This window comes from Paenibacillus sp. JGP012, from assembly GCF_014203995.1.
GTDB classification, from domain to species: domain Bacteria; phylum Bacillota; class Bacilli; order Paenibacillales; family Paenibacillaceae; genus Paenibacillus; species Paenibacillus silvae.
Map to the genome: position 1 here is coordinate 1 of NZ_JACHKG010000020.1, position 115343 is coordinate 115343.

Below are 115343 nucleotides of genomic sequence, written 5' to 3' on the forward strand. Positions count from 1 at the left end.
AACCGTCGCTCGCATATGGACCCCCGCGCTTAGGGCTTCGAAGAAATCGCAGCATATGGTGCTGGGCTTGACAAAAATGTTCATAGCAACGATTCTGAGAAGCCTTATTTGGCTTCAAACTGGCACATAAAAATTGTAACGAATCGTAGTGACGCTATTTCAGGAAAACTACCCGTTTTAACCCTCATATAGGCCAAATTGAGGAGAATAGCGTCTCCTGGAATCGTTAGATTTTGAAAACCCTCTAAAAAGGGCAAATAAGCTTTGTAGGAATCGTTAGCGCTGCGGCAGAGGTCGATAGGGAGTTACTTCTCCAAGTATCTTCAAGCATCTCAAGCATCTCATGCATTTGCAAGTATCTTCATGTATCTTCGACCATCCTCAACCATCCTCAAGCTTATTTAAGCATCCTTACACGTTCTAACCTTCTGTATCCTGATGTAACTATATAAACGATACGGATTGCACCTTAAACGGTTGCAGACAGATGAAAATAACGGAAGCCGGGTTGCGGCATGCTCGCAGGAGCTTTATACTGTGAGCAATAAAGGCATCTTCCAGCCCGATGTTATGCAGAGCGGGGGGATGGAGATATGAAGTATAGACGTGCTACAACACCATCCTCCGGTACGATATGTATAACTGGCAGGGAGAGATTCGATGTACAGAAAGGCAGAATTCATATGGCACAATACCCGCAGTGGTCTTATTCGCAGTCGCGGGCCAATATGTTCGATGAGTGCCTGCGCAAATATTATTATCATTATTATGGTGCCCACAATGGCTGGAAAACAGAATCTGCTGACGAGATGCAGGTGCGTTTGTACCGTTTGAAGCAACTGAGCAACCTGTATCTAGTCTTTGGCGATTTGGCACACCGTATGTGTGAGTCGGCAGTACGAAGCAGGGAGGATGGCAAGCCGAAGCCGCGTGAAGCTTTTTTGGAGCAAACGATGCGTGATCTGCTGAACCAGGCGTATAAGGAGTCGATGGACCCCGAGCAGTGGCGCCTCAACCCGAAGAATCGTACAATGCTGTCCGAAATTTATTATGGGGATGATACGTTAAGCGACCGGGTCGCAACGATTAAGGAACGTGCCGGGGCGTGCACCCGCAACCTGTATCAGACGCTGACGTGGGAAGACCTGTCCCGTGCAAGCACCTCTATTCTTGAGATTGAAAAATGGGATACGATGCTGCTGCATGACACTCGCGTGTATGTGAAAATGGACTTGTTGTACAGGCGCAGCAACGGCAACATTGTCATAGTAGACTGGAAGACGGGCAAGGAGGATGATTTCTCCGACCAGTTAATGCTGTACGCTGCCTATGTGAGAGAACATTACCGGGTTCCGCTGGAGCAGATCGAGATTCGGGTGGAGTACCTGCTGACCGGCAAACATAAGGAGTTTACAGCAACGGAAGAGGACATACGCAAGGTGGAGGAGAACGTGGGGCGTTATATTGAGGAGATGCGCTCCTGTGTGGCCGATGAATATTACAACCGCCCGAAGGACATGTCCTATTTCACTCCGATGCCCTCACACCGGGCGTGTCGGGATTGCAATTTTCGAGAGGTATGCAGTGAACGGATCGTCTAGTACGAGAGGTATTCGCGGCAAGCCCGGAAAAATACAAGAGAGAGACAAACTTGAACGAAGGCATGGCGGATTGTATCTTGTATGGCGTGCAGTGACCTCTATCCATTATTATTTCTATCTTTATGCAAAAAAAGAAGCGCACCGCCCGGAGATATTCTCCTTCAGGCGCTGCGCTTCTATGCGTTCCACAGTCTGGACACGGTTGCATCTAGGTGGAACGGCCAGAAGAGCCTACTGAACGGCGGCGGCATTCTCCAGCGCCTGTCCCGCAGGAACATAGGCGTGCCCGAGATCACGGGCAACCGCCTCATACGTGATATGTCCATTCAGCGCATTCACTGCGCTGCGAATGGACGAACTGCCGCGAATCGCGGTGGCTGCACCGTGGTTCGCCAGCTGCAGCGCATAAGGCAAGGTGGCGTTGGTCAGCGCCACCGTGGACGTGCGCGGTACGGCGCCAGGCATGTTCGCCACCGCGTAATGCACGACACCATGTTTCACATAGGTAGGTTCATCGTGGGTGGTGATATGATCAATGGTCTCGACGATCCCGCCCTGATCAATCGCCACATCCACGATGACCGACCCCGGTGCCATGGTCTTCACCACCTGCTCGCTGACAAGCTTCGGCGCTTTGGCGCCCGGAATCAGCACCGCACAGATCAGCAGGTCCGCCCCGGCGACAGCGGACGCAATATTGGAAGGGCTGGATACAAGCGTCTGGATCTGGTTGCCAAAAATATCGTCCAGCTGGCGCAGACGCTGCAGATTCAGATCCAGAATCGTCACATCTGCCCCGAGGCCAATCGCAATTTTGGCAGCATTGGTACCTACCGTACCGCCGCCAATAATAACGACCTTGCCGCGGCTGACGCCAGGCACGCCGGATAACAGAATGCCTTTGCCGCCTTCTGTTTTCTCCAGCAGCTGCGCACCGATCTGCGCAGCCATGCGCCCCGCTACTTCGCTCATTGGTGTAAGCAGCGGGAGAGAGCCGCCGACTTCAAGCGTTTCATAGGCAATAGCGGTGACACGGTGATCGACCAGGGCCTGAGCAAGCGCAGGCTCTGCGGCCAGGTGCAGATAGGTGAACAGGATCAGACCTGGCCGGAAATAGCCGTATTCACTGGCAAGAGGCTCCTTGACCTTGAGAATCATATCGGCATCATGCCAGACTTGAGCGGCCTGTTCGACGATTAACGCACCAGCCTTTTCGTATTCCTGATCCATAAATCCGCTCCCCAGCCCTGCGCCTTGCTCCACAAGGACCTGATGCCCGGCTCGTACGAAATCAGCCGCCCCGGCAGGAGTCATCGCTACACGATTTTCATTGTTTTTGATTTCTTTGGGTAACCCGATTCTCATCGCCATGCACCTCGTCCATTTAATGGTTGTTAGCTTATACTACAAGTTTATGACTCCATGTCTCGTTTTGCACCTTACATAATGTCTAGCTTTTGAAATAATGACTCAACATATTGTCGAAAAAACCTGTTCAGGACATCTGTTCATGGATTATAATGTAAGAAAAAATGACACTAAGAGGGATCGACTTTGCGAAATGACCGTGTATTTACCGTCAGAGATATTCTGGAACGTCCGGTGTTCGGAAGAGCACGGCTTGCAGCAGGGCAAGAAGGTCTGGATCGTCAGGTGGGTTGGGTTCACGTTCTGGAAATTACCAATGTGTCTCCTTTTGTAAGCCCTCATGATCTTATTTTATCCACAGGGTTATGGCTTCAGTCGGAGGATGGACGCGAAGCCTATCTGATGCAGCTGATTCAACGTGAAGCGGCGGGCCTATGTGTGGAATTTGGAACGAGCATTGATGGCATCCCGGAAGCCTTGATCGAACTTGCCAACGAGCATCAGTTTCCACTGATCGTATTTGAGCAGCCGGTAAGGTTTGTGGAGATTACTCAGGATATTCACTCTTTACTTATTAACCACCAGCATCAGCTGTTGAAGAGCCTGGAGACTTATTCCCGTGAACTGCAGCAGCGCACCTTGCAAAGTACAGATATGTCAGCGGTGCTTGAACTGCTGCATATGTATGCATCCAAGCCAATTGTGTACATTTCGTCTATGGAGGCGGGCAGCTTTGTGCCCGGACTTGCCCCGGAGATGGAGCAGGCCATCTACAGCTGGTACAGCCAGGAGGTAGAGCAGCTTAATCTGAACGATTCGGCTACCGAGCTCTGGTTTCACATGGATGAGGAGCATGCACTGCTTTGTTATCCGGTTGTCTGTTTTGGTCAGGTATTCTCGGCGATCGGCATGGTGGTGCACCCTGCGACTGCTGTGGAATATCTGAAGCTTCTGCTGGATTATACAGCCAAAGCTGCGGCGGCACTGACGCTTCGTACTCAATTCCTTGAAGAGAAGATGGTGCGCAGTCAGAATGAACTGATACAGGATCTGATGAATGGTCATATTCAGCAGGAGGAGCAGGCTCGAACACGAATGGGGCTCCGGTTGCTGGTCAAGGGACAGTACTGGTTCGCGGGAGGTGTACTGGAGATTGAACATCGGATGAAGGGAACAGGACGGGAGCGAATGGAAGCGAATCATCAGGATATTCTGGTTCTGCTGCGTTCATTGCTGAAGAAAAATCATCTGACGAGCCTGCTCATGCTGAAAAATAACCAGATCTATCTCTGCTGCGCCAAGGAAGAGTCCCGAACCTCCTCGCGTCAGCAGCTAATGCAGGTGCTGGAAGGCATTACGCAGCATATCAAGCGTTTTGCGGGGACCAACTTGAAGCAAGTTGAAATTCATGCCGGTTTTGGCAGGCTGCGTAATCAATTGACTCCTCTAAAACACAGCCTTCAGGAGGCCTATCAGGTTATTGAAGTGGCGAGGTCGGTTAAACCGATGAAACATGTTCATTTCTATGATCGTATGGGTATATATCAAATGTTAAAAGCAATGCCGCCTTCCTTACTGCAATCCTTTGCAATGGACCATCTGGGAGTGCTTATGGAGCATGATCGGAACCATCAGTTGAGATTGGTCGAGACACTTCATGCTTATCTCTCGAATTTTGGAAGTAAACGAGATGCTGCTGCACAGCTGTTCGTTCATCGGCAGACCTTGTACAATCGGCTGGAAAAGCTGGAAGAACTGCTGGGGCCGGACTACATGCAGCAGGACAAACGATTGTGCCTGGAGATGGCCTTGCTTGCTAACGCCATGATTGAGGGCGGGGAAGGCCAGTCCTCTTAATTCGAGAAGCGTCCTCGGTAACGAATGGATTGGTTCGCAGAGGGAGCCAGAGATAACGAAGCGGGTGCTGCGAGACGATACGGAGACGTCATACGACCGGAGCGCCGCTGGGGTTCCGACTCTTGAACCGGGGTGGTGAGTGCGTGCTGATTGAGCCACGCCTCAAGCCGTTTGGGATCAATGTCAAGTTGTCTGCCCAAATAACAGATATCGAGATGTTTTTTCACACAAATCCGCCTTTCCTGAATGATCGGGCTGAGAGTAGAGGACGAAAAGGAAGCACGAAAGGGAAGCATGAAACCAATCGGTTAGCGTTGGTGTAGAGGCTTGCTCAGGGTGATCGGCGGTGTGTTCTATATGTGAAGAAGCGGCCAGGGTGTATTGGATGCGGTGTCTTAAATCTGATGTGAGCGCTTCTGTATCTTTTTTTCTATAAATTGGCTTTTATCAAGATTCTAACATTTCATATGCTTATGCGCGTCTCAATCTAGTCTCAAATATGAGAGATTAAAGATACTCGAAGTGCCAGAATCCAATATGGAGGAAATATATGGGACATGGTAGTGAAGCTCAAAAAGAAACATATGTCAGGGACGGCAAACGTTTCGTCGCGCGAACCAGAGAGCTGAAGATGCTGGAGCAGTGGTTTGAGCATGCCCAAGCGCCCATGACGATATTTTCAGTTACCGGAATGGGCGGGATTGGAAAATCATCCCTGCTTTCAGAAATGCTGTCCATGTCGAGGGAGCGGGGAGCTACAGCAATCTGGATGGATGGACGATCATGTGGCACAACACCGTCGATGTTTATGGATTACTTCTTGTCCACACTGGGGCTCGAGCTGGAATTGATGGGCAGAGAAGCTGCACATCCGCTCTCTCTGGTGAAAGAAACGTCGAAGAGGAAGCGGCTGGTAATCGCTGTTGATAATTACGAGGAGCTTGCGCTGCTCGAAAGCTGGTTTATGGAAGTGTTCATTGCGAAACTTCATCTAAGCGGGGTGCTCATCATACTGGCGTCCCGTCCTGAACTGGCGGCGACTTGGCGGACCCACCCGCGGCTGTATCAGCGGCTGGTGCAAATGCCGCTGCAGCACTTTACCGCGGATGAAATTACAGAGTATATTGCGATAGCTGGACGACTGAAGCCAAATGTGGCGGGAACGATTACAAGAATGACGGATGGACATCCGCTTGGACTGGCTCTTGCGGTCGAGGCAGCGGATCACGGCAGGAATCTGCCTTATGCAGAGTGGGCCGAGCTGTCTCATATGATCAGTGCCCGGCTGCTGCTGGAGCTGACCATCCCTCGTCTGCATCCGATGGTAGAGGTGTTAACCCTCCTGGAAGCAGCCAATCAGGAGCTGTTATCCGCCGTATTGGATATGGATGTGCAGCAAGAGGAATATCATATGCTGAGACGAATGTCCTTCATTCGTTCTGCACCGGATGGCCTGGCTCTCCACGATATGGCGAGAGTGCATCTGATGCGTGATTTTCGGCAGCGTGAGCCTCATCGCATGCAAGCTATGCGAATTCGAATAGCTGAGCTGCTGAAGCCGCTCCATGAACAAGCGGGCCCCCATGAGCGGCGGCAAATTGCGCGAAAGATGCTGATGCTCTGTCAGGAGTCAATGCTTCAGTTCCGCAAGTATGCCGATGTATCGAACGATTCGTTGTTCTCCCCGCTTGAGCCGATGGATAGAGCTGACCTGCCTTCGCTGCACAAGCTGATGGAACAATGGAGTGAATACAGCGTTGAACCTTGGCAAGCTGTGAACTACGGTCCCTTTCTGGATGAATTGGCGCAGCGTTATCCGGACGGCATTGTACTGAAGCGGGATAAGCGAGGCGAGGTCATTGCGATGTTTATTACCGTGCTCGTGCACCGGGAGACCAGCGAATTGCTTTTAACCTATTTTCCGAACGAAATGAATGAATGCTTTGACCCGGAAGAGCTGGTCCAGGACCCGGATGAGAGCGATACCCATTTTGCGGTGCTGGCTGCCGCGAGAAATGATGTCCCAGGGTATACCCGAGAGGAACTGGTCGGATATATGATACTGGACCGTTTGTCGCTGCTGGGAGATGGGGCAAGAGCGATATTGGTTGCGACCAATCCACATCTGAAGCTGTTTCTAAGAAGTATTGGCTTTCAGATGAGGGAAACTACTACGCGTGCATGTGATCATTATGAGAATCGGGCAGATGTGCTTGAGCTGGATCTTCGCAGCGGGCAGTTCGGTGCCTGGGTGATGTCACTCCTGCATCCGGGTTTGCCGGTTAATCCATCACAGGCAGGGAAGCAAGCATCAGGTCATCATATGAATATGTGGTCTGAACAGGAGGTTCGCAAAATGCTTGGTCAGCTGCACTCTCCGGGCGAGCTGCAGAAGTATGCTGACAAGCTTGCTGGTGTAAAGGGTGGCATTCAGGTGCAGCTATATGTGCTGGACCTGCTGGAAGGCAGAATACATGGCGTATCCCCGCAGGATCAGAAGCTGCTGCATGCCGCATACTGGACTCATGCTGGCAATCCAACTGCCGCAGCACAGGTTTGTTCTATGAGCCGGGCCACCTTCTATCGTCATCTCGGAAAGGCCTTGAGTCGCTTGGCGAGAATATTGTAAAGGAACATGTGCGTATAACAGAGGCGGAGCTCAGTCAGCAACATAGTGAAACCGCGAAAGTTTCGAAAGACAACATTTTTAAACAAGGCAATCCAAAACACAACATTCCGAAACGCAGCAACCGAAACGCAAAAATCCGCAGGTTGACGGCAGACGCCCGTTCCTGCGGATTTTTGCTTTCGTTATCGTCATACATTTTGTAATCCAAGCCGCTTCATTCGGTTATACAGTGTGGCCCTGGAGATACCCAGCTGTTTGGCGAGGGTTCGCTTGTTTCCGCGAGTGGATTCCAGATATTGGAGCAGGAGCTGTGCCTCATATGCATCTAACTGCTGCTGATAAGAAGCAGTGGGGGGATGAGCAGAGGTTGCTTCACTCCGGGTTTCATTTTCCCGCTTCATCGAAATGTGGATGGGCATGCTCTCTTGATGAGGTATGCCCGCGGCAGAAGTAAGTGAATCTGGCAAGTATTCGGGTTTCACCTCTCCATCCATCGTTAGAATCGTTAAACGTTCGATGACGTTGCGCAGCTCGCGCACGTTACCGGGCCAGTCGTACTGGAACAGCAGCTTGAAAACTTCGGGTGGAATTACTTCAATATGCCGATTATAGAGCAGTGAGAACTCTTGCAAAAAGGTTTGGGTTAACTCATAGATGTCCTCTTTGCGCAATCGGAGCGGCGGGATGATGAGATTGATGACATTCAGCCGATAATACAGATCCTCCCGGAATTGATTGCGGGCAATCATGGCGGGAAGGTCCTGATTGGTCGCAGCGATAATCCGGCAGTTGGCCTGTTTGGTGCGGGTTCCTCCAACCGGGAAATAACTCCGCTCCTGTAAAACACGAAGCAGTTTTACCTGGAGCTCGGAAGGCATCTCCCCAATCTCGTCGAGGAAAAGGGTTCCGCCATCTGCCAGCTCGATCTTGCCTTTTTTTCCCTTGGGATCAGCACCGGAGAAGGCACCTTTCTCGTAACCAAACAGCTCGCTTTCAAACAAGGAGGCAGGAATAGCCCCGCAATTAATAGCGATAAAAGGAGCGGTCTGCGGCTCGCGCAGATCATGTATCGCTTTGGCGAACAGCTCCTTGCCTGTACCGCTTTCGCCAAGAATGAGCACGGTGGCAGGAGTAGTGCTGATTTTGCGAATCGTTTCCTGACATTGACGGATAATCGGACTGCTGCCCTTGATCCGGGCAAACGGGTCAGTCTCGGGACGAAGCCGTGCCACGGCTTTTTCCAGATGCTGAACCTTGGAGGTCATGTGCAGCAATTCCTGATGCAGACGAATTTCAGTAGTAATGTCAACCTCTGCCGCTACGGCGCCGACGATGCGCCCATCCAGTCTGACCGGGCGTGCGTTAATGAGAGCGAACAGATCGGGTCTGGGCTGGTGCTGCTTGCGGTAGACTGTTTCGCCAGTGTATAACGTTTTGAGAGATTGAAGTCGTTCTGGCGGGAAAAAGTTGGCGGCAGGCTGACCGATAATATCGGTTTTGCTGATTGAGAAAATATGTTCAGCGCCGGATGTCCAGTAGGCCACCTTGGCTTCTTCATTAATCAAAGACAGCGCAGAGCCAGCGGTTTCCAGCGTAGTTTCGAGATAAGCTTCCATCAGGCGATGGGCCTGATGCATCGCCTTCATGATATCGGATGCGGAGAGATAACCGCTCCATTCGTCACGATCATTTTTGACGATCAGAAAAGGACTCTGGATAAACATCGGAATGACTTGCGCAAGCTCCAGAGTTGGCGGGATCACAGGCACGGTTAACATGCAGTGATGCGGCAAGCTGCGAGACGATGAGGCAGATGTATTGCACGATATGGTAGGTGAGCCATCCTCGAGTAGAGGGTCCGGCTGGTCAAAGGATGCAGGATAAAGATAAGCCTTACCCGCCGCAGAGCGAATAAATACAGGTCGATCCGACGTTGTGTCGGGATCGGGATGTACGGGCAGATGAGGGAGTGCGCTAACGGGAAAATCATCGCAGATCAGCATGTCTGTTCGCGTCAGCTCTTTCAGCGTAGGAAGTAAATGTCTCATCAGGATCACCTCGATTACAACATTCAAATTAGAAAAATAGATTAGAAAAATGAAGTTATCATTATTATATCGTTTGCATAGAGGTGTGTATATATTTTTTGACATCGTTTGTTCGGATGAAGTTGGTGGGAATAATGGATTGTAAAAAATACTTTTTGTATGCGTTATCAAAATAGAGACATTCAGAAAATTGTTGATATTACTGCAAAAATTAACTTTATATAGAAGTTTGGAGGTTTGCGAATGTTAATTTATATTACATAAAATAAGTGTGAAAACGGGGCTGAAAGGATAGCTGGGGAACAGGTTAGAACATCAAGCGAAGGTGGAAATTTAACGAAAAGTTTAAATGTTGTCTAATTTTTTGAACATAAAATTCAATGAATCTTGATTTTTAGACATTGAGTAAGATGAAAAAACCATGCGATCCGATATGGATGAAGGAAGGCATGGTATAGGTTTATATTGTGAAGGCATGGTTTTGGTCGATGTTGTAGAAGGCGTGGTATGGGTCGATGTTGTGAAAGGCATGGCGTTGTTTGGAGCGCTCTTGTGTACGACATGTTATGGCTAGGACGAATGCTGTGGAAGACAGGGTGCAGATCGGATCGGTACACGGTTAACGAAACATGTTTTTGAGCACCATCCAGAGGTTGGCCGGTTTTTCAGCCAGACGACGGGTGTAATATGGATACCACATCGTTCCGTACGGTACATAACAGCGGATGCGATAACCCTCCTGTGCCAGGCGCTCCTGTTCGCTCATTCGCAGGCCGTATAACATCTGGAATTCGAAAGCATCGGGGGAGATGTCCCGATCCTTGGCGTACTGTTTCGTCCAGTTGATGATGTGATCATCATGTGAGGCAACAGCGGTGTACACGCCTTGATCAAGATGATGACGAATCATCGTTTTGAACTGATGCATCACTTCGGCTGTACTCTGATACGCAACAGTGGCAGGCTCTTTGTAGGCCCCTTTGACAAGGCGCAGCCGAATGCCCTCTCGAATCATGTCACGTGTATCCTCTTCCGTTCGATGCAAATAAGCCTGTAATACAGTACCTGTATTATCCAACCCTTCTGCATGAAGTCTTCGTACCAAGTCGAGTGTGGCTTGTGTGAATGGACTATCCTCCATATCAATGCGTACGAACAGATCATGCTGCTTCGCTTTGGAGGCAACGGTTCGAATGTTCTGATAACCGGCTTCGGGGTCGAGTGCCAGCCCCATCTGGGTCGGCTTCAGTGAAACGTTGGAGTCGGCTCCGCTGTGTGCTATGCCCTCAACCAGCTTTACATACTCATCTCTGTAAAGGGCCGCCTCGTTCAGATGAGTGATGCCCTCTCCCAGATGATCGAGTGTCGCCATAATACCTTTGCTGTTTAATGTGCGTATTTCCTCAAGCGCCTCTTCCAGCGTGCTGCCAGCGATAAATTTGCCTGCGAGCTTTTTACCGTATTTAAGGGACAGGCTTTCTACTGCTTTATTGCCAGCCACGGTTAACAACGTTTTGCGGTATAGTTCCGTTCCGACACTCATCGTGCTTCCTCCTTAATAATTCATGATTGTGTATTTGATATATCTAGCAAAAAACGTGCCAAAAGCTGCTGTATGCGATTGCTGATGCCCTAATTATTTTTATGAAAATTTTTATCTCCGCTAATCCAAAAAATATTTCATTCTCAAGCGGAGTTGGCACGCTTCTTGCTTCATATATTTGAATGAGACGTAAGTGCTGCATGAATCCGAGCAGCCCACATCCTGAAGGAGGAATCATTGATGAACATTCCATTTGTTAACGAACCTTTTACAGCTTTTGCGGTGCAGGAGAACCGGGAAGCCTTTGAGGACGCACTCCGCAGGGTGCAATCCGAGCTTGGACGGGAATATCCGATCATCATTGGTGGTCAAAAAATAACCGGCAGCCGTACGTTACATTCCGTTAACCCGGCTGCGAAGGAGCAAGTGATTGGAACAGTTCACCAAGCCAATCGGGAGCTGGCCGAGAAGGCCATCCAGACAGCGGCAGAAACGTTCCAAACCTGGAAGCACACGGACCCGAACGAGCGGGCCCGTTATCTGTACAAAGCGGCAGCTCTTATGCGCCGCCGCAAGCATGAATTCTCCGCCTGGATGGTCTATGAGGCGGGTAAGACCTGGCCTGAGGCAGATGCAGATACCGCTGAAGCAATCGATTTTATGGAATTTTATGCTCGGGAAATGCAGCGTCTCAGTGAACCTCAGCCGCTCGTACGGATCGCGGGGGAAGATAATGAGCTGACATATATTCCGCTCGGTGTAGGTATCGTAATTCCGCCGTGGAATTTCCCGCTGGCGATTATGGCAGGCATGACCTCGGCTGCATTGGTGTCAGGCAACACGGTAGTTCTAAAACCGGCGAGCACTACACCAGTCATTGCGGCAAAATTTATGGAACTGCTTGCAGAAGTAGGGCTGCCGGACGGCGTGGTGAATTTCTTGCCGGGACCAGGAAGTGATGTTGGGGATTACCTCGTAGATCATGCACTAACACGTTTTATCAGCTTCACGGGTTCACGGGATGTTGGCCTGCGAATCAATGAACGCGCTGCAAAAACAGCTCCGGGGCAAAAATGGATCAAACGTGTGATCGCCGAGATGGGCGGCAAAGATTCCATCGTTGTGGACAATGACAGTGATCTGGACCTGGCAGCCGAATCCATTACAGCATCAGCCTTCGGTTTCTCGGGCCAAAAATGTTCTGCGTGTTCCCGTGCCATTATTCATAAGGATGTATATGATGAAGTATTACAAAAGGTGATTGAGCGTACGCAAAAGCTGACGGTAGGCAGTCCGCTTGAAATGCACAGTTACATGGGGCCCGTCATTGACGATAAAGCCTATGCGAAGATCACTGAATATATTGAAATCGGCAAGCAGGAAGGTCGTCTGGTTCATGGTGGAGGTACAGGAGATCCCCAAGGTTACTTCGTCGAACCTACGATTATTGCGGATGTGGACCCATTGGCCCGGATCGCTCAGGAGGAGATTTTTGGCCCGGTGCTGGCTTTTATCAAGGCCGATTCATTCCAGGAGGCGCTGGAGATTGCCAACAATACCGATTATGGCTTAACCGGGGCAGTTATCTCGCGTAATCGGGCACATCTGGAGCAGGCGAGACGTGAATATTTCGCAGGCAATCTGTACTTCAACCGCAAGTGTACAGGGGCTTTGGTAGGCACACATCCGTTCGGCGGGTTTAACATGTCGGGCACGGATTCCAAAGCAGGCGGCAGAGACTACCTGCTGTTATTTACACAGGCGAAGCTGGTGTCGGAAAAATATTGACCAAGAGGATGTGGAAGGTTAATCTGTCCTCAGAGCGTTCTCTTTAAACTTTAATTTATTTCGCGTTCCAGTCAATCGTGTCCAGCGCGACAGAAGGAGGACAACGGATGTTAGGTGTTCAGTTGGTACAGGAGCAGCGGCTCCGGCTGTCCATCACGCCGGAGATCAAGCAGTCCTTGCATGTGCTGACCTTGTCGGGTCAGGAGCTGATTCGTTATTTGCAGGATGCCGCGGCGGAAAATCCACTGCTCGAGCTGCAGGAAATACCATTTTCTCCGTACAGGTCAGCCAGAGGAAACGAGCAATTATGGCATGGTGCATATGATCCTTTGCTCCAAGCCAGAAGTGCAGAGCCTACACTAGAGCAGGTGCTGGCTTCCCAGATTCGCATCGTGATCGCCCCGGAAGAACAGAAAAGAGCTGCTGTCTATTTGGCCGGATGCCTGAATGGCAACGGATATCTGAAGATCGAGCTGACCGAGGTGCAGTCTGATCTGGGGATGTCCATGAATGAGGTCACTGCCGGCTTGAAGCTGCTGCAATCCCTTGAGCCTGCTGGCGTGGGTGCACGGAATTTGCAAGAGTGTTTGCTGCTGCAGATTCAGCGTGATGCTTCGGCTGTACCGCATGCGGCGCAGATGGTACAGGCGGGGCTGGAAGCGCTTGTCCCTTTTCACCCGGGACGAATGGCAGGCAGGCTTGGCATAACCGCGCAAGCAGCACAACGGGCATATGACTATATCACCCAATTAGACCCGAAGCCATGCCGCTCGATCGGCAGCGATGAATCTCCGCATTATGTTGTTCCTGATGCGGCTGTGGAGCTGGTGAACGGCGAGACGGTACTCAGCTTGTATACAGCAGGTAACCTGCGGTTATCCATGAATGAAGCCTGCAGCAGCTGGATCAGGGAGGCATCTCCCGGTGAACGCTGGGTGCATCGGGCAGCTGAGGCAAGGGCGATCCTGCGCAGTGTGCAATTGAGACGAAGAACGCTGCTTCGTGTTATTACAGCAGTGATGGATGAACAGAAGCGTTTTCTGAGCGAGGGGCCTGATGCACTCGTGCCGCTGAATCTGGCGGTCATTGCGGGAAGAATTGACATGCATGAATCTACGGTGAGTCGTGCTGTGAATGGCAAAACCATACGAACCCCGCACGGGATGTATACCTTGAAAGCTTTTTTCGATACGGGTGTGAAAACCTTGTCCGGTCATGAGACCTCCTCATCGGCTGTGAAACGGCGGCTTAAGGAAATTATCCGTTCCGAATCGGTGAGAAGGCCCTACTCTGACAGTCAGCTCGCTGCTGTTTTGGCTGAAGAAGGCATTGTGATCTCCCGAAGAACGGTTGCGAAATACAGAGACGAGCTACGTATTCTGCCATCTCTGGAACGGAAACGCTGGGTCTGAGCAAGAGAGTAAATGAGCAGCAGATGTGCACAGTGTCTCTGAAATGACAATGCAGATACCTGAAAAATCCCTGTTATCCGAACGAACGGACAACAGGGATTTTTAGTGTTTTTGTCGGCAGAATAATCTTACAACCGCTCCATATTGCGCAGGAAATGCTCTCCGGCAATACCCGGTGTTGTCATCTGCTCGGGATGTAAAATTTCTTCCAATTCTTCCGGTGTCAGCAAACCACGCTCAAGAATGATCTCCTGCAAGGTCATGCCGGTCTTCAGTGCTTCCTTGACAATGGAGGCAGCTACATTATAACCGAGGTGCGGATTCAATGCGGTTACAACACTGAAGCTCTGCTTCATAATTAACTCGCAGCGCTCCCGATTGGCTTCCATTTCTTCCACCGCATATCGGGTAAATACGTCAATGCCGTTATTCATAATTTTCAGAGATTGCAGCAGGTTAAAGGCAATTACTGGCCCCATAACGTTCAGCTCGAATTGTCCTGCTTCACAAGCCATACAGATGGTGTGATCATTACCCATCACCTGGAAGGACACCTGATTGATCACTTCGGCCATCACCGGATTGACCTTGCCTGGCATAATGGAAGAGCCCGGCTGACGAGGTGGCAAACGCAGCTCGTTAAGTCCCGCACGAGGTCCTGAAGCCATCAATCGAATGTCATTACAGATTTTGGACAAGCTGACTGCACATACTTTCAAAGCAGCTGACAGTTCCAGATAAGCATCGGTGTTCTGGGTAGCGTCTACCAGATCATCTGCGGTCTTGAGCGGGAGACCGGTCACTTCGGACAGATACTCGGTAACCTTTACGATATACTCCGGCTTTGCATTGAGCCCTGTACCTACAGCCGTTGCACCCATATTGATGGAGAGCATACGTTTGTTAGCATATTCAAGACGTTCAATATCCCGTCCGATTACGCGGGCATAAGCCCCGAATTCTTGACCAAGACGGATCGGCACGGCATCCTGAAGATGGGTGCGTCCCACTTTGACAACATCGTTGAACTCGATTTCCTTTTGGTGGAAGGCGTCCTGCAGCCTTTTCATCGTACCAAGAAGTGTCTCCGAGAGACGGTAGGCTGCAATGCGCAGGGCTGTTGGCACAACATCATTCGTAGACTGAGACATGTTCACGTGATTGTTTGGATTGCAGTGGAAGTAATCTCCCTTGTTTTTGGTTAACAGTTCAAGTCCGCGGTTGGCCAAAATTTCGTTCATATTCATATTCATGGAGGTGCCAGCACCACCCTGAATGGAGTCTACAATAAAATGATCCAGATGATGGCCCTTCATCATTTCATCCGCCGCCATAATAATGACTTCACCGATTTTGTTAGGCAGCATTTTCAGCTCCATGTTCGCCATAGCCGCCGCCTTTTTAACAGCAGCCAGCGCTGTAATCAGTTCGCGGTGAACCGGAACGCCGGTAATCGGGAAGTTCTCTACAGCCCGCACCGTCTGAATTCCATAGTACGCGTAAGCCGGGATTTCTTTTTCACCGATAAAATCTTTCTCCGTCCGAGTGGACATAGTAGACATCTCGTTCGCCTCCAGTGGCATCATAGAAATAGTTCGTCTCCAGCACTGCTGAAGCGCACTCAGTATATCATTTAAGCAAAATAGATGCCAAGCTAAATGATTCTTTCGGTTTAACCGATAATAATTTAAATTGGGGAATTCAAAATTCATATCAATAATAATGAGCAGCAGGGGAGTTGTACCCAAGCTTGTCTTATCATTATGAGCTATATGGTATGAAAGTCATGCATGAATAGGGGGAAAGGGCGAAATAGAGCGTTTTCAGTGATATATGTCACAAGAAAATTAGTGCATGATTGGTAAAATAGGAAAAAAGGACTACGGGGTGTGAAAATGAAGTGGAATTTGGGAGCGAAGACAGTTGCAGGTTTAATACTTATTTCAATTATTACATATGGGACAAGCGGCTTTTTTATCTTTTTTGTTAAGGATTGGGTTTCATTAGATATCCCAAGCTGGTTGTATATCACCATTATTTTAGTGATGGGTGTGTGCTGGAACGGCATCCTTGGATGGATAGCCTCGCGTTATCTGACTCGTCCCATTGTGAAGCTGTCTCAAGTGGCGCAGCAGGTATCTTCTGGTGACCTGACGGCTGAAGTTCCTGCAAGGCGTGCACAGGATGAGCTTACTGTATTATATGATGCTTTTCGCATAATGGTTTCTAACCTTCGTGGAATTGTGAATGATATCTCGGATAGCACAAGAACGACATCGCAGAATGCCCAGTCTCTCAGTGAGGCGATCACACAGGCTGCCGAGCAGATCGAGATGATGTCAGATGCCGTTGAACACATCGCTACAGGGGTTGAGGAACAGAAGCAAACGTCGCAGCAATCCCTCACGACCGCAGATGAAATGCTGCATGATTTCCAGCGGATGCAGAAGCAATCTTTGGGCATGACGGACTTGTCCGGTCAGATGGAGCAATCGGTGGAGCAGACCAAACAGACTTTTTCCTCACTGATGAAGGGCATGGACGAGCTTGCAGCATCTCACAATCGCTCCCGCGATATCATGCTGCTGCTGGAGAAGGAAGCGTCTGATATTGAAGTGATTACACAGTCCGTTAAAAATATTGCGGAAGAGACAGGACTTCTTGCCTTGAACGCTTCTATAGAAGCAGCACGGGCAGGAGAAGAGGGAGCAGGCTTTGCCGTTGTGGCCCAGCAGATTCGCAAGCTTGCTGACGAAAGTAAAGATTCCGTACATCGCATCAATGAGCTGATCAGCCGTGTGCAGCAGCGAATTCGGGAGACGGCACAGCTGAGTCATGAACAGCATGGTCTGGTGGTCAACGAATCAGAGCGCACGGTAACCGTGGATCAAACACTGCATGTGCTGACAGGTGCAGTTGAAGTCTTTATGCAGGGTGCACATGAGATTGGGTCCAAAATAGCAGAGCAGACGGGCCGTGTTGAGCTGACTCATGGTCATGTGAAACAAATTCAGGGAAAAGCGGGTTCATTCTCGGATGAAGCCAGACGAATTATGGATGCGGCTCATGAAGAGACTGCGATCATGCAAGAGATTTCTTCCTCGGCAGAGGAGTTAAGGCAGTTGACGGATCGACTGCTTGAAAAAACAAAAGCATTTCGGATGCAGCCTTGAGCTGTTTCCGAAATGCTTTTTCTTTTTTTGAATAGAATGAAAATTAGCTTATTATGGTTAAAGCCGAACGTTTTTTCGTGGAAATAAGGATTTGTAAAGTTTTTTTAAGAAAGATTAACAAAATTGCAACGCGCGGGCGATAAATGAAGATATAATAGGATTATCACGACAAAGAAGGAGCCCGGTATATTGAAAACTTGGACAGGTATCCTGCTGATGATTATTTTGGCGGTAGCTACACTTTCAGTAACCTCAACTGCCAAAACGACCAAAGAGTCGCAACAACAGCTTACTATAGATGATTCCTCAAGCCAGGCCGTAACGGTCGAAGCTTCTTATATAGATGGAATGAAAGATAATACAAACAACAATCAAGAATCGATGCCAGTTAAGGCAGATGATGTATCTGTTGCACCAGAGAATGAGCATGTGCTCGTGTACCCTATGAATGTGGAGGGCTCGGGTTATATATATAACGGTCTTGTAGTAGAAGCCAATGGAACGAAACGTGAGTTCAGTGACTGGAGATCAGAAGGAGGAACTTACAAACCTGAAGTACATGAGCTGGATTTGAATAGAGATGGCAAAAAAGAGATTGTTGTGCTGTACTCGGAAGGACATGGTACGGGCATTTATTTGGGGCGGGTGCATATTCTTGACCCTGATTCGCTGGAAGAGATGAAGTTGCAATCCCTGGATGGCATTGTGAAAGAGCATGTCGATTCCAAAGTTGAAACAGCTTCGGACAAAATCAAGATTGAAGTCGCCGTGGACGGTGTTCCTGCTGAAACCTCAACTCTCGATAAAGCGGCTGGTGACGGTCCCTATCATGATCAGTTGCAGTTCGGGCGTGTCACTTATTACAGTGTGGAGAATGGCAAACTTGTTGCGTCTGCCTCGGGTGCATATGGCGAAGGTTTGTATGCTGGTGATTTGACGTTTGCTTACACTTATCAGGATGGGGAATGGAAGGCAGCTGATCTGAAATATAGTATGGAAGTATATGAAGAGGAGTTTTACGAGTCTTTTGACTAGATGACATGTGAATCCTTTGCTGCAGCATGGGTCATAGCTACGAATACCTAACAACATACGCGTTTGTCTTGTTGACATACGACTATTGAATGAGGCTGAAAAAAAAGCAGGAACCGCAGCCTCATTTTGTGCTGCCTTGCAATAATAAAGTTTTGATAAAATTCAGAAAACACATTGACATTGCCGCTTTAGTCGTTTAAATGTATAAAGGACAACTCATTTTAAACGTCTGGGAGGGAATTTGATGAAGAAAAGGGTCGTACTTGGTTTGATGGTGGGCACGTTGACGCTTGGAATTGGTACAGGTGCATTGGCTGCTACGGGGCTGGAGCAGATCAAAGCGTATTTGAATAGCAAAATTACGTTGAAGCTGAATGGTGAGACCGTGACAGCGAAGGATGCTAACGGCAAAACCGTATTGCCGATCACGTATAACGGAACAACGTATTTGCCAGTTCGTGCGGTTGGTACACTGCTTGGAACTGAAATCTCATATGATGGTGCTACTTCATCCGTTCTGATCGGTGGAACAAATGGGTCAACGCCAGTAACTAACAATAAATCAACATTAAGCTCGCTCGGAACATCAGTGCTCGGATCTACCGCTTGGCATACCAAAGATCCTGCGGAAACATCATACAAAGGCAAGGATTACAAAGACGTGTATCTGCATAATGATCCTTCGAAACAAGGAAAGGATATTCAGATCAACACGGGCAAAAAGTATTCATCCCTGCATCTGGAGCTGGCAGTTCTGAAAGGAAATCAGGAGATTCAAATCTATGATCAGGATCTCGCAGTTCTTAAAAAGCTGAGCATTACGCCAGAGGACGGCATGGTAAGTTTGGACGTGGATGTTAAAGGCACAGAGGCTGTCTATGTCGAGATCGTATCCGAAGATCCGGGTTCAGCTCTGTTTGTACCGCTCACAACATCTTATCTGACGAAGTAAAATAGAACATTTATATGGGTTCACCAACGAAGGTGACTTAATAAAAAAACGATTATTCACGATGTATTCTCCGCTTTCTATTCAGAGATGCATCATCGTGATAATCGTTTTTATTTTTGCTGTAAATCAGAATGATGGGAGTACTATTTGTCACTCTTAACGAAGCATCGTATCCAGCGGTTTCAGATTGGCTTCGATCTCTGCGCGGCGTCCTTCAAGGAAAGGAGGCAGGGCCAATGATTCTCCGAGCGTGGCAAAGTCCTCATCGGTATCAAATCCCGGTCCATCTGTAGCAAGCTCGAACAAGATGCCGTTAGCTTCCCGGAAATACAAGGAACGGAAGTAGAAGCGATCTACAAAACCGGAGCTTGGGAATTGGAACTGATGCACCCGGTCTACCCATTGTCTCAATTCCTCTTCATTATCTACACGGAATGCCACATGGTGCACACTGCCGCGTCCAGGGCGTTCCTGCTCCAGATCGTTGCGTTCTTCCAGGTGAACCTCGGAACCGCTGCCGCCTTCGCCGGATTCAAATACAAGCACATCGGGTTGACCCGGTGTAAAGGCTGGATAGCTTCCTTTCGCTCTGAAGCCAAGCAGGTCCGTGAGAACAGGTGCAGTGAGTGAAGCGTCTCGTACCGTCAGATGGATAGGACCTAATCCCACAATGCCGTATTCCGCTGGAACAGGGCTTTGATCCCATGGCTTGCCGCCAGCAACGCCCGAATTATGCTCATCGGAAACGAGAATCAGCCGCATGCCTTCGAAGTCTGTGAAAGCCAGTGTTGCACGTCCTCCACGTTCTACAATCTCGCCATGAGGTACTTCATATTCGTCAAAGCGCTGCACCCAATACTTGAGGGCGGCATCGTTTGGCACACGAAGGGAAGTTGCCGAGATGCTGTTCACGCCTTCGCGTGTACGGCCAGCCATCGGAATTTCGAAGAAGGTCAGCTCCGTACCCGGATTGCCTTTCTCGTCGCCATAGAACAGGTGATATACGGACACGTCATCCTGATTCACCGTTTTTTTGATCAGGCGCATACCCATAACGTCAGTATAGAAGCGGTAGTTCTGATCGGCATGTGCGGTAAGTGCGGATACGTGGTGAAGTCCTTTGATTAACATAATAGATTCCTCCTGAAAATTATAATATAGGGTAAAGCTGCAGCACGGCTTGATATGAATAACGTCTTTGTTTAAGATTCAGATCATTTTGCTCTCACGATGACCATGAAAACATTGTTATTATTAAAGTAACTAACTTTTAGTTCGTTTTGTTTCTGTTTTTATCTTAACATAAAGATATTTAAAATACAATGCTTAATTTAAAATGAAACTGGACAGCTGTATCGTTCGGTGGCAAAATGAGAAAAGTTACCATCTTAGTGGTGAGATGACACATTTCTGTGAACCTGGTCCAAAGGGGAGAAGTAAGGCATGGCTTATGCACCTTGGCTTGATCCGTATGATGCAGCGCCTTTTATGGCATTCTCGACTTCACATATAATATCTATGATCATTATCGCTCTACTTGTGCTGCTGTTATTCCTGTTCCGTCATTCGCTTCGCAAGCTGTCAGAACGGTCGAGCCGGTTGCTGCGTGTAGGACTGGCAAGTATGATGATTGGCAGTGAGATCGTGCTGCAGCTCTGGTATGTGTATGGGGGCGTATGGAGTCTACAGACCTCACTCCCATTAGAGCTGTGCAGCCTGACATTGCTGTTATCAGCATTATTATTATTAACACGTACACGGTGGCTGTATTCTGCCTTGCTTTTCGCAGGCATTGCAGGAGCTTTGATGGCCATTGTCACACCGAATCTGGGATATGCTTATGCTCATTTCCGCTTCATTCAATTTTTTACCGCACATGCGATGATTATTCTAGCTCTGCTGTATATGACGTGGGTGGAGCAGTTCCGGCCAGGATGGCGATCCGTGGCAGGCTCTATGATTTTTGTGAATATAGCAGCCTTGGTGGTGTATGCTGCCGATGTGCTGCTAGGTGCAAATTATATGTTTCTGCGACATAAACCGAATACCCCATCTGTGATCGATATGCTTGGACCTTACCCGGTCTACATTCTTGGCGAAGAGATATTGGCTCTTGTGTTATTTACAATGTTATATCTAGTGCTTTTTGTTATTCCTGATTGTCTGAAACGGTATAACAACAGAAGAAAGACGAAGGCTCATCAGGTTCAATCCAAACTGTAATGTTGGTGTACGAGCTTTGAAATAGATTAACCCGCAGACGTTCTGGTTAGCCAGAGCTTTTGCGGGTTATTTTTACGTTTATGGATTAGAAGACGGGAATCTATTGAATGACCTACCCGCGCAGAAGAGATTCTGCACCATCCACGTAGATTCGTGTGCCTGTCACATGAGATGCTTCATCTGAAGCAAGGAACAATACAAGATTCGCCACTTGCTCCGATGTACCTGGCTCACCCTTGAGTGGGTGCTCATGACCTTCAGGAAACTCCACTGGAATCTGCACATCCTTCAGATCATCCGATGGATACGTATTATCACCAATATTGGTATCAATCGCGCCAGGACAGACTGCATTGACACGAATTTTGTAACGGGCCAGCTCCAGTGCTGCCATTTTGGTAAAAGCGGTCTGGCCAGCCTTGCTGGAAGCGTATGCAGAGAAACCGATCCCGGAGAATACCCGATTGCCGTTGATCGAGCTGGTGATAATGATGCTTCCACCGTGCTCCTTCAGATGAGGGATGGCATACTTAACTGTCGCAAACGTACCGCGCATGTTGATCTCCATCGTCTGGTCCCAATCTTCGATACTCATTGTTTCAATCGGAGCCATTGCACCATTGATTCCTGCATTGGCAAAAACAATATCAAGCTTGCCCGCTTCGGCAGCTGCCTGTTGAATTGCCTTTTGTACGTCTTCCGGCTTGGAAATATCACATTTGATAACGTAAGCTTCGCCACCGTTTTTCTCAATGCTATGTTTGGTTTTCTCGGCGTTCTCCGGAGTGCGATCCAGCATATAGACCTTCGCTCCATGCTCGGCGAATCGAATTGCGGAAGCCTGACCAATCCCGGAACCACCTCCGGTAACGATGGCGACTTTACCTTGCAAACGCTGTTCAGCCATTACTCATTCCTCCATGATCTAAAGTATCCTTAGACGCTTTACTTTCTAAATACCCGGCACGGGAGAGGTGAATCATATGTATGCATATTAAAAAAGGAGCCGCATTCGGCCCCTTGTGTTACAAATCACCCGATAATTCTGTGATTGGTTTCAATCTTTCATTTACTTGTGCTTCTTCCAGTCCATCGAGCTGTTATTCAGCAAGTATTCAAAATCATTATCCCGCCGCTTCTGCTCAGCCTTGCGGGCTTCTTCTGCTTGTAAACGCTCTTGCTCCTTACGCGCGGCTTCGGCCGCTTTGGCTTCATCGGCCTGGGCTTTCAACTTCTCCAGCACATCACTGCTGAGCAGATCCTTCAGCGTAGCAGGCTGATCTTGTGCTTGAGCCCGGGCTTTGGGAGCAGGGGTGTGCTTTTTGGATTTTGCCATAGGGAACATCTCCTTTCGCAACATGAATTAGATTACACATAATAATACGCCCTAGTATATCAGGTTCACGCTTTTCATTCCATAAAGTCGGAGCCGGAAGGCAGGAAAAAGGGGAGGGCATGGCGAATGAACACAGGTATAAAATCATATAATGATACCGATACTTCGACTATTCCCTGGAGAAAGGAGTCGTTGTTCGTGCATGTGAATCGTAGTTTATTGAAAGGGCTTGCATGGGGAATGGCCCTCAGCGTCCCGCTATGGATTGCCATTATAGGCTGGCTGCGTCTGCTCTGGTGGATGCATTGACGATGCTGCTTTTGCGCTATGAAACGAATTTATATAAAGGTAATAATGTAAACGTTATCATCAAATAAGCTCTGTTCCGCGCCGAGTGCACAGAACAGAGCTTTTGTTTGTTCAAGAGAAACCATGTTTACTTGGTGTCCGTTGTAATCTTCACGGGTTCCGGATATTCAATGCCGTGGGTATCCACCGTTACTTTTTTCATAATCTGATCTGTAACAGGTTTGTCTCCTTCGCCAATCTGTTTTGCCGCGATGCCGTCAACAACGTCCATTCCTTCGGTTACCTTGCCGAAAGTAGCATAGGAGTTATCCAGATAATCAGCGTCAGCCAGCATAATAAAAAATTGAGAACCGGCGGAATCCAGATTTCTGTCTTGTCGTGCCATGGAGATAATTCCACGTGTATGCTTCAAATGATTTTTATGACCGTTCGAGGTGAACTCACCTTTGATCGCATAACCTGGCCCGCCTGAGCCGTTCCCGTTCGGATCACCGCCCTGAATCATAAAGCCTGGCATGACCCGATGAAAGATCAGACCATCGTAGAAGCCCTTGTTCGCAAGGGAGATGAAGTTATACACCGTATTGGGCGCAATTTTGGGATACAGCTCAATCACAATCTTCTGCCCATCCTGCATCTCAATCGTTGCTACCGGGTCTGGTCCTTCTGGTACAGCCGGAACCGGCGTTTGATAAGCATTGTTTGCAGGGCGTCCGCACCCGCTCATAACGATCAGCAGCATCGCAAGCACAAGCGATACAGCGGTAGCTTTTTTCCAACGTAAAGACATGAATATGATCCTCCTTGATTCGATCTTCAACTATCATACCGTTTACAGATGCAGAATGGCAATGCAAGGCATGTTAATCTGGTGAACGGGGATGGTCTTCATAGAAGCATAGGTGTAAAATAAGGAAAATGCTTCCGCATCAGGGGGACGTACGGGTCTGTTCCGTTCGCTCCAACCACGGCAGTCCCGGCGTCGGCTTCGGAAAGGACGTGCGGATATATGAACTTCTCGTGGAAGCGTAATCTGGTCATTTTATGGATCGGTGTCTTTTTTTGCAGTACAGCATATTCCATCTCTATTCCGTTTTTGCCTTTATTTCTGAGCAGTGATCTGGGGGTTCGTGACCATCTGGAATTTTGGTCCGGGCTGGCCTTTGGCATTACGTTTCTTGCCAGTGCCCTTGTATCCCCCTTTTGGGGGTCGCTGGCAGATAAATATGGGCGCAAGCCAATGTTAATTCGTTCAGGGTACAGCCTGGCTGTCCTGTATCTAATTAATTTTTTTGTACAGGACCCGTATTCACTCATTGTGGTTCGTCTTTTTCAAGGGCTGCTTGCCGGATTCGTGCCTGCGGCGATTGCACTGGTCGGCACGAATACACCTGAAGAGAAGACTGGGTATGCCTTGGGCATTATGTCAACGGCGGGAGCAACAGGTGGCATTATCGGTCCGCTGCTTGGCGGACTTGTCAGTCATTATTATGGCAATCGGAGCGCATTTCTATTTTCGGCGATTATTGTGCTGGTGTCGGCGGTCATTGCCACCTTTTGGGTCAAGGAAGAAAATTTCAACCGCAATAAGGCTCGCTCCCATGTCATGGATGATATCCGTGAAGCCAGAGCAAACCGTGTGTTCATTACTGTGCTCGTCATGATGGGCATCTGTACCTTTTCGGTTATGATTCTGGAACCGCTTTTAACCGTGTATGTGATGGAGATGGGGATACAGCCCGATCGTGCTTCATTAAGCTCAGGCATTATTTTCTCGGCTGTTGGGGTAGCTACAGTTATAATGGCTCCACGCTGGGGCAAGCTGGGATCCAGGATTGGTTTTGGGAAAGTGATGGTGATTGGACTTGTTGGCGGAGCAGTAGGTAATCTGCTGCAGTTTTTCACAACAGGTTATGTTGCGTTTGGTATCCTGAGGTTTGTCTATGGACTTTTCTTCGCGGCGGTGTTCCCGGCAATTAATGCGATGATTGTACAGGTTACGGAACCGGCATTTCGAGGACGTGCCTTTAGTTTGAACCAGTCCGCAGCCCAGATGGGCACGATGGCCGGACCGATTATCGGGGGCATACTTGGTGGCTGGCTGCCGATACGCTGGATATTTATTATTAATGGAGCTGCACTTCTGGCCACAGCGATTGCGGTGAAATGGACCAGATTGGAGCATAAGCTCCCTGGAGCAGGTTCAACTGCCGAGAAACAGTCACGACTTTAGAGGATGCATTCAATAGAAACCAAAGAGACCCCATCCCGTGAGGTCTCTTTGGTTAGGCCTGAGCTTCCTGCGTAGCTTGATGCTGCCGCGTAAACGTTTTTTTGCCCGTATGACAAATTGAGTGGTATAGGTTAATCCTGTCCCGAGGCCGGCTTGCCCGAAGGTTGTCCCTTGGGAATAGCATGTTCAATGGCATCCCGTTGCTCCTCATCCTCAAGTGCGCCCGGGAAGGAATCTTCGGTGAATAGTCCAAAATCGGGATCAATATCTCGCTCAGTAATCAGGTTATCCGGTTTTTGGACTTGTCGTTCCTCAGCATTTTTGCTCACGATGACACCTCCCTCCCTGATTCAGATGTTTTGCAGGTTCGCTGCTATAATAATGGTGAACTATCATTTACACGTGAACGAAGAGGACAGAAAAAACCTGAAGAAGCGAAGCGGTCGCCTTTATCACCGGATTTTTCCCTTTGGAAAAGGGAATCAAAAAAATCTGGGGATAACAGCGATTGGAAGGTTGTTCTGTCATCGGAGTGGATAGTGTAAAATCTTTTGTTCAGCTTATTTAGCGCGGCGGCAAAATGTTTCGTTCAGGCTTGGCATCAGCGCCGGCGCCATTCAACAGATCTGTCCCGTGCAGGGCGTCCGGATCGGGTGCGGCCGGGTCTACCGGGCTTCCGGGCTGCACAAGGTCGGCATCAGGTACAGATTCCAGCGGAGGCTCAGCCAGGCGGGATTCCAGAAATTGTTCATCCATACGATCACGTTCTGCGTTGCTGATGGGTTTATCAGACATGAAAAACACTTCCTTTCATTAGAATGAATGAGTTAAACGATGTGTTTTCAGTAATATCAAGCATGATATTATTCCCGAGAAGGGTATAGCTTATGTCCGTGTTCGTTAAAATTTGGGAAACACATATTTCACCAGAAAGTAGAGAAATCCAAAAAAGATAATGATATAGGCAGTGTATTTAATAAAAGTGGAAGCGACCATACTTGAATCTGATTTGTGCTGTACATCCTTGTGTTCAACTTCTACCGTACGATGTGGCTCGTTCATCATTAATCATCTCCTTGTTTGGTGAGTGTTGCTTTGAGAAACCATTACACACGATGCAGTGGGTTGAATCGCCTGTTGTTGTTTTTAGAGCCATTCGTGTTTGGGCTATGGTATGATGAAGCTTGAATATGCAAGGAGGGGGATCTTGTGGATTGGTATACACTCGGCAATATGATTACCCGTATTCGAATCGGACAAAAAGCCTCGACTCCCGGGTTCTCCCGTACGGTTATACGGCGGCCGGACGGGCTATTCTGGGTTGGTGGAATTTGGGCTGGCCAGGTAGTCCAGCTGCGTGACTTTCTGTTCTCTGATATTTGGACCATCTACGATGATGATGAGACGGAGCAGTGGCTTGAGTTTCGCATGAAAGTAGAGCAGAAGGAACGTGAGATGATTGTTAATCAATTCGAGGACCTGCGTGAGTAGTTTTGTTCTCGTAACAATAAAATGGAAAAAAAACTATTAATCTACTTTAATGTGAATTATGTAATTTAATAAGGAGGTGACAAGATCAACCGTGGCGAATCTATAGAGGGGATACATGTGAAGAGAAAATAAATACTTTGAGGTGCTGTGAATGAGAAATGTACCCAAAGCTATCATCATCCTGTGGATGACGATATGGATCATTCTGTTGCCACATGGGTTAGTGTTTGCTGCAGCGGAAGAGGTTCGGCAACCTGAAGCCATCACAGGATGGGAAGTGAAATGGGGAGACGCGAACGATCAAGGCTTCATTAGCGAAGTAAAGGGCGAGGACGAGATTTGGGAGAAGCAGGGCGCTGACAGAAGTACGGTAAGAAGTCAGAACAGAGCGAAGCAGCACTCCGATTCCTTGTGGACCCGTCTGGAGATTCCCCCATTGCATGATGAAAGTTCAGCGATTCGTTTTGAGAATATAAAAGGGACGCATATCGTAATCTACCTTGAAGATCGAAAAGTATATGAAAACTATCATTACAATTACGATAATAATGCCGTATTTTTACCCTTGTCTGTTGAAAACTCGGGGAATACACTCTACATATGGTCACAAAATGAGAATGGCTGGCTGGGCATACAAGGTGATGTTCAGATTGGGCCCTATGCCATGTTGCAGGAGAAATACATCCATAATGGTTTAATTGATGTTATTTTGGGTTCAACGTTTATATTTACCTCAATTCTTATGCTCAGCTGTACATTTTTCCTGGGTCAGTTTCATAAAGGTCTGTGGATGTCATTATGTGTTGTGATGGGTTCCATTGGGGTCATGGTTATAACATACTCGCAGTTTCTGTATACGTTCTATCAAGTTTATGGTGATTTGTATTCTCTTCTCTTTGATCTGGCCATGCTGCTGGGTATGCCTGCTCTCTGTTATTTTTTTGAACAAATTATTGGTCCAGGAGTCTATGGCATATTCACCAAACTACGCAAAATTCAATGGGCCTATTCCGTTGTAGCCGTACTCTCATTATTTATATATGTAATAACAGGCGGACAATGGGATTGGTTATACAATCTGTTTGTGCAGCATGTGGTGGGCTTCGTGCTCGTTATTTTGTTGACTATTCTGTTCGTTGGTACAATTGCCAAGGCATTACAACGCAATCGTGAAGCCATTCTGTTAGCCACCGGTTTTGGCATATTTTCTTTGATCAGTGTACTTGAGCTGTTGTGGTACTATCAGCGCAACGGCACGTATCATCTGCTCTGGTGGAAGTGGTCTATGGTTGCGTTTGTGATTTCGTTGATTGCGATTCTGGGAAGCCGCTTTGCGGAAAAGCACAATAAAGTGCTGCAGTATTCCAAAGAACTGGAACTGTTCAATAATGAGCTGCAGCGATCTGAGAAAATGGAAATCATTAGCGAACTGGCTGCTTCAGTAGCTCATGAGGTGCGTAATCCACTTCAGGTGACGCGAGGATTTCTTCAGCTCATGACGGAGCAGGAGGATAACAAAAACAAAGGATATGTACGAATTGCATTGGAGGAACTTGATCGGGCTTCGGGAATTATTACTGATTTCCTGACCTTTGCAAAACCGGAATTCGATCATATTATATCGCTGAACATTTCGGATGAATTTGATCATATTGAAGGCATACTTGTACCGATGGCTAATCTGGAAGGCGGGAAAATAACAACAGATATTCCGCCGAACCTTCATATTCGAGGCAATTCCTCGAAATTCAAGCAAGCTTTTATCAATATTATTAAGAACAGTATCGAGGCGTTCCAGGGGGGGCAAGGTCAGATTGATATCTGGGCCTATTCGCAGGAAGGCAAAGTCAAAGTACATGTCCGGGATAACGGAGAAGGCATGAGTGAGGAAGCTTTATCCCGTCTGGGGGAACCTTACTTCTCTAATAAAATCAAAGGTACCGGATTAGGCATGATGGTTACCTTCCGTATCGTTGAAGCAATGAATGGGCAGATCAGCTTTACAAGCACCAAAGGGGTAGGAACAGAAGCTGTGGTATCTTTTCCCGAGTTTGTTGAATGATGAACTCGTCTGGGATACCCGGCTTGATGTTCTACCCCTGTTTTTTTAGTTCTATTCAAGTTACTGTTCGCAGAGTCTTGAATCAGATCTGCTTAATCTCTCCACGGACCACAATTGACATCATAGTTTACTTTGGAAGGGTTAGGTGGGATCACAAGCACATAATCATTTTGCTGCTCCTCGACCGTACGAACCTTGATATGATCAGGAATCGTAATACCGAATGCCTCGCGAAGCGCTTGCTTTGGATTGGAGTGCAGTTGTTGTCTGAATTTCTCGTCTGCCCAAGCCTTCTCAATAATGTCCTCGTGCAATGTTTTCTCTGATACCATCATAGCCAACATTCCCTTCATATTTTAAATTAAACCGAATCAGCGTTCCCTTTCTCAGGAAACATAGATGAGGATTCGCTGATCCAGTAGTGAAACCCGCCTTGATAAAGTCTTTTTTTGCGCTGCTTTATATCCAGAACGGCTTGTACCAATGCACTGTACAGATAGGAATTCAATACAATGTATTGTGGTAATACCGAGTTATAAGATGTCAATGTGCTTTTGAACTGAGATGCAATCTCGGCGTAGCTGTCCATGAAGTATGAGTTATATATATGATTGAGTATGGAATCGTTCACTGTATGAATTGCATAATCATGATGGAGAGCAGCGGATATATGTGAGAGGTAGCTGTTGTAATTGCCATGCACAGCATCTTGTTTCACATCTGTGAAGTCATCTGTCATCTGCAGGGTCATCAGCACAATGTTCAGTGCATCACAGATCGAAGGGATACGTGCCGGTTGTTCTAATAGAAGTAGTGAGCCGATGGCACCAAGCTGTGAGGGTGAAGCTTTCTGGGCAATGAGAAGTGGGTTTAGCTGAAAATAATCGATGTGTCGTTCACCATTTACACTTACGGCCCATTCCTGAATAACTCGTCTGAAATGCACCCAGAATACGGATGAAGGTTCAAACAACAGGCTGTAGAGCTGAAGAGCATCAACATAATATAGATTGCCTAGGGTCAGCTTGGCTACAGCGTCCTCTTCAGGCTCATCCATAACATCATCCGTATTCAGAAAATACAACATATGAAGCAAACAGGCTGTGCCAAGCAGATGTGCTTTGTCCAATGGCAGTCCATCGGTGTGGTGCATCCATAATGGAGAGATATAACCGATGCAGCTCAGTCCAGAACCTGTTCTGACAGGATGAAGCAGCTGGAGCTGTTCAAGTGCGTGTCTGCCCAGTGACTCAGGGTATTGTCGAAGCTTGTCTTCTGCCGCAGCGAATACAGCTTCTACATCAGGGGTAAACGGATCTAACCATTCTCGCCGCATCATCGAGCAACGTCCTTCCTGCTACGAAATAGTAATCATATGTTTAGCTACAGAAGTTACATCCAGTATATCTCAAATATTTTGAAAAATATAGGATTTTTTGTGATCATTTGTGAAAAATTTGATGACATTTCATATGATTTAGCATAAAAAGCAGTAATTTAGGATTAAACTAGGGAGGCAGAGGATATTTGACATAGGAAAGGCGGAAAAAGATGAAAACGAATTGGAAGACAGGTGTGGCAGTCGCAGTGGCTGCTGTAATCATATCTGCAGTACCTGGACAGCATGTATTGGCCAGTTCTACCATGCCTGTGGAGCGGGGGAATGCAGTATCTGCTGAATCAGCAACACAGCATAAAAAGCCCTGTATTCATGCAGGCCATGGCCTGTTTATGATCGGTGAAACTGCAGAGCTGCTTGGCATCGGGCTTCGTGATCTGAAGCAGCAGATGGAGCTTGGACATACGCTTGCCCAGATCGCCAAGGAACGCAAGGGACTGAGTGAACAGCAATTGCTGCAAAAATTAAAGCCTGGACTATCGGAGCGTCTGGATCAAGCGGTAGCAGAAGGCTGTCTGACGAAAGAACAAGCTGCAGCAGCCAAAGCGGATATGGATGTGAAGCTGAAAAAGGTGGTAAACACACCGCTTCGTGAATTGCGAAGAGAATTTGCACATCATGGTAAACATTCCATGATTAATAAAGGAGCTATCGCACGGTATATCGGAATAACTCCTGAACAGCTACAAGAGCAGCTGCATGCCGGCAAATCGCTGGCTGAAATAGCTCAGACAAAGGGCATCAGTGAAACACAGCTCGTGAATCAGCTGAAGGAACAGCTGACGGGTGATCTGCAAAGGTTTGTTCGTCAAAAACATCTGGAGCATCAGGTTCCGGTTCGGCCAGGGCATGTACCTGGAAGATCAGCGGCGACGGATGGGAAATAGGAGCTGTGTATCAAAAAAGCTGAATGAAGTCTATGCTGGAAAAGGAAAGAGCACTCTCCTGACAAATTCGGGGAGTGCTCTTTGAGTTCGGGTTAGCCTGAATGTGAAGCTTGTCTTTTTAAACGTGTTTGTGTGCTGCGAAGCGTATTGGATTCCTTGGCTTTGTCACGGATACGTGATAATCCAACTGTGAAACGCGACCCTGGCAGCTTGGACAGCCCCCAGCTGATGCCCAGCGCGGTAACAACGGTAATCGCAAATGACAGTACCGTGGCGAGTAGATGCCATCCGCTGAGCTGTAAAGGTCTAGTAAAATACGCAATGGCATAGATCACCAGAGCATGCACCAGATAACCGCCGAAGGAATAACGTCCAATCCAGGCTAGCAGGTGCCTGAACCCCAGGTCTTTATTGCGTGATAGTGCCAGCAGACCGTAGAACATAAGCATTTGAGCCATGATAATTATGAAAGTGCTCGGTTTCAGATAGGTGGAAATGTTAAGATTCATTGTATCTTCCGAACCACGCAGCACATCATATCCCAGCCAGATATACATCATAATAAATACGATAATTGTCCACGGGAGGGCCTTGGTCGCCCAGCTTCTCCAGCTTTCAACTGCCCAGGCGCATACAGCTCCAAGTAAAAAGTAAAACCAATACATAATCCACGAATACGACCGATATTCCAGCAGACTCGACCAAGGCTCAGACAGAAGATCAGTCCAGCCGGACATATCATAATACGACCATTTCATAAGCCAAACATACATTGCAGCTGCGGCAAGTATTATGGCTAGAGTCCGCTGCCCAGAAGTAAGGCGACTGTGGCGCTTGCTTTCCAGCCATTTACGAACAGCGTGAGCCCCTGATAAAAACAACGGGAACAGAATATAAAACTGGAAAATCATCAGGACAAACCATAGATGATATCCTGTCTGCGGTAAAAACAGTTCCCGTACGAAGCTGCCGAGGTCCGTCATGCCGGAGGACCAGAAGCCGGGGGTAAACACGCGCACAGCTAACCAGTAGATCAGTGTCCATATTATAAAAGGCATATAAATATCCCCAAATCTTTTCCTGATGAAGCGTACATAATTCGGCTTGGCATGGCGATGATGGTAGAATAACAGCGCACCCGACAGAAACACAAAGGTGGGTGTACCGAATCTCGTTAGATGATAAATCATCGTTAACATGACAGAATCGGGCTGTTCAATATCCGTCCGATAAATATATTCAGCAATGTTATGCTGCATAACAATTGCCAGGAAAGCTAACCCGCGGAGCTCGGTCCATTCGGCTATTTTTTGTTTTTTCATATGCATTCCTCCCTTATGAAGCCAGGGTCATCATATAAGACTACCCTTCAAACATTAAGAGCGCATTAAATGTTGAAAATAATATACGAAAAAAGACGGCATAGGCCGTCTCTTACCAGGAAGTCAAGCATGTGCAGCTGCTGCTCATTCATTTGATATTGATTTTCCAGTTTCTGCTTCGTTCGAAGCAGGATTGTCTTCTTCAAATAACTTCTGAATGTAGGCTTGAAGTCTGGGTACGTTCACACCGAGCACCTGAGCACCACCAGCACGTTCATTCGTTAGGAGTTTGTTGGGTGGAATCTGATGCTGATCCATTTGGTTTACACGAATATCTAAGCCGAGCGAAGCCAGCTTCAGCATCTGTGCGGGACTGAGATCGGTTTGAATATAGGGAGCAACGGCTTCAAGGATCTCCGGGATTTTGAAGAGCGAAGTGCTGCTCTGCATTTTCTTCGCGAGCTCGGTCATAAAGATCCGCTGTCGCTGTGTTCTTGTAAAATCGGATGTGGCATCATGCCGGAAGCGTACATATTGAAGGGCTGTTTTTCCATCCATATGCTGCAATCCTTTTTTCAGGTCAATGTCATACATATGTTTATCCGCTTTACTTGTATAATACATATCTTTTTCGACATCAATATCAATCCCGCCCAGCGCATCAACAAGCGATATAAATCCGGTAAAGTCTGTGTAGACGTAGTGCTGGATAGGGATGCCCAGCAGGTTGCTGACCGTTTGTTTGGTTAATTCGGCTCCTCCGTAGGAGAAAGCGGCGTTAAGGCGGCTTTTGCTATGGCCCGGAATATCAACATAGGTGTCACGCAGCACGGAGAACAGATGAGCTTTTTTGGAAACGGGATCAATAGAAGCGACCATCACGGAATCTGAACGTCCCGCATCATCACCTCTGGAGTCACCGCCGATTAGTAAAATGTTTACCCGTTCCTTCCCCTCCCACTTGGGGATTTGGACCAGGGGCGCATTCGAGTTTTCATCCTTGTCTGAACCATCGTTGGAGGTCGAAGCACTGGTGACCGTTGAGATGCTATTGGCAAAATGAACAATCGAATATCCGTAATAAATAATGACACCTGTTACAGCAAGGACCAAGGTCAGGACTGTCCCCCACAACCATCTTTTAAGCATAATCTTCACCTTTCTATGTAAGAACTGAACAGCACCCAAACTATTTTAACAAAAAGAAAGAGTAATGTCCTCTTTAATTCCGAAAAATAGATAATAGGATGGTTTATTTGACAATTTGTTTGTTTATAACTGTTCATACGGACGATATGATGATTTCATAGACTTCATTTCACTAATAATAGACTTTATATTATCTTTTTCGGTGTGTTCTATTTTTCCTGTTATATGAAATTTTATGGATTGCTGATGTCATATATTCAATTGTGCACTATACATGTCGATATAATATACAGATGTATTAGTTTAACGCGCCAAGTTGAAGGAGTGGGATGATGGAAAAAGTACGGGGGAACGTACGGGGCAAAATGAGGTTTACAATCAGAGGGAAGTTGTTAACCGGTTTTTCAAGTGTTTTAGCATTACTTATCTTTGTGAGTGTGTATACACTAATGCAGGTTTCTACAATGGCTGATCAATCTCGCCAAGTCAACAAAATCTGGATGCCGAGTGTAAGCTTGCTTGGCGTTATGAATGGTGATACATCGGATGTGGAACGGCTGGCACTCGCTGTAATCGTTGAGCAAGATCCAAGCGAAACCGAGAAGCTGAATGAAGCGTTAAACGTGGTGCTTGCCAAGATCGAGGATGAGCGTAAAGAGCTGCTTACCTTAATCAAGGGAAATGCCGAGGCAGAGAAGCTGTACGAGCAGTTTTCCACGAATTATGATGCATATCTGCAGAAACAGCCTTCCTTTATCGAATATGGTCTGAAAAATGACTATCTTGCAGCCAGCAAACTGCATACAGAGTCATATCCACTATGGTATGCGGCTAACGATAGCATTACACAGTTGATTAACCTGGGAAATAACGGAGCGAAGGAAATCGCTGCCGAGTCTGTCAAACTTGCTGAGAATGCATTTAGTATCATTTTGGGTGTAGCGATTGTCGCAACACTGCTTACATTGTTCATTGCTTTCTTTATTGCAAGTATGATCTCACGTCCACTCAAAAAGATGACGGAGGCCGCTACAGCAATTGCTGATGGTGATCTCACAGGTGAGAGCATTGTACTGAAAAACAGGGATGAGCTAGGCGTTCTGGCTACAGCTTTCAATAGCATGAACGAGAATCTTCGTTCCATGATTCAGTCCGTATCGGAGACATCGGAGCAGGTTGCGGCTTCATCTGAAGAGCTGCTGGCCAGCGCCGAGCAAAATACGAGAGCTTCGGAGCAGATCACCGAGACGGTTGAGGAATTGTCTGTAGGAACAACCAGTCAGGTGGACATCGTGAAGCGTTCGTCCCAGGCGATGAACGAGATGGCTCTGGGCTCTGAACAGATTGCGGAATTGGCTCAAAGCGTATCTGTGTCTGCTGTGGACGCAGCGAATCAATCTGCGGAAGGCAACAAGATTATTCAGCAGGCGGTTGAACAGATGGGAACCGTTCGTAATTCCATAGCTTCACTGAGAGAACTGGTTACAGGGCTCGGTGAGCGTTCAGCCGAGATCGGAACCATCACTGAAGTGATTAACAACATTGCGCGCCAAACCAATCTGCTCGCTTTGAATGCCGCGATTGAAGCGGCACGTGCAGGAGAGCATGGCCGAGGTTTTGCTGTCGTTGCGGGAGAAGTGCGCAAGCTGGCTGAAGAATCTTCTGCTTCAGCCCAACAGATCTCAGAGATTGTTCAGCTGATTCAGCAGGATACGAATCATGCTGTAGAGGCTGTAAAAGTAAACAGTAACGAAACGGAAGCGGGAATAGAACTGGTTGCTGCAGCCGGACAAGCCTTTGAACAGATTTCAGGTGCTGCCAATAAGGTAGCAGGGGAGATCGAGGAAGTATCCGCGGGTTCTGAGGAGATGTCAGCAAGTACGAATGAGGTCGTGAGTTATGTGAATCAGATTTCGAATATTGCCGGAGAAGCGGCAGGTTCTGTACACAACGTATCTGCGGCTACACAAGAGCAGCTGGCTTCTATGGAAGAGATTGCTTCCTCCGCAAGCCTGTTGTCCAAAATGGCGGAGGAGTTACAGGGTCAAGTCAACAAATTCAGAGTGTAGTGTTCAAATACAGAGTAGAAAAGAGCTGTTTCTCCCGGGATTTCCGGTGAAGAAACAGCTTTTTTGTCATAACACGCTAATGGTAGGTCACAACAATGTTATTTCAGAAGTCACCAATGTTGATATTGCAAGCTGCACAAAAGACTATAATGGTAATTAATGGTGGAAGTTGTATGGAGTTACCACCATAGAGAGGAGAGCATGTACTTCGAAACTTACAAGTTTTCAAGCGGAACTTTCAAGAAAAGGAGATGAATCGTAACGATGAAAGGGAGCTGGTGGAGACGAGTTGCAATAGCGACATTATCGGCAGGACTGCTGGCAGGGAGCTTTTCTATGAATACAGGATTACGTCAGGCGGATGCGGCCGCCGGAGATCATAACTATGCCGAAGCTCTTCAAAAGGCCATCTATTTCTATGAAGCACAGCGTTCAGGACCTTTACCAGCGAACAACCGGGTTGAGTGGCGTGGTGACTCGGGAATGCAGGACGGGGCGGATGTTGGCGTAGATCTTACTGGCGGTTGGTATGATGCCGGGGATCATGTGAAGTTTGGTTTTCCGATGGCCGCTTCAGCAACGATGCTTGCCTGGTCTGTAGTGGAATATGCGGATGGTTATGAACAGGCGGGACAGCTGGAGGAGATCAAGGATAATATACGGTGGGCAACCGACTATTTTATGAAAGCGCATACGAAACCAAACGAATTATGGGGACAAGTTGGAGCAGGGAACACGGATCATGCCTGGTGGGGGCCTGCCGAGGTCATGCAGATGAACCGTCCTTCGTTCAAAATTGATGCGTCCTGTCCGGGAAGTGATCTGGCGGCAGAAACGGCTGCTGCACTGGCGGCTTCCTCTATCGTATTTGCAGATGATGACCCGGCCTACTCGGCGAAGCTGCTCCAGCATGCGAAAGAATTGTACAACTTTGCCGATACATATCGGGGAAAATATACCGATTGTATTACCGATGCTACCGCATTCTATAATTCCTGGACCGGATATGAGGATGAACTGGCATGGGGCGGAGCCTGGCTTTATTTAGCAACAAATGATAACGCTTACTTGTCCAAAGCGCTGTCCGCTGCAGATCGCTGGTCTACGAGCGGTGGTTCGGCTAACTGGCCGTATACGTGGACACAGGGCTGGGATAGCAAGCACTATGGTGCCCAGATTCTGCTCGCCCGAATTACTTCCAGTCTGAATATGCCAGAAGCAACGAAGTTCATTCAGTCTACCGAACGAAATCTGGATTACTGGACGGTAGGAACGAATGGAGGCCGTGTCCAATACACCCCTGGTGGTCTTGCCTGGCTTGATCAGTGGGGCTCGCTTCGATATGCGGCGAACGCAGCCTTTATCTCTTTTGTATATTCCGATTGGGTCAGTGACCCTGTCAAAAAATCCAGATATCAAAATTTTGCGGCTTCACAGATCAACTACATTTTAGGAGATAACCCTCGTCAGAGCAGCTATGTTGTCGGGTATGGGCAAAATCCGCCGCAGCATCCGCATCATCGGACGGCTCACAGCTCATGGATGAATAACGAAGATATTCCGGCGGATCACCGTCATATTTTATACGGCGCGATGGTGGGAGGACCGAATGCGTCAGATCAATATACGGATGATATCGGGGACTATGTAAGCAATGAGGTAGCGACCGATTACAATGCAGGGTTTACCGGGGCACTCGCGAAGATGAATCTGCTGTACGGGCAGAACCATCAGCCACTTGCAAACTTCCCTGCACCGGAGGTCAAAGGTGACGAGTATTTCGTGGAGGCCGCTGTACGGTCATCCGGCTCCAATTACACGGAAATCCGCGCACTGCTTAACAACCGCTCAGGTTGGCCTGCACGGATGGGCGATCAGCTCTCCTTCAAATATTTCCTCGATCTGAGCGAGGTATATGCTGCAGGACGCACCGTATCCGATGTTCAGGTTACTGTATCGTCTAGCGAAGGGGCAACCGTTTCACAGCCCGTTGTGGTAGATGCCTCCAAGCGGATCTATGCCATTACAGCAAACTTCAGCAATACCAAAATCTACCCGGGCGGGGAAGGGAACTATCGGAAAGAGGTACAATTCCGAATTACTGGACCGCAGGGTGCATGGAATCCGGCGAATGATCCTTCATATCAGAACCTGTCCACAGGCAATCCGGTGAAAAGCAACTACATTCCTGTCTATGATGCCGGAGTGAAGGTATTTGGACAGGAGCCAGACGTTACACCTGTTACCGTTCCAGCTGCTCCTGCCGGTGTGCAAGCGGTAGCCGGGAATAGCCAGGTGGCGCTGAACTGGTCAGCTTCAGCCGGAGCTGTATCGTATACGGTGAAGCGTGCCGAGGTTAGCGGAGGCCCTTACACAACCGTTGCCACAGGTATTAATGGACTGACTTACACCAATACGGGACTAACGAATGGCAAAACGTATTATTACGTTGTGACCGCTGTGAATACAGCCGGGGAATCCCCAGCTTCTGTGCAGGTGTCAGGAATGCCTCAAGCCGCATCGACTGTGCCAGGAGCGCTGACATTAAGCGGTACAGCTGGCAATAACCAAAGCGTGTTGTCCTGGACCGCAGCATCAGGGGCTTCGAGTTATACTGTGCAGCGTGCTGCTGCAGGTGGAACGTATGCTGATGTGGCAACTGGCTTGACCGTGCTGAACTATAGCGACACGACCGCTCTTAATGGCACGTCCTACAGCTATCGTGTGGTTGCAGTAAATGCAAGCGGGCAGACGTTGTCCAACGTGGTTATGCTGACGCCTTCTGGCCCTCCTGCTTCGGCGGGTACGCTTGAGGTGCAGTATCGAAGCGGAGGTTCAGGCAATTCCAGCAATGCGGTTACTCCGCAATTTAATGTGAAGAATACCGGCACTCAGGCCATTGATCTGAGCACAGTGAAGATCCGTTACTACTTTACCAAAGACGGCACAGAGGATATGTCCTTCTGGTGTGATTACGCGCAGGTGGGTTCAGCCAACGTGCAAGGTAAGTTTGTAGCGGTGAATCCGGTGACAGGTACTGCGGATACGTATTTGGAGATCAGCTTCACCTCTGGAGCAGGAAGTCTGGCTGCCGGGGCGGAGACAGGTGTAATTCAGACACGTTTCTCCAAAAACAACTGGAGTGCGTTTGATCAAAGCAATGACTATTCCTACGATGCTTCCAAAACAGCTTTTGCTGCATGGAACAAAGTGACGGCGTATCAGGGCAATACCCAGGTATGGGGACTGGAGCCATAAAGCATTAAAGCGATGCATGCAGATGGAAGTGCAGAAGGCCATGCAATATTTCAAAATTGAATAGTTCAAAAGTGAAGCAACTGCGGAGACAGACGAGCAGAAGTGATATTATTTTTCACTAATCCAGGGAGGTATATATTCATGTTGAAAACAGCTGCAAAAAAGAGTTTAACTGCCATGTTGGCGGGAACTGTCATGCTGACCGGTTACACAGGACTCTGGACGGGTTCTCAAACGGCGCATGCTGCCGATCAGGCAATTGAAATTCAGGCTGATGGCATTAATGAAACACGCTTTCTGCAATTATATGCTCAGTTGAAGGACCCGGCGAACGGGTATTTCTCTGCCGAAGGTATTCCGTATCACTCCATTGAAACGCTGATGAGTGAGGCCCCAGATTACGGGCATATGTCCACTTCAGAAGCATACAGCTACTGGTTATGGCTTGAGACGATGTATGGTCACTACACGGGAGATTGGTCCAAACTTGAAGCAGCCTGGGATAACATGGAGAAGTATATTATTCCGGTCAATGAAGGCGACGGCAAGGAAGAACAGCCAACGATGAGCAAGTACAATCCGGACAGCCCTGCAACCTATGCAGCGGAGAAACCATTTCCTGATCAATATCCATCCAACCTTAATGGTCAATATGCGGCAGGGAAGGACCCGTTAGATGCCGAGCTCAAGGCAACCTATGGCAACAACCAGACGTATCTGATGCACTGGCTGATTGACGTGGATAACTGGTATGGCTACGGAAATCTGCTGAATCCTTCCCATACGTCAACGTATGTGAATACGTTTCAGCGCGGTGAGCAGGAGTCGGTGTGGGAAGCGATCCCTCATCCATCTCAGGATGATAAGTCCTTCGGCAAAGCAGGCGAAGGTTTCATGAGTCTTTTTACAAAGGAAAATCAGGCACCATCCGCACAGTGGCGTTACACGAACGCAACGGATGCAGATGCGCGTGCAGTTCAGGTGCTGTATTGGGCCAAAGAAATGGGTTACAACAATTCGGAATATTTGGATAAAGCAAAGAAGATGGGTGATTATCTGCGGTATGGCATGTACGACAAGTATTTCCAGAAGGTTGGAAGTGCGAAGAATGGTACACCTACGCCGGGTACAGGTAAGGATTCCAACATGTATCTGATGGCTTGGTACACGTCATGGGGCGGGGGTCTGGGCCAAGGTGGAGACTGGGCTTGGCGTATCGGAGCGAGCCACACCCATCAGGCTTACCAAAACCCGGTTGCAGCATATGCATTGTCTGATCCGGCAGGTGGTTTGATTCCTGATTCGCCTACGGCGAAAGCAGACTGGAATGCTACGCTGAAACGCCAGCTGGAATTCTACACATGGCTGCAGTCCCATGAAGGGGCTGTCGGCGGCGGGGCAACGAACAGCATTGGCGGTTCCTACGCGGCATATCCTGCAGGGGTTAGCACATTCTATGACATGGCTTATCAGGAAGCACCTGTATACCGTGACCCGGATTCGAACACTTGGTTTGGATTCCAGGCATGGCCGCTGGAGCGTGTAGCGGAGATGTATTATATTTTGGCAGAGAGCGGTGACCTGACTTCAGAGAATTTCCAGATGGCCAAGAAGGTCATTACGAAGTGGGTTGACTGGACGAAGGATTATGTGTTTGTTGACGAGCGTCCAGTAACAGATGCAGAAGGGTACTATTTGAATGCGGCTGGACAGCGGATTCTCGGTGGAACGAATGTTCAGGTAGCAACAACACCTGCCCCAGGCGAGTTCTGGATTCCGGGCAATCAGGAATGGCAAGGACAGCCGGATAAATGGAATGGATTCAGCACATATACGAACAATCCGAACTTCCATGCCATAACCAAAAGCCCGGTGCAGGATACCGGGGTACTGGGAAGTTATATTAAAGCGCTGACGTTCTTCGCGGCTGGAACCGAGGCAGAGAATGGTTCTCTAAGTGCAAAGGGGCAGGAAGCCAAGGAATTGGCTCAGAATCTGCTGAATACGGCTTGGGATTACAATGATGGGGTTGGTATTGTTACGGAAGAGGAGCGTGCAGATTATTTCCGCTACTTCGCCAAAGAGATCTATATCCCGGCAAACTGGTCTGGTACGTTCGGTCAAGGAAACACCATTCCGGGTACCGCAGGTGTACCTTCCGATCCGGCCAAAGGAGGAAACGGTGTGTATATCGGATACTCCGATCTGCGTCCAGCGATCAAGCAGGACCCGGCATGGGCTTACCTGGATAACCTGTACAAAACCTCTTACAACCCAACCACGAAGAAGTGGGAAAATGGTGCACCGACCTTTACGTATCACCGTTTCTGGTCACAGGTCGATATGGCTACCGCTTATGGTGAATTCGACCGTCTCCTTGGCGACAGCAGCACGCCAGGAGTTCAAGTGCCGGCTGCACCTGCTGGTGTAACCGCTGCCGGTGGGGATGAGCAGATTGTACTGAACTGGAATGCAGCTGCAGGAGCGACTTCATACAGTGTGAAACGCGCAGAAGTAAATGGTGGTCCTTACACTTCCGTAGCGACTGGAGTTACGGGTTCTACCTTTACTGACACCGGACTGACCAATGGAAAAGCATATTATTACGTAATTACAGCAGTTAACAGTGCTGGGGAATCTGCACCATCTGCACAGGTTACGGCAACACCGCAGGCTGGAGTGAGCGTGCCGGGAGTCTTTACCCTGAGTGGAACGGCTGGAGACGCACAGGCTGTGCTGAACTGGACGGCTTCAACCGGAGCTGCAACGTATACGGTGCAGCGCTCGACGGGCACGGGGGCATATACCAATCTTGCAACAGGTTTAACGGCGTTAACCTATACCGATACAACGGCAGTGAACGGAACAGCTTATAACTATAGAGTGGTTGCGACGAATGCGAGTGGTCAAACCAATTCCAACGTCGTTGTGCTGACACCGATGGCCGCTCCGATCTCAACCGGAACGCTGGAAGTGCAGTATCGCAATGGAGGATCCAGTGCTTCGGGCAATGCAATTACACCGCAATTTAATCTGAAAAATACAGGTACAACGGCAATTGATCTGAGCAAGGTGAAGATGCGCTATTATTTCACGAAGGACAGCGCAGCGGACCTGAGCTTCTGGTGTGACTATGCACAGCTCGGCAGTGCCAATGTACAGGGCACCTTTGTTGCTGTACAGCCAGCCAAAGGCACAGCGGATACGTATCTGGAGATCAGTTTCTCTGCGGGTGCGGGCAGTCTGGCAGCTGGTGCTGAGACCGGCATCATCCAGACGCGTTTCTCAAAGAATAACTGGACGAATTTTGATCAATCCAATGATTATTCCTTTGATGCTACTCAATCCGCATTTGGTGCCTGGACCAAAGTGACAGCGTATCAGGACGGTGTGAAAGTGTGGGGTATAGAGCCTTAATCAGCAAGAGATGATGGAGTGCCGGGCTGGTTTCAGGAATTGGGGACGGAAACATCCGGCGCATCATTCCAATCGCTGTTGATAGGATCAAGCTGAAAGCCGGGGAGAAATCCCCGGTTTTTCATGTTTGCCAATCCATATATTTTCAAATATAAAGGGGAGATTCCAGATTGGAGTGAAATGAAACGTAGTAATGTTTTCCAATTCCGCCGTGGTTAAACATTAAAATCTAGTGCGCGGGATGCATAACAGGGGAACAGAAGGCAGATTTGACGGAAACGCGGCAATCGAAGGTATATCAATTGGTTACAATAATTTAACCTTTAAATTTGGGCGGTGTGTGCTCTATTTTTCCAGTGAAAGAACGTTTTCCCTGATGCGATGTGCTCAAGCTCGTGTAAATCCTTGCAGGACTTTGGGCTGATGAACGTTATGGAATGCCCGTTTACAATAAGGCGAGCCGGGAAGATGCCTTCCTGGTTAAAATTCTGTAATATCCGGAGGGACACGACATCATGAACTGGAAGAATACCATTGTTACGGCAAGTGTAACGGCAGCGATGCTGATGGGAAGTATGACAACGGCAGCACTCACAGGACAGGTATCCGCAGCAGCGGCAAATCAATCCAAAGCAGAAGTCATCTGGGGTGTAAACCTTCGAACCTCACCAACGACATCGGCAAAAGTTATTCGTATGGTTTCTAAAGGAGAGACGGTAACTGTGCTGGAGCAATCCGGTTCTGACTGGTATAAAATTAAAGATTCTGCTAATCGGACAGGTTATATCTCGTCCTCATCCAAATACACTCAGCTGGTGAGTCAGAATACAGCGGCTGATAATAAGGGGACCACTAACGGTTCAAGCAGTTCGAATTCGGGCGTTTCTAATGCCAACAACGGTTCAGCGGTCAAAGGAAGCACGGCAGTAGAGAAGGTTATTGCGGCTGGAATGAAATATATGGGGACTCCTTATAAGTACGCAGCGGACCGCAACAGCACGTCCGTGTTTGACTGCTCCAGCTTTGTTCGGCGGGCTTTCATTGATGGACTGGGCGTCACACTCCCGGCTGATTCACGTCAGCAAGGAGAGTATGTGAAGAAGAAAGGCCAGGTTACGACCAATTGGAAAAACCTGAAGCGTGGCGATCTGATGTATTTTATGTCTTATAAAGGCACCTCCGCTTCAGCTTACAAAGGGATCAACAAATCAAAGGCAACGATCACACATACGGGTATTTATCTGGGTAACGGTAAAATCCTGCATACATACTCCAACGCTGGCGGTGGCGTGACGATTAGTGATATTGCCGGCAAGCATTGGGAATATCGCTTCCTGTATGGCGGCAGTGCGCTGTAGTTGTAGGACAAGCTCACAGGCTTGTCTGCTTGTTGTCAGCTAAGCAGGAGGAGTAGGACAGAGCTTGAAGCTAAACAGGTGAATTTGTATCTTGTTTCTAAGCCTAGATTTATAAAAAACACCTTTCATTACCCTGGAATAAGGGCAAATGAAAGGTGTTTTTGTGCTTTCTTTTTACAGGGCTGGAATGCCATCGTGGTAGAAGAGTCGGAATAAAATATCCTGATTATAATTGCCAAATCCCTCGCCGTACAGCGTCATGCCGCCTACATGCCGGGCATCCTCTTCCACAGAAAGCCTGAGCGTCCACAGATTGCGTTCTACAGGAATATCTGCGAGTGTAATGTTCGATAGAAGCTGTCCATCAATAAAGGTTCCTTCATGAGTAATACGCAGCACTTTAAGCATGCCGTATTGATTAACGATATCGCTCCACCAGTCAGGTGTAAAGATACCGCGTCCATTGCCAGAGTCACCTGGACTCGTCCATTCACCCAAACGAATGCCGTTCAGTGTGAACGTAATGTCGGAGGGCCAATTGGGATTGACAGAGGGGGCCTCAGAGCCGATCTCCAGTGATAATTCGATAGCGTCAATCAGCTGCCCGGTCAGCATATAGTTTGGAATTTTATACTCGACAAATCCGCGGCCAAACCACAGGATATGGGCATGCATGCGGTCCGGGTCCAGAAAATAACGGGGATCATCATACTGTCCGATCACATGGGTGGATGTAGCTAAACCGCATGTCGGATACACATCGAAATGGGTGTAATGTCCGACAGGAATGGATACCTCGTGAAACTTGCGGGATATGCCGCTTTCCTGGGGCATGGAGATGCCAATCCAGTCCACGGCCAGGCTGTTCATTTTATGTGTGCCGCCGTCCTTGCGGACCATTTTGGACTGGATGATGCCAACGTCCTGAAGCTTGCGAACATGCATGGTGACGATTGCACTGCTTAGCCCCAGCGATGCTGCAAGGTCCTTCACATTCATTGGTGTTTCGGCGACAAGACGGATAATCTGCAAGCGGACTTCACTTGCCAGTGCTTCATATAATGGGAGCCATTCGGCATCGGTATTTGCTCTGATCACAGGTGTTCCTCCAATTTCATTTATAGAATTAAGTTAAACATAAATTCATTGAAAAGAATAATGTTTTCTGAATTTCTGGTTGAAATATGTGGTGTTATCGATTTTAATATAAATATGAACGTTGATCCATAGAATATCAATTAATTTTTTTATTAATCTTAAAGGAGATGAGATCATTCATGGAAAAAGCGAAAATGACGGTAGATAAAGATTTTACGATTGGTGAAGTCGATAAGCGTTTGTATGGATCCTTTATTGAACATCTTGGACGTGCTGTATATGGCGGGATTTACGAGCCTGGGCATGGTTCAGCAGATGAACAGGGATTTCGCGCAGATGTACTGGAGATGGTGAAGGAGCTGCAGGTGCCGATTGTACGATATCCCGGGGGCAATTTTGTATCCGGTTACAATTGGGAAGACAGCGTTGGACCTGTGTCCGAGCGTAAACGCAGGCTGGAGCTTGCCTGGAGAACGATTGAAACGAATGAATTTGGTTTTAACGAATTCGTGGATTGGGCGAAAAAGGCTAACTCCGAGGTGATGATGGCGGTGAACCTGGGGACACGCGGGGTCGATGCTGCGCGTAATATCGTAGAATACAGCAACCATCCGGAAGGTTCGTATTACAGTGATCTTCGGATCAAGCACGGATACAAGCAGCCGCATGGTGTGAAAACCTGGTGTCTGGGGAATGAGATGGACGGTCCTTGGCAGATCGGGCATAAAACAGCCGAGGAATATGGTCGCACAGCTGCGGAAGCAGCCAAAGTCATGAAATGGACTGACCCAACGATTGAACTCGTTGCTTGCGGAAGCTCGCATCTGGGCATGCCTTCCTTCCCGGACTGGGAAGCAACGGTGCTGGATCATACGTATGATCATGTCGAATATCTCTCTTTGCACCAATATTACGGCAACCCGGATAACGATACCCCAACGTTCCTTGCGCGTTCATTGGAAATGGATCGTTTCATTGATACGGTAAAAGCGACTTGTGATTACATGAAAGCAAAGAAACGCAGCAAAAAGACAATGTATTTGTCCTTTGATGAGTGGAACGTATGGTATCACTCCCATGAGAACGACTCCAAAATGGACCCGTGGCAGATCGCTCCTCCGCAGCTGGAAGACATCTATAATCATGAAGATGCGCTTCTGGTAGGCTGTATGCTGATTAGCATGCTAAAACATGCGGATCGGGTCAAAATGGCTTGTCTGGCTCAGCTCGTCAATGTTATTGCTCCAATCATGACAGAAACAGGTGGAGGCTCATGGAGACAGACGATCTTCTATCCATTTATGCATGCCTCTGTGTATGGTCGTGGAACGGCGCTGGTGCCGCTGATTCAATCACCTAAATATGACACCAAACAAATTACGGACGTTCCTTATCTGGAAGGTATTGCAGTGCATAATGAGGAGCAGGGTGAGGTCACTGTGTTTGCGGTTAACCGTCATCTGGAACAATCTCTCCCGCTTGAGGTTGATCTGCGCAGCTTCGGTAAATGCAGCTTGATCGAGCATATCGTGCTGGAAGCAGATGATCTCAAAGCAAGCAACACAGCTGTCCAGCCTGATCGCGTCGTTCCGCATAACCGCGGTGGAGCCTCAGTATCCGATACACTGATCACAGCCAGTCTGGCGAAAGCATCCTGGAACGTGATTCGTTTGAAGGTACAGTAAGAGCGGATAAAGGAAATGCACGAGTCATGAGATGAGTTAAGGGAAGCGTTAATCGTAGTCTAGAGTAGAGTAGAGTAGAGGGTATCAGGTCAGCGAAAGGAAGCACAAGGGAACGAAAGAAAATTATAAGGAAGCATAAGGACGGTAAAACCAGCCAGAACTTCAACGATGGCAAGCGGAGGGACGGAGTAAAGTGAAGCCCGAAGCGGGCTGAAGCGGAGTGAAGGTCGAAGTGGTGTGAAAAAATCTGGATGCGAATATCGCATCCAGATTTTTTTAGCCCCGGGAGCCGAAGCCGCCCCGGGAGCCGAAGCCGCCCCGGGAGCCGAAGCCGCCCCGGGAGCCGAAGCCGCCCCGGGAGCCGAAGCCGCCCCGCGATCCGAAAGCAATCCCTGACGTAATGTCCGACAGGAACAGGATGTTTTTATAGGATGAGTTTGCAGTCTGAGTGAGCTCGGTGTGCGGGGGAGTTCTTCTGCCAAGGGCAGCACAATTCAGCACTCAGCAGCGCTAACGATCTCAGGAAAGCTTATTTAGCTGCTTATCATCGCTTTCAAAAGCTAACGATTCCCAGAAGCCTTATTTCACCGAAATGAGCCGATATTACGCAGAAAAAGGGCCAATTCGCACAAATAGCGTCGCCTGGATTCGTTAGAATTTCAAAGTCGCCGAAAAGCTGCGAATAGCGTCATCTCGAATCGTTAGAGCTGCGAGGCCAAATACGAATGTAGGAGTTGTTACACAAGTTAAGCCTAGAAGTCTTCGATGCCCATATACAAATGCAGGATATGTTACATGCTGCAAGGTTAGCAAGCAGGGAGTCAATTCAGCAGCATTTATTATCCACCGAGAATGAGTTTCTCTCAAAGGCTTATACCTATTTCCAAACAAAAATGATAGCGTATTCACAACTTTAATTTTTTTGGCGAAAAAAGTCGAATTATATCAACTAATACAATATGTTTTGTGATAGTATAGCAGTATATTCCAGACGAAATCGTGTGATACGGGGGTGTCCCTCGCGTAAGCCGTCCAGGGATATACACAGGTGAAAAAGGGAGAGCGATGCTATGGACCGAAGGCTGATTTTGAGATTGACAGCAATTTGCATGATTGTAAGTTTGGTGATGACGATGTGGGGGAAAGTGCCTGTTGTGCTTGCCGCTCCAGCTGCACCGATGGTTACCTCCAAGCTGGAAAGCATTGAGGTATCCAACTTTGTAAGTGGTGCAACATTAAACCTCTATCGTGCCTCAGGCGGGGCGCCAATATCTACTGTGCAAGATGTTACAGGCCCCACTTACCTGTTTGATCCCGTTGTTCCTGACAAGGACCAGTACTATGTAACGCAAACGGTGAATGGAGAAGTCGTCGGATATTCCCCCTTTGTCAATTCCGAGCTGCGCAAGCCTCAAGCATCAGGGGATGTAGAGGAAGTGAGGGTTAGCAATGTATACCCTGGAGCGGAAGTAAAGCTGTATGAATCCAACGGAACCTTGGTCAACATCACAGGGGAGCTTCAATCCGATGGCACTGTGCTGTTCAAAGAGGTGAAACCTGGTATAAATTACTACACTACACAGAGTATCAATGGAGTCATTCAAGGTTCCAATACGGTGACGGTCACTCCCCAAAGGCCTGTAGCCGAAGGAGAACCGGGACAGATCAAGGTTAGCGAATTTCATTCGGGGGCCATACTGAAGCTGTATCAGGCGGATGATGGTACCCTGGAAGCTACTTCACTTCCCGTAACAGACCCTACGTATACGTTTGAGTCTGTTGTACCCCGCAAGAGCCAATATTACGTAACGCAAACCTTTAACAACGTAGAAAGTACAAATTCCGATTTTACGAGTTCCATTTTGCCAAAACCACAGGCCAGTGTGGACGGTGATTCAGTCAAGGTCAGCAGCATTTATCCCGGAGCAGCCGTTTCTCTGCACAAAGGGGATGGAAGTCTCGTTTCCGATACACCCGATGTGCAGCCAGATGGGACAGTCATCTTTCCTAATCTCGCCAGTCGTACCTACTACTACGTGAAGCAAACGATTAATGAAGTCATCAGTGAATCAGACCCGGTTTATGTTGAACCGGACATTCCTGTTGCGCCTGTAGCTCAAGGCAAGCTGGAGAGCATCGATGTCAGCGGATTCACATCAGGTGCAACCCTGAAGCTTTACCAGAAGTCGGATAACTCGCTTATAGCCACAGCAGATGCTGTGACGCAGATCCCGTACCTGTTCCAAACGGTCGAGCCTAAAACTGGAGGGTATTATGTCACACAGACGGTTAACGGGGAGCAAAGCGAGAATTCTGAATTTGTAAATTCCGAGTTGCGACATCCTGAAGCTAGTGCTGATTCCATTTCAGTCACGATCAGCAATGTATATCCAGGAGCCACCGTTTCTTTGTACAAAAAGAATGGAGAGCTTGTTTCTTCCGATACGCCGAACTTGCAGCAGCCGGGCAAGGTTATTTTCACAGGTTTGGAGAAACGGACCCAATATTATGCTCAACAGCAGATTAACGGCGTAGTTAGTGTAACGACGAGCTTTGTCGAGCTATCTATTAATACGCCCGGCAGGCCGATAGCGGTCAAGGGAACAGAATATATTGATGTCAGCGGATTCACTTCCGGTGCTATACTGAAGCTCTATGAGGCGGAAAGCGATACTCTGAAAGCTACCTCTGAACCGGTTACAGAAAGCACGTATCGTTTTGAGAACGTAATACCGGACAGCAGAGAGTACTATGTCACTCAAACGGTAAATGGAGAAGAAAGCAACAATTCCGATTTCATCGGCGTGGACCTGCGGAAACCTGTAGGTAGTGTGGGTATCGGGTATCTGGATGTGGATGAAGTCTATCCCGGAGCAACAGTCAGCTTATATTTGACGGACGGTACACTTGTTTCCAATAGTCCCGAACTGCAATTTGATGGCAAAATGCGATTCGGCAATCTGCCAGCTGGCGGTGAGTATTATGTCGTACAGAGCGTAAATGGTGTAATCAGTGAGGCAACGCCTTGGCTGATGATCCCTACCGTTCCTCATGCGCCTAAGAATGTAAAAGCAACAACCGGCAACGCTCAAGCAACCATTACATTTGATACACCACGTCAGGATGGAGGCAGCCCGATCACGGAATATGAAGTAACAGCTTCACCAGGCAATATTCAGGTCAAGGGAGTCTCAAGTCCAATAACAATAACAGGTTTGACGAATGGCACAAGTTATACGTTCACGGTTAAGGCGATTAATGCGGTAGGCAGCAGTTTGGCATCTACGCCATCCAATTCAGTGACTCCGGCAGTACCTTCAAGTGGAGGTGGCTCAGACAGCAGCTCCGGCTCAGGCAATGCAACAGGAGGTACATCATCATCTACACAGACAACCGTCAGCCAAGGCATTAACGTTCTTGTGAATGGTGTATCCGAACAGATCGGCTTTTTAACTCAAACGACCAGAGATGGTCAGGTTGTAAGCAAGGTAGGCGTTGATCCCGAAAAATTAAAACAGAAGCTGGCTGCTGAAGGCCCAGGCGCGTTGGTCACGATTTTGGTCCCTTCTGGTGCAGACGTGCTGATCGGAGAACTGGACAGCTCCATGATTCGGGATATGCAGCAGTCGAAGGCCGTATTGAAGCTGCAGACCGATTTCGCAACGTACAGCCTTCCTGTACAACAGATTTCACTCGATTCCCTTGCCCAAGGCTTGGGGGGTGACAAAGCTCTGCAAGACATGAAAATCCAAGTGGAGATGGGCAAACCCTCTCAGGTAGAGAGTGATGCCGTGAATCGGTCCCTACAACAGAACCAGTTCACACTGCAAGGAATGCCTGTTGAGTTTAAGGTGGGGGGGACATACGGAGACCAGTCTGTAGATATCCATCAGTTTAATACTTATGTCGAACGAACGATCACTCTCGAAAAAGGGAAAACACAATCCGGCATCACTACAGGCGTTGTTGTGAACCTGGACGGAACGGTAAGGCATGTACCTACTCGTATTGTCCTGAGAGATGGAAGATATGAGGCAGTAATCAACAGTTTAAGCAACAGCACCTATGCGCTTATTCTCAATCCGGTTCAATTTGACGATGTAGCGGGGCACTGGGCACAGAACGCGGTCAATGATATGGCTTCCAGAAAGATCATTGAAGGGACGGGGAACGGCAACTTTAGTCCTGATCAGTATATGACTCGCGCTGAGTTTGCCGTGATCATCACCCGGGCATTGGGCATAGCACCAAGAGCTTTGAACAGCACATACTCTGATGTGCCACAGAATGTATGGTATTCCGCAGCTGTTGGCAGTGCGCGCGAGTATAATCTGATACAAGGTTATGCGGATGGAAGTTACCAACCTGATCGGAATATTACTCGTGAGGAAGCCATGCTTCTCTTAGCCAGAGCGATGGAACTTAGAACAGGACCGGCTTCAATCACTGAGCAACAAGCTCGGCAGATTATCGCAGACCGCGGTCTGGAAAAAGGGATTTCCTCCTGGGCCATCAAGGGCGCAGCCCAGATGATTGAAGCGGGAATCGTGACGGGTCGAAGCAAAGGTGAGCTGGCTCCTGATGCGTTCGTTACCCGTGCGGAGGTTACACAGATGGTAGCACGTTTACTTTCGAAGGCTGGTCTGATCTAGGGTTGAATAAAGCAAGACGTAAAGACCGCATAGCCCTGGTGACAGGCAATGCGGTCTTTGCTGATAACGTATATTTTATGCAGCTTCAATTTCAAACCTTCCCGCCAAACTCCAGGCTTTCGCCATCATGTGGAATAAACACTTGCCCATCCAACTGCTCAGATGCCAGATAAGCGGCAAGATCTGCACGTGTTGTCATACAGTGATTGATGGCGTCCATGTGAACGGCGATGAGGTGGGCTGAAGGTGCAGCGCGTTTTACAGCGGCGACATCGGGCCCGTCCATCGTGATGGGATCACCTTGCAGGAAGCGGGCGCCTCCGGCATTAACAACAATGACCTCTGGATTATAGGTTTTAATGGCTTCCGCAGGCTCCTCACACCAGATGGTATCCCCGGCAATATAGGTGACGGGTTCTCCAGCCGCTTCAAGCACAAAGCCGGATACATTCCCCATACGCTCGCCAATCTCACCTGTACCGTGCTGCCCTGAAGTACGAGTAAACTGTATCGATTGATGCTCATGCTGTATATCGACAGGGGTTACGTTAATAAATCCGGCTTCGATGAAAATATGCTCATCCCCAGGCTGGCATATCAGCGGGATATCTTTGCGCAGCTGCCTTGCAGCGGCTTCATCCCAGTGATCGGGGTGCGTGTGCGTTACGAGCAACAGGTCGGGATTCAGAATATTTGTCTCGACATCGGGCAAGCTGACCCGGGGATTGCGCAGATCATTCGGTGTATTTGAAAAAGCAGGCATGCTCTCGGCATCCATCAGCATCGGATCAACCAGAATGTTCAAACCTGCATAGTGCAGCCACAAGGTGGCATTTCTAATCAATTGAATTTTCATTTCATTTGCACTCCTTCATGTTCTCTCTTAGTATTATCCTATATGTTATACAAACCGATTCACGTCGTACATAACCTGCTGAATGCAGATCGGCCTGACGATTTTCAAGGTGAAAGGAGTGCTGAATATCCATGAACGAAACGATAGATGCGACGGATTTACGTATTCTGCAGATCCTCATTCAGGATGCCAAACGGTCAAACAAGGAGATTGGGGAAGAGGTGCATCTTACGGGGCAGGCGGTTGGAGCAAGAGTCCGCAAGCTGCAGGATATGGGGGTTATTGAAGGGTATACGGTAAAATGGAACCCGGAACGCGTCGGCCTGTGCCTGCAGGCGTTTGTCACGGTATTTCTGAACTCTGGCGACAAACATTCTGCCTTTCGTGCTTTTGTGGCAGCGCGTGAGGACATCGTTGAGGTCCACCGTGTAAGCGGGGAAGGTTGTTACCTGATGCAGGTGCAGACCGGATCGACCGAACAGCTGGGTGAACTGCTGGAGGCGCTGCTGCCCTTGGGCAATTATAGAGTGAATTTGTCCATTGGTGTAGAGAAGTCCAGGAAATAAGAGGGGGCGAAGGCTATTTGGAAGCTGTCACAGCCAGATCAGTCTCGATCCGGCTGCTGATGTTCCCTTAACGTCTGCTGAAGCAGAGCCAAAGAGTGATGAATTCTCTTTTTTCCAAGCAGATGATCGGAGTGGATATGAACGCGTGTGCCATCCTTCAGATATATGGCATACATGGGGGAGCGGGATAGCTGCCACTTGCTCTGAGCCGGGGTGGTCAGCTCAATCTTGCGAATCTGGTCCCACGGGAGATCACGGTGCCCGGCGTGGAGATGCTGCTGATCCCATGACACGAGCACGGTTGAACGCTGAAGGGAGCGATTCAGGAACATAAAGAAAAAGGGTCCCACCATCCACATACCGAGTATAGCGGCCATAGGATAATAGATTTTCTCTACACTTTCTGTCTGCCCGGCCACAATGATCCATAAGAGCAGCACACACAAGACAAGGAACAGGAAGCAGAGGCTTCCTTTCCAGATGGCTGTGATGCGACGATAACGAATTTCTCCGATTTCCCCGTGCTGATGTTCGGATGAGGCAGAGTGCATATGCATAGTTATTCCTCCTTGGTAATCCCTGGCTCCATATGTAAAATTGCCGCCTGCATCAGCAGAGCGGCATGTTTGACGTGTGCAGCCTATAGTGTAATTTACGAGTTCAGGCGGCAATTAGGTGCAGGAGTTGTGAACAACTTATTAAACCTGTCATTTCTCATGTTCATTTGCCAGAATAGTCATGATCACGGTGTTTACGAAGAGCCGCTACTTACCCCAGCTTGCTCGACTGCTGCCCGGCTTCGCGCGCGTGCTGGTATAAATCCGCATACACGCCTTGCAGCGCAACCAGCTCCTGATGTGACCCTTCCTCCACAATAGCACCGTGCTCCATCACCAGAATTCGATCGGCATGCATCACCGTGGACAGACGATGTGCAATAACAATCGTTGTTCTGCCTTGGGAGACGGACTCCAGAGCATGCTGCACAAGCTGTTCGGTGTGTGAGTCGAGATTTGCAGTAGCTTCATCCAGAATAAGCACCCGGGGCTGGAAGACGACGATTCGTGCAAAAGAAATCAGCTGCCGTTCCCCGGCAGACAGTCCGCTTCCACGCTCCGACAGGCGAGTATCGTATCCTTGCGGTAAACGACGGATCATCGCATCTGCGCCAACGAATCGGCAAGCCTCCATCGCTTGCTCCCGTGTAATATCCCCTCTGAACATGCGCACATTATCAATAATCGTTCCTGAGAACAGGAAAGGCTCCTGCTGAATCAGACCAACAATACGGTGAAGTGAAGCTTGTGGAAGTTGGCGAATGTCGGTGCCATCAATCTGAATGCTGCCCTGATTCACATCGTAGAAACGATTGAGCAGGGAAATCAGCGTGCTTTTGCCAGCGCCGGTTGTTCCCACAATACCGACCATTTCACCCGGATAGAGGTGCAGGTTCATGTTTTGAATAATTGGCCGGTCTGCACGGTAACCAAAGGACACGTCATTAAAATCAATCTGGCCCATAACCTGCTGCGGCTCCAGAGCAGATTTGCTGCCTGGCTTGGGGTCATGCACTTCAGGTCTAGTACTCAAAATGTTCCAGATCCGATCCATAGAAACGGTAGTGGACTGGAAGGTGTTCCATTGCATCGTAATCTGGTTGATGGGCTGGAAGAACTGCCGAATATAGCTAATGAATGCGTACAGCACCCCGACTTGCAGAGATTCACCAAGCACAGCCCTCCCGCCGAGCCAGACCATCATCACCAGAGCTGCGTTACCCAGAATGTCAAACGTGCGGTTAAATATCACATTAGAACGTGCCTGTGCAATGTTGGCTTGCAGGTGTAGGAAGTTCTGCTCCTTGAACCGTTTTTTCTGCTCTTCCTCCTGATGAAATGCCTGGATTAGGAACATACCGGACAGGTTTTCCGCAGTGAACGCAATAAGACGCGAAAGCCGGGTACGTGCATTCTGGTAGGCTCTCCGCAGCTTGTGGCGGAATAAGGCAGCTACAACGGCGATAACAGGCAGTACGATGAGTGAATAACTGGCTAGCACAGGATCAAGCTGAAACATAAAAAAGATAATAAGCACCAGCATCATGCCATCCCGGATCAGACTAAGCAGCACCTGTGTGAAAAAACTGCTGATCGTTTCCGTATCACTGGATACATTGGTCACCAGACTGCCGATATGAAAGCGGTCGAAGAAGGACATCGACATTTTGGAGATGTGCCTGAACAGGTCTTTACGAATGCGAGAGACGATGCTCTGACCGACATGCTGTAACAGATTGTTTTGTACATACGTGAAAATAAAACTGATCATAGCCAGCCCTAGGAAAATGGCAGCAAGCTGAACAAGAAAGCTGATGCTCGTTTGACCCACAGCCAGATGGTCATCGATGGCGATCTTCACCAGATAAGGCTGCAGCAAATCTGCCGATATGCCGAGCAGGGAGCAGCAGAAAATCCCGGCGAAAGCCCACCGATGCGGCTTGGCATATCCCATCATTGCTTTAAACGAAGCGCGTTTACTGTGCTGATCCCCAGTGACTGTGTCAGAGTCGGGTTCTGCTTGATTGTTAGTATCATTTGTGGCTTCTGAATGCTGCGTTCTGTTCTTATGCTTCTCCTTGCCATCCGCGTCAGACATGATGTAATCCCTCCTCCTGCAAGCGATAGGTCGCTGCGTACAGGCCTTTGGCAGCCATCAGCTCGGCATGGCTTCCCTGTTCAACAATCTGTCCTTCATCCAGCACGATAATGTGGTCTGCATGACGAACCGCGCTGATGCGATGGGAGATGATCAGGGTTGTTTTGCCTTTGCCCAGCTTGCGCAGACTGCGCAGAATGCCGGTCTCGGTAACCGCATCTACGGCGCTCATGCTGTCGTCCAGAATAAGCATCTGGGCTTGCTTGATCAGCCCGCGGGCGAGACTGGTGCGCTGTCGCTGTCCACCCGATAACGTAAGTCCGCGTTCGCCGAGCAGCGTATCGAAACGGTCAGGGAAACGTACAATATTTTCATAGATCATTGCTTGTTTGGCGCTGTCCTCGACATCACCAAGCGGTGCTTCCCGATTGCTGAAGGCAATGTTGTCACGGATGGTGGTACTGAACAGAAATCCATCCTGAGGAACATAAGCGATCCGTGATCTCAGACTGTCCAGTGACAGTTCACGAATGTCTGTGCCATTGATGAAAATGCTGCCTTCCGGCGGCTCGTATGTACGAAGCAGCAGCTTGACCAGTGTGCTTTTCCCTGACCCTGTTTTGCCGACAATGCCAACCGTACGACCTGCTCCAATTCGGAGCTGAATCTGCTTTAAGGCTGGAGCTGCGCTGCCCGGATAATGGAACGTCAGATTCCGGATCGTAATCTCCTGCACATTGTGCAGCGTCTCTGCTTCTGCAATTTCACGCACATCCGGAACCTCACTGAGCAAGTCATTAACTCTTTCGAGCGAGGCCCCTGAGCGCTGCATCGTATTAATCACGTTGCCAATCTGCTGGAGCGGGCCCATGATCATGCGCAAATATAAGGTCAGGGCGACAAAGCTGCCCAGCGTAATGGAATGCTGCATCGTCAGAATACCGCCAACCAGCAAGGACACGACGAGAGACAACGCACCCAGCAAAGGCAGTGCAGCTTGAAAAAGAGAAGACAGGCGAACCAGGCGCAACTGCTTGGTTTTAATATCATCAACCGTTGCGCCAAAACGTGAACATGCACTGTCCTCAATAGCAAACGTTTTGATCACACGAATACCGCCGAGCTGTTCTTCGGCAGACTCCGTCATCGTGGCGAGAGCTTCCTGCACATCCCGGGAGCGCTTTCGTATTCGCGGGCCGAAGAAAACAACCAGGAAAGGAATCGCGAGCAGGGGCACAATGCTGATCAGGATCAGTGTGAGCGGAATTCCGCTCAGCAGCATCATCACGATACAGGAAAGCAGCAGAAACGTTGCGTTGGTCGTCATGGTAACCCCGTTCGAGATAGCTTCACGGACGGAGGTGACATCATTCATGAAATAGCTGAGCAGCTTGCCGTTGCCCTGTTTGGAAAAATAATGCTCACTAAGCTCGGAAAATTTGCGGAAAATCCGCTCCCGTGTCATGAATTCGAAACGGCGGCCCAGCTTCATAATCATGAATTGGCCGGTGCCAAACAGCAAGTTGTAGGCAATGGCAACGGCGAGCAGGGATAAGCTGTAACGAATCACCGTCTGCATCTGAAGCGTGTTTTGCATTAATTGATCCGTGAAGCTGCCCAGAATACGGGGCAAGGAGGCCTGACCAACGTTGGATGCAATGATTAAAAGAATAGCCAGGAGATAGATGGGCCAATGGGATAACACATAACCGCGCAGCAAACCTTTTTTGGACATAGGTGTGGGTTCTCCTTTGGTTGGTTAGAGCTATGGAACGATTGGAGCGCTTGTTTCATACAAACGAAGTCAAGAAAAGGGCAGACACCTCGATGTTAGCGTGTCATGCCCTCTTACTGTATGCGAACTTGTTTGTAATTTATCCGTCATATGATGAATTCTCTATTTATATTTTCGCGCTAATGTGGGCTGTTGTCAATGAACCTGCTCATCCTTGAAAGTGGGAAGCTGTCAATAGATCCACAAGCAAATGTGAAAAGAAATACGTCAAGGGAACACTTCAAAGTGTGAATACCTATCAATAGGTGAAATGCACGTCGTATACAGTCTACATACGGTTTTACAGGTGATATGACAACATAACATACGTTGCCGATATGCAGCAATTCATATGCATGGTTACGAAATTGTATTCACCAATTGCCAAATGAACTGAAACATTTTCCGGGGGTGTCCCGTCTGTAGGGATGAAAAGGTGAAAAAAAGGTTTTACTAAATATGATGGAGGTGCCAGGAAATGAAACATAAAAAAGGTTTGGCTGCAACACTTGCACTTTGCGTTTCTTTGACAGCAGGAGGTGCTTCGGTATTTGCATTTTCCGACATCAAGGATGAGGGGCAAAAGGCGGTTGTAGATTCATTGAAATCGAAAGGGGTCGTAAACGGAGTAACGTCAGACCTGTTCCGTCCAGATGCAGCTTTGTCCGAGCCGCAAGGGATCCAGATGATTGTCAAAGCGTTTGGTTTGAAAAATGCATATGCGGAAGCTGCCGCTCAGTCTAAAATCAGTCCGAACACCTGGTATGCGGATGCTGTGCAAGCAGCCACTCAGAATGGTCTGTCCATTCCGGTAGAAGTGAATCCCCAGGGCAAGATGACGCGTGAGCAATTTGTTATTTTGCTGCATGAGGGAATTGGCACAACCGGGAATTATCCCGTAATCATGAAGTATAATGAAGTTAAGGATGAAAATAAATTAAGTAAGGACGCTATATCTGCGGTCCAGAACCTGCTGAATATGAACATCATTGAGCTGGACAAGGACGGGAATTTCCGCCCAGATCAGTCGCTTACCCGTATGGAGGCAGCAAGCATGATTTTCAATGCGCTTGAATTTGTGGATCAGCACAATGGCGGCGGTTCAACTGAACCGGCTCCAACGAATCCAGGAGAAGGACAGCAAGCCATCGTACCTGCGGTAACGATCAGCAAGGTGGATGACAAAACGAGCAAAGTTACTTTGACCGCCGAAATGCCGCATCCGGGGTACGGATTGAAGATTGATGAAGTCAAACTGGAGCAGAATAATCGGGCGATCGTCAAATATTCTATCCTGCAGCCTGATCCAGACAAGATGTATCCGATGGTGATTACCAAAGTGACGGCAGAAGCCGAAATTCCAACAGGCTACACTGCTGAAGCACAGCCTTCCGGCAAGTAAATCGGGGTACGCGGGTTGTTCGTATCACGGTTGCTTGCGCAGCAAGCAAATTAGGCAACTGGAAGAACGTTAGAGAAGCAGAAAAACCAGAACACCAGAACTCCAGAACACCAGAAAAACCATCTAGCGGACCGTATTCTCTGAGGAAATGTGTTAGACAAAAACCAATTTCGGGATCTGTTTAACACTGAACTAGGGCGCGTCTGAAAACGCTGAAGTAGAAGGCAAACCGTTCTCCTGGGGGAGCCAACTTTGCTGAAGTTTCGTTCCAAGCCCGGATGTTTTCCACTGGCGTGCCAGGGCATGTCAAGGGAAAGTGATGCAGCAGGGGGCGAAAGGGCAGTAAATGATGTACTACAGTGAATTTCGAGACACGCCCCAGGGAGAACGGGAGGCCAGATGGTTTTTTTTGCAATTGGAGATGAAGTTGCTGGAAGCTGCTGCTTTGTTTCAAGCGCTAACGATCTCCACAGACCTTATTGGAGCGAATATGGGATGTTTCACAATCTAACGATTCTGAGAGACGCTATTTCTGCGAATTCAGCTAAAAATGCTTGGAAAAAGGGCTGAATCGGGAGAATAAGGCTTCTGGTGATCGTTAGAATCTCAGAAGGGCAAAAAGTGGCATAATAGCGTCTCCTGAATTCGTTAGAAGCTTTAAGTTTAACTTCAACGTGACTTCATCACGTCTTCATCATGTCTTCGACATCACTTGGACGTGTTTCCCCCGAGTCGCGGTGTATCATTTCTGTATCTCCGGCGTACCTTTCATGTCTTCCACATCTCATGAATATGTCTCCAACGAGTCTCCAACATCTCATGGATATGTCTCCAACGAGTCTCCGATATCTTTTTGTATCTCCAGCATGCCTTCTATGTCTCTATGATATCTTATATACTCAACCCAAAGTGTCTTCAGCGTAACTTAAACCGAGCCTATATCATATTTTTTCAGCACGTCCCCGAAATCCTCTTTTTCCGATTAATCCTGCGGTGCAGGTTCATAATTAAACCAGTCAAACCGTGCGGGAGTTGGGGCCTCTGCCGGAGAGTATGCATACATCCCAACAATGATACCGGTGAAACCTCCTGCTACCTCGCTGGAAAGCAAGTGTGTTTCCGCAGAGCCCAGAGAATAAATATCTGATAATTCATGTTTTATTGAAAATGTAAATTGATCAGGGTCAGCCTCCACATGCAACGTTACAGGGCCATCATCACAATCACAATCCAGCACCTCTTCCAGTCTCAGTGAGCCGACAGTACGCCGCCATATCCATTTCTTTTCTCCATGGATACGTTTAATAGCCAGATCATAATGATACTTCTCATTCATATACACCGTTAATCCTGCTTCTTCATTCTCATAGGCTGGCTCGAAATCAAGCATGGCAGCTATGCTGCAACAGAAATGACTCAAGCGGCGCCCTACAAAAGCTGGATTTTTCCCGTCATCCAGTGAAGCTGAGTGTCCATACAACGTGAGATGCCCTGGAGATTCATGGAGTGAAACGCTATTCGGTGCAGGATTGCGCAGGTGAATCCAGTCCAGTCCGAGCGCAGGCTGATCGAAATGATCCAGAGACACCTGGGCAGGCCATTTGAATTCGGGCAGGTTGGGACTGTCCATAACAGCATGGAGTCGGCCGTTCTCACCAATCATTGGCCAGCCATCAGGCGTCCAGGTTACAGGAGCCAGAAACGTCTCGCGCCCCAGATGATGCCGCATAGGATAGGCAGGCGGGCGAATACCAAGGCATACAGCCCACCAGCTGCCATCCTGTATTTGTACAAGGTCTGCATGTCCAACAGCATGGATACTCGATTTCAGGCTGCGATTGGACAGAATCGGATTATGTGGACACGGTACATATGGCCCATATGGAGCATCACTGCGTGCAACGGTTTCCATATGTCCGTACTCCGTTCCGCCTTCAGCAATCATCAGGTAGTAGAAACCGTTAATTTTGTAAAGGTGAGGAGCCTCGGGAGCAGCACCGCCAGTTCCCTTCCAGATGAGACGACTCTCGGATAGTTTATGGCCCGTTGAGATATCAATCTCGCATTGATAGATTCCTTCACCGTCCTGTCCATTGCAAGCTGACTGAAAGTATACACGACCATCTTCATCAAAGAGAAGGGAAGGGTCTATTCCGTCCTGAGCTACATAGACAGGTCGTGACCATGGGCCTTCAGCCTGCTCACTTCGCACATAGAAGTTGCCACCGCTGCTGACATTGGTGGTCGCCATATAGAAAAAGCCCTCGTGATAACGGAGAGTGGGGGCGTAGATGCCCCCGGACCGCCATGCATTGTCAAGTGAAAGCTGTTCAGTGGTCGTCAGAACATGGCCAATCTGATGCCAATGCACGAGATCCTTGCTGTGAAAAATGGGCACGCCGGGAAAATATTCAAACGTGCTGGTCACCAGATAGTAGTCATCCTGGACACGGCATATGCTCGGATCAGGGTAGAATCCCGGAATAATCGGATTTGAATAATTCATCTGGATCATACCTCTATTCATTCCAGAGCTTAACGCGATTCTGAACGTATTGCGTGAAGCCCTTTTCCATTTTTTCAACCCCGGCATCAAGCAGCTTCTGTTGATAATCATTCCAGATACTTTCGAACTCCTCCGGTTTGGACATGATGGCCAGCGGAATCTGGCGCCAAGTGATATCCTTGACCTTGTTGGCAATGACGTTGATCTCATCTTCACTTGGGACTGAGATATTCCATACAGCTCCCCAAGGTTTCACGGGAAAGTCTTTTTCATTTGGAAATAAATCCATCCATGTGTTGGCGTTATAGGCCTGGAGTGTTTCTTTATCTGCAGCGGTATAATTCTCCACGATCTGTTCCGGGTAATTTTTAGTAAAGTAATTGTCTGTAGAATCCTTGACACCATCTCCGTAATGAGCGCCCAGATTCGTGTAGAAGCCTATCCCGGATTCCCGGCTGAACGAAATACTATCGTTAACGATGCGCTCCTGAACTTCAGCAGGTACTACACGCTTGCCATTCTGAAGCTCATAATGCTTGCCTTGAATTCCCCAATTGTTCAGAACTTGCCCTTGCTCGGAAGCAAGGAAGTCCAAAAATTGAATGGCTCGGACGGGATCTTTACAAGCGTTAGTGATGCCTACACCCCACCCAGCCATAAAACCTGTGGACTGGAAACGGTTATCCTTGTATTGATCCGAAAGCATAACGGAATAATGACCATAAGTTTGATCATATTTTCCTTCGGCTTTGAGTGCCTTCTCCCCATCACCATAACCCCAGTCTACATCCGTCAGACCAATAACCCGGCCTGAAGCAATTTTAGCCTGATACTGATCGTTCTTCTGAACAAAGGATTCCTTGTCGAGCAGACCGGTATTATACATGTGGTTAAGCCACTGGAAATATTCCTTCTCACCTTCCGTGCGGAAGTGATATGTGGCTTCGTAAGTTTCAGGGTTTATATAATACTCACCGTCACCGGATTTGCCGGTTGTTTCCGCCGCAGGATTGGTCACGGTGATCTGTATGCGCCAATCATCGGCATTCAGGGTGAGACCGATATTGGGATTCCCTTTTTCGTCTACAGGGTGCTTCTCCAGATAATTGCGAATGACTTTTTCGAAATCCTGTACCGTTTTAATCTCTGGATATCCGGCTTCCTTCACCGCACGGTGCTGGAGTTCGAAGCCACTTCCGGCTACAAAATTGAGTCCGTCTATGGAAGAATACGTGGGAATAACATATATGGATGGGTCTTCATTGCTGTAGCGTAAACGTTTGATCTGTTCACCAAACAGCTTTTTGAGATTAGGTGCATGTTCCTCGATCAGATCGGTGAGATCCAGCATTGCTCCGGCATCAACGAGTTTGTCCAAATCTCCTTTGGGGCTGATCAGATCGGGGTAATCTCCGCTGGCCGAGATCAGAGCTAGTCGTTGTGAAGGATCAGCAACAGCAAATTCAGCGTTCAGGGATACACCGGTTTGTCTTGTGATCTCTTTTCCAACCGCATCCTGCATGTTATTCCAGTTTGGATTGGCGTCTGCGCCAAAGAAGCTGAAGGTTACGGGAGAAAGTTGATCCTCGGAAGTGCTACCGTTGTCTGCTTCCTGATTGTTGCTGCCGCATCCGGCCAGCAAGCTCATCGAAAGCGTAAGTGTGACGGAGAGTTTCGAGATGTTTCTTATCCATTGAGCCAAAATATAACCCCCTGTTGAGTTTTTTTGTGTTGAATGCGTTTGCAAACCATTGGGAAAATGAACTGAAATGCCAGCATATTCTGATGCTGCTCTGCGGCCACCTCATCGAGCTGCTGCATCACATCTGTCTGGTGTACAAGAGGAATTATATCGGCACTTCGAGTTGGATACCTTGATTTTTCGGTCCTGGAATAGCATGATATAGACATTCAATTCAGCGAGGGGTTTGGGAGGTGTGGCAACTGAGCAACGCGTATCTGGGATGGTTCACATCGGATGTACAGTTCCCGTTTTATATTCAATACGGCGGACATGATGAGGATACAGAGCTGCACAGGCACGCGGATTTCTCCGAACTTGTCATTGTGCTTAAAGGCCATGCCACGCATATCGTTAACCATGAGTCGTTTTTTATCAAAAAAGGAAATGCGTTTGTTATTAATGGTTCCACACCTCATGCATACAGGGAACCCCATGATTTTCAGATCTGCAACATCATGTTCAGACCTGAAATGCTCGCTTCGATCGGCCCTGATCTACGGAAATCGAACGGATTTCAGGCATTGTTTGTGCTGGAACCCATGTACCGCAATGCACATTCATATGCATCCAAGCTCGCCCTGCCCATCTCCGGCCTGGATTATGTCGAGTCTTTGATTTCCATGATGATTGAGGAATATCATAACAGGCAGCAGGGGTATCAGACGATGCTGCTTTCACGGTTTACGGAAATGGTTGTTTATCTTTCGCGGCATTACGATACGCAGGAGAACGGGATCGAAGGCAATCATCTCATGCATCTGGCTAATGCTATCTCCTATATCGAGGATCATTATCTGGAGCCGTTGTCGCTGGAGGAAGTAGCTGGTCATTCGAAAGTTTCAGTGAGACATCTCAATCGTATTTTCCAATCCTATTACGGTACAACACCCATCTCGTACATGCATAAGCTTCGTTTGGAAAAAGCATGTCACCTCTTAAAATATAGCAGTCTTCCGATTACTGAGGTTTCATATGAATGCGGATACAATGACAGCAATTACTTCACACGACAATTTACCAAAGCTTATGGAAGGTCTCCCAAAGGATTCAGGCAAAATGCGGGTGCCAAAGACAATGTGAATTAAAAGCGTAATACAGCTACAGCATAGAAACAAGCACTTGCAAAAATGACCTTTTGTTCTCTATGTTCTCCTATATAAAAACAAAAGTGCTCATACATCAAAGCAGGACTTTCCCCATGGAAAGCTCCTGCTTTGATGTGTTGAGCGTTCGGAACAATGTGCTTCTATCTATATCATTGGAACGAACAAGCCGGATTCATCTTTTAATCATGTAGCAATCTTCCGTCATCGTGCCACTGGCCGTACATTTGGTTTGCCCTCGTATGCATGATGAATTTATCAAGTCTGCTCTGAAAGAGCTCAGGCTGCCGTTGTACACTTTGAATGGTGTCGATGCGAACACGTTGATACAGCGGAGGAAATGCCAGGAAATTTTCATAGGTTTGCCTGTCTGCGGTTAACCTTTGTTGGATCTCGTCTTCGATGACAAAAGCTTCCGGGTTCAAATCAGGCAGAACTTTTCTGCCCTCATCCCGCATAAGACCAAGTCTGTCCAGACGACGTACACGCTCCTTGTTTAACTCGGTCCATGAACTCTTGCGGCTGCGTGGAGATAAGCGCTGTAACAGCCGGTTGTCAGCGGTTTTCTTTTTCACTCCATCAATCCAGCCAAAGCACAGCGACTCCTCAACCGCATCCAGATATAAGATTGTTTCGGCGCGTGGTTTTATGCTGACATGAACCCAGCAGTACGCATGTGAGATTCCATGCTCTTCTAACCACAGCCTTAACTCTTCTCTGGAAGTAAAGGGGAGTACATTTTCAGGTGAGAGAGTTTGCATCAGATCCAAGACCCTTCATCATGTTGTAATAGACTTCAAGCAGTACATGCTTATACAGCAGCATCGGAATTTGCAACTTCATTGGAGCCTTCACCTTCGTACCAGAAACGGAAGTAGTCGTTCATGATAGAGGCATGACCCAATTGACGCAGCATGGTGGAGATATTGCCCCGGTGATAGGTTCCGTGATTGACCAGATGAAAAATGATCTCTGCGAGACTGGTTTGACGCAGGCCCGCAAAGGGATTGTCGAGTGGAATGGTTTGCTCCAAATCTGCTTGCTGACGGAACCAATCAAGGAACTGATCGGATAGCTCGTCATAACGATCAACGTATTCTTCTATCGTGGCAAAAGTTTCTCCGTTACGCAGCATACAGAGCTGCAAAGCTTCAGGCATGCCTGTTCCGGTTAGGACCAGATACCACATCTGATCGACGGCATACAGATGACTCAGAGCATGAGCGAGAGTAGGAAAGGAGCTGCCAACTTCCTGATGCAGTACAGCAGGCGGAAGTTCCTGAATGCGCTGCATGATGGTGTGTGATGCCCAAACATGATAATGATACATTTGTTGCGGATGATTCATGAAGATCGTCTCCTTTATTTTGGCGATTAGTTGAGTGAGAGTGCTATCTTGCTGAAAAGATTATAAAAAAAGAAGTATGACAACAGCGTGTCATACTTCTTCTTCGCTTCTACCGAATATTATATTCATCGACTGTTATCGAGCATCATCTACAGAGCTTGCATGGAACAGGATCTACTAAGCTTATATCAAACATAATCTACTGATCCACGAAGGTTTTGTGAGATCAAACTAACCGAGCAGGGACTACCAGCGTTATCCACATTTCACATATCAACCTGGTTATAACGTTTCAGTGCATTTCGCAGTTTTGTCTCCAGAATATCCCTCAGTGCTGCAGGTTCAAGCACCTCTGCACCACTCCCCAGGCTGAGCAGGAACGACCATAACCACGGAGCGTGGAGCGGCCGATGAATCTGAATACGCATCGTCATGCTCCCATCCTCATGAAATTGTTTGTCTGCCTGCTGGAAATGATCCATAGCCTCTGCGAGTGCGTCTGGGTACACCCGAAACACCACATCCGTCATGGAATCCTGTGAGTCAGTAGGGGAGGAAGAAGCTTCATCAGCGGGGATCATGCGGGGTTTAAAAGAACGGTTTGTCAGATGTAAATGAAACATCCGCGACAGCCGGAATTCCCGATAATCCTGCCGGCTTCTGCAATATCCATATACATACCAGCTGCGATATTTATATTGGAGTCGAAGAGGCTCCAGTTCCCTGGTGGACCGCTCGTTTTTTGCATTAATATAATCAAATTGTACCGTCTGATGCTGTATAATTCCCGCACGAAGATACGGTAGGGAGTCTGGCTCTATACGATGGGTATCAAGGTCTACAGTCAAGCTTGGTTTCTGATGCTGATCACCAATCGTCTGCAAACGTTCAATCGTGCCTTGGGCACGCACATCATGAAAAACGGTAGAGAGACTGGTAAGCACGGTAATCAACGCATGTACGTCATACGAACCGAGCAGGCTCTTATCCATTTTATAACCGTCCATCATGCCATATCCGCCGTTCATTCCCTGATGAGAAACGACCGGGAAGCCCGCCGCACAGAGGACGTCTATATCCCGATAGATCGTTCTGGGCGACACCTGATATTCCTCCGCAAGTTTAGAGGCAGACAATACCTCATGATTCAGCAGCTTATAGATGATCGAGACTAACCGTTCCAGTTTCAAAAGAATCCCACCCGTTATTCCTTTTCTTCAACCTTCCAATCACTGTTGTACCGGCATTCCTGATCCCCTTCTCTAAAAGGGAACATGTATGATAGATCGTTTAGAAGCTTAGTCCTCCTGTACGTTATATAACACCCGTGCCAGCAGACCTTGACCGTAGTTGCCAAAGCTTTTGCCGAAAATGGTCAGGCCTCGTTTATTCACAGGGCCGTCAGTGACCGCGATCCGAAAATGGATATCACTTTTGTAATCCAGTCCGATATCATCCAGCGTGACGTCCGAAATCCGGCATCCGTCGATATAGCTGCCTTCCTTCGTAATACGAATGAGCTTCAGCATGCCGTATTGATTCAGATGCGGAGGCCACCAGTCTGGATTAAACGTGCCGCGTGTATCGCCAAAATCGCCTGGACTTGTCCAGAGCCCGATCTCTTTGCCATTGATATAGAAGTAAATATCGGACGGATAGTTATCACAGAAACCAGGGGCCTCAGAGCCGAGCTCCATAGACAGCTGGATTTCGTTAAACGTCTGATTAGGCTTGAGATAGTTAGGAATACGATATTCCAGATAACCTTCCGCCAGCCAGATCATCTCCGCATCAATCCGAAGCGGGTCGGCAAAATAACGTGGGTCATCGAATTCCCCGATAATGCTGTCTTTCGTTGCAATGCCGCACGTAGGCGCTGCCTGATAATCGCTGTAATGCCCGACCTGAATCTCGACCTCATACCGATTGTGAATCTCCTGCGAGCGCAGATCGACCATTAATTTTTCCTCGTTAAGGTAACAGATCTTCTGGATGCCATGTTTGCCAACCGCCGTATTAATCTCGATTAATCCGCTCTCCTCAAGCTTTTTGATATGCATTGTAATTGCACCGTTACTAAGTCCGAGCTTGGTTGCGAGGTCATTCAGATTAAGACTTTGGTTTTTGGCCAGCAGCTCGATAATCTGAATGCGAATTTCGGAACTGAGAGCTTTGAAAATGTTCACACCTGACATCAGATCTTTAATATAAATCATAGGTGGATGTCCTTTCCCCGTTCTGAACAAAGCCTATTTACGCAGACTTTTGCACATTTGACTGTTTTATTTCAGATAATTATAAATCATTACATGCTGGAAAGAAAGAGCCCGGGAAAGACTCAAGTCTCCTGTGTATACGTAGCTAAAATAAAACATATCCCATGAATATGTTCCATATTCGTTGAAATAAAACTTTGAATTAATTTATGTATATTTGAAATATACCATTGAATTGTCATGTAACCGCTTTTATAATCCTATTATACTTAAATTGATTTAATACTTCATGAACCAAAGCAACCATTTTATCAGGAGAGGCGGCGTTGTGTTATGGAGAAATTCAGCTTAAAGAAGATTTTGAGAGGCTTACAACGTTCAACAAAAAGACGTTGGGCACTGCCGGCATTGCTTGTATTGGTGCTGGTGCTTGCAGGACAGTTCAGGGCGTTAGCCGCGTTCTGGAATCTGACAGGAGACATCGCTGTTCATGATCCATCCATCATCAAAGAGGGCAATTCATGGTACACCTTCTCCACCGGCCCGGGTATTCAGGTGCTGAAATCGGATAACGGAACATCGTGGTACCGTGTACCACAGATTTTTTTGAGTGAGCCCTCCTGGTGGAATACTGCTGTTCCGGCACAGGCCAATCTGGACGTGTGGGCACCTGACGTGCAGCGATACAACGGCAAGGTGTGGCTGTATTACTCCATCTCGACCTTTGGCTCGAACAGGTCTGCGATCGGGCTTGCATCCGCAAACAGTGTTGGCGCAGGGCAATGGAAGGATGAGGGGCTTGTGCTGCAATCCACAACATCAAATAATTACAACGCCATTGATCCGGAGCTGGTCATTGATGCTTCTGGCAATCCGTGGCTTGCTTTCGGGTCGTTCTGGAGTGGTCTGAAGATTGTGAAGCTGGACAAAAATACGATGAAACCGACAGGCAGCATCTCTTCCATTGCAGCACGTCCCAATAACGGGGGCGCGATTGAAGCACCAAGTATCACGTATCGCAACGGGTATTATTATTTGTTTGCTTCCATTGATTCCTGCTGTAAAGGTGTGAACAGCACCTACAAAATGGTCTATGGACGCTCGACCAGCATCACAGGACCTTATGTCGATAAAAACGGCGTAAATATGATGAACGGCGGCGGTACGATTTTGGATGCAGGCAATGTGAGATGGAAAGGCCCGGGCGGGCAGGACGTGGTTAACGGCAATCTCATCGTACGCCATGCTTATGATGCAACGGATAATGGAAATCCCAAATTGTTGATTAACGATCTGCTTTGGGACGCAAACGGGTGGCCGACCTATTAGTATGTCATTTATTTTAAATAAATATAAAATGTTTTAAGAAAGTATTGACTAAATGGATCTGGATTTGATAAATTTAACAACAGAAAAGCTGATTCATCATCATGAATACGTTTACAAGTCCAGATCAGGAGGGGTTCATATGGTCAAGAGAAAGAGTTGGATCACGTCTATGCTGCTAATGCTGGTTACTGCACTGGTGCTGGCAGGCTGCGGAGGGGGAAGCGGTGGCTCAGGTTCAGGAAGCGGGGATAAAGAGCTGACGTTTATGTTCCGCGGAGGAACGGACGAGCAGAAAGCGTATCAGGCGGTCGTGAAGAAATTTGAAGAAGAGCACCCTGGCGTCAAAGTAAAGATCATTGTGACCGCTGCTGATCAGTATGCAACCAAGCTTCGCGCAGCGATTACAGGCAACAGCATGCCTGACGTATTTTATTTCGCACCAGGTGATATGAAGGCTTACGTAAACAGCAATGTGCTGATGAATCTGACACCTTATATTGAGAAAAACAAGGATATCAATCTGGATAATATCTGGAAGTATGGAATTGATCTGTATCGTTATGATGGCAAGATGGCAGGACAAGGCGATCTTTATGGCATGCCTAAGGATGTCGGGCCGTTTGCACTGGGATATAACAAGACTCTTTTTGAAAAAGAAGGCATTCCCTTCCCGGATAAGGATAAGCCGTATACATGGGAAGAGTTCATCAAGGTGAACCAGCAGGCAACCAAGGATACCAATGGTGACGGCAAACCGGATGTGTTCGGTACAGGATTTAACGTACAGTGGGCACTGCAAGCTTTTGTATGGAGCAACGGGGCTGACTGGCTGGATGAGAGCAAAACCAAAGTAACGATTGATGATCCGAAATTCGCAGAAGCGCTGCAATTTTTTGCGGATATGCAGAACAAGTACAACATCACACCTTCCATTGAAGAAGCACAAACGCTCGATACGTATCAGCGCTGGATGAAAGGCGAGATGGCCTTCTTCCCTGTAGGTCCGTGGGATATGAGTACCTTCGAAAAGCTTCCGTTCGATTATGATTTGCTGCCTTTCCCGGCGGGATCGACTGGTAAATCGGCAACATGGATCGGTTCGCTGGGCATCGGAGTATCCGCAAAAACCAAGCACCCGGAAGAGGCGGCTGAGCTGGTGAACTACCTCACAGCTTCGAAAGATGGCATGAAACAACTGGTAGACGCGAAAGTTCAGATTCCGAATTTGCTTGATATGGCCGATGAGTGGGCTAAAGACACCTCTACGAAGCCGGAGAACAAACAGGAATTCATCGATATCGTAAAAGACTACGGACGTGCGTTGCCGGGCAACTACACGTATAACGCGGAATGGTATGACATGTTCTTTACCGACATTCAGCCGGTACTGGATGGCAAGATGACTGCCGCAGATTATGTGAAGCAGCAGCAACCGAAAATGCAGAAGCTGCTGGATAAAGCAGTGGAGCAGGAGAAAAAATCCCAGAAATAGATATATAGGAAACAAAGAGGATGCCAGCAGCCTGAACCGATGCTGCTGGCATCATTTGCTTCTTAGAAGATACAAATTGAACGCTGTAAACGTTTAGTTTAATTTTATCGCCAGATTCCATACGGGCATGTGGCATGTATTGACCGGAACAGAGCAGAAGCCAGGATTCAAAAAGGCCAGTCGATGTATGCCACATGCTGATCTTAGAAACAGGGGTGAACACGTGAATACGAAATCAAGTTTGTATCGCAAAGAGATGATGTATGGATACTTGTTTATTTTGCCGCCTCTACTGGGGCTTCTGATTTTTGTGTTGTTCCCGTTCCTCTACTCGCTCTATGGTTCGTTCACGGATTGGGACGGACTTGGGCAGATGAACTTTATCGGGCTGGCCAATTTCAAGGATTTGCTGACCGATGATCTTTTTTACAAGGCGATGTTTAATACGTTTTACCTGATGCTCGGCATTCCGATTGGTTTGCTGCTTGCGCTACTGCTGGCGATGGGACTGAATCGTAAAATTCCGGGGACTACAACATTTCGTGTGATCTACTACATACCGGTTATCTCTTCTCTGGCGGCTGTATCCATCATGTGGAACTGGGCGTACAACGGAGACTATGGTCTGGTAAACCAGTTCCTCGACCTGTTTGGCATTAAAGGTCCGAACTGGCTGGCAAACAAAGATACGGTCAAACCGGCCTTGATTATCATGACCGTCTGGAAAGGTCTTGGCTACACGATGCTGTTATATCTGGCAGCACTGCAAAGTGTATCCCGCACGTATTACGAGGCCGCAGAGCTGGACGGCGCCAACGGATTTCAGATTTTTCGCAATATCACCTGGCCGATGGTGAAGCCTGTTACTTTTTTCCTCGTGGTGACCAATATTATCGGGGGTTCACAGATTTTTACCGAGATGAACATTATGACGCCTACAGGCGGACCTGAATATGCATCGGCTTCGATTGTGTTTTACATCTGGCAAAAGGCGTTCAGCAACCTGCAGATGGGTTACGCGTCAGCGATGGCCATGATTCTAGGATTGTTTATCTTTGTCATTACGCTTGTGCAATTCAAATTAAACGAAAGATCAGCCTACGACGGGGATTAATGGGCGAGGAGAGGAGCTGAACGGGAGATGTCTTACAGTCAAAGAAGGAAGGTAACAAACTCCATTATATTTATCGTTCTGTCCATCGGTGCGATTGCGATGATTGCACCTTTGCTCTGGATGCTGTCCACCTCGCTCAAGGAGAAGCAGGATGTATTCGCGCTGCCGCCGGTATGGATTCCGGAAGTATTCCAGTTTGGTAAATATAAAGAGATTTGGGAAGCGGGGCCGCTGCTCAGCGGCATCAAAAACAGTCTTATTGTAGCACTCAGTGTGACGGTGGTCGGCACATTTACGTCGAGTCTCGCTGCATTTGCTTTTGCCAAGCTGAGATTTCCGCATAAAAACAAACTGTTTCTCGCTTTGCTGGCGTCCATGATGATTCCATATCCAACGGTGATGATTCCGCAATTCATGATGTTCTCCAAGCTCGGCTGGGTGGACACCTTGCTGCCGCTCATTGTTCCAGGGTTGTTCGGGAACGTGATTATGATCTTTTTCCTGCGGCAATATCTGCTCAGTGTACCGGATGCAATCATTGAAGCTGCGAAGATTGACGGAAGCTCTTACTTCCGCCTATATTCCAGCATTACATTTCCGCTGATCAAACCGGCCGTGGCTGCACAGCTGATTCTGTGGTTTATGGGCATCTGGAACGATTATTTGGCACCGATTATTTATTTGAATTCACCGGAAAAGCAGACACTCCAGCTCGTTATTGCGAACTTTAACGCGACATATGCGATACAAACGGACTATCCGCTTATTATGGCTGCATCGATCGTTGCTTTGCTGCCTGTTCTGATTATCTTTCTGATCTTCCAGAAGCAAATTATTGAGTCGGTGGCGATTTCAGGGGTCAAAGGGTGATGGTGATGAAAGCACGGAGAGTGTGGAGAGCATGGGAGGAATGGATGGAACGGAAGGAACCACGCGAACGAAAAGAGCTGAAAGTGTCGGAGAGACGAGAAGCACGAGAAGAATGGAGATATTGCAGAGAAGCAAAGAGGCCGCACAAGGCGAAGAAGGGAGTTGTGGCATTCATGCTACTGATGCTTATGGGTGTTACAGGCTGTGCAGATGGCGGGAATACGGCGAACCCACCCGTTTTTCCGGAGGCTCCGCAGGATACGAAGCTGTACGATCTTTCTATTCTGGACGATGAATCCAAATGGACAGTGAACAATGCACATGATCCGGCTATTATCAAAACAGATCAAGGATACTACGTCTATTCCACGGACGTACGTGTGGCAGGAGAGCCTAAACCGGGTGTGATGGTCCGCAAGTCAGATGACCTGATCCACTGGAAATGGGTGGGGCAGGCTCTGCCGGGCATTCCGAAGGAAGCGCTGGACTGGACGGGAGCGACCAACCTGTGGGCACCGGATATTATCAAGGCTGGAGATACGTACCGATTGTATTATTCGGCCTCCAGCTTTGGCAGCACGCAGTCTGCAATCGGCTTGCAGACCTCCAAATCTCCGGAAGGACCTTGGAAGGATGAGGGACTGGTGGTGAAGACGGCCGGTCAGGAGAAGGACGGTCTGAATGCTATTGATGCCAATCCGGTGCTTGATGCCTTGGGCAACCCATGGATGGTATACGGTTCATTTTTCGACGGGATTTATATAGCACCGCTTGACCCGGATACGGGCAAGTTCAAGGAGGAGGGATACGGTACCCGCATCGCCGCAAGAGATCGGGCGACCGAAGAGGGCGCAGTTGAGGGACCCTATATTGTCTACAATCCTGAGTTTCAAAAATATTATCTGTTCGTCTCTTATGATTCCCTGTTCGAGGATTATAACGTACGTGTAGCGCGTGCCGATTCCATTACAGGGCCTTACACGGACATGAACGGGAATAACATGTTAGACACGGAGCATTTGCCGCAGTATGAGATCGGCACTAAAATTTTGGGAGGATACCGTTTTACCGAAGGGGAGGGCTGGGTTGCCCCGGGACATAATTCAGTGCTGAAAGATGGCGATGATTATTACATCGTGCACCATGCCCGGGGAGAGACGGACAAAAACTGGCCGTATCTGCATGTGCGTAAAATGCTGTGGACCAAGGACGGCTGGCCTGTCGTCTCGCCGGAACGTTATGCGGGTGAGACAACGCAGGATATTCCCGAGTCGATGATTGCCGGAACCTGGGAAGGCATGACACTTGATCCGGCTGTGAATGGACAGGTGCAGGCAGTGCCTTATACGCTAACCGCGAAAGGTAAAATCGAAAGCGAGAACGGTTCAGGCACCTGGACGTTTGATGGCAAGCAAACGTTAACGCTGACGTGGAAGGAGAGCCCTGCGGGCGGCGCTTCCACGGAAGAGCTAAGGCTGCTCCCATCCTGGGATTGGGAGCGGAGCCAGCCTGCGCTGGTGGTAACCGGCCTGAACGACCGCGGCAGCGCGGTCTGGGGCAAACAAATCAGCGCAGCTGAGTAGATCGCTGACCCGGAATGAGGGTCAGCGAGGGGCGCGCTGCACAAGCGAGAGCAGCGCGAGACGCACCGTCTGATTGGGGGCGCCAATCGGGGTGCGCTGACAAGACAAGCATCGCCGGGATTCGAGCGATGTGCGCTGGCGAGCGGATTGCGAGCCGTGCTGCAGTTCAAGCGCGGGGCGTTAGCGGTGCTGGTGCGAGAGGAGAGTTGACCCGGCCAAGCGGTCAACGTCACAACAGGCGAGCCAACCTAATGGCTCGAAGCCCGATGTGTGCCAGTGAGCGAAAATATCGCGAGCTAGCAGCAGCGGGGGCACCAGCAGTGAGAGGGAGGAAGGAGCCGCGTGTGCGAGTTTGGCATCCGATTTCCACCGCCGGGAGCGGTGAACGAAAGAAATCGGAGGACAAAGAGAGCACCAAGGCCCAGCCGCCCGCGAACGCCTGCTGTGCCTCAAGAGGCGGCAGCCCAGCGCGTGCGCGAAAAGAGTTGGCCCGGTCAACCGGGCAACGTCACAAGCTGTCGAGCCAACCTAATGGCTCGAAGCCCGATGTGTGCCAGCGAGCGAAAATATCGCGAGCTAGCAGCAGCGGGGGCACCAGCAGTGAGAGGGAGGAAGGAGCCGCGTGTGCGAGTTTGGCATCCGATTTCCACCGCCAGGAGCGGTGAAAAAAGAAATCGGAGGACAAGGAGAGCGCCAAGGCCCAGCCGTCCACGAACGTCCGCTGTGCCTCAAGAGGCGGCAGCCCAGCGCGTGCGCGAAAAGAGTTGACCCGGCCAAGCGGGGCAACGTCACAAGCTGTCGAGCCAACCTAATGGCTCGAAGCCCGATGTGTGCCAGCGAGCGAAAATATCACGAGCTAGCAGCAGCGGGGGCACCAGCAGTGAGAGGGAGGAAGGAGCCGCGTGTGCGAGTTTGGCATCCGATTTCCACCGCCAGGAGCGGTGAAAAAAGAAATCGGAGGACAAGGAGAGCGCCAAGGCCCTGCCGTCCACGAACGTCCGCTGTGCCCCTCTAACCCTGCTCTCCATGTTTTCGCCAAGCACATCATAGATTCAAGCCATACACACACATATGAAAGGGGTTCATTCCCATGACCAAAACCATGACATTGACCAATCCTATGCTGGAGCAGCGTGCTGATCCGTGGGTGTACCGCCATACGGACGGATACTATTATTTTTCCGCCTCTGTGCCAGCTTTTGACCGAATTGAAATCCGGCGTGCCGAGACGCTGGAGGCTTTGAGAGAAGCTGAGCCAGTGACCGTCTGGACGAAGCGCGAGACAGGACTGATGAGCGCGAACATCTGGGCACCGGAAATTCATTTTATTGATGGCAAATGGTACATATACTTCGCAGCAGCCCATACCAGCGAGACAAACGACGGCCTGTTCGATCATCGCATGTACGTGCTGGAAAATGCTGCGGCTAATCCGCTTGAAGGAAAATGGGTGGAAAAGGGCCAGATTCGAACTAGATGGGAGAGCTTTGCGCTGGATGCTACAACCTTTGAGCACAAAGGCACGCGTTATCTGGTTTGGGCACAGAAGGACCCGAGTATCGACGGCAATTCCAACCTTTACATTAGCGAAATGGAAAATCCATGGACGCTTCGCGGCGAACAGGTCATGATTTCTACGCCGGAATACGATTGGGAGATTATTGGCTTCAAAGTCAATGAAGGCGCGGCCGTGCTGCATCGCAATGGCCGCCTGTTTATCAGCTATTCAGCCAGCGCTACTGATCATCATTACTGCATGGGTCTGCTTACCGCAGATGAAGATGCGAATCCGCTTGACCCTGCAAGCTGGGTGAAGTCTCCTGAGCCTGTGTTCCAGACTTGTGAAGAGAATGGGCAGTATGGCCCCGGACACAACAGCTTTACCATTTCACCTGATGGCAAAACGGATATTCTCATCTATCATGCGCGCAACTACAAAGAGATTGAGGGTGATCCACTCTACGATCCAAACCGTCATGCTCGCGCTCAGGTGATTCATTGGAATGAGGATGGTACGCCGAGCTTTGGCGTTCCTGTTCCTGATGGTCAAGCCGTAACCGAGTTGAAATAACGCCAGGCAGAACTCAGAGGAAGAGCCTTTTGTTAGCAGAACATGCTAAACGAAAGGCTCTTTTTGTTAATCATGTCTGGAAGAGGGGGAAACAAGATTCGAGCAAAAACTTGAATCAGGAGGCTTGGATCAGGGAGGCTTTGAGCAAGAGCAAGAAAGCAACCGAAGTCGGGCAGTAACGTATACAATTACATCGAAAATAAATTGAAGCTAAGCTCCATTACCTTTGAAGCGCAAATTTAGCCGTACACGTTTCTAACGATTTCCAGAAGCGCTATTTCGGCAATATTACTCGTTTTTATTTTCTAACGATTTCAGGAAACCTTATTTTGGGGATTTGATGTGGAAATGGGTGTTTATCTTGTGTTTTCGGCAAAATAAGATTTCTGGGAATCGTTACAATGTGAGAACGCTCAATATAGCTTAAATAAGCTCATCTGAAATCGTTAGAATGATTGGGGAAGGTGTGGGAATGCTCCAACCCTAACCCCAACTCGAACTCGAACTCCAGCTCAACCAATGCGGTTGTTACTTCGGAATAATAAGCTAAGGGTGAGCCAGGTAGAGTACAATGTTGGGGATATACCATGACAACCTGTTAGGAGGATCATAGATGGAATCACGCGAGACACTGGATCGGGAACTTGAACACATTTTAAAGTGGGAGAAAGAACAGAAGGATCTGTTCATTTGGGATAAAATCGGGCGTTTGCCGTTTGTCATGCTGGATAAAGTGATGCCAAAGGCGTTAAAACAAAAGATTGGTGACGCCTTGAATGAGGTGGGCCAGTATCTGCAGACAGGCGGCAAGTTTCTTGTACAGAAGAAAAAAGTAGCCAAGCTCTTGCAAGAGGAAACCGAGCGCTCGGGTTACCCCATGACAACAGATTACATTTACCGATTAGAGCAGGATGCAGAAACGGAGAACACTGCCCAAATTCATAGTGTGGATAAAATACCGCTTGAGGTACTGGACCGTGTGGCGGACAGCATCACCGAAAGTCGCAGCAAGTTCGCTGCAGCACAAGGGGCCGCAACGGGGTTTGGAGGTATCGTCACCATTGCAGCGGACATTCCGCTCGTTATGGGACTTTCATTGAAAGTGCTGCAGGAGATGGCGCTGTGTTATGGTTACGATCCCGATGATCCGCTGGAGCGCGTCTTTATTGTAAAATGTCTGCAATTCTCTTCTGCTGATATTGTGGGCAAAAAAGCCATTCTTGAAGAATTGGCGGATTACGACAACCCGGATAAGCAGGTAGAGGTAGTATCCCAAATGCAGGGCTGGCGTGAGGTGTTTAACTCCTATAGTGAGTCTTTTGGTTGGAAAAAGCTGTTCCAGCTGGTGCCTGTTGCGGGTATGATTTTTGGTTCAGTCAGCAACAAAAATACGATCCAGGATGTGGCTGAGGCAGGTAAAATGCTGTACAAGAAACGTCTGATTCTACAGCGTTTAAAATAGATCACAGTCTGATGTTGCTTGGTACATGTTCATGTGGACAGATACGAATGTCTGAACAGGTTAACGATATAGATATATCCCGTCACAATAGTCAAGGCTCCTGCTGCTCTGTATGATTCAGAATGACAGGAGCCTTGTATACTTAATAGAATAGAGAATCCAAACGTTAAGAGGAAAACGCCTGTCACAAAACCTATTTGTGAAAGAATGAGTATTACACCGGCTACCCTTGTGAACCTCTCCCTGATGAAAAATAGAGACGAACTAGTCCTCACTACCGTTTTTTTTTGTGCTCAGCGATGAGCAGCTTATCGGATGGCAGCAGAAATGTGAAAATACCGATGAACGGCAGGAAGCTGCATCGCTGCATCGCCGACTAGTAGATTTTGCTTAAATGACATGCAAGATATACCTTCATCCAGTCCTCACTATCATTCAAATCCAGGGCCAGAATCTCCTCCAGTTTACGCAGCCGTGTGTACAGCGTGTTGGGATGAATATGAAGCTGTTCCGCTGTAAGTGACATGGAACGGTTATTTTCCATATATACACGCAGCGTTAGTTCAAGCTCCTCTGCCTGATATTTATAACTGCGCAAAGGGGAAAGCACATCATAAATGTAACTCTCAATCTCTTTCATATCCTGCTGCAGAAACAACCGATTAATGCCCATCTCCTCATATTGCATAATGCCTGCGCGCTGGCTTTTGCGAAGAAAGAGCAGTGTGCGTGATGCTTCCTCATGACTTTTGGCTACTTGCTCCAAGCCGGAATACAATCCCCCGATTCCTCCATATAGAGGGGGGAGTCCCGTTGTAGCGCCTTGTTTTACTAAGCTTTTCAACTTGCGGACAAGCTGTTGTTGGCTGCGCAATTGCTGCGCCTGAAGCAGGATTGTAACCTTGTCATGTGAACTGAATAATAGCATGCTCTCCCCGGAAAGCTCCTTCTCAATAAGAGCGATCAAACGCTGCATGAAAACGTTACTTTCCTTGAGATCCTGAACATTTTCCGCCAGATGTAAGAGGCAGACAAACATTGATTTTTGACCAGACAGACCAAAGCGCTGTATCTTATCCGAAAGTTCGGCAGGCTCCCGATATTGAATGAGCTCTTCGAAAAAATCTCTTCTCCGTCGGTATACCATCTCTGTCATGGAGTAGGTGTTCATCAACTGCAGCATGACCACGGCGCTTCCCTGCTCCAGAATATCATGATCCAGTGGACGCAGCGGGCGTTTTAGCTGTACAACAAAGCACCCGGCAAGCAGCGGGCCGTTATGAACAGGGAAAATATAATACGGAAAGGGCCCATCCGAATCGAGTATAACGGGCTCCAGATTTTTACCCAAAGTCTGGTCCAGTTCTGAAGCGGTAAAGGGCACGTTGTGCTGCACAGGGTACCACTCTTGCTTGGTGAGATCAACAAAGCGGGTAGGCAGCCCTATATTTTTTTCAACAGCCTGAATCATTTCTGGCAAAGAACGGCTATCCATGGACAGCTGAGTGAATAGATTATGAATTTCGTTTCGAATAACCAGATATCCATTCGTTTCAATAAGTTCACTAACCATGCGTGCATTGGAGATAGCGATAGCTGCTTGGTCGGCGAAGCCTTGAAGCTTGATCAGATCGCTCTCATTCAGCAGCTTGGCATCTTTATATTGATAAACAAGCAGAACACCGATTCGGTCCTCTTTCATCGTAACGGGCACAGCAATGGTTCTTTTGGCAAACCCGCTATAGTGGCTGGATTCTGCGAAGATGCGAGCATTCTCAAGACTCAGAGTGCGAACGGTTTCCTCAAATGCCGGAGTATTGACTTCATAGATTTTGCCCTTGCCTTCACGGTATACGGTACCGGTAATACCTTCTTCAATATCTGAGGTGATTTGATAGATGGAGTCCTTGAATCCAATCTGGGCTTTGGACACCCATTTCCGGGTATTCGGGTCAATCATCATAAATAACGCGCTGGAAGCAGCAGGAATGACCTTGAGTGAATTCTCCAATATTTTAAACAATAGATTGTTCAGATCAAGAGAACTGGTTAATTCTCTAAGTCCCCCCAACCAGTGCTCGTGATGTGCACGCTCAATAGCGATCTGTTCCTTCATGAGCGTATCTCGAATCAGGTACTCCAGCAGCATACATTGATCAGTCGAAGCAATAATTCCTTCTGGCAATACCACTCTGATCTCGCAATGGTCCAGCAATTCTATGGAGAAGGATAACGTTTGTATGTTATTTGACATCATCATTGACGAGCCCAAGATTTCATCATCCAGCCAGCCCGGGGCAAGAGGGTCAGCATCTGTTGCGGCTAACGGATACCAGCATCGCCATTGCTGATCATACCTGTCCCGTCTCCATATTTGGATATCTGTCGTACCCCAAGTATTTCTCAACCAGTCCAACCACGGCTCCATAACAATCAACTCTCATCTGATGAATTTGTTATATAAGTTAACATATTGAACTGTCGATTGAAATAGAAAATAGCTGTCAATTGTGGATAGCCACATATTTTTATGAAGAATTCTGAAGGATTCTCCAATGACTTTAAGCAGCAATGATTTCTATAATGTCAATATATCTAACGCAATAACTGGGGGGAACCAAATTGACATTTACATTATTAGATCATTATGGTGTCGAACAATTAGTATATTGTCAAGACAAGCAGTCGGGCTTGAAGGCTATCATCGCCATACATGATACTACGCTGGGACCTGCCTTGGGAGGAACACGCATGTATCCATACGCCTCGGAGGAGGAAGCTTTGGAGGATGTGGTTCGTCTGGCTCGCGGTATGACTTACAAAGCGTCAGCGGCTGGTCTTCAGCTTGGCGGTGGGAAGGCTGTAATTATAGGTGATCCCAAAAAAGACAAGAGTGAGGCCTTGTTTCGTGCGTTTGGCAAATATGTGAATACACTACAGGGACGGTATATTACTGCCGAGGATGTCGGCACAACTGTAATGGACATGGATTATATTCATCAGGAGACTCCATATGTGACAGGGGTTTCTCCTGAATTCGGAAGCAGTGGCAATCCTTCACCAGTAACCGCATTTGGCGTATTTCAAGGAATTCGTGCGGCAGTGAATGAAGTCTACGGTTCTCCTGATTTGTCCGGCAAAGTGGTGACTGTACAGGGAGTTGGCAGTGTAGCTTATCATTTATGCGGTTTTCTGAAAGAAGCGGGTGCCGAGCTTATCGTCACCGATGTGGTTCAGGAGCATGTAGACCGGGCCGTGCGAGATTACAATGCTACAGCAGTGGGGGTTAACGAGATTTATACAGTGCCATGTGATATTTTTGCACCATGTGCGATGGGCGGTATTCTTAATGACGACACACTCTCATTATTGAAGGCTCGGATCGTTGCCGGTGCAGCCAATAACCAGCTTCGGGAAGAACGCCATGGTGATTTGCTGCATGAACGCGGAATTTTATATGCACCTGACTATGTTGTTAATTCAGGTGGACTAATCAATGTAGCTGATGAATTGCAGGGATATGAGCGAGAACGGGCGCTTAATAATGTAGCGAAAATTTATGAGCAGTTAGGTACCATTTTTGAACTGGCCAGACAGCATGATATTCCTGCATTCCGGGCGGCAGACATGCTTGCGATTCATCGAATTGAACAATATAAAAAACAAATGATTATAGCATAGAAGGGATGTTGTGAAATGGAGAAGCGAATGTGGTTAACCGGGGCGACGCTTATTGATGGCAGTGGTGGGGAACCATTGGAGAATAGTGGAGTTTTTATTGAGGGAAAAAAGATAACGTATGCCGGCCCAGCCAGCAACTTTGTCGTACCTGAGGGAACAGAAGTAATCGAGCTTCATGGTAAAACGATCATGCCCGGCATGATTGATGCCCACGTCCATATTCATGGTCCCAAATCACTGAATATGGCACAAGTCGCTCTGGAGCCAAGCGAAATGCAGATGGGACGAGCCTTGCAGGATTTGCCCAAGCTCATTCAGGCCGGCTTTACAACAGTAAGGGATGTCGGCAGTCATGTCGCTGTATATATTCGTGATCTGATGAAAGAGGGGATCGTGAAAGGACCGCGAATTAAAACCTCCCGACATATGCTGAGTCAGACAGGTGGACATGCAGACATTCACATGCTTCCAAGTGAAATGAATATTTTCACAACCTGTGACGGAGTCGATGAATGCATCAAGACGGCGCGTACACAGTTTCGTGAAGGGGCAGACTTCCTCAAGGTGTGCTCTACGGGTGGAGTGTTGTCCGAGAAGGATGATCCCCGCTGGTCCCAATTTCGCCTGGATGAACTCAAAGCGATTGTGTATGAAGCAGAGTCGGTTCAATCTTATGTGGCTGCTCATGCCCAAGGGACGCAGGGAATTATTAACGCATTGATGGCTGGAGTCAAGACGATTGAACACGGGATTTACATCGATGAACGTGGCATTGAACTTATGCTGCAGCAAAAGGCAGTGCTTGTGCCGACCTTATCCATCGTTCATCGCATCATTCAGGAAGGACATAAATTCGGGGTGCCTGAATTCGGCATCCGCAAGGCACAGCTTGTGTATCAGGAGCATATCGAGCATATGATTACAGCTCACAAGGCCGGGGTAGTTATTGCTTCTGGTACGGATTTCTGTTCATGTGCTCCTGTAGAGCATGGAGGGAATGCACTGGAGCTTGAATTGCTTGTGAACGATGTGGGCTTCACACCGATGGAGGCGATCGTAGCTGCAACTCGTTCTGCTGCAGCCGCGATGCAGATGAGCGAACAGATCGGCACAATTGAAGCGGGTAAACTGGCAGATATTATTGTACTGGGAGTGAATCCGTTGTCGGATATCAGGCTGCTGCAGACAAACAGTAATATAGAGCAAGTATATCTTGAAGGTGAGCGCTTGAAATGATTTAAAATGAGCAAATGAGTCATCATGAGAACGGGGGAATCCACATGTTTAGTCAGCCGATTTTTATAGCCGCTATTTTACTTCTTCTTCTGGCCGTAGGTGAATTAGTTTCAATATGGTCCAGAGCACGTATTCCTTCGCTGCTCATTATTCTGGTTGGATTCCTGCTGCTGAGCTGGGCTGGATTTTTCCCGGAAGGTATCGTCAAAACCTCTGCCCTGACCGCTTTCGGAAGCCTGATGGTTGCACCGCTTGTGGTTCATATGGGCACCCTGATTCCGATTAAACTGATACGATCGCAGTATAAAGCCATACTGATCTCGCTCATTGCGACGATAACGGGAACAGTACTCATTCTGTTAATCGTTTCACCGATCTATGGATATGCTGTTGCGGTATCGGGAGCAAGTCCGGTTGTAGGTGGAATATTGTCTTACCTGATTACAACGCAGAAGCTCCAGGAATTAAATCTTGCATATCTGATTACAATCCCAGCCGTCATTATGGCGATTCACTCTCTATTCGGTATGCCTATTGCAACGAATCTGCTACGTCGCTATGTGTTAAAGGTGAAGGGGCAAGGTTTTTTTGAAAATAAATCGGTTGTTGGAAGTGCTGATCCTCATGCAGTCAACACAACCAAATCATTGCTTCCGAGTCGCTTTCAGACGCCACCCATTTTGCTGTTCCTGCTCTTCCTGGCAGGCAGCCTGGCTGTGCTTTTGAACAGTCTGACTTCGATCAACTACAGTATCTGGGCATTGCTGTTGGGTATTCTGGGACATATGGCAGGCATATTCCCGGCTCGTATCATGGACAAGGCAGGCACAACCGGGGCAGCTATGGTAGGTTTGATCGTTGTAGTTATGTCCAGTGCAGGTGGAGTGACGTATGATGCACTGATCCAGTCCCTGGGCCCTGTACTGCTGATCATTGTAATCGCGGCAGTGGGTATCATTATTGGTGGCTTTGTGGCTTCCAAGATGCTCAAGTGGGACCCGCTCAAAGGCATTCCTGTGGCATTGACAGCCATGTTTGGTTTTCCCGGCGATTATATCATTTGTGAGGAAGTTAGTCGCTCGGTTACAGAAGATGAGCAAGAACGTAAAGTCATTCTGGATGAAATACTCACGCCGATGCTTGTTGGCGGCTTTACTACCGTAACCACGGCTTCTATCGTTGTAGCCTCCATCCTAGTGAATACGTTGTAGATCGACAAACAAGCGATCCATATTCTGCTTTAGGGTGTTTAATCGCAGTAAAGCTGTTCAAAACAAAATAGGATGATACATTATCATCGAACTTCATGCGAACTTCATGCCGAAAATCAAGCCCGTCTGCTCGGAAGCAGGCGGGTATTTATAAGGAGGGGATGTCATGAGGGAGTGTGTCTTGTCGGTGACGGTGAGTAATCACCCTGGCGTGCTGGCGCGCATATCCAATCTGTTTGCTGGTTTGGGGATCAATATTGATAATATTGCCACGGTAAGATCGCGAGATCGGCATGTGTCCCGCGTACGCATTCAAGCTGAACTGGATGATGAAGGCGTGGAGAGAATCTCGGATTCTTTACAGCAGCTACCGGATGTCATCCGGCTGGACAAGGTGCGCACACGCTCCTCGAAGCGTTTCTCCTATTGGTCAGCCGCATATGGTCTGTTTATCGCAGTGATGGGTCTTAATCTTGTTTCACCCATCTATGCGATATACAAGCAGCAGTGGCATCTCACACCCGGGATGCTGTCCATTGCTTTTGCTGCTTATGCGATTGCTCTTATTCCGTCAATCATAATCACTGGGCAGTTGTTATCCGGTGGGGGCTTTCGCCGGTTTCTCGTGCCCGGCTTGATCATCGCGATGGCAGGCACACTCTGTCTGCTTTTTGCTACGAGTTATCCGATGCTCGTGGTCGCCAGAGTTCTGCAGGGGATATCCGTAGGCATATTCAACGGAGTTACAGTTGCTGCTCTGACCCAGCTGCATCCAAGGCAGGATCGAAGGCAGGCCGCAATGGTTGGTGCTATCGCTGTGACAGCAGGAAATGCGCTAGGGCCTATGATGGGCGGCATATTGGCACAATATACGCCGTATCCGGCACAGCTCCCTTACGTCGTGCATTTATTGCTTATGATCCCAGGACTCCTCTGTCTCATAAGCTCCCGTGCTGAATTATCCGGCAGAACTTCTGGATACAGGCTTCATATGCCAACCCTTCCACGCTCGGGAACAAAAACATTCAGTGTTGCTGTGCTGTCATCATTTGTAGCATGGGGGATTACAAGCCTGTATGGCTCGACAATTCCGATGTATTTGAATGAATGGATCGGACAATCAAGCTATGTCCTGTCCGGGCTTATTGTGGCTATCGTATTAATTATTGCTGCACTGGCTCAATTCAGAAGTGCACGCTGGAAGCTTCGCAGCATGGGTTTATTCGGGACACTGCTGATCGGAGCTGGGCTGCTGCTGCTGGTAATAACGGTACACACCGGGTCAATGATTTGCTTGTGTGCGTCTATCGTTTGCGTAGGCATGGGGTATGGACCGCTCTATGCAGGGAGCCTGGCTCTTGTGAATGAAACGACCTCGGATGAGTGGCGTGCAGATGTACTATCTTTATTTTATGTAGGAACATATCTTGGCGTTGTGTTACCTGCTATTGGTCTGGGTTTGATGACCGAGTGGTTTGGCTTGCAGAGAGCATTTGATTTTTTTGCCGCTCTGTTTGTCGTGCTTATTCTGGCAGGGCTGCGAGGCTGGAGCAGACAAAAAACAGGTTAGACTGTGATAATATGAGAAGAAGAAAAAAGAAAAGAGAAAAAGAAAAAGAAGGTTCCTGCTCGTCTGATTGAACAGTACAAGCAGGAACCTTTTGTCGTTTTAATCAGTGGCAAATGCACTGTTTAAATCTACTCCTCGCTACCGTTTTCCTGTGCCCAGCGATGGAGCAGCTTATCGGATGGCAGCAGAAACGTGAAAATGCCGATGAGCGGCAGGAAGCTGCACAGCTGCATCACAGGTGATACACCTATGGCGTCGATCCAGTTGCCTAGCACAAGCGCGCCGATGCCACCCATTCCAAAAGCGAGGCCTGTGATAAGACCCGAGACGGTTCCAATTTTGCCGGGAATGAGCATCTGGGCGTATACAACGGTTACCGAGAAGCTGGATAACATAATAAAGCCGATAATCGTCAGCAGCACGCCCGTCCAGAACAGATTGGCATAAGGCAGCAGCAGTGCCAGCGGTGCGGCTCCAGCCATCGATAGGAAGATCATGTTACGTTTACCGAACCGATCCGCGAGCGGGCCGCCAAAGAACGTACCCAGTGCGCCAGCAGCGAGAAACAGGAAGATATAAATCTGCGCATCCTCTGTAGACAATGCAAAGGCTTCCTTCAGGTTAAAGGCATAGAAGCTGCCGATCAACGAAACGTACCAGGAACGAACAAATACAAGCAGGATTAAAATAGTAATCGCCGCGGCAATCTTCTTACGCAGGGCCGGATTGGGAGCTCGGCGGGCTGCCGCCTGTTTACGCAGGTATGCACCGGATTGCAGCATTTTTCCATACCACCGTGCAACATAAAGCTGAACGGCGATGCCCATCGCTGCAATTCCGGTGAAGCCGATCGCTCCGAACAGGCCAAACGGGATGAAAATCCAGCGTGTCAGCAGCGGAGCCAGGGATTGCCCTGCATTGCCGCCTACCTGAAAGATGGATTGAGCCAACCCCCGGCGCGGGCCGGCAGCCATGTGAGATACTCGTGAACCCTCTGGATGGAAGGCAGCAGAGCCAAGACCGACAAATATGACGGAGATGAGCACCATCATATAGCTGTCAGCAAAGGCTAACAGCAGCATGCCAGTGAACGTAAAACCCATGCCAACCGGCAGAATCGCCGGGGGCGGTTTTTTATCAGCAAACCAGCCAACGACCGGCTGCATAATGGACGCGGTGAAGTTAATCGCAAACGCAATCCAGCCAATCTGTGTGTAGGTCAGGTGCATGGAATCTTTTAAAATGGGAAAAATCGCCGGAATCACAGACTGAATAGAATCATTGAACAGATGCACCAGGCTGATGGCAATAAGAATCCGGTATACGGTGCCTTGGGCATCCAATCCGGTCGGGGCCTTGGAACGCGCAGTGGCATCCTTGGCTAAAGTGGTTTGAGTGGACATAATCAGTTCTCCTTTGGTCGCGGTCACGAGGGATCAGCGCCTGATGTTAGATTCTATGCAATTAAGCATATTGTTACATAATAGGATAGATTGCATCAAGCGACAAGGGGAACAGGGGAGAAAGAGGAAAATGAGATGAATAAGAAAGATGAGAAAGATGAGAATGATCAGTGAGGATAATATTAACCTTTAACTGTATAAAACTAAAAATAAATAAAAATCAGATCATCTGTCTACGAGAGTAATTCAATTGCATTGCTTGATGGCATACAGTTATGTTTATATCAAATGGATGTCCACAGGTTAGTAGATATGGTATAATATGTTACAACAACAGAATGGCTTGAATGGGTGGTCGGCTAGTCTCCTGTGTAAGGAGGTGATGCCTGTGGAGATAAAAGATGTTCTGACGCTGATGATCAGTTTTGCGGGGTTTACGGTAACCTTGATTGGACTGGTCGTAACAATCGTCATTGCATTGAATAATCAAAACAAAAAGAAATAGACCGCCCCGACTAAGGTAATGGTCTATTTCAATTACCGGTTACAGCCACCGCCCTTGAAAGCGGCTGTTGTAAAAGAGTGAGGATGTTGACGCATCCTTACTCTTTTTATTTTATCCTTGTTGACTATAGTTTATCACAACATTTCCCAAAACTCCACATGTACAATGATAGCTTTTTACCAATTCCATACCATTGTCAATTGATCAACGATTATCAATCGTCTCCGGGTTCATATCGTGGTTCATCATGCGGTGTTCAGCCATCTGCTCGTACTTGGTTCCTGGCTTGCCGTAGTTGGTGTACGGATCGATGGAGATGCCGCCGCGCGGGGTGAATTTGCCCCAGACTTCGATGAAGCGCGGGTCCATCAGCTTGATCAGGTCGTTCATAATAATGTTCACGCAGTCCTCGTGAAAATCACCATGGTTGCGGAAGCTGAACAGGTACAGCTTGAGTGATTTGCTTTCGACCATTTTGATATCGGGAATATAGCTGATGTAGATCGTTGCAAAGTCAGGCTGACCCGTAATCGGGCACAGGCTGGTGAACTCGGGACAGTTGAATTTGACAAAATAATCACGGTACGGGTGCTTGTTATCAAAGCTTTCCAGTATGCCCGGATCATATTCAAACGTATATTTCACATTCTGGTTGCCCAGCAATGTTACATCTTGCATCTCGTCAGGTTGTCTCATAGGGTACAAACACTCCTCTTATCCAGTCGAAGCCGCAGGCCTCGCAATAATCTTGCATATATAGTGACAGGCGGAACAGCCTGTATTTCTTCTGAAAATGCTTAAAGCCAATATACATCATGCCGCCCATATCACCCATAACGCCAAAACCGTCCATTCCACACATAAAGTTCATTCAAAACATGTCCCAATGATTGGTGGAGTAGTACGGTTATGTTGGCAGGAAAAAGGGTCACACTCCGCGTTTATTGCCCCATACCAGCGTATGAAGCTGAGGCAGCACCCGCACATTATTCAAATCATCCGAGGCACTTACCTGATCAATCAGCCACTCGTAACGCTCCAGCAGGGAGGCCGCCAGATTTGGCGTATCCGCCGAAGCAACATCCGGGTTCCCCGTTTGTAAAAATAAAGCTGTGCCCGGATACCGTGCATGCACACGGCGAGCATAGTCCAGGTCTGTCTGATCGAAGATCACGATCTTCAGACTATGGCTTCGATCTGACGGGCCAGCAGCCAGCCGGACGATCACATCGTCCAGAACCGCCCAGTCGGTGTCCATGCCCGAGCTGGGTGGCTTCGGCGAGACCGTGACTTCGTCAATGTCCGCCAGCCATGGCTGCCAGCGTGAGCCCTGCGTCTCGACCGCGGTGCGGACGCCGTTCTCCCGCAGCAGGGCAACCAGCCCGCCCAGCGAAGCCAGCAGGGCGGGGTTGCCGCCGGAGAGGGTCACATGGGAGAAACGTGTGCCGCCCAGGCGGCGCAGTTCATCCCATACCACCTCCGGCGTCAGCATGCGAATCTGGCCCTTGCCGCTGCCGTCCCAGGTAAAAGCCGAGTCGCACCAGGAGCAGCGGTAATCGCATCCCGCGGTGCGCACAAACATCGTTTTCTGTCCGATCACCATGCCTTCGCCTTGTACGGTCGGACCAAATACCTCCATCACCGGGATGCGTGCTTCCTTAGCTTGAGCTTGAGGTCGATCTGTAGCCAGCGTGGAAAGATTAGCCGGACCCGGCTCGTTCTGCGCAAGCACATCCTCATGCATGTCAACTGCAAATGTGCTTTTGACCTGCTTCTGATCCTGTGCACTACTCATCGATCATCCACTCCCGTCTCGCCTCGGCATAACTGGTTGGCGTTTCGAAGAGCCGCACAAACTCGGTCCGAGCGCCGTCGGTAAGTCCCGCGTAGGGCTCGGACTGTAAAGCCTGTTCCATCTGTTCAAACAGCCAGACGACCATATTTTCAGCCGTTGTATTCATTAAGGGCAGCGTTTCGTTCAAATACTGATGATCCAGATAACCTTCGATGCGGCTTTTCCAGATGTCCTTGATATGTCCAAAATCAACCGTCAGCCCGGTGTCACCCGGATAACCGCTGATACCAAAAATGACTTTATACGTATGCCCGTGCAGATTTTTGCACTTGCCTTCATAACAATGCAGATGATGCGCCGCATCAAACGTAAACTCCTTGCTAACCAGTACACGCTTGCGATGATATCTCAGCTGTGAGGGCAGAATATCCTGATCGATCCGCTGCAAACGTTCAACAATCCGAAATGTCCCTGGTTCTCTCATCATGCATCCACTCCAGTGGAGGGCGCTGCTTCCAGAGCAGTCGTCCGTTCCTGTACGTAGCGATCCAGCCCGGCTTTGCGCAGCTTGCAGGCAGGGCATTCACCGCATCCGTCACCAATGACACCGTTATAACAGGTAAGCGTACGTTCGCGCACATAATCAAAAGCGCCGAGCTCATCAGCCATTTTCCATGTCGCAGCTTTGTCCAGCCACATCAATGGAGTATGAATAACAAAAGGATAATCCATCGACAGATTAAGGGTCACGTTCATCGACTTCACAAATGAATCCCGGCAATCGGGATATCCGCTGAAGTCTGTCTCACATACACCTGTAACCAGGTGACGAGCGCCTTTTTGTTTGGCCAGAATAGCTGCAAAGCTAAGGAATAGCAGGTTTCGACCATCCACGAAGGTGCTTGGCAGCTCGCCTTCCTCATGTGTAATCTCCACATCGGAACGTGTGAGTGCATTAGGAGCAAGCTGGTTCAGCAGGCTCATATCGAGTACCGTTTGCTGTACACCCAGATCCTTGGCAATGGCTGCGGCACACTCAATCTCGAGTTTATGGCGCTGACCATAATCAAACGTAACGACTTCTACTTCGGCGAATTGTTTCTTCGCCCAGAACAAACAAGTTGTACTGTCCTGTCCGCCGCTGAATACAACGACAGCTTTTTCTTCGTTCAACATAAAAAAACCTCTCCATCTTCTTGAGATCACCCCTGCATGGCAGCAAGGAATGTCGGAAGAACAGAGAAGTTCATGAACTGGCATCCATCAAAAAACACACCTTCTCAATGGCAGCTTCAAAAAAGCTGCAATAAGAAAATGTCCTTAGTTTTTTACGTACACCGTGTCAACATACACAGCACTTCAAAAGTTGTTTGAAGCCAGTCTGTGTAACATCTGAACGCGGAGAGCTGTACGCAAGACTGTAAGCTGACCTTTACCGATAGCAATATGCCATAAGCTGGTCCAGTCTTGTAGAGGGAGTTCGCGAACCTCTCCCATGCCGAAGGGCATGGATTTTCTTCTTTAATTGTCCGGGTACAGTATACCACATCTCTAACCAATCGGCATATATTTTAGAAGTCCCTGGATCTGTTATTTGATAATCACATTACCAAAGGGAATAACTTCTTTTAATATCCGTTTAAACAAGCCCTCATCGTTCACGTCCTGCTGCAGTTTGTAATTCTCACGTCCAGCCTGGAAGAGTACGGAGCCGTGTCCTGTCATTTTCCAATGATAATTCATATGCTGGCTGGCCAGATTATTCCCGTATACGGTCAGCTCCAGATGAGCATTCTCCGGGTAGGCTATAATGCTTCCGGCGTCCACATAGAGCGGAGCGGTGGGGTGAAGCTCCTGCTGGCATACCTGCCCCTGCGTCAGCAGTCCGATCTTGCCTTCGCCCGAAAACTTCATCTTGACGGCATCCCGGGTGATCAGCATATTTTTGATCTTCTGAATTTTGGTATGCATGGTGACCCCGTCAGTATAGAAGAACAAATGACGAAAATCATAGAGCAGATCACTATTCTCGGACAGCTGTACTTCTTTCATCGTAAATCCGGGAGGAAGAGCGGCGACAAACTGACAAGGGCCGGTAATCTCCGATTTAATGAGCTTTTTTTTGCGATATATGCCCGATATGTTCAGCAACTTATCCTGCCTGCTGTTACTGGGGCCACGAAACGCAACGATCTGCTGCGGATGCAAAATGTGAAGACGGTCGTCCTGTATCAGTGAAAAAGTAACCACTTGTCCGGCTGTACCAGCTTCAGCGTGGTTCAGATGTATGTTCATGCCATTGCTCCTGTTCTGTTATACTCGGCCTGACCGGCGGCGCATTCCCCAGCGCATCACACGGATCAGAAGGAAGTAACCTGCAATGAGAGAAACGACAGTAATCACCATCGTTTGAATACGCTGCGCTGTAGCGGTTCTGGCATCCTGTTCATTTTGCAGTTTGCTGACCATCTCGGTGAGCTTTTGATTCTGTGCCAGCAGCTGTTCATTCTGCGCTTTAAAGGCTTCCACGCTGGCTTGGGCTTGTCCCAGTTGAGCAGAGGCCTGATTTAACTGCTCCAGTGTCTGCTTGTAGCTTTCCTGCAAGGCATTGACTTCTCCAGGCAGTTCAGAGACGCGCTCCCATCCGCTGAAGATATCCGAAAATATATTGGCACTCGCTGCATGAGCAGTGGAAGCTAATGTGATCGTGAAAAGTATACATGTGCTGAGTAACACCCGAATGAAATAACCCGGAATGGATTTTGGCATCATTCACACCTCTTTCTTCGGTAAAATGGATCGGCTGCCGAATTCGTCGGCATTTGTTGAATTACGGCTCTTTCATTATACGTCAAAAACGGGACGAAGGGTTCAAGAGGATAAGCTTTATTACCCGAAAAGGCCTAAAAATTTCGAAATGAAACAAATGTTTAATTCTAGATCGGATGGGGTAATACAAGGAGAGCGAAACTTCGAAAATATAAAATACTTTTTTGCGTATATGCTGTGCGTAAATATGTAATAAATTACCGTATACCAAATAGATTTTATTTAAATGAATTTTGTGAAATGAAGGAGTAGAATAATATGAGTACATCAAATCATAACACTTTAACGAAAACGATTATAATTACCGTAAACGGTGAGCCAGTAGGACGCAAACTTATTATTGACAGTGTAACTTATGCTCCTGTTACTGAAACGGATTGTGTACAGTACATGCACAACCTGGAGATTAATCCTCCTGCCGTGTAAGATAGGACTTGTCATAGAGAGGTGTGTCAAAAGCTTGGCTAATAGCCAGGCTTTTTCGTCGTTTATTGTCGCTTCTAGGCGGATCAAGGGAGAGAAAACTAATATAATGGAAAAAAGTGACGGGAACATATGTTCCGTGACAATATAGTGTCCATTCACCCTGCTAACTTAGAAGATAATACACATAAATCGGGGGAGAGACTACCAGTGAACTCAGTCTTTGAAGTATCTTATTCGTGGAATAAAGAGGCCATACCGACAGGGGGGGCCGATCCCGTGTATATGATGGTAGAGTGGCGGTACGGAGCCCCTGCCAAAAGACTTAGGAAAATAGCACCCAAAATTATGTCGAGAGATTTAGAGCTTTTGCTCAAACCGGAACACGGAGTTCATCTGAAAGGCATCTATGGATGCCGTTCCAAAGAGACAGATATTGGCTGGGTCCTTCGGCTTGGAGATGTATACAAGGGGGAAAGCAAACAGATTCTGCTGGAATTCGCTGTAGGACCTCATTTCTCCGGCAAAGCGGCAGTATGCTCTGCTTACTGGAGTACCCGCAAGTTGAAGCAGAGTCAGCGTGTGCTGCTTCGCAGAGAACAGCTTTATATTCAATATACAAGTCATCTGGGCATGCTTCGCCAGCCAGAGGACCCGAAAGTCGAAAAAACGATTAAATTGAACGAAACGGTTCCATTACTGAAACAGGCTTTACGTGCTTATGAACGAGGGCGCATCGAAGAGGGAAGCGAGCTGCTGCGCCGTCATGCGGATGCACTGCTGATCGAAGCTGCGCGCAAGCAGGATCTCGATTATTACGCTGAAGCCGAGATTGTTGAGAAGCTTCGTTATCACTATGGCATTACGTTTACGACCGGTTATCATAATCGCCAGAACACGATGTTAAGTGAATAAAATAAAACCGAGTAGTAACGTTATAGAGAGAACGAGTTTACATATTTTTTATGAAGGTGAAGTCAAGCCACAAGTCGAATGTATACATCAATACTATACCAGTCAAGGATGGAGCTGTATCCTACGATTTGAAACAACACCATGGAGGGCCTGGCAAAATGACAGACCGACTAATCCGATTAATGCGCATTATCACGCTGGTACAAGCCAAGCCAGGTATTTTAGCCCGTGAGCTTGCCGAGCGATGCGAGACGACGGAAAGGACGATTTACCGCGACATGGAGGCCCTCAGTGCAATGCATATCCCGATCGCCAATATGGGACACGGAAGAGGGTACATGTTTATCAGCCATTTTGCTATGTATCCGCTTAATTGGTCGAATGAGGAAGCACAGGCGTTTATGCAGCTGGCAGAAGTGATGGATGATATCCGTCCGTTGCTCAAGCCTGCATTCGAGAGTGCTTATGAGAAAGTGGTTGCTTCGAATCTGAAGCACAGTACCGATCAGGTGGAATGGTCAGAGCAGATCAGCGGAATGTTCAGAGAGGGAGCCAATGGGTGGGAAGATCAGCAGGGGGATGAGCCGAATTTATCCCTCATTACGCTGCTCCAGGCAGGAATTTCACAAAACAGCGTTGAAGGGAGCTACCAGTCCCAAGGGGAGAAGGAAACCATTCGTATTGATCCTTATTTTTTGATCCCGCGAGAATATCAATTTGAGCTTGTAGCCTATTGTCATCTATCCGAGAGCATGCGGACGTTCCAGGTCAACCGGCTGCATGATTTACGAATGATGCCTCGCACCTTCCGCAAAAATGATTACTTGATCCAGTCTTATTTCCGTACTGCCCGGACAATGAAAGGAAGTTCGGAAGGGGCTGTAGTCAAAATCCGATTTTCTTCCCTTGTTGTGGAACACGTGATGCAAGAGCGTTTGTTAACAGCCCCCATTGTAACTATTGAGCCCGAAGGTACCCTGTTGTTTGAAACGGTATTAAGCGATGTTGATCAATTTCTGAGCTGGATATCCAAGTATGGACCAGAGGCGGAGATTCTTGAACCGAAACATTGCCGTATCCTGATGAAAGAGCATCTTAGGCGCTGGCATCAGGTATACGACGATTCGTAACAAGCATGATGATATAATAGCCCGGCAGCAAGCCTATTCTTTGGTTTTGAACAGATTGGCAAGGTTGCCAAATGGCGACTCCTTCTCCTCATCTTGCGCAGCGCTAGAGTATACCACTTTCGAGGTTACACCTTCATCATCGGCTGCACAGTTATGCTCCAGTGTAAACTGATCAAATTGGTGCATGAACACTTTCGCGGTATTAATCGCGTCATCCAGAGCACGATGCTGTGTACCGTCGAATTCAATGCCGCAGAGCTCAAGCGCCTGGGCAAGGCCTAGCTGACGGAACTTGCCGTCTTTGCGCATGACTCGCGACCACTGCTGCTGCAGGTCATTATGATTCGTGATCCAGGCCACATCCAGCTGATGTGTGCGGCAATGGGAGATAAGCTTGCTGCGATCATCCGGTCCCCAAGAGCACATATAATAAGGTTCAGCGCCCATCCATTCGATGAATCGAGTTAACGCTGCCGGGAACAGAGGGGCTGCATCAATGTCTTTCTGAGTGATGCCTGTGAACTGAACCGTGTCCGTAGACAGAACGGGTTTGTTGGATGGCCGAACATACGTATGAAAGGTGTCGGTGACAGCAAGCACGCCATTGGTGTCCTCACTTACTTTAACGGCACCGATATCAATAATTTCAGAGGAGTAGCGTGTATTGCGGCTTACTGTAAATTCAAGATCATAGATAATATAGGGCATAAGACAAACTCCTTTATCAAGGAACCATTTTTTTATTAAGGAAAACCGTGCATTTGATGTGACATAAGGGAGCCGACGGTGTAATCCTTGAAATGTTATTTCTCTATTTTACAGTGAACCTGGAGTCGTGTCAGCACTGTTACGGATTTCGTTTCAAGACCGGTCATCCAGAGGTGTTTGTTGACAAGTGCTTATAAATGTTCTAATGTGATCAAAAATGGAAACAGCGTTTACCGAGGACATGATTACGCAGGCCGGCTTCACCAGAGAGGGAATGGATTGGTGCAACATTCCTGCAGCTGACGCGCAATTCCTACCTCGTTAGCTGCGAAGGGGAATGTCCGTGTCGGTAACGGGCTGCAACCTGCGCCGGAAGGGCCCGTTATGCTCGATAGGACTGTATATCATCACGCAGGGCATGAAGCAGACGTGTATGCAGTTAAATAAGGGTGGTACCACGACACATTCGTCCCTTGACGAATGTGTCTTTTTTGCTGTCTAAGCCGAATTCAGGAACATGTTTATTATTAAGACCAATAAGGAGTGTTATAAAGATGCGTCAAAGTGAACTGCTTGTCCCTACATTACGTGAAGCGCCAGCAGAGGCTGATGCGGCCGGACATCGCCTGCTGCTTCGATCGGGTATGATTCGTCAGTTAGCGGCAGGCATATACAGTTATCTGCCACTTGGCCGCCGGGTACTGCTGAACGTGGAGCGAATCGTGCGGGAAGAGATGGACCGTGCCGGATGTCAGGAAGTACTGCTGCCAATCATGCAGCCAGCCGAACTATGGGAGGAATCTGGCAGATACACACAGTACGGCCCGGAGCTGATGCGTTTGAAGGATCGGCACACAAGGGAGTTTGCGCTTGGACCAACACATGAGGAAGTGGTTACAGCGCTGGCCCGCGATGAGGTCAATTCCTACCGCAAGCTGCCGTTCACACTGTACCAGATTGGCACCAAGTTTCGGGACGAACGACGCCCGCGTTTTGGCTTGCTGCGCGGACGTGAATTCATCATGAAGGATGCCTATTCATTCGCGGCAGACTGGGATGAACTGGATCATACCTATCAGGCGATGAATTCAGCGTATTGCCGCATTCTGGAGCATTGCGGTCTGAATTATCTTCGGGTTGAAGCTGACGCCGGTACCATTGGGGGACAAGGAGAGACACATGAGTTCATGGCGCTGGCTGATGTAGGCGAAGATACGATTGTGACATGCAAGCAATGCGGGTATGCTGCGAATCTGGAGAAGGCAGCATTTCAGTCTTCCTTGTCTGTCGAGCACATGGAGGAAAAGGAAGAGAGGGAAGAGAGGGAAGCAGGAAAGGCGTCTGAAGTATCACGTATTGCGACACCAGATGTGCGCACGATTGCCGAGTTAAGCTCTTTTCTGAATAAAAAGCCAGAGCATATGATTAAAACTTTGCTCTACCTGACCGATGGTGAACTGGTTGCAGCGCTTGTGCGAGGGGATCATGAGTTGAATGAAATTGCTCTGAAGCAGGTGCTTGGAGCGGATGAGCTTGTTCTGGCAGATGATGCAGCGCTCGCCTCACATTCTCAGCTTGCTGTTGGTTATCTTGGACCCGTGGGGCTGGGATTACGGATAATCGTCGATGTGGACGTAGCCGCTATGCAGCAAGCCATAACCGGAGCAAATGAAGCCGGAATGCATCTGTCTGGTGTACGTCCGGGAATTGATTTTGCCTTGGACCAGGTGGAGCGCATCCGCTTTGCTGCGGAAGGAGATCGTTGCGTAGCTTGTGGGGAACCGCTGGTGTTCACAAAAGGCATCGAGGTTGGGCACATTTTCAAACTGGGCACCAAGTACAGTGATGCCATGGGAGCAGCTTTCCTGGACCGCGATGGTCGTCAATGTGCACCTGTCATGGGATGTTATGGCATCGGGGTATCTCGTTTGGTGGCAGCGATTGCGGAGCAGCATGCCACAGAGACGGGTATCCGGTGGCCTGCATCCGTAGCGCCATACGATGTTCATCTGATTCCGGTAAGCTGGAAGGAGGAGCAGCAGCAGAAGCTTGTTCTTGAGCTGGAGCAGCAGCTGCTGGATCGCGGCTTGCGTGTGCTCGTAGATGATCGGCACGAACGCCCGGGTGTGAAATTCAAGGACGCGGAGTTAATTGGACTGCCGGTGCATATCGTCGTTGGCAGAGGTGCGGCTGAAGCAAAAGTGGAATTGGGCTCACACCAGCTGGCCGCATCTGGTGAAACGAGTCGAATCCAGTTGACTGCACAGGAAGCGATAACTTATGTCATGGAACAAATCCAGATGAGATGAGCTTCATGCAAAGAGGAGCTTCGCATGAGATAGATATACGAAGTGAGATGTCATAGATGTATATTATAGGACTGCATATTATGTCGATGGGCCTTTTGCAGCGTGAAAGTGCTTGTTTTTACTGGAAAGTGAGGACTCTGGGCGTATACATGAATGGAAATTGAGGAATTCATCATACGAAGTAACTATAATCGAAGCTTAATGCTCTCAACATTTCGGCTAATTTACTTTTAAGCATAAACAACGCATGATAAATTACAGCATCCCAAGTGTTTTTACGCAAAGCAAGCGCAGAAAATGTTGCAGCCTTCCTGAATGGCAAACGTGATGAATACCGATGTTGCAAGCAAATGGGTTATAGTTCAGGATGGTGGAGACAACGTGAAAGTGTGAGGTTGAGGGTTGCAAGGGATTTATTTTTGAGAATGTCTGCAAACACAGAGGGCACTTCCAAATTTAACGAGAACTTTACACTTAGCATAACGAGAACTTTAAACTTAGCATAATGAGAACTTTAAACTATGGATAATGAAGAGAAGGGAGCCCCTCATCCAGATTATTCTGGTCGAGAAGCTCCCTTTCTTAATTGAGTTAACCTATGATCCTGTTACCGATTATGAAGCCGTGGGCAATTTCAACGTTTGACCTGGATAGATCCAATGTGGATTTTTAATTTTGTTCAGCTTTTGCAGCGTCTGCCATGTTGTACCGTACTGCTTGGAGATGGAGTAGAGAGACTCTCCCGATTTAACAATATGCACTTTGGCTGGAGCTGGAGCTGGTTTACCCGGTGCCGGCTTCGCAGGTTTCTCCGGTTTGGGCTGCACTGGTTGAGGTTTAGTTGGCGCTGGTGCCGGAACTGTCACCGGAGCTTCATTTCCTGAACCTGGAGCTTCCGGCTCTACGACAGCCTTTTTGCCTTCACTGATCCGACCGTCCGTCTGGATCGTTACTGCGCCTAGCTTTTGCATATAGCTGATCAGAGCTTCATCCATTGCACCATACATGCCTGCTACCGGATACTTGGCAAACATGGTGTACTCATCACCGCCAACAGCTGTGAAATCATTGGTTGCAAGGGTGTAAGCAGCTGCCGGATCGAGGGCTTTATTGCCTACCATCACCGTATGCACACGGCTGCCTTTTGGAGCGGAGGCATCAATTTTGAAGGTGATTCCGGACACTTGCGGGAAACCTCCACTTGGTTCAGGGTAGGACCCCACACCATTCTCCAGTGCTGCAAGCACATCGGAGCCCTTGACTTCAAGCGTAACGACCTGATTGCCAAAAGGAAGAACCGTAATGACATCACCTTTGGTGACAATGCCCTTTTCAATGGAAGAACGAATGCCCCCGCCGTTTGTTAAGGCGATATCGGCTTTGCTGACATCACGGATGGCATCAGCCAGCAGATCGCCCAGATTGGTCTCCCCGGCACGAACCTGTTCCCGTTTGCCTTCTAGCAGTACAGCCGTATTAGCTACTTCTTCCTTCAGGATCGGTTCCTGTTCCTTCTGAATGGAGCTTACGAGAGCGGCAACCTTCTCGTCAGGTTTAATGTCTTTGGCGATGGTTTCATCAACGAGAGCAGCTGTTTTCTTTGTTACTTTGCCGCCGTCTACCCACAGGTCAATGACACCTACATAGTTGGTGTACTCCCCTGCGCTTGCAATTAATGTGCCGTGATCGGACACCAGACCATTCTTCAAGACCGTGTGACTGTGCCCGTCGATGAATACATCAATTCCCGGCACGTCTTTGACAACCTTGAAGCTGGTATCGGTGCTGGAAGCATCTTGTCCAAGGTGCCCAAGAACCACAACCACATCCACTTTACCGCGAATTTCATTCACAAGTGTTTTGGCTTCTGCAGATGGGTCGGTAATGTCCAGACCTTCTACATTTTTCGGGTTTGTTTTATACATCGTTTCCGGTGTAGTCAGGGCAATGATACCAACCTTCACACCGTCTACTTCCTTGATAATATAAGGCTCGAAGAGACGAGTTCCGTCCTTTTTCTTCACGTTAGCGCTGAGCATCGGGAACTTCATCATGTTTGCCAGCTCCAGCAGACGATCAGAGCCATAATTGAATTCATGGTTTCCCGGTACCATGGCTTGGTAACCTATTTCGTTCATGACTTTTACAACACTTTCACCTCGGACGAGGGTTGCAAACGTAGTACCGTGTACGGCATCACCTGCATCGAGCAGAAGTGTATTTGGATTATTGCTGCGATATTTATTAACGATGCCTGCGACTTTGGCAAAACCCATGGCAGGGGACTGTTCCACTGCACGAGCATGCATGTCATTGGTATGTAGGATGGTGATGTGTTTGCCTGTGCCTGAAGCGGTATCCGTCGCTGCTGCCGCAATGCCTACACTGCCGAACAGTAAACAAACCGTTAACAGAAGTGAAACAACGCTTTTCCAGTTTTTCATCAATCCGAAACCTCCCAAAATAGTAATCTATTAGAGTGTTTACACAGCTCATGTAGTATTTTAGCAGACTATAATGGGGAAATCTCGTAATTCGCGTAAAAATAAGTGACCTGAAAGTGACATGCAATTATGTCTATGGAAAAAAAGAGCTTCATCACCTGTTAGAGAACGTATGTTCTTATGTGGTGTAAAAAAAATGCTGCGCTTCACGTGGCAACCCGGTGCGCAAACAAAATTTCTCCAGGGATTCCTCGGGCTCCGGCATAACGCCAGACGTCAACAGCTGAATAGCAAAACGGTTTGCTTGTCTCTCCAGCTTGCCCGGAGCGAAATAGGAATGCTCCTCGAGAAAGAAACGATTGATTCCTTTGTGCAGTCTGTCATGACCTAACTCATGTGCGCATACAAATCGCTGCCATTCCGGGGGCAAGTCATTGTGTATGACGATAAATCTGCGGCGAAGCTTGCGGAAATACAGCCCCTTGGTTGATTGTCCCAGATTGGTGAACCGAATCTGTATACCTACAGCGCGGGCAATGCTGAAAGGACAATTGGTTCGATGTTTTCGAATCAGCTTGGTTACGATGTCATCCATATGATCTCACCTGCAATTTCAGTAAGTTGAGCTCGTGTCTTGGCCTCATGAGCGCGGGTCCGATTCGCCTGGCTTTTTGCGTTTATTCATTTGTTTGGCTTCCCAGAACAGACCTGTAAGTACGTCCTTGATTCGTTTCTTGTCCTCTTCATCCAGCGGTATACCGTCAAACATCAGGTCATCCTCATCCTCCAGCATTCGTTTGAAATCCCGTCGGTCCTTATACGTTGCCCATTCGGGTACATCCTGAACTTCGGCAGCCTGGCCTGTTTCGATATAGCCTGCCTGTTTCATCATGTCGGTATAAGGTACACCGAGAGCATCGGCAATCTTGCGGATGGTTATCGGTTTAGGCACCCCGCGTACACCATTCTCAATACGTGAAATCTGTGAATTGCTTATTCCGGCTGCTTCAGCGAGCTGGTTAATGCTGAATCCTTGCTGCTCGCGCAGCTGTTTCATATAAGGACCAAAAGCGTGCTCCACAATTCATGCCACTCCTTCGACTCGTCACAAGTGCTTGTCATTATGAAATAAGAGAATGGTGTTGCACAGAACACTCCGATGCCAGAACAACCTTCCGATCGCTGTTATCCCCAGATTTCTGATGAATTTTCTCCGATGGGAGAAATCCGGGGATAAAGGCGAACGCTTCGCTTCTTCCGGTTTGTTCTGTCCTCTTCGTTAACGTGCTGCTCTAAACATTATCTTAATACATAAACCACAATTGACTTATGCGAGTTCAGTAATTATCTGTACTATATCGTATATATACCATTAGGTAAAGAGATTTGAATAAATTATGCCAAAAGGTATCGGAAATGAAAGCTTGGGTTTTATTTTATCGTCTAAACGAACCAAAATGAAGGTTTACTCCAATCTCCAGAAAGTGGTATCCTCTAGTAGAAATACGAACAATGTACGAACAAAATGTAAATGAGGATTGTTTCCAAAAGGCAATATATCAGAAAACGTTAAGATTTATAGAATTGGAACAATTCTATAGATAGAGTCTGTTCTTGGATTTAATGACGTTACAAGCTGCCACAATGTTGTGAGATGAATGGCGAGATACAGAAGATTAATGGGTGAGATATAAATGAACCTAATACTAGGAGGAGATCAATGATGACAAATATGGAATTGCTGTTACCGGAACTGGATCGTCGTAAAACGCAGGCTGCTGTTGAGGCCGTATTGGAGAAGTACCGAATCTACAAAACGATTGCTTTTGAGGAACGGGAGGTGCAGGTGACGGCAAGTTATACGGAGCGTTTGCATGGTGCTACCCACGTCACGGGGGATTCCACAGCCAAAACAGCGATCTTTAATGTGGACGTGCAGCGTGCCCGGCGGGCTTATTGTGATACCATTGACCATATTGTGTCCCGGCTCAGCGAGAAGGAACGTGTGCTTGTGCGCGAGCGATACATGAAGGATGATGACGTGTTTGACTATAAAATCTATAACCATGTTTTTGACCCGCCAGTGAGCAAGGATACGTACACCAAGATTCGCACCCGTGCTTTTTACAAAATGGCGCTTGCTTTGTCCGACCGCGGTCTGATTAATATGGAGCCTCTGTCATCGAGAAGAAAAGAAAGGCAGAAGCTTGGCTGAGCATCCTGCTCGAAGTTGATGCTTTCATCTCAACCGGGGATTGGTTACAATAGTTGGGACAAAATGACGGAATGCCGCTGCGGAAGGGGAGAGCGTAATATGCCGGAAGAGGTTCGAATGCAAGAAATGGTCACGTTAAAAACCATTGCGGAAACATTGAATACCTCCAACGATCTCAGCCTGATGCTGGATACGGTGGTTGGCAAATTGCTTGAATTGACCGGATTAACGGCAGGCTGGCTTTTTCTCATTAATGAACGTGGAGAATATACCTGTATCTCTGACTACAACCTGCCCCACGCCCTGATGCGGAATGATAAAGAGCCGATGCGGGTGGGAACATGCTGGTGTGTCAATCGTTTTCGGGATGGCAGATTGCAGTATGCGGTAAATATTATCAACTGCAAGCGGCTGGAGGATGCCGTGGAATTCCAGTGGGGAGATACAGCCGATATTACTCATCATGCCACGGTTCCACTACGCTCGGGTGAGCGAATGCTTGGACTTCTTAACGTTGCTGCGCCTGGCAAGCAGCATTTCAGCGACAATGAGCTGGCTCTTCTGCAGGCGGTGGCTTACCAGATTGGCAGTGCAATGGAACGGATGCGCCTGTATCGTGCAGAGCAGCGTCGGGCTGATCTCTATGCCCGTCTGGGGGATTTTGGCTCAGCACTAAGTCTTCGTGTTAACGAATGTACTGAGGCAGATGCATTGCCGGGTACTGTTGCAGGACTGCTCGGCAAGCATTTTGACTGGCCGTTCGCTGCGCTCATGCAGCAGACGCAAGGGACCTTTCACTTACAAGCGATGTATGCAGAAGGTAAGGTATGGATGGATTCAGGAGCCTCCTTCTCAATGGAAGGCATTCATCTACTGGATCGGATTGTTGATCATTATCGGGCCGCCATGCTGTCAGCGGATGAACTGATTGAAATGTTCAGTCCGTGTACAGCGGGTACGAAGTGTTATGAACTTTCATCGGGAATTGGCGTGCCAATCCCTTATCATACACCGGGCGAGCCGGGAGTGCTGGTGATTGCCACTGGAGTGCGCTCATCGAATCTGCTCAGGGCAGACAGTGAGGTGCTGGAGGCTTTGGCAGAGCATATTGTGGCAGCCAAGGAAAGTCTGAAGCTGGCTGATCACCGGCGCGAACTGGCAAGGCTGGAAGAACGAAATCGGCTGGCGCGGGATCTGCATGATTCCGTGAATCAGATTTTGTTCTCCTTGTCGTTAACGGCGAGAGGTGCAGAGAGCATGTTCTCAGGTACAGAGCCTCTGCACCCTGCCGCAGAATTTATGAAAGATATCAGAGCTTTGTCCCAGGAAGCCCTCAAGGAAATGCGTGCACTTATTATGCAGCTTCGTCCAGCCGGACTGGAGGGGGGACTGTTAAGTGCATTGCAGGAGTATGGGGCGAAGCAAGGGCTTCAGGTGATTGCCGACCGTAAGGGGCTGCGCGCTATTCCTCGTTCAGTGGAAGAAGGTCTGTGGCGCATTGGTCAGGAGGCGCTCAACAATGTTCGGAAGCATGCGGGAGTAACATCGGCTAATATTTTGCTGGAGTTCAATGAACATGAAGCGAAACTCACGATCTCGGATCGGGGAAAAGGTGGGGCCAAGAGACGGAAGCCAGCCTCTGAAAGCTCACTCGGACTGTCCATTATGAGAGAACGTGCTCAATCACTGGGAGGAAAACTGGATATATGGAGTTCTTCACGTAAGGGAACCACCATAGCCGCCGTTATTCCACTTCCGTTTGAATCCGAATAAAGTCAGGGGGCAGGCAGCAATGCCGATTACAATTTTACTTGCCGACGACCATGTGATGGTCAGACGGGGACTGCATGTTTTTCTGAGTACACAGCAGGATATGAAGGTTGTTGGTGAAGCGTCGAACGGGCAGGAGGCTTTGGAGCGTGCGCAGGAACTGGAGCCGGATGTTGTTCTGATGGATCTGCACATGCCTGTAATGGACGGCATTGAAACATCAAGACATTTGCGCCGTTTGCTGCCGGGTACACGAATCATCGTACTGACCTCTTTCTCGGATCAGGATCATGTCGTGCCTGCTGTTCGTGCAGGAGTGAAGGGGTACTTGCTCAAAGATATTGAACCGGAGGATTTGGCGATGGCAATCCGTAATGTATACTCGGGGCAAGTGGAGCTGCACCCGGCGGCGGCAGGCCAACTCATGCATGTGATGGCGTCAATGGATTTGCAATCGGACTCTGTGCAAGCAGAACAGCAGGAGGCAGGATCGCCTTTTTTCCAGCGTCTAAATGAAACGAAATCGGTACAGCAGGAGCTGCATATGTTCGGCACAGGCCTAACGAGTCCATCCATTGAATCAAGTGCACGATCCAGTGCAGCAGGTGTGAATGTGCTCACCCGCCGTGAACGTGAAGTGCTGGGGCTGATCACCCAAGGGCTTAGCAATAAGGAAATTGCCGTCCGGCTGGTCATTACGGAGAAAACGGTAAAAACACATGTAAGTCATCTGCTGGACAAGCTGGGACTTGCCGACCGTACACAGGCGGCGCTTCATGCAGTAAGGAATGGCTGGGAGCTGTAAGGTTCCAGAGGGTACTGAAGTTCATTCAATATTTTTACTTCACTCATTCTCTACGAAGTTCAGACTAAATCAGACTAAAGTCGTATGAACTCAACCGAAAGGTTGAGTTTTTTGTGCTGAAGTTAAGTCCATTAGCTGACGAATTGCGCAGGGTTTACAAGGTAAAATAAGGATAGCTAAAGAAAGCCGGACACGGTCTGAGAGAATAGAAACGAAATAAATCTGACATTGGAGAGTGAATATCATGAACATTGTTATATTGGCAGGCAGCAACCGTAAAAATGCAACCAGCACAAGACTGGGTGAATACGCGGCAGAAGTGATTAGAGGACAGGGACATGAGGCCGTACTGTTTGATTTGTATGAGAAACCGCTGCCCTTCTACGCCCCGGATGATAAACAGGAAACGGACGAACATCTGGCTGAATTAAATACGGTATTGCTTGCAGCGGATGCAATTATCCTGTCTACGCCTGAATACCACGGCAGCATCAGCGGCGTGCTCAAAAATGCGCTGGACCATCTAAGTCAGGCACATTTTAGCGGCAAGCCGGTGTTATCGATCAGCTCTGCTGGCGGCGCAGTCGGTGTAAGCTCGCTTACCCAGATGCAAACGATGGTTCGTAACCTGCACGGCATCAACGCCCCGGAATGGATCTCGATTGGCGGCGCACAGCGTAGACGCTTTGAAGCAACATTTGATGGATATGAGGAGTACGAAGGCAGCCAGGATATCGAGGATCGTGTACAACGGGTACTGGGATCGTTTTTGAAGCTGGCCGAGACATTAACAGCAGCAAAGAAGGCGTTGTAAAGCACCAGACCAAGGATAAGCAAGGATAAGAAAAGATAAGAAAAGAGGTGATTTACCATGATTAAAGGCATATATGAAACACATCTGAACGTGACGAATCTGGAAAAATCACATCATTTTTATGAAAAGGTACTGGGTTTAACTCATGCTTACGGACAGCCAGAGCGAGGCAACTCATTCTATTGGATTGGCGGGGAACGCTATAACATGCTGGGGCTTTGGGAAAAGGAGCCTGCACAGGTGCAGCGTCAGCATTTTGCATTTCACATCTCTCTGGAAGATATGAAACATGCGGTTGAATATCTGGAAAACAAGGACATAGCGACTCGCAATTTTCAGGATGATGATATTGGAGAACTGTATGTTTTTGGCTGGATGCCCGCGGTTTCCGTCTATTTCGCCGACCCGGATGGTCATTCACTTGAATTCATCGCTGTGCTTCCAGACGAGGCGAAGCCTGAGCTTGGGCTGGTACCGTGGAGTAAATGGGAGAAGATGCATGGGAGAGGCGTATGATGATTAATTGATTGAGAAGTTGTTGGCATACGATGATTAAAGAGGTGTTGAAGTATGATTATTCAAGAGGTGTTATTTTATACAGCGAAGCTGGAGGAGCTGCATCATTTCTATGGAAATACGTTGGGCATGAAGGTGTCTGCTCTTGATCCTGCAGAGCAAGCCTTCACTATACAAGCAGGGATCACCAAGATGATGTTCAAGCAGTGGAATGCAGTAGCTGGAACAAAGGGAAATGACAGTAAGCCGTTTTATCATTTTGCCTGGATGATTCCCCGAAACCGATTCAAGGAAGCAAAGCAGTGGGCAGCGTCACGAGTAACTCTGAACAGCGATGGAAAACGGGATGAAACCTATTCGGTCAATTGGGACTCTCATTCACTATATTTTGAAGATCCGGCCGGAAACATTGTAGAGCTGATCGCCCATCATCGGTTAAATAATGAACAAGAGCGGGCATTCTCGGCAGCAGATATTCTGCAGGTGTGTGAGATTGGACTGGTTTCGGAGAATGTGTCTGCTACGGTGAACGAATTGGGGAAGGCTGGCTTGCCGCGTTGGGGTGAGGAAAGTGATACCTTTTCTCCGGTAGGTGACCGTAATGGGTTGTTTATTGTGGTGAAGAAGGAACGAGTCTGGTTTTTCTCCGATCAAAAGGCACAGATGTTTCCGCTGGAAGCAACAATCCGTGAGGTAGGCAGACTTCGACTTTAGGAGCATAACAGTGCTGCTTCAGGTTCTTCTATCACCGTAATGTCCATGTGAAAAATCTTCGTTTCATTAATATCCTGCAAAAAGGGCATAAGTGTCGGTTCCTGATCATGATATAGAAGTAAACGCTTTATTTTATGGGGATCAGGCAGGCCGCTTGTTAGCGAGGCTTCCATTCTAGGGCGTGTCTTAAAACTCAGTCTAATAGAGAAGGGGATGGCAGACTTGGATCGACGTTTGTTGGAGGAAGGACTAGCGACAATGGCATCCAGTCAGGAGCGCACAGGAGATTTGTGGCATGCCCATTATGGTGTGGGCGCGATTGCAGCTTACTTCTGGGTACGGGAAAATCATCTCACGGCTCTTGCCGCCGGCAGCATCACCGCCGAAGCCAAAGCGATGCTGCGTCAGCATGGAACCCGTCCCGCACAGACTGTTTTGCCAGATGAGTGTATGCCGCTGGAATTAGCCGAAGCGCGTATTGCAGACGCACTGGAGCGAACGATCGGGGAGCTGCACTGGGTCGGCCATCAGGCCATCTACGGAGCGATTAGTCTCAAAGCCATTCGCGAACTGGAAGGATGGGGCACGGCACAAGAGATTGAGCAGATTGCTCAATTAATCGAGTCGTTTGAACGAACGATTCCGGGCCGTTCCTGGATGAACACAACAGTGAAGGAAATACGCCATATGTCTCTGGAAGAAAAGGACGATTTTCCCGAGATACAGAAGCCGATGGAGTTGTCCCGGTTAATTCTGGAGGAGCTCGGTGCCTTCAGCACCATTTATCAGGCAGAGGCCCATCATGATCTGATCGGTCATATGCTGACCTATGGGCATGCACTGAATATACTTTATGAGCTTGGTTACCCGGCTCTGTTCAGCAAAGGCATCCCGCCATTTCTCAAAATGGTGAAGGCTTTGCGGCTCAGTCGCAATGTTGATGCAACACAAGCGGGTGCCACACTGCAATCTCCTGTAGATGTGCTGCCGTTACAACAGGCTGAGCGTTCCCGCGCGCTGCCGCATGAACTGGAATACTGGTTAACCGACAGGCGATGCCGTAATTGGTATGAGGGCCATGTGTTCAAGTTTCCGTTCAGCTTCTATCACCATGCGAAGAATGGGGAGCCTGAGCCCGAGATTTGGGAGAATTTCCGCTACATTATTGCATAATGATAATTAAAAGAGCGCCTGCCGATATGATATGGCAGGCGCTTTTCGCCATTTCAATCTCAATATTTCAATCTCCATAAACCGCCAATAATCCAGCCGAATTCATCCCTTAACCCGTCCGCATGAGGGACAATAGACGGTAAGATGGTAATATCGGATCAGAAGCAAGGAACGCAGAGAGCAGAAGGCAGAAGATAGCTGACACATGGAAGATAAGGCCAGCTGGCGTCTGTTTTTTTGATAGGGTGATTGCAACCTTGCTCTGATCGGGTATTGAAGAATATTAAAAACAGGAGGCTACATGATATGAAAACAGTATTGTATGTTCCACTGGATGACCGTCCAGCCAATCTGGATGATGTTATTGTACAAGGGAAAGCAGCCGGTCTTCACATCGTTACACCCAACCTGAAGGATATCAAAAATCGTCTGGATACGGAAAAAACAACGGATGGCACGACCCTTCTCGGCACTTCAACGCCTGTTTACGGGAATCCATCGAAGGTTCATGATTTTATTCTGAAGCATGCGGCCAAGGTGGACGGCTTCATTATTTCTACCGATATGCTGGCTTATGGCGGCCTGATCGGCAGTCGTCAGCTTCGAGATCACGGCGGCGGTGCTTACCCGGCATATGACGAGCAAACGACTCGTCTGCTGGATGTCATTCGCATCATTAAAACAAAGTATCCACGCAAACCTCTATTTGTCATGGATACGATTATGCGGCTGGCAACAACTTCATTTGCAGGTGGTTTGGCGCTGGATGCGTATAATGAATCCCGTTCTCTGATGCAGCAGCCGCGTCAGGTTTATACTGAATTTGAAGATATCATTCAAGGATATAACGTTTCTCCAGAAGGTGAAGAGTACGGGGATACGACGTATTTTGAGAAAGAAAAATACTACAATACGAGACAGCACAAGTTTAAAACCAATCGTTACATTCTGGATCAGCTGGCTCGTACAGGGTATATTGATTTCCTCGCTGTTGGTGTGGACGATGCCAACACTCAAGGGGTGCAAATTAACGAGATCAAGTATGTCGAAGCACGAATCAATGAATGGCTGGGCGGAACGGATGGGCAGAATCCGGATCGTGCAATTATTTTGCCGGATGCAGATGGCTTGGGACATGCTCTGGTTGCCCGGATGGCGAATCAGCTGTTCAGAGGCGGGGCGAAGACGAAGTATGGCGTGAAATATTATGGCCCGCACGGCTCCACCATTATCAACACCTATGAATATATGGATGTACACCAGAATGTGGTGCATCATGTTGATATTGTCGGCGGTACATTGGTGGAGGATGAAGCCGACTCGGCGGTAGACATGGAGATTATCGCGATTACAGCACTCGATCAGGTGCAGGCGGCAGTGGAGCGCTTGGCGTTTAATGGGGAGCAGGGGCTGCCTTCGATCCTGATTGATTTTGTCGGTAAAGGGCCTGCGAATGTAGAGGTGGCGGAAGCTTTGCTGAACAGTCCGTATACGGGGCGAGTGCTTGGCTACAGTGCCTGGAATACACCAGGGAATAAAATTGGTCTTGCGGTAGGTATGGCGCAATCGAGATATGCGCTGACCACGACAGAGAAGCATGAACACAAGCTGCGTGACGCGATGAACGCGCATGGTTCGCTGCTGTTCAAGCGTTTCCTCAAAGATTACAGCTACAAAGCAGTAGCCATTGCCGATATTCGCACCTATTCACGCGCTCATGCACTATATACCAATGTAGCCACGTTGGCAGATCAGAATATGGTGCTGTTCAACTCCGAAGAGGATTACGCTCATCTGCAAAGTTTACTCCGTGATCTCATGCAGACGCACACGGCTGAATTGGCAAGCAAACCTGCCTTCCAGCAGGGCAATCCGGCAATCCGCCAGATCTGTGACGGGCAGTTGACGTATGTTGTTTACAACGGTGCGCTGCTGGAGTACAACAACCCTGATTTCATCTGGGGGCGTGCATTCGAAATTACGCTGAGCCCGCAGGTGAGATTGAACTAGGTTGGGTCAGAAGTTTTGATGAGAAAATAGCCATTTTGATTCGTCTTTTTACCGCCCAACCTCATGCTTTATTCGTGCTGAAGTCCACCGAAGCACCGTCCGCGCTAAAAGAAAAAGGCTGTAAGATAGTATTATCGGATGAATCGCAAGGGACACACCGAAAGCCCATACGCTAATGTACAGACCAGCCATTACGGCTGGTCTTTTTGATGCGGTGAAGTTGTCCTTGCATTGATCCGGTGCCCACATGGACCGCGGGGAAAAGGGGGATGTCCCAAGTTGCCGCATGGCTGCTGCACCATGGGGAGCGAAGTTACTTTTGCAGCAGAGGGGGGGCGAAATGAGTGTGTCCATGAGTACACGTATCAAAAAGACATTAAAGCACAAGCTGGCGACTCTTGTACCTGCGTGGGAGGGCCGTGTGCATGATGCTCCTGCTTCGGGAGAAGTACTTTCAGGTCCGTGCGCTGTGCTTGCTTTTGCAGAAGAAGTGCCAAAGTCAGCCTGGGCAGGGTATCGCCGCATCATCAAAATTTCTCCATACGCCCGATCAGAGGACGGTGGAGCAGAACAGGTTGAGGTCTGGTCGACAGAGCTGATCACAGGTCTGCATCAGGTACGGCTGGAGGATGGGGAAGGCGGGGCCTTTACTTGCATCTATCTGGGTTCCACGGACAGCGAACGCAGGGATGCCGAATCGGGGCTGGTTACGCGCAGCTTGCGTTTTGGCGTGTATGTTCCCGAACCTCAACGTACTGAACATGCTGATGCTGCAGGAGATGTTTGGCTTTCTGCTCTTCAGCGCTGGACGGTGGACGAGTTAGGTCCAGACTGGTCTGTGTACACGGAGCGCTGGCCTGGGGGATACCGGATGCCATCCGTGTTATGGCGTCTGACTGGATATAGTACAGCAGCTGTAGGAACCTCGGCGCTTGAGGTACGCAAACAGTGGGTAGGCCATGTGCTGACAGGCAACACAGTTATGACAGATCAGACGGTTGGTCATTTGGTCGAGCAGCTGGCGCTTCAATCACGGATAGCATTCCATCCAAGGGATGATCAAAGCAATGAAGCTAACGAAAGCATTGAAGGCAATATCCGTTATGTAACGGTTGATGAGGTGACAGCGGATATGCAGGCAGATGCATATTTAAACGGGCAGCTTCGTCTGACATTGTCACAGCGGATACGTCGTTCGGTTGCAACTGCACCGCTTATGCGAGAGATTCACCATAGCAAAGGGATACAGTAAGTGTAAGTCGAGAGGGGCCGCTATATGCGTTTGCGAGTGGCTTCAGATTTTTTTATTAGCAATTTCATAGATTGATAGGATCAAAAATTCATAGGTCAAAATAGTGTGTTTTTGAAGTTAACCAACGAGGTGAGAAACAGATGCCAGGCTCGGTGAACAAAAAGCTGCCAGTTCCCCCGCAATATACGCGGGCTGAACTGATGAATCATTCGGAAGCCCTCTTTGCCGTCAAGGCAGAGGTGCTGGCTGGTGCGCTGCACGAAGCGGCGCAGCAATCGTTTTCCATTGCAGAAGCACAGACAAGAATCAACCAATTTTTGAAAGCGAAGGTGAAGGAATAATGGCAGGTGGAACTTGGGAGCAAACGAATCGTCCGGTACTTCCGGGCTTGTATATGAATTTTCAGGCGGCAGCTTCGTCGGCTATTCAGGCGGGAAGTCGTGGCACGGTTGTTGTGCCGGTAAAGGCAAACTGGGGCCCGGTGGGCACGTTTGTAGAAGTAGGCAGTGAAGCGGCGATTGAGCGCACGTTTGCGGCTAACGCGCTGGATAATGGTACGGCGTATACGTCGCTCAAGCTGGCTTTGCTGGGTGGGCCGAAGAAGCTGCTCGCTTATCGGGTGGCGAGTTCATCTGCCAAAGCTGCAGCGTTGACGCTGAAGGATAGCGGCGGTGCGGATGTGCTGCAGCTCGATGCAAAGTACCCGGGCGACCGTGCGAACGGATTCTATGTGACGATTCAACCGGGCGTGATCGATAACACGAAGTTTGAAGTACGTCTGTTCGAAGGCAATCGCATGCTGTATGCGCTCCAGACAGCAGATGTTACGGCAGCGGCTCTCGCCAAAGAGATGAATGCGGATGAGCAAAATCTCTGGATTACCGCACAGGCCATCGGAGACGGTACAGGCGAAGTAGCTAATGTATCGGGAGCAGCTTTCAAAGGTGGCGTAAGCGGCAACGATGCACTGACCAATGCGGAATATATTGCTCTGCAAGGCGCGCTCGAAGGGGAGCAGTTCGATGTGCTGGCACTGGATCATGCGGCGGATGCAGCATTGCTTGCCAGCTTTGCGGCTTGGGTGAAACGGGTACGTAATGAAGGCAAGCCCGTGATGGCAGTCTTCGGTGGCTCCACAGCGGACGATACTTCCGCTACGGCAGCACAGAAAGCGGCAGCACGTTCGCTTACGCTGAATCATGAAGGTGTGATCAATGTCGGCACAGGCGTACGCCTGGGCGATGCTTTCTACAGTTCTGCACAGACCTCTGCTTATGTGGCTGGTCTGATTGCCGGACAGCGTCTGAATGAATCCACGACCTATGCGGCAACACCGTTTGATGATGTCACACGTCGCTGGACGCGTGCGGAACAGGAGCAGGCTGTGCAGAACGGCGTATTTATTTTCTTCCACGACGGTCGCCGGGTCAAAGCACTTCGCGGTGTAAACACACTGGTTACGCCTGCTGCCGGACAGAACAATGCATGGAAAAAAATTCGTTCCATCCGCGTCATGGACGCAATTAATACCGACCTGCAGCGCTCCGCAGAGGATACGTATATCGGGAAAGTAAACAATACCGAGGAAGGTCGTCAGGCACTGATTGGTGCGATGAAGGCCTATTTGGCGCTGCTGGCACAGAGCAATGTGATTGAGGCCGAAGGCTATGACGTTGTTCTGGACCCTGCATACTACGGCGCTGCACCTGTGCTGAAGCCTGAAGCGGATCAGGTATTCCTGCAATGGAATGTGAAGCTGACGGATGTGATGGAGCAGCTGTTTGGTACATTTTACGTACAATAAGGAAATGACCTGGAAGCAGAAGCAGGCGAGTAGATTCAGATTCATAAAATGAAATATCTCATGTTGAGCGATTGCGCTCAACCATCATAAGGAGGAAATATACATGTTGGACGCATCAAGAGTCATTCTCGGTACCCACGGTCAGCTGCATATCGACGGAGTGTGGCAGACGAATATTAACAAGCTGGAGGCCAGCGTTGAGATTGAGAAGCGAGAGCTGAATCTGGTCGGCAACGACTGGAAGGTTCACAAAAACGGTGCCAAAAAAGGCACAGGCACAATGACCGGTTACAAGGTAACGTCTGATATGATCCAGCGCGGATTCACCAAGTTTCAGATTATCTCCAAGCTGGACGACCCGGAATCATACGGACATGAAAGCGTGCTGCTGAAGGGCTGTATGGTGGATAAAATTCAACTGGCAAACTGGACGGCTGGCGAGGAAGTGCCGGAGGAGACCGGGTTTACGTTCGAAGGCTTTGAATTGCTCAATCCGATTGTGGCGAATTAAGTTTTGTAAAACTTTATTCATATAAGTTGAACTATTCATTTACACTCTAACGGAGAGGACAGAAAAAACCTGGAAAAGCGAAGCGATCGCCTGAAAGCTTTCTGAAAGAAAGCTGCATCGGAAGCATACACTTATCACCGGATTTTCCCCTTTGGAAAAGGGAATCCAAAAAATATGGGGATAACAGCGATTGGAAGGTTATTCTGTTATCGGAGTGGGCTGTGTAAAATATTTAGTTCAAGTTATATAACCTGTTCACAGCAAGCAAGGACATTGAAGCAGACCGAGAACTTCTCGGTCTTTTTGGTGTCTTGGGATGTTGGTGCCAACCGAGGAAACACGGGGAAACGCAGGAAATGCAGAAAATGCGGAAGCAGATCACACAGAAGAGAATACATGGAAAACCAAAGGAGACTACGACCGATGAGTATCAATGAAAATTTGTCCGAGGAACAGATTCTGGATCAATTGTTTGAAGCGGCAGAACGGCTACCGGAAGAAAATGTACGCATTCAGCGCCTGGACCTGCTGCTTACACTGCGTGGGCTCACATCCTCCAAAGTCGATCAGATTCGCGAGCGCTGTACGATTCGCAAGACCACCAAGGGACGCACTGAGGAAAAGGTGGATACGGAAACGTTTAATGCACTTCTAATCTCTGAGGCCACAGTAAAAATGAACGTCCGCGGACTGGAGCTGTCCGGCTGGGGAGACAGCCGTATCACGGGCCGGATGAAGCTGTCGGGTGGAGAGCAGGCGGTTCGCCGTATGCTTCTGGCGGGTGAGCTGGATGCTGTAGGTGATAAAGTGCTGGAGCTGTCCGGCTTCGGTGTGGAGATTGAAGACCTAAAAAACTGATTCACTCCGGCGGGATGACCACGTTCCTGTACCACATGTGGGTGCGTCATCATCTTCGTCCCGGAGAATTCTGGTCTTTGCCGCGAGGGGAACGCTCGCTGCTGCTTGCTTTTTCGGAAGAGGAGATGGCAGCGCTAAGCGCCCAGATGAATCGTTAATTCAAACAGGCAGGAGGTGAATAACATGGCAGAAATGATTATCGGTTTATCCCAATCGAACACACAAATGAAGACCACTCTTCGTTACCTGGATCAGATTCAGCGCTCTACGGATCGTTTAAACCGGGTTCGTTATCAGGGCCTGATCAAAGTGAATAATGAGCTGAGAACAACCGGGCGTAGATTGGAAAATATCTATAGCACCGCTGTAAGGTTGAGCCGTTTGCGCATCACACCTAGAATTGGACTGGATGACCAGCTAAGCCCGGCACTGGATCGTGCACTGACCAAGCTGAACAGCTTCCGCAATCAATTGGTGAAGGCTTCCGGCACGGTGTCGGTGGAGGTGAAGCAGAAGGTTGAAGTAGCAATGGGGAAAATGACCCCGGCGAGTGCCTCTTCCATGTCCGTTGTGATTGGGAGTCACAATACAAATACAACGATTAATAATGTGGCTAAAGAAGAGGATAAGAATCTGTGGGATAGATTTACTGAAGTCTTAGACGTAGCTAATAATGCTACTGATTTGATTGGAAAAGGGAAGAAAGCATGGTCTGATCGAAAAGCCAAAAAGAATAAAGCCGCCAATCCAAGCGCAAGTACAGAAGTGGCAGAAGGTAAGCAAGGTAAAAATCAAACACAAACCACTTCAGATGCAAATGCGGAAACGAAGCGTAACAAACCTTTTCGCAGAGGGATGGGGGGAAGAAGCGGAAGAGGTAGAGGAAGATCTACTTTCAGGACATCTCGGGCTTCCAATCCAGTAACAGCACCAACCCCGAAAGCATCGGAGCTTATTACCGATTTCTCTAACGCAGAAGATAAGAGACTGAGGATGGAATTCGAACAAAAATTAAACCGGAATAAGCTTGGCTTTGCCTCCGCATCACCGATGGGTATGTCCAACCTCTTCTCAGGTGATGGCATGATGGGTAAAATAGGCGGTGGCTTTGCCAAAGGGGCAAAAAGGCTGCTTGGTCCGATCAGCATGTTGGCGGATGTGGCTAACATCGCAAGTGCACCACCAGAGGAAAGAGGTCGGGCAGTCGGCTCTATGATTGGTGGAACAGCAGGCACGGCGATTGGCAGCGCACTCGGAACGCTGATCTCTCCTGTCATTGGCACATACGTAGGCGGAG

General features: G+C 48.4%; 95 protein-coding genes (1 of these 95 running past the window's edge). 54 read left to right on the plus strand and 41 right to left on the minus strand.

Features of this window, described 5'->3' with window-relative positions; translation table 11 throughout:
* Window positions 1-683 precede the first annotated feature (683 nt).
* Window positions 684-1601, plus strand: a complete 918-nt coding sequence (locus HNR77_RS20885; RefSeq protein ID WP_184188869.1) for a RecB family exonuclease — start codon at window positions 684-686, stop codon at window positions 1599-1601.
* 231 nt (window positions 1602-1832) lie between these two features.
* Here HNR77_RS20885 and ald read toward each other — a convergent pair whose 3' ends face one another.
* Window positions 1833-2966, minus strand: a complete 1134-nt coding sequence (gene ald / locus HNR77_RS20890) for an alanine dehydrogenase (RefSeq protein ID WP_184188663.1) — start codon at window positions 2964-2966, stop codon at window positions 1833-1835.
* A 189-nt stretch (window positions 2967-3155) separates the two neighbouring features.
* Here ald and HNR77_RS20895 point away from each other — a divergent pair, with 189 nt between their 5' ends.
* The gene (locus tag HNR77_RS20895) at window positions 3156-4826 is read left to right on the plus strand and encodes a PucR family transcriptional regulator (protein WP_184188666.1); all 1671 of its coding nucleotides are present in this window, start codon (window positions 3156-3158) and stop codon (window positions 4824-4826) included.
* Here the strand turns inward: HNR77_RS20895 and HNR77_RS20900 are convergent.
* Window positions 4823-5053, minus strand: a complete 231-nt coding sequence (locus tag HNR77_RS20900) for a hypothetical protein (RefSeq protein WP_184188669.1) — start codon at window positions 5051-5053, stop codon at window positions 4823-4825. The genes HNR77_RS20895 and HNR77_RS20900 overlap by 4 nt on opposite strands.
* 323 nt (window positions 5054-5376) lie before the next feature.
* Between HNR77_RS20900 and HNR77_RS20905 the strand changes: the two genes are divergently transcribed.
* On the plus strand, window positions 5377-7455 hold the full coding sequence (locus tag HNR77_RS20905; RefSeq protein WP_184188671.1) for an nSTAND1 domain-containing NTPase: 2079 nt from the start codon (window positions 5377-5379) through the stop codon (window positions 7453-7455).
* A gap of 188 nt (window positions 7456-7643) precedes the next feature.
* Here HNR77_RS20905 and HNR77_RS20910 read toward each other — a convergent pair whose 3' ends face one another.
* Together HNR77_RS20910 and HNR77_RS20920 are read right to left on the minus strand one after the other, a co-directional pair.
* A complete protein-coding gene (locus tag HNR77_RS20910) occupies window positions 7644-9503 on the minus strand; it encodes a sigma-54 interaction domain-containing protein (RefSeq protein ID WP_184188674.1) in 1860 nt (619 codons plus the stop codon).
* Window positions 9504-10122: 619 nt separating this feature from the next.
* Window positions 10123-11046: a proline dehydrogenase family protein gene (locus HNR77_RS20920; protein ID WP_184188680.1), complete on the minus strand. Its 924-nt coding sequence runs from the start codon at window positions 11044-11046 to the stop codon at window positions 10123-10125.
* 240 nt (window positions 11047-11286) lie between these two features.
* Here HNR77_RS20920 and pruA point away from each other — a divergent pair, with 240 nt between their 5' ends.
* Together pruA and rpoN are read left to right on the plus strand one after the other, a co-directional pair.
* Window positions 11287-12834: an L-glutamate gamma-semialdehyde dehydrogenase gene (pruA, locus tag HNR77_RS20925; protein ID WP_184188682.1), complete on the plus strand. Its 1548-nt coding sequence runs from the start codon at window positions 11287-11289 to the stop codon at window positions 12832-12834.
* Between the two features lie 107 nt (window positions 12835-12941).
* Window positions 12942-14246, plus strand: coding sequence for an RNA polymerase factor sigma-54 (gene rpoN / locus HNR77_RS20930; protein ID WP_184188685.1), 1305 nt, complete (start codon window positions 12942-12944; stop codon window positions 14244-14246).
* 128 nt (window positions 14247-14374) lie between these two features.
* Here the strand turns inward: rpoN and HNR77_RS20935 are convergent, their stop codons facing one another.
* Window positions 14375-15808 carry an aspartate ammonia-lyase gene (locus tag HNR77_RS20935; RefSeq protein ID WP_111271625.1) on the minus strand — a complete coding sequence of 478 codons (1434 nt, stop codon included), beginning with the start codon at window positions 15806-15808 and terminating at the stop codon, window positions 14375-14377.
* 333 nt (window positions 15809-16141) lie between these two features.
* On the opposite strand from HNR77_RS20935, the gene HNR77_RS20940 reads away from it, so the two are divergent.
* From HNR77_RS20940 to HNR77_RS20950, 3 genes are all read left to right on the plus strand, one after another.
* A complete protein-coding gene (locus tag HNR77_RS20940; protein ID WP_184188688.1) occupies window positions 16142-17419 on the plus strand; it encodes a methyl-accepting chemotaxis protein in 1278 nt (425 codons plus the stop codon).
* 189 nt (window positions 17420-17608) lie between these two features.
* Window positions 17609-18454: a hypothetical protein gene (locus HNR77_RS20945; protein ID WP_184188691.1), complete on the plus strand. Its 846-nt coding sequence runs from the start codon at window positions 17609-17611 to the stop codon at window positions 18452-18454.
* Between the two features lie 244 nt (window positions 18455-18698).
* Window positions 18699-19406: a stalk domain-containing protein gene (locus tag HNR77_RS20950; protein WP_184188694.1), complete on the plus strand. Its 708-nt coding sequence runs from the start codon at window positions 18699-18701 to the stop codon at window positions 19404-19406.
* 156 nt (window positions 19407-19562) lie between these two features.
* Here HNR77_RS20950 and HNR77_RS20955 read toward each other — a convergent pair whose 3' ends face one another.
* Complete coding sequence (locus HNR77_RS20955; protein WP_184188697.1) at window positions 19563-20537, minus strand: ring-cleaving dioxygenase; 975 nt, start codon at window positions 20535-20537, stop codon at window positions 19563-19565.
* A gap of 312 nt (window positions 20538-20849) precedes the next feature.
* Here HNR77_RS20955 and HNR77_RS20960 point away from each other — a divergent pair, with 312 nt between their 5' ends.
* On the plus strand, window positions 20850-21629 hold the full coding sequence (locus HNR77_RS20960) for a YwaF family protein (protein WP_184188699.1): 780 nt from the start codon (window positions 20850-20852) through the stop codon (window positions 21627-21629).
* Window positions 21630-21741: 112 nt separating this feature from the next.
* On the opposite strand, the gene HNR77_RS20965 is transcribed toward HNR77_RS20960, so the two are convergent.
* Window positions 21742-22536 (minus strand): SDR family oxidoreductase, encoded by a 795-nt coding sequence (locus HNR77_RS20965; RefSeq protein ID WP_184188701.1) that lies wholly within the window; start codon window positions 22534-22536, stop codon window positions 21742-21744.
* A 162-nt stretch (window positions 22537-22698) separates the two neighbouring features.
* Complete coding sequence (locus tag HNR77_RS20970) at window positions 22699-22965, minus strand: YqkE family protein (protein ID WP_184188703.1); 267 nt, start codon at window positions 22963-22965, stop codon at window positions 22699-22701.
* A 126-nt stretch (window positions 22966-23091) separates the two neighbouring features.
* On the opposite strand from HNR77_RS20970, the gene HNR77_RS20975 reads away from it, so the two are divergent.
* Window positions 23092-23274, plus strand: a complete 183-nt coding sequence (locus tag HNR77_RS20975; protein ID WP_111268696.1) for a hypothetical protein — start codon at window positions 23092-23094, stop codon at window positions 23272-23274.
* Window positions 23275-23401: 127 nt separating this feature from the next.
* On the opposite strand, the gene HNR77_RS20980 is transcribed toward HNR77_RS20975, so the two are convergent.
* Complete coding sequence (locus HNR77_RS20980; RefSeq protein WP_184188705.1) at window positions 23402-24064, minus strand: peptidylprolyl isomerase; 663 nt, start codon at window positions 24062-24064, stop codon at window positions 23402-23404.
* A 219-nt stretch (window positions 24065-24283) separates the two neighbouring features.
* On the opposite strand from HNR77_RS20980, the gene HNR77_RS20985 reads away from it, so the two are divergent.
* Window positions 24284-25507, plus strand: coding sequence for an MFS transporter (locus HNR77_RS20985; RefSeq protein WP_184188707.1), 1224 nt, complete (start codon window positions 24284-24286; stop codon window positions 25505-25507).
* Between the two features lie 131 nt (window positions 25508-25638).
* On the opposite strand, the gene HNR77_RS20990 is transcribed toward HNR77_RS20985, so the two are convergent.
* The 3 genes from HNR77_RS20990 to HNR77_RS21000 all read right to left on the minus strand — a co-directional run bounded on the left by HNR77_RS20990 (window position 25639) and on the right by HNR77_RS21000 (window position 26569).
* Window positions 25639-25836 (minus strand): hypothetical protein, encoded by a 198-nt coding sequence (locus HNR77_RS20990; protein WP_184188709.1) that lies wholly within the window; start codon window positions 25834-25836, stop codon window positions 25639-25641.
* Window positions 25837-26071: 235 nt separating this feature from the next.
* The gene (locus HNR77_RS20995; protein WP_184188900.1) at window positions 26072-26302 is read right to left on the minus strand and encodes a hypothetical protein; all 231 of its coding nucleotides are present in this window, start codon (window positions 26300-26302) and stop codon (window positions 26072-26074) included.
* Between the two features lie 105 nt (window positions 26303-26407).
* A complete protein-coding gene (locus tag HNR77_RS21000; protein ID WP_184188711.1) occupies window positions 26408-26569 on the minus strand; it encodes a hypothetical protein in 162 nt (53 codons plus the stop codon).
* A gap of 147 nt (window positions 26570-26716) precedes the next feature.
* Between HNR77_RS21000 and HNR77_RS21005 the strand changes: the two genes are divergently transcribed.
* Together HNR77_RS21005 and HNR77_RS21010 are read left to right on the plus strand one after the other, a co-directional pair.
* Window positions 26717-26998: a hypothetical protein gene (locus tag HNR77_RS21005; RefSeq protein ID WP_184188713.1), complete on the plus strand. Its 282-nt coding sequence runs from the start codon at window positions 26717-26719 to the stop codon at window positions 26996-26998.
* Between the two features lie 151 nt (window positions 26999-27149).
* The gene (locus tag HNR77_RS21010; RefSeq protein WP_184188715.1) at window positions 27150-29060 is read left to right on the plus strand and encodes a sensor histidine kinase; all 1911 of its coding nucleotides are present in this window, start codon (window positions 27150-27152) and stop codon (window positions 29058-29060) included.
* Between the two features lie 92 nt (window positions 29061-29152).
* On the opposite strand, the gene HNR77_RS21015 is transcribed toward HNR77_RS21010, so the two are convergent.
* Both HNR77_RS21015 and HNR77_RS21020 read right to left on the minus strand, forming a co-directional pair.
* Window positions 29153-29413 carry an NHLP leader peptide family RiPP precursor gene (locus HNR77_RS21015; protein WP_260410742.1) on the minus strand — a complete coding sequence of 87 codons (261 nt, stop codon included), beginning with the start codon at window positions 29411-29413 and terminating at the stop codon, window positions 29153-29155.
* A gap of 8 nt (window positions 29414-29421) precedes the next feature.
* On the minus strand, window positions 29422-30399 hold the full coding sequence (locus HNR77_RS21020; RefSeq protein WP_184188717.1) for a hypothetical protein: 978 nt from the start codon (window positions 30397-30399) through the stop codon (window positions 29422-29424).
* 212 nt (window positions 30400-30611) lie between these two features.
* On the opposite strand from HNR77_RS21020, the gene HNR77_RS21025 reads away from it, so the two are divergent.
* Window positions 30612-31346 (plus strand): hypothetical protein, encoded by a 735-nt coding sequence (locus HNR77_RS21025; RefSeq protein WP_184188719.1) that lies wholly within the window; start codon window positions 30612-30614, stop codon window positions 31344-31346.
* A 92-nt stretch (window positions 31347-31438) separates the two neighbouring features.
* On the opposite strand, the gene HNR77_RS21030 is transcribed toward HNR77_RS21025, so the two are convergent.
* Together HNR77_RS21030 and HNR77_RS21035 are read right to left on the minus strand one after the other, a co-directional pair.
* Window positions 31439-32668, minus strand: a complete 1230-nt coding sequence (locus HNR77_RS21030; RefSeq protein WP_184188721.1) for an acyltransferase — start codon at window positions 32666-32668, stop codon at window positions 31439-31441.
* A 144-nt stretch (window positions 32669-32812) separates the two neighbouring features.
* Window positions 32813-33817 (minus strand): LCP family protein, encoded by a 1005-nt coding sequence (locus tag HNR77_RS21035; protein WP_184188723.1) that lies wholly within the window; start codon window positions 33815-33817, stop codon window positions 32813-32815.
* Window positions 33818-34182: 365 nt separating this feature from the next.
* Here HNR77_RS21035 and HNR77_RS21040 point away from each other — a divergent pair, with 365 nt between their 5' ends.
* From HNR77_RS21040 to HNR77_RS21055, 4 genes are all read left to right on the plus strand, one after another.
* Window positions 34183-35886: a methyl-accepting chemotaxis protein gene (locus HNR77_RS21040; RefSeq protein ID WP_184188874.1), complete on the plus strand. Its 1704-nt coding sequence runs from the start codon at window positions 34183-34185 to the stop codon at window positions 35884-35886.
* A 336-nt stretch (window positions 35887-36222) separates the two neighbouring features.
* Entirely contained in the window at window positions 36223-39144 is a 2922-nt protein-coding gene (locus tag HNR77_RS21045) for a glycoside hydrolase family 9 protein (RefSeq protein ID WP_260410743.1), read from the plus strand.
* A gap of 141 nt (window positions 39145-39285) precedes the next feature.
* A complete protein-coding gene (locus HNR77_RS21050; protein WP_184188727.1) occupies window positions 39286-42561 on the plus strand; it encodes a glycoside hydrolase family 48 protein in 3276 nt (1091 codons plus the stop codon).
* A gap of 515 nt (window positions 42562-43076) precedes the next feature.
* Complete coding sequence (locus HNR77_RS21055; protein WP_184188729.1) at window positions 43077-43919, plus strand: C40 family peptidase; 843 nt, start codon at window positions 43077-43079, stop codon at window positions 43917-43919.
* A 174-nt stretch (window positions 43920-44093) separates the two neighbouring features.
* Here HNR77_RS21055 and HNR77_RS21060 read toward each other — a convergent pair whose 3' ends face one another.
* On the minus strand, window positions 44094-45014 hold the full coding sequence (locus HNR77_RS21060) for an ArsR/SmtB family transcription factor (RefSeq protein WP_397367292.1): 921 nt from the start codon (window positions 45012-45014) through the stop codon (window positions 44094-44096).
* A gap of 182 nt (window positions 45015-45196) precedes the next feature.
* On the opposite strand from HNR77_RS21060, the gene arfA reads away from it, so the two are divergent.
* Window positions 45197-46702 carry an arabinosylfuranosidase ArfA gene (gene arfA, locus HNR77_RS21065; protein WP_184188735.1) on the plus strand — a complete coding sequence of 502 codons (1506 nt, stop codon included), beginning with the start codon at window positions 45197-45199 and terminating at the stop codon, window positions 46700-46702.
* An 89-nt stretch (window positions 46703-46791) separates the two neighbouring features.
* On the opposite strand, the gene HNR77_RS21070 is transcribed toward arfA, so the two are convergent.
* Window positions 46792-47091: a hypothetical protein gene (locus HNR77_RS21070; protein ID WP_184188738.1), complete on the minus strand. Its 300-nt coding sequence runs from the start codon at window positions 47089-47091 to the stop codon at window positions 46792-46794.
* 720 nt (window positions 47092-47811) lie between these two features.
* On the opposite strand from HNR77_RS21070, the gene HNR77_RS21075 reads away from it, so the two are divergent.
* A complete protein-coding gene (locus HNR77_RS21075; RefSeq protein WP_184188741.1) occupies window positions 47812-51354 on the plus strand; it encodes an S-layer homology domain-containing protein in 3543 nt (1180 codons plus the stop codon).
* Between the two features lie 91 nt (window positions 51355-51445).
* On the opposite strand, the gene HNR77_RS21080 is transcribed toward HNR77_RS21075, so the two are convergent.
* Window positions 51446-52210 carry an MBL fold metallo-hydrolase gene (locus HNR77_RS21080; RefSeq protein WP_184188744.1) on the minus strand — a complete coding sequence of 255 codons (765 nt, stop codon included), beginning with the start codon at window positions 52208-52210 and terminating at the stop codon, window positions 51446-51448.
* 131 nt (window positions 52211-52341) lie between these two features.
* Here HNR77_RS21080 and HNR77_RS21085 point away from each other — a divergent pair, with 131 nt between their 5' ends.
* Window positions 52342-52776 (plus strand): Lrp/AsnC family transcriptional regulator, encoded by a 435-nt coding sequence (locus HNR77_RS21085; RefSeq protein ID WP_184188746.1) that lies wholly within the window; start codon window positions 52342-52344, stop codon window positions 52774-52776.
* A 38-nt stretch (window positions 52777-52814) separates the two neighbouring features.
* On the opposite strand, the gene HNR77_RS21090 is transcribed toward HNR77_RS21085, so the two are convergent.
* The 3 genes from HNR77_RS21090 to HNR77_RS21100 form a co-directional block, all read right to left on the minus strand.
* A complete protein-coding gene (locus tag HNR77_RS21090) occupies window positions 52815-53333 on the minus strand; it encodes a hypothetical protein (protein WP_184188749.1) in 519 nt (172 codons plus the stop codon).
* A gap of 211 nt (window positions 53334-53544) precedes the next feature.
* Complete coding sequence (locus tag HNR77_RS21095; protein ID WP_397367270.1) at window positions 53545-55431, minus strand: ABC transporter ATP-binding protein; 1887 nt, start codon at window positions 55429-55431, stop codon at window positions 53545-53547.
* Window positions 55424-57166, minus strand: coding sequence for an ABC transporter ATP-binding protein (locus tag HNR77_RS21100; protein ID WP_184188751.1), 1743 nt, complete (start codon window positions 57164-57166; stop codon window positions 55424-55426). Before HNR77_RS21100 ends, HNR77_RS21095 begins: the two co-directional genes overlap by 8 nt.
* A gap of 517 nt (window positions 57167-57683) precedes the next feature.
* Between HNR77_RS21100 and HNR77_RS21105 the strand changes: the two genes are divergently transcribed.
* Complete coding sequence (locus HNR77_RS21105) at window positions 57684-58607, plus strand: S-layer homology domain-containing protein (RefSeq protein WP_184188753.1); 924 nt, start codon at window positions 57684-57686, stop codon at window positions 58605-58607.
* Window positions 58608-59589: 982 nt separating this feature from the next.
* Here HNR77_RS21105 and HNR77_RS21110 read toward each other — a convergent pair.
* The gene (locus tag HNR77_RS21110; protein ID WP_184188756.1) at window positions 59590-61113 is read right to left on the minus strand and encodes a glycoside hydrolase family 43 protein; all 1524 of its coding nucleotides are present in this window, start codon (window positions 61111-61113) and stop codon (window positions 59590-59592) included.
* Between the two features lie 13 nt (window positions 61114-61126).
* Window positions 61127-62761 carry an ABC transporter substrate-binding protein gene (locus tag HNR77_RS21115; protein WP_184188879.1) on the minus strand — a complete coding sequence of 545 codons (1635 nt, stop codon included), beginning with the start codon at window positions 62759-62761 and terminating at the stop codon, window positions 61127-61129.
* A 296-nt stretch (window positions 62762-63057) separates the two neighbouring features.
* On the opposite strand from HNR77_RS21115, the gene HNR77_RS21120 reads away from it, so the two are divergent.
* Entirely contained in the window at window positions 63058-63942 is an 885-nt protein-coding gene (locus HNR77_RS21120; protein WP_184188881.1) for a helix-turn-helix domain-containing protein, read from the plus strand.
* Between the two features lie 200 nt (window positions 63943-64142).
* On the opposite strand, the gene HNR77_RS21125 is transcribed toward HNR77_RS21120, so the two are convergent.
* From HNR77_RS21125 to HNR77_RS21140, 4 genes are all read right to left on the minus strand, one after another.
* Window positions 64143-64721, minus strand: coding sequence for a YdeI/OmpD-associated family protein (locus tag HNR77_RS21125; RefSeq protein WP_184188883.1), 579 nt, complete (start codon window positions 64719-64721; stop codon window positions 64143-64145).
* Window positions 64722-64771: 50 nt separating this feature from the next.
* On the minus strand, window positions 64772-65308 hold the full coding sequence (locus HNR77_RS21130) for a DinB family protein (RefSeq protein WP_184188758.1): 537 nt from the start codon (window positions 65306-65308) through the stop codon (window positions 64772-64774).
* A 266-nt stretch (window positions 65309-65574) separates the two neighbouring features.
* On the minus strand, window positions 65575-66498 hold the full coding sequence (locus tag HNR77_RS21135; protein ID WP_184188761.1) for a helix-turn-helix transcriptional regulator: 924 nt from the start codon (window positions 66496-66498) through the stop codon (window positions 65575-65577).
* A gap of 108 nt (window positions 66499-66606) precedes the next feature.
* Complete coding sequence (locus HNR77_RS21140) at window positions 66607-67524, minus strand: ArsR/SmtB family transcription factor (RefSeq protein ID WP_184188764.1); 918 nt, start codon at window positions 67522-67524, stop codon at window positions 66607-66609.
* 357 nt (window positions 67525-67881) lie between these two features.
* On the opposite strand from HNR77_RS21140, the gene abnA reads away from it, so the two are divergent.
* The 7 genes from abnA to HNR77_RS21175 all read left to right on the plus strand — a co-directional run bounded on the left by abnA (window position 67882) and on the right by HNR77_RS21175 (window position 77445).
* A complete protein-coding gene (gene abnA / locus HNR77_RS21145; protein WP_397367295.1) occupies window positions 67882-68853 on the plus strand; it encodes an arabinan endo-1,5-alpha-L-arabinosidase AbnA in 972 nt (323 codons plus the stop codon).
* A gap of 139 nt (window positions 68854-68992) precedes the next feature.
* On the plus strand, window positions 68993-70345 hold the full coding sequence (locus tag HNR77_RS21150) for an ABC transporter substrate-binding protein (RefSeq protein WP_184188769.1): 1353 nt from the start codon (window positions 68993-68995) through the stop codon (window positions 70343-70345).
* Window positions 70346-70568: 223 nt separating this feature from the next.
* Window positions 70569-71459, plus strand: a complete 891-nt coding sequence (locus HNR77_RS21155) for a carbohydrate ABC transporter permease (RefSeq protein WP_111268725.1) — start codon at window positions 70569-70571, stop codon at window positions 71457-71459.
* A gap of 27 nt (window positions 71460-71486) precedes the next feature.
* Entirely contained in the window at window positions 71487-72329 is an 843-nt protein-coding gene (locus tag HNR77_RS21160) for a carbohydrate ABC transporter permease (protein WP_111268726.1), read from the plus strand.
* 173 nt (window positions 72330-72502) lie between these two features.
* Window positions 72503-73912 (plus strand): arabinan endo-1,5-alpha-L-arabinosidase, encoded by a 1410-nt coding sequence (locus HNR77_RS21165; protein ID WP_184188885.1) that lies wholly within the window; start codon window positions 72503-72505, stop codon window positions 73910-73912.
* A 1090-nt stretch (window positions 73913-75002) separates the two neighbouring features.
* The gene (locus tag HNR77_RS21170; protein WP_184188772.1) at window positions 75003-75983 is read left to right on the plus strand and encodes a glycoside hydrolase family 43 protein; all 981 of its coding nucleotides are present in this window, start codon (window positions 75003-75005) and stop codon (window positions 75981-75983) included.
* Between the two features lie 613 nt (window positions 75984-76596).
* A complete protein-coding gene (locus HNR77_RS21175; RefSeq protein WP_111273702.1) occupies window positions 76597-77445 on the plus strand; it encodes an EcsC family protein in 849 nt (282 codons plus the stop codon).
* A gap of 376 nt (window positions 77446-77821) precedes the next feature.
* Here HNR77_RS21175 and HNR77_RS21180 read toward each other — a convergent pair whose 3' ends face one another.
* The gene (locus tag HNR77_RS21180) at window positions 77822-79873 is read right to left on the minus strand and encodes a helix-turn-helix domain-containing protein (RefSeq protein ID WP_184188774.1); all 2052 of its coding nucleotides are present in this window, start codon (window positions 79871-79873) and stop codon (window positions 77822-77824) included.
* Between the two features lie 194 nt (window positions 79874-80067).
* On the opposite strand from HNR77_RS21180, the gene HNR77_RS21185 reads away from it, so the two are divergent.
* The 4 genes from HNR77_RS21185 (at window position 80068) to HNR77_RS21200 (ending at window position 85143) form a co-directional block, all read left to right on the plus strand.
* On the plus strand, window positions 80068-81126 hold the full coding sequence (locus HNR77_RS21185; RefSeq protein ID WP_184188776.1) for a Glu/Leu/Phe/Val family dehydrogenase: 1059 nt from the start codon (window positions 80068-80070) through the stop codon (window positions 81124-81126).
* Window positions 81127-81141: 15 nt separating this feature from the next.
* Window positions 81142-82362 (plus strand): metal-dependent hydrolase family protein, encoded by a 1221-nt coding sequence (locus tag HNR77_RS21190; RefSeq protein ID WP_184188778.1) that lies wholly within the window; start codon window positions 81142-81144, stop codon window positions 82360-82362.
* 44 nt (window positions 82363-82406) lie between these two features.
* Window positions 82407-83573: a hypothetical protein gene (locus HNR77_RS21195; protein WP_184188780.1), complete on the plus strand. Its 1167-nt coding sequence runs from the start codon at window positions 82407-82409 to the stop codon at window positions 83571-83573.
* 166 nt (window positions 83574-83739) lie between these two features.
* Window positions 83740-85143 (plus strand): MFS transporter, encoded by a 1404-nt coding sequence (locus HNR77_RS21200; RefSeq protein ID WP_184188782.1) that lies wholly within the window; start codon window positions 83740-83742, stop codon window positions 85141-85143.
* Window positions 85144-85271: 128 nt separating this feature from the next.
* Here HNR77_RS21200 and HNR77_RS21205 read toward each other — a convergent pair whose 3' ends face one another.
* Window positions 85272-86546 (minus strand): MFS transporter, encoded by a 1275-nt coding sequence (locus HNR77_RS21205; protein ID WP_184188784.1) that lies wholly within the window; start codon window positions 86544-86546, stop codon window positions 85272-85274.
* A 388-nt stretch (window positions 86547-86934) separates the two neighbouring features.
* On the opposite strand from HNR77_RS21205, the gene HNR77_RS29975 reads away from it, so the two are divergent.
* Window positions 86935-87051, plus strand: coding sequence for a putative holin-like toxin (locus HNR77_RS29975; protein WP_222125695.1), 117 nt, complete (start codon window positions 86935-86937; stop codon window positions 87049-87051).
* A 204-nt stretch (window positions 87052-87255) separates the two neighbouring features.
* On the opposite strand, the gene queF is transcribed toward HNR77_RS29975, so the two are convergent.
* The 7 genes from queF to HNR77_RS21240 all read right to left on the minus strand — a co-directional run bounded on the left by queF (window position 87256) and on the right by HNR77_RS21240 (window position 91615).
* A complete protein-coding gene (gene queF, locus HNR77_RS21210; protein WP_110897191.1) occupies window positions 87256-87747 on the minus strand; it encodes a preQ(1) synthase in 492 nt (163 codons plus the stop codon).
* Window positions 87734-87922: a hypothetical protein gene (locus HNR77_RS21215; RefSeq protein ID WP_184188785.1), complete on the minus strand. Its 189-nt coding sequence runs from the start codon at window positions 87920-87922 to the stop codon at window positions 87734-87736. The genes queF and HNR77_RS21215 overlap by 14 nt, the downstream gene beginning before the upstream one ends.
* 57 nt (window positions 87923-87979) lie before the next feature.
* Window positions 87980-88690, minus strand: coding sequence for a 7-carboxy-7-deazaguanine synthase QueE (queE, locus tag HNR77_RS21220; RefSeq protein ID WP_260410749.1), 711 nt, complete (start codon window positions 88688-88690; stop codon window positions 87980-87982).
* A gap of 148 nt (window positions 88691-88838) precedes the next feature.
* Window positions 88839-89330 carry a 6-carboxytetrahydropterin synthase QueD gene (gene queD / locus HNR77_RS21225; RefSeq protein ID WP_111273712.1) on the minus strand — a complete coding sequence of 164 codons (492 nt, stop codon included), beginning with the start codon at window positions 89328-89330 and terminating at the stop codon, window positions 88839-88841.
* On the minus strand, window positions 89330-90019 hold the full coding sequence (gene queC, locus HNR77_RS21230; protein WP_184188889.1) for a 7-cyano-7-deazaguanine synthase QueC: 690 nt from the start codon (window positions 90017-90019) through the stop codon (window positions 89330-89332). The genes queD and queC overlap by 1 nt, the downstream gene beginning before the upstream one ends.
* Window positions 90020-90436: 417 nt before the next feature.
* Window positions 90437-91141 (minus strand): AIM24 family protein, encoded by a 705-nt coding sequence (locus HNR77_RS21235; RefSeq protein WP_184188788.1) that lies wholly within the window; start codon window positions 91139-91141, stop codon window positions 90437-90439.
* 18 nt (window positions 91142-91159) lie between these two features.
* Window positions 91160-91615: a hypothetical protein gene (locus HNR77_RS21240; protein WP_184188791.1), complete on the minus strand. Its 456-nt coding sequence runs from the start codon at window positions 91613-91615 to the stop codon at window positions 91160-91162.
* A 318-nt stretch (window positions 91616-91933) separates the two neighbouring features.
* On the opposite strand from HNR77_RS21240, the gene HNR77_RS21245 reads away from it, so the two are divergent.
* The 3 genes from HNR77_RS21245 to HNR77_RS21255 all read left to right on the plus strand — a co-directional run bounded on the left by HNR77_RS21245 (window position 91934) and on the right by HNR77_RS21255 (window position 94143).
* Entirely contained in the window at window positions 91934-92101 is a 168-nt protein-coding gene (locus tag HNR77_RS21245) for a hypothetical protein (RefSeq protein WP_184188794.1), read from the plus strand.
* Window positions 92102-92308: 207 nt separating this feature from the next.
* Complete coding sequence (locus tag HNR77_RS21250) at window positions 92309-93013, plus strand: hypothetical protein (RefSeq protein WP_184188797.1); 705 nt, start codon at window positions 92309-92311, stop codon at window positions 93011-93013.
* A 50-nt stretch (window positions 93014-93063) separates the two neighbouring features.
* Window positions 93064-94143, plus strand: a complete 1080-nt coding sequence (locus tag HNR77_RS21255; protein ID WP_184188800.1) for a helix-turn-helix transcriptional regulator — start codon at window positions 93064-93066, stop codon at window positions 94141-94143.
* A gap of 33 nt (window positions 94144-94176) precedes the next feature.
* On the opposite strand, the gene HNR77_RS21260 is transcribed toward HNR77_RS21255, so the two are convergent.
* The gene (locus HNR77_RS21260; protein ID WP_184188803.1) at window positions 94177-94851 is read right to left on the minus strand and encodes a 3'-5' exonuclease; all 675 of its coding nucleotides are present in this window, start codon (window positions 94849-94851) and stop codon (window positions 94177-94179) included.
* A gap of 554 nt (window positions 94852-95405) precedes the next feature.
* On the opposite strand from HNR77_RS21260, the gene HNR77_RS21265 reads away from it, so the two are divergent.
* Window positions 95406-97160, plus strand: a complete 1755-nt coding sequence (locus HNR77_RS21265) for a proline--tRNA ligase (RefSeq protein ID WP_184188805.1) — start codon at window positions 95406-95408, stop codon at window positions 97158-97160.
* 614 nt (window positions 97161-97774) lie between these two features.
* Here HNR77_RS21265 and HNR77_RS21270 read toward each other — a convergent pair.
* From HNR77_RS21270 to HNR77_RS21280, 3 genes are all read right to left on the minus strand, one after another.
* Window positions 97775-99604 carry a 5'-nucleotidase C-terminal domain-containing protein gene (locus tag HNR77_RS21270; protein WP_184188807.1) on the minus strand — a complete coding sequence of 610 codons (1830 nt, stop codon included), beginning with the start codon at window positions 99602-99604 and terminating at the stop codon, window positions 97775-97777.
* A 178-nt stretch (window positions 99605-99782) separates the two neighbouring features.
* Window positions 99783-100199 carry an ImmA/IrrE family metallo-endopeptidase gene (locus tag HNR77_RS21275; RefSeq protein WP_184188809.1) on the minus strand — a complete coding sequence of 139 codons (417 nt, stop codon included), beginning with the start codon at window positions 100197-100199 and terminating at the stop codon, window positions 99783-99785.
* 45 nt (window positions 100200-100244) lie between these two features.
* Window positions 100245-100688 carry a helix-turn-helix domain-containing protein gene (locus HNR77_RS21280; RefSeq protein ID WP_111273055.1) on the minus strand — a complete coding sequence of 148 codons (444 nt, stop codon included), beginning with the start codon at window positions 100686-100688 and terminating at the stop codon, window positions 100245-100247.
* Between the two features lie 648 nt (window positions 100689-101336).
* Here HNR77_RS21280 and HNR77_RS21285 point away from each other — a divergent pair.
* From HNR77_RS21285 to HNR77_RS21355, 15 genes are all read left to right on the plus strand, one after another.
* Window positions 101337-101819 carry an ArpU family phage packaging/lysis transcriptional regulator gene (locus tag HNR77_RS21285; protein ID WP_184188891.1) on the plus strand — a complete coding sequence of 161 codons (483 nt, stop codon included), beginning with the start codon at window positions 101337-101339 and terminating at the stop codon, window positions 101817-101819.
* A gap of 18 nt (window positions 101820-101837) precedes the next feature.
* Window positions 101838-103592, plus strand: coding sequence for a GAF domain-containing sensor histidine kinase (locus HNR77_RS21290; RefSeq protein ID WP_311768656.1), 1755 nt, complete (start codon window positions 101838-101840; stop codon window positions 103590-103592).
* Window positions 103593-103611: 19 nt separating this feature from the next.
* Window positions 103612-104394 (plus strand): response regulator, encoded by a 783-nt coding sequence (locus tag HNR77_RS21295; protein WP_184188811.1) that lies wholly within the window; start codon window positions 103612-103614, stop codon window positions 104392-104394.
* A gap of 244 nt (window positions 104395-104638) precedes the next feature.
* Window positions 104639-105208, plus strand: a complete 570-nt coding sequence (locus HNR77_RS21300; RefSeq protein ID WP_184188813.1) for an NADPH-dependent FMN reductase — start codon at window positions 104639-104641, stop codon at window positions 105206-105208.
* A gap of 57 nt (window positions 105209-105265) precedes the next feature.
* Entirely contained in the window at window positions 105266-105724 is a 459-nt protein-coding gene (locus HNR77_RS21305; RefSeq protein ID WP_184188815.1) for a VOC family protein, read from the plus strand.
* Window positions 105725-105778: 54 nt separating this feature from the next.
* Entirely contained in the window at window positions 105779-106438 is a 660-nt protein-coding gene (locus HNR77_RS21310) for a VOC family protein (protein WP_184188817.1), read from the plus strand.
* Window positions 106439-106651: 213 nt separating this feature from the next.
* On the plus strand, window positions 106652-107611 hold the full coding sequence (locus HNR77_RS21315; RefSeq protein ID WP_397367283.1) for a hypothetical protein: 960 nt from the start codon (window positions 106652-106654) through the stop codon (window positions 107609-107611).
* Between the two features lie 306 nt (window positions 107612-107917).
* Window positions 107918-109621, plus strand: a complete 1704-nt coding sequence (locus HNR77_RS21320) for a DUF4127 family protein (RefSeq protein WP_184188823.1) — start codon at window positions 107918-107920, stop codon at window positions 109619-109621.
* A 340-nt stretch (window positions 109622-109961) separates the two neighbouring features.
* The gene (locus HNR77_RS21325; protein WP_184188826.1) at window positions 109962-110873 is read left to right on the plus strand and encodes a hypothetical protein; all 912 of its coding nucleotides are present in this window, start codon (window positions 109962-109964) and stop codon (window positions 110871-110873) included.
* 140 nt (window positions 110874-111013) lie between these two features.
* Window positions 111014-111214 (plus strand): YqzN/YkzM domain-containing protein, encoded by a 201-nt coding sequence (locus tag HNR77_RS21330; protein WP_184188828.1) that lies wholly within the window; start codon window positions 111014-111016, stop codon window positions 111212-111214.
* A complete protein-coding gene (locus HNR77_RS21335; protein WP_184188832.1) occupies window positions 111214-112677 on the plus strand; it encodes a phage tail sheath subtilisin-like domain-containing protein in 1464 nt (487 codons plus the stop codon). The genes HNR77_RS21330 and HNR77_RS21335 overlap by 1 nt, the downstream gene beginning before the upstream one ends.
* 103 nt (window positions 112678-112780) lie before the next feature.
* Window positions 112781-113188: a phage tail tube protein gene (locus HNR77_RS21340; protein ID WP_110897169.1), complete on the plus strand. Its 408-nt coding sequence runs from the start codon at window positions 112781-112783 to the stop codon at window positions 113186-113188.
* Window positions 113189-113611: 423 nt separating this feature from the next.
* Window positions 113612-114046, plus strand: coding sequence for a phage tail assembly chaperone (locus tag HNR77_RS21345; RefSeq protein ID WP_184188837.1), 435 nt, complete (start codon window positions 113612-113614; stop codon window positions 114044-114046).
* A 35-nt stretch (window positions 114047-114081) separates the two neighbouring features.
* The gene (locus tag HNR77_RS30405) at window positions 114082-114204 is read left to right on the plus strand and encodes a hypothetical protein (protein ID WP_260410751.1); all 123 of its coding nucleotides are present in this window, start codon (window positions 114082-114084) and stop codon (window positions 114202-114204) included.
* 25 nt (window positions 114205-114229) lie between these two features.
* Window positions 114230-115343: the 5' portion of a hypothetical protein gene (locus tag HNR77_RS21355; RefSeq protein WP_184188840.1), read on the plus strand. 650 nt of this gene lie beyond the right edge of the window; only the first 1114 of its 1764 coding nucleotides appear in the window; it begins with the start codon at window positions 114230-114232; the stop codon falls past the right edge of the window.

What these genes read in the sequence shown, in the direction of transcription:
- HNR77_RS20885 (WP_184188869.1), top strand. Translation starts at nt 684, where the DNA reads ATGGCACAATACCCGCAGTGGTCTTATTCGCAGTCGCGGGCCAATATG.
- ald (WP_184188663.1), bottom strand. Translation starts at nt 2,966, where the DNA reads ATGAGAATCGGGTTACCCAAAGAAATCAAAAACAATGAAAATCGTGTA.
- HNR77_RS20905 (WP_184188671.1), top strand. Translation starts at nt 5,377, where the DNA reads ATGGGACATGGTAGTGAAGCTCAAAAAGAAACATATGTCAGGGACGGC.
- HNR77_RS20910 (WP_184188674.1), bottom strand. Translation starts at nt 9,503, where the DNA reads ATGAGACATTTACTTCCTACGCTGAAAGAGCTGACGCGAACAGACATG.
- HNR77_RS20920 (WP_184188680.1), bottom strand. Translation starts at nt 11,046, where the DNA reads ATGAGTGTCGGAACGGAACTATACCGCAAAACGTTGTTAACCGTGGCT.
- pruA (WP_184188682.1), top strand. Translation starts at nt 11,287, where the DNA reads ATGAACATTCCATTTGTTAACGAACCTTTTACAGCTTTTGCGGTGCAG.
- rpoN (WP_184188685.1), top strand. Translation starts at nt 12,942, where the DNA reads ATGTTAGGTGTTCAGTTGGTACAGGAGCAGCGGCTCCGGCTGTCCATC.
- HNR77_RS20935 (WP_111271625.1), bottom strand. Translation starts at nt 15,808, where the DNA reads ATGTCTACTATGTCCACTCGGACGGAGAAAGATTTTATCGGTGAAAAA.
- HNR77_RS20940 (WP_184188688.1), top strand. Translation starts at nt 16,142, where the DNA reads ATGAAGTGGAATTTGGGAGCGAAGACAGTTGCAGGTTTAATACTTATT.
- HNR77_RS20950 (WP_184188694.1), top strand. Translation starts at nt 18,699, where the DNA reads ATGAAGAAAAGGGTCGTACTTGGTTTGATGGTGGGCACGTTGACGCTT.
- HNR77_RS20955 (WP_184188697.1), bottom strand. Translation starts at nt 20,537, where the DNA reads ATGTTAATCAAAGGACTTCACCACGTATCCGCACTTACCGCACATGCC.
- HNR77_RS20960 (WP_184188699.1), top strand. Translation starts at nt 20,850, where the DNA reads ATGGCTTATGCACCTTGGCTTGATCCGTATGATGCAGCGCCTTTTATG.
- HNR77_RS20965 (WP_184188701.1), bottom strand. Translation starts at nt 22,536, where the DNA reads ATGGCTGAACAGCGTTTGCAAGGTAAAGTCGCCATCGTTACCGGAGGT.
- HNR77_RS20970 (WP_184188703.1), bottom strand. Translation starts at nt 22,965, where the DNA reads ATGGCAAAATCCAAAAAGCACACCCCTGCTCCCAAAGCCCGGGCTCAA.
- HNR77_RS20975 (WP_111268696.1), top strand. Translation starts at nt 23,092, where the DNA reads ATGAACACAGGTATAAAATCATATAATGATACCGATACTTCGACTATT.
- HNR77_RS20980 (WP_184188705.1), bottom strand. Translation starts at nt 24,064, where the DNA reads ATGTCTTTACGTTGGAAAAAAGCTACCGCTGTATCGCTTGTGCTTGCG.
- HNR77_RS20985 (WP_184188707.1), top strand. Translation starts at nt 24,284, where the DNA reads ATGAACTTCTCGTGGAAGCGTAATCTGGTCATTTTATGGATCGGTGTC.
- HNR77_RS20995 (WP_184188900.1), bottom strand. Translation starts at nt 26,302, where the DNA reads ATGTCTGATAAACCCATCAGCAACGCAGAACGTGATCGTATGGATGAA.
- HNR77_RS21000 (WP_184188711.1), bottom strand. Translation starts at nt 26,569, where the DNA reads ATGAACGAGCCACATCGTACGGTAGAAGTTGAACACAAGGATGTACAG.
- HNR77_RS21010 (WP_184188715.1), top strand. Translation starts at nt 27,150, where the DNA reads ATGAGAAATGTACCCAAAGCTATCATCATCCTGTGGATGACGATATGG.
- HNR77_RS21015 (WP_260410742.1), bottom strand. Translation starts at nt 29,413, where the DNA reads ATGAAGGGAATGTTGGCTATGATGGTATCAGAGAAAACATTGCACGAG.
- HNR77_RS21020 (WP_184188717.1), bottom strand. Translation starts at nt 30,399, where the DNA reads ATGATGCGGCGAGAATGGTTAGATCCGTTTACCCCTGATGTAGAAGCT.
- HNR77_RS21025 (WP_184188719.1), top strand. Translation starts at nt 30,612, where the DNA reads ATGAAAACGAATTGGAAGACAGGTGTGGCAGTCGCAGTGGCTGCTGTA.
- HNR77_RS21030 (WP_184188721.1), bottom strand. Translation starts at nt 32,668, where the DNA reads ATGAAAAAACAAAAAATAGCCGAATGGACCGAGCTCCGCGGGTTAGCT.
- HNR77_RS21035 (WP_184188723.1), bottom strand. Translation starts at nt 33,817, where the DNA reads ATGCTTAAAAGATGGTTGTGGGGGACAGTCCTGACCTTGGTCCTTGCT.
- HNR77_RS21040 (WP_184188874.1), top strand. Translation starts at nt 34,183, where the DNA reads ATGAGGTTTACAATCAGAGGGAAGTTGTTAACCGGTTTTTCAAGTGTT.
- HNR77_RS21045 (WP_260410743.1), top strand. Translation starts at nt 36,223, where the DNA reads ATGAATACAGGATTACGTCAGGCGGATGCGGCCGCCGGAGATCATAAC.
- HNR77_RS21050 (WP_184188727.1), top strand. Translation starts at nt 39,286, where the DNA reads ATGTTGAAAACAGCTGCAAAAAAGAGTTTAACTGCCATGTTGGCGGGA.
- HNR77_RS21055 (WP_184188729.1), top strand. Translation starts at nt 43,077, where the DNA reads ATGAACTGGAAGAATACCATTGTTACGGCAAGTGTAACGGCAGCGATG.
- arfA (WP_184188735.1), top strand. Translation starts at nt 45,197, where the DNA reads ATGGAAAAAGCGAAAATGACGGTAGATAAAGATTTTACGATTGGTGAA.
- HNR77_RS21075 (WP_184188741.1), top strand. Translation starts at nt 47,812, where the DNA reads ATGATTGTAAGTTTGGTGATGACGATGTGGGGGAAAGTGCCTGTTGTG.
- HNR77_RS21080 (WP_184188744.1), bottom strand. Translation starts at nt 52,210, where the DNA reads ATGAAAATTCAATTGATTAGAAATGCCACCTTGTGGCTGCACTATGCA.
- HNR77_RS21085 (WP_184188746.1), top strand. Translation starts at nt 52,342, where the DNA reads ATGAACGAAACGATAGATGCGACGGATTTACGTATTCTGCAGATCCTC.
- HNR77_RS21090 (WP_184188749.1), bottom strand. Translation starts at nt 53,333, where the DNA reads ATGCATATGCACTCTGCCTCATCCGAACATCAGCACGGGGAAATCGGA.
- HNR77_RS21095 (WP_397367270.1), bottom strand. Translation starts at nt 55,431, where the DNA reads ATGTCTGACGCGGATGGCAAGGAGAAGCATAAGAACAGAACGCAGCAT.
- HNR77_RS21100 (WP_184188751.1), bottom strand. Translation starts at nt 57,166, where the DNA reads ATGTCCAAAAAAGGTTTGCTGCGCGGTTATGTGTTATCCCATTGGCCC.
- HNR77_RS21105 (WP_184188753.1), top strand. Translation starts at nt 57,684, where the DNA reads ATGAAACATAAAAAAGGTTTGGCTGCAACACTTGCACTTTGCGTTTCT.
- HNR77_RS21110 (WP_184188756.1), bottom strand. Translation starts at nt 61,113, where the DNA reads ATGAATTATTCAAATCCGATTATTCCGGGATTCTACCCTGATCCGAGC.
- HNR77_RS21115 (WP_184188879.1), bottom strand. Translation starts at nt 62,761, where the DNA reads ATGAGCTTGCTGGCCGGATGCGGCAGCAACAATCAGGAAGCAGACAAC.
- HNR77_RS21125 (WP_184188883.1), bottom strand. Translation starts at nt 64,721, where the DNA reads ATGCAAACTCTCTCACCTGAAAATGTACTCCCCTTTACTTCCAGAGAA.
- HNR77_RS21130 (WP_184188758.1), bottom strand. Translation starts at nt 65,308, where the DNA reads ATGAATCATCCGCAACAAATGTATCATTATCATGTTTGGGCATCACAC.
- HNR77_RS21140 (WP_184188764.1), bottom strand. Translation starts at nt 67,524, where the DNA reads ATGATTTATATTAAAGATCTGATGTCAGGTGTGAACATTTTCAAAGCT.
- HNR77_RS21150 (WP_184188769.1), top strand. Translation starts at nt 68,993, where the DNA reads ATGGTCAAGAGAAAGAGTTGGATCACGTCTATGCTGCTAATGCTGGTT.
- HNR77_RS21160 (WP_111268726.1), top strand. Translation starts at nt 71,487, where the DNA reads ATGTCTTACAGTCAAAGAAGGAAGGTAACAAACTCCATTATATTTATC.
- HNR77_RS21165 (WP_184188885.1), top strand. Translation starts at nt 72,503, where the DNA reads ATGCTACTGATGCTTATGGGTGTTACAGGCTGTGCAGATGGCGGGAAT.
- HNR77_RS21170 (WP_184188772.1), top strand. Translation starts at nt 75,003, where the DNA reads ATGACCAAAACCATGACATTGACCAATCCTATGCTGGAGCAGCGTGCT.
- HNR77_RS21175 (WP_111273702.1), top strand. Translation starts at nt 76,597, where the DNA reads ATGGAATCACGCGAGACACTGGATCGGGAACTTGAACACATTTTAAAG.
- HNR77_RS21180 (WP_184188774.1), bottom strand. Translation starts at nt 79,873, where the DNA reads ATGGAGCCGTGGTTGGACTGGTTGAGAAATACTTGGGGTACGACAGAT.
- HNR77_RS21190 (WP_184188778.1), top strand. Translation starts at nt 81,142, where the DNA reads ATGGAGAAGCGAATGTGGTTAACCGGGGCGACGCTTATTGATGGCAGT.
- HNR77_RS21195 (WP_184188780.1), top strand. Translation starts at nt 82,407, where the DNA reads ATGTTTAGTCAGCCGATTTTTATAGCCGCTATTTTACTTCTTCTTCTG.
- HNR77_RS21200 (WP_184188782.1), top strand. Translation starts at nt 83,740, where the DNA reads ATGAGGGAGTGTGTCTTGTCGGTGACGGTGAGTAATCACCCTGGCGTG.
- HNR77_RS21205 (WP_184188784.1), bottom strand. Translation starts at nt 86,546, where the DNA reads ATGTCCACTCAAACCACTTTAGCCAAGGATGCCACTGCGCGTTCCAAG.
- queF (WP_110897191.1), bottom strand. Translation starts at nt 87,747, where the DNA reads ATGAGACAACCTGACGAGATGCAAGATGTAACATTGCTGGGCAACCAG.
- HNR77_RS21215 (WP_184188785.1), bottom strand. Translation starts at nt 87,922, where the DNA reads ATGAACTTTATGTGTGGAATGGACGGTTTTGGCGTTATGGGTGATATG.
- queE (WP_260410749.1), bottom strand. Translation starts at nt 88,690, where the DNA reads ATGGAGGTATTTGGTCCGACCGTACAAGGCGAAGGCATGGTGATCGGA.
- queD (WP_111273712.1), bottom strand. Translation starts at nt 89,330, where the DNA reads ATGAGAGAACCAGGGACATTTCGGATTGTTGAACGTTTGCAGCGGATC.
- HNR77_RS21235 (WP_184188788.1), bottom strand. Translation starts at nt 91,141, where the DNA reads ATGAACATACATCTGAACCACGCTGAAGCTGGTACAGCCGGACAAGTG.
- HNR77_RS21240 (WP_184188791.1), bottom strand. Translation starts at nt 91,615, where the DNA reads ATGCCAAAATCCATTCCGGGTTATTTCATTCGGGTGTTACTCAGCACA.
- HNR77_RS21245 (WP_184188794.1), top strand. Translation starts at nt 91,934, where the DNA reads ATGAGTACATCAAATCATAACACTTTAACGAAAACGATTATAATTACC.
- HNR77_RS21255 (WP_184188800.1), top strand. Translation starts at nt 93,064, where the DNA reads ATGAAGGTGAAGTCAAGCCACAAGTCGAATGTATACATCAATACTATA.
- HNR77_RS21260 (WP_184188803.1), bottom strand. Translation starts at nt 94,851, where the DNA reads ATGCCCTATATTATCTATGATCTTGAATTTACAGTAAGCCGCAATACA.
- HNR77_RS21265 (WP_184188805.1), top strand. Translation starts at nt 95,406, where the DNA reads ATGCGTCAAAGTGAACTGCTTGTCCCTACATTACGTGAAGCGCCAGCA.
- HNR77_RS21270 (WP_184188807.1), bottom strand. Translation starts at nt 99,604, where the DNA reads ATGAAAAACTGGAAAAGCGTTGTTTCACTTCTGTTAACGGTTTGTTTA.
- HNR77_RS21275 (WP_184188809.1), bottom strand. Translation starts at nt 100,199, where the DNA reads ATGGATGACATCGTAACCAAGCTGATTCGAAAACATCGAACCAATTGT.
- HNR77_RS21285 (WP_184188891.1), top strand. Translation starts at nt 101,337, where the DNA reads ATGGAATTGCTGTTACCGGAACTGGATCGTCGTAAAACGCAGGCTGCT.
- HNR77_RS21290 (WP_311768656.1), top strand. Translation starts at nt 101,838, where the DNA reads ATGCTTTCATCTCAACCGGGGATTGGTTACAATAGTTGGGACAAAATG.
- HNR77_RS21295 (WP_184188811.1), top strand. Translation starts at nt 103,612, where the DNA reads ATGCCGATTACAATTTTACTTGCCGACGACCATGTGATGGTCAGACGG.
- HNR77_RS21300 (WP_184188813.1), top strand. Translation starts at nt 104,639, where the DNA reads ATGAACATTGTTATATTGGCAGGCAGCAACCGTAAAAATGCAACCAGC.
- HNR77_RS21305 (WP_184188815.1), top strand. Translation starts at nt 105,266, where the DNA reads ATGATTAAAGGCATATATGAAACACATCTGAACGTGACGAATCTGGAA.
- HNR77_RS21310 (WP_184188817.1), top strand. Translation starts at nt 105,779, where the DNA reads ATGATTATTCAAGAGGTGTTATTTTATACAGCGAAGCTGGAGGAGCTG.
- HNR77_RS21315 (WP_397367283.1), top strand. Translation starts at nt 106,652, where the DNA reads ATGGCAGACTTGGATCGACGTTTGTTGGAGGAAGGACTAGCGACAATG.
- HNR77_RS21320 (WP_184188823.1), top strand. Translation starts at nt 107,918, where the DNA reads ATGAAAACAGTATTGTATGTTCCACTGGATGACCGTCCAGCCAATCTG.
- HNR77_RS21325 (WP_184188826.1), top strand. Translation starts at nt 109,962, where the DNA reads ATGAGTGTGTCCATGAGTACACGTATCAAAAAGACATTAAAGCACAAG.
- HNR77_RS21330 (WP_184188828.1), top strand. Translation starts at nt 111,014, where the DNA reads ATGCCAGGCTCGGTGAACAAAAAGCTGCCAGTTCCCCCGCAATATACG.
- HNR77_RS21335 (WP_184188832.1), top strand. Translation starts at nt 111,214, where the DNA reads ATGGCAGGTGGAACTTGGGAGCAAACGAATCGTCCGGTACTTCCGGGC.
- HNR77_RS21340 (WP_110897169.1), top strand. Translation starts at nt 112,781, where the DNA reads ATGTTGGACGCATCAAGAGTCATTCTCGGTACCCACGGTCAGCTGCAT.
- HNR77_RS21345 (WP_184188837.1), top strand. Translation starts at nt 113,612, where the DNA reads ATGAGTATCAATGAAAATTTGTCCGAGGAACAGATTCTGGATCAATTG.
- HNR77_RS30405 (WP_260410751.1), top strand. Translation starts at nt 114,082, where the DNA reads ATGTGGGTGCGTCATCATCTTCGTCCCGGAGAATTCTGGTCTTTGCCG.